Annotated in this window: 97 protein-coding genes, 1 other RNA gene and 5 pseudogenes; 42 read left to right on the plus strand and 61 right to left on the minus strand. The window is 72.0% G+C overall.

The window, feature by feature from the left end:
- The 6 genes from ACZ4VI_RS11345 to ACZ4VI_RS11370 all read left to right on the plus strand — a co-directional run.
- The coding region (locus ACZ4VI_RS11345) for a FecCD family ABC transporter permease (protein WP_467998857.1) at positions 1–1,106 on the plus strand (1,106 nt) is incomplete at its 5' end.
- The gene (locus ACZ4VI_RS11350) at positions 1,106–2,095 is read left to right on the plus strand and encodes a heme ABC transporter ATP-binding protein (protein ID WP_467999302.1); all 990 of its coding nucleotides are present in this window, start codon (positions 1,106–1,108) and stop codon (positions 2,093–2,095) included. The genes ACZ4VI_RS11345 and ACZ4VI_RS11350, both read left to right, overlap by 1 nt.
- Positions 2,096–2,250: 155 nt before the next feature.
- On the plus strand, positions 2,251–3,405 hold the full coding sequence (efeO, locus tag ACZ4VI_RS11355; protein WP_467998859.1) for an iron uptake system protein EfeO: 1,155 nt from the start codon (positions 2,251–2,253) through the stop codon (positions 3,403–3,405).
- Between the two features lie 11 nt (positions 3,406–3,416).
- Positions 3,417–4,715, plus strand: a complete 1,299-nt coding sequence (gene efeB / locus ACZ4VI_RS11360; RefSeq protein WP_467998861.1) for an iron uptake transporter deferrochelatase/peroxidase subunit — start codon at positions 3,417–3,419, stop codon at positions 4,713–4,715.
- A gap of 28 nt (positions 4,716–4,743) precedes the next feature.
- Positions 4,744–5,619 (plus strand): iron uptake transporter permease EfeU, encoded by an 876-nt coding sequence (gene efeU, locus ACZ4VI_RS11365; RefSeq protein ID WP_467998863.1) that lies wholly within the window; start codon positions 4,744–4,746, stop codon positions 5,617–5,619.
- Positions 5,582–6,649, plus strand: coding sequence for an SCO2278 family lipoprotein (locus tag ACZ4VI_RS11370; protein ID WP_467998865.1), 1,068 nt, complete (start codon positions 5,582–5,584; stop codon positions 6,647–6,649). Before efeU ends, ACZ4VI_RS11370 begins: the two co-directional genes overlap by 38 nt.
- Positions 6,650–6,785: 136 nt before the next feature.
- Here the strand turns inward: ACZ4VI_RS11370 and ACZ4VI_RS11375 are convergent, their stop codons facing one another.
- Complete coding sequence (locus ACZ4VI_RS11375) at positions 6,786–7,556, minus strand: bifunctional DNA primase/polymerase (RefSeq protein ID WP_467998867.1); 771 nt, start codon at positions 7,554–7,556, stop codon at positions 6,786–6,788.
- Positions 7,557–7,656: 100 nt separating this feature from the next.
- Positions 7,657–8,307, minus strand: coding sequence for a TetR/AcrR family transcriptional regulator (locus ACZ4VI_RS11380; RefSeq protein WP_467998869.1), 651 nt, complete (start codon positions 8,305–8,307; stop codon positions 7,657–7,659).
- Positions 8,308–8,465: 158 nt separating this feature from the next.
- Between ACZ4VI_RS11380 and ddaH the strand changes: the two genes are divergently transcribed.
- On the plus strand, positions 8,466–9,290 hold the full coding sequence (gene ddaH / locus ACZ4VI_RS11385; RefSeq protein ID WP_467998871.1) for a dimethylargininase: 825 nt from the start codon (positions 8,466–8,468) through the stop codon (positions 9,288–9,290).
- 132 nt (positions 9,291–9,422) lie between these two features.
- Here the strand turns inward: ddaH and ACZ4VI_RS11390 are convergent, their stop codons facing one another.
- Entirely contained in the window at positions 9,423–10,409 is a 987-nt protein-coding gene (locus tag ACZ4VI_RS11390) for a small ribosomal subunit Rsm22 family protein (protein WP_467998873.1), read from the minus strand.
- Positions 10,410–10,981: 572 nt separating this feature from the next.
- The gene (locus tag ACZ4VI_RS11395) at positions 10,982–12,265 is read right to left on the minus strand and encodes a Bcr/CflA family multidrug efflux MFS transporter (protein ID WP_467998875.1); all 1,284 of its coding nucleotides are present in this window, start codon (positions 12,263–12,265) and stop codon (positions 10,982–10,984) included.
- A 78-nt stretch (positions 12,266–12,343) separates the two neighbouring features.
- Between ACZ4VI_RS11395 and ACZ4VI_RS11400 the strand changes: the two genes are divergently transcribed.
- Both ACZ4VI_RS11400 and ACZ4VI_RS11405 read left to right on the plus strand, forming a co-directional pair.
- Positions 12,344–13,369 (plus strand): Gfo/Idh/MocA family protein, encoded by a 1,026-nt coding sequence (locus ACZ4VI_RS11400; protein ID WP_467998877.1) that lies wholly within the window; start codon positions 12,344–12,346, stop codon positions 13,367–13,369.
- A gap of 83 nt (positions 13,370–13,452) precedes the next feature.
- Positions 13,453–14,202, plus strand: a complete 750-nt coding sequence (locus tag ACZ4VI_RS11405) for an SDR family oxidoreductase (protein ID WP_467998878.1) — start codon at positions 13,453–13,455, stop codon at positions 14,200–14,202.
- Positions 14,203–14,245: 43 nt separating this feature from the next.
- Here ACZ4VI_RS11405 and ACZ4VI_RS11410 read toward each other — a convergent pair whose 3' ends face one another.
- Entirely contained in the window at positions 14,246–14,566 is a 321-nt protein-coding gene (locus tag ACZ4VI_RS11410; RefSeq protein WP_467998879.1) for a nuclear transport factor 2-like protein, read from the minus strand.
- 110 nt (positions 14,567–14,676) lie between these two features.
- Between ACZ4VI_RS11410 and ACZ4VI_RS11415 the strand changes: the two genes are divergently transcribed.
- The gene (locus ACZ4VI_RS11415) at positions 14,677–14,991 is read left to right on the plus strand and encodes a MazG-like family protein (RefSeq protein WP_467999303.1); all 315 of its coding nucleotides are present in this window, start codon (positions 14,677–14,679) and stop codon (positions 14,989–14,991) included.
- 43 nt (positions 14,992–15,034) lie between these two features.
- Here the strand turns inward: ACZ4VI_RS11415 and ACZ4VI_RS11420 are convergent, their stop codons facing one another.
- The 16 genes from ACZ4VI_RS11420 to ACZ4VI_RS11495 all read right to left on the minus strand — a co-directional run bounded on the left by ACZ4VI_RS11420 (position 15,035) and on the right by ACZ4VI_RS11495 (position 34,947).
- Complete coding sequence (locus ACZ4VI_RS11420; protein WP_467998881.1) at positions 15,035–16,459, minus strand: ABC1 kinase family protein; 1,425 nt, start codon at positions 16,457–16,459, stop codon at positions 15,035–15,037.
- Positions 16,456–18,765 carry an anthranilate synthase component I gene (locus ACZ4VI_RS11425; protein WP_467998882.1) on the minus strand — a complete coding sequence of 770 codons (2,310 nt, stop codon included), beginning with the start codon at positions 18,763–18,765 and terminating at the stop codon, positions 16,456–16,458. The genes ACZ4VI_RS11420 and ACZ4VI_RS11425 overlap by 4 nt, the downstream gene beginning before the upstream one ends.
- Before the next feature lie 16 nt (positions 18,766–18,781).
- Entirely contained in the window at positions 18,782–20,197 is a 1,416-nt protein-coding gene (locus ACZ4VI_RS11430; RefSeq protein WP_467998884.1) for a nitrosuccinate lyase, read from the minus strand.
- Entirely contained in the window at positions 20,194–22,155 is a 1,962-nt protein-coding gene (locus ACZ4VI_RS11435) for an FAD/NAD(P)-binding protein (RefSeq protein WP_467998886.1), read from the minus strand. Before ACZ4VI_RS11435 ends, ACZ4VI_RS11430 begins: the two co-directional genes overlap by 4 nt.
- A 106-nt stretch (positions 22,156–22,261) precedes the next feature.
- A complete protein-coding gene (locus ACZ4VI_RS11440; protein ID WP_467998887.1) occupies positions 22,262–23,404 on the minus strand; it encodes an acyl-CoA dehydrogenase family protein in 1,143 nt (380 codons plus the stop codon).
- Positions 23,405–23,409: 5 nt separating this feature from the next.
- Positions 23,410–23,901, minus strand: coding sequence for a PaaI family thioesterase (locus tag ACZ4VI_RS11445; protein WP_467998889.1), 492 nt, complete (start codon positions 23,899–23,901; stop codon positions 23,410–23,412).
- 184 nt (positions 23,902–24,085) lie between these two features.
- Positions 24,086–25,258 (minus strand): ferritin-like domain-containing protein, encoded by a 1,173-nt coding sequence (locus tag ACZ4VI_RS11450; protein ID WP_467998890.1) that lies wholly within the window; start codon positions 25,256–25,258, stop codon positions 24,086–24,088.
- Positions 25,255–26,772, minus strand: coding sequence for a class I adenylate-forming enzyme family protein (locus ACZ4VI_RS11455; protein ID WP_467998892.1), 1,518 nt, complete (start codon positions 26,770–26,772; stop codon positions 25,255–25,257). Before ACZ4VI_RS11455 ends, ACZ4VI_RS11450 begins: the two co-directional genes overlap by 4 nt.
- Position 26,773: 1 nt before the next feature.
- Positions 26,774–27,001 carry an acyl carrier protein gene (locus ACZ4VI_RS11460; RefSeq protein ID WP_467998894.1) on the minus strand — a complete coding sequence of 76 codons (228 nt, stop codon included), beginning with the start codon at positions 26,999–27,001 and terminating at the stop codon, positions 26,774–26,776.
- A complete protein-coding gene (locus ACZ4VI_RS11465; RefSeq protein ID WP_467998895.1) occupies positions 26,998–28,014 on the minus strand; it encodes a hypothetical protein in 1,017 nt (338 codons plus the stop codon). Before ACZ4VI_RS11465 ends, ACZ4VI_RS11460 begins: the two co-directional genes overlap by 4 nt.
- The gene (locus ACZ4VI_RS11470) at positions 28,011–28,268 is read right to left on the minus strand and encodes an acyl carrier protein (protein ID WP_467998897.1); all 258 of its coding nucleotides are present in this window, start codon (positions 28,266–28,268) and stop codon (positions 28,011–28,013) included. The genes ACZ4VI_RS11465 and ACZ4VI_RS11470 overlap by 4 nt, the downstream gene beginning before the upstream one ends.
- Positions 28,265–29,938 carry an AMP-binding protein gene (locus ACZ4VI_RS11475; protein ID WP_467998899.1) on the minus strand — a complete coding sequence of 558 codons (1,674 nt, stop codon included), beginning with the start codon at positions 29,936–29,938 and terminating at the stop codon, positions 28,265–28,267. Before ACZ4VI_RS11475 ends, ACZ4VI_RS11470 begins: the two co-directional genes overlap by 4 nt.
- Before the next feature lie 5 nt (positions 29,939–29,943).
- Positions 29,944–31,539: a class I adenylate-forming enzyme family protein gene (locus tag ACZ4VI_RS11480; RefSeq protein WP_467998900.1), complete on the minus strand. Its 1,596-nt coding sequence runs from the start codon at positions 31,537–31,539 to the stop codon at positions 29,944–29,946.
- Positions 31,540–31,811: 272 nt separating this feature from the next.
- A complete protein-coding gene (locus ACZ4VI_RS11485) occupies positions 31,812–32,711 on the minus strand; it encodes an alpha/beta fold hydrolase (protein WP_467998901.1) in 900 nt (299 codons plus the stop codon).
- A gap of 191 nt (positions 32,712–32,902) precedes the next feature.
- Positions 32,903–34,201, minus strand: a complete 1,299-nt coding sequence (locus tag ACZ4VI_RS11490) for a 3-deoxy-7-phosphoheptulonate synthase (RefSeq protein ID WP_467998902.1) — start codon at positions 34,199–34,201, stop codon at positions 32,903–32,905.
- Between the two features lie 101 nt (positions 34,202–34,302).
- A complete protein-coding gene (locus ACZ4VI_RS11495) occupies positions 34,303–34,947 on the minus strand; it encodes a 4'-phosphopantetheinyl transferase superfamily protein (RefSeq protein ID WP_467998903.1) in 645 nt (214 codons plus the stop codon).
- A gap of 306 nt (positions 34,948–35,253) precedes the next feature.
- On the opposite strand from ACZ4VI_RS11495, the gene ACZ4VI_RS11500 reads away from it, so the two are divergent.
- Complete coding sequence (locus ACZ4VI_RS11500; protein WP_467998905.1) at positions 35,254–35,760, plus strand: hypothetical protein; 507 nt, start codon at positions 35,254–35,256, stop codon at positions 35,758–35,760.
- On the opposite strand, the gene ACZ4VI_RS11505 is transcribed toward ACZ4VI_RS11500, so the two are convergent.
- Positions 35,737–36,273 (minus strand): RNA polymerase sigma factor, encoded by a 537-nt coding sequence (locus tag ACZ4VI_RS11505; RefSeq protein ID WP_467998907.1) that lies wholly within the window; start codon positions 36,271–36,273, stop codon positions 35,737–35,739. The genes ACZ4VI_RS11500 and ACZ4VI_RS11505 overlap by 24 nt on opposite strands.
- A 641-nt stretch (positions 36,274–36,914) precedes the next feature.
- Here ACZ4VI_RS11505 and ACZ4VI_RS11510 point away from each other — a divergent pair.
- Both ACZ4VI_RS11510 and ACZ4VI_RS11515 read left to right on the plus strand, forming a co-directional pair.
- The gene (locus ACZ4VI_RS11510; protein WP_467998909.1) at positions 36,915–37,490 is read left to right on the plus strand and encodes an RNA polymerase sigma factor; all 576 of its coding nucleotides are present in this window, start codon (positions 36,915–36,917) and stop codon (positions 37,488–37,490) included.
- The gene (locus tag ACZ4VI_RS11515) at positions 37,487–37,969 is read left to right on the plus strand and encodes a hypothetical protein (protein WP_467998911.1); all 483 of its coding nucleotides are present in this window, start codon (positions 37,487–37,489) and stop codon (positions 37,967–37,969) included. Before ACZ4VI_RS11510 ends, ACZ4VI_RS11515 begins: the two co-directional genes overlap by 4 nt.
- Positions 37,970–38,033: 64 nt before the next feature.
- Here the strand turns inward: ACZ4VI_RS11515 and ACZ4VI_RS11520 are convergent, their stop codons facing one another.
- The 10 genes and pseudogenes from ACZ4VI_RS11520 to ACZ4VI_RS11565 form a co-directional block, all read right to left on the minus strand.
- The gene (locus ACZ4VI_RS11520; RefSeq protein WP_467998913.1) at positions 38,034–39,665 is read right to left on the minus strand and encodes an AMP-binding protein; all 1,632 of its coding nucleotides are present in this window, start codon (positions 39,663–39,665) and stop codon (positions 38,034–38,036) included.
- Between the two features lie 34 nt (positions 39,666–39,699).
- Complete coding sequence (locus ACZ4VI_RS11525) at positions 39,700–40,707, minus strand: acyl-CoA desaturase (RefSeq protein WP_467998914.1); 1,008 nt, start codon at positions 40,705–40,707, stop codon at positions 39,700–39,702.
- Positions 40,704–41,549, minus strand: coding sequence for an SDR family NAD(P)-dependent oxidoreductase (locus ACZ4VI_RS11530; RefSeq protein WP_467998916.1), 846 nt, complete (start codon positions 41,547–41,549; stop codon positions 40,704–40,706). The genes ACZ4VI_RS11525 and ACZ4VI_RS11530 overlap by 4 nt, the downstream gene beginning before the upstream one ends.
- Positions 41,546–42,934, minus strand: a complete 1,389-nt coding sequence (locus ACZ4VI_RS11535) for a protoporphyrinogen/coproporphyrinogen oxidase (protein WP_467998918.1) — start codon at positions 42,932–42,934, stop codon at positions 41,546–41,548. Before ACZ4VI_RS11535 ends, ACZ4VI_RS11530 begins: the two co-directional genes overlap by 4 nt.
- Before the next feature lie 3 nt (positions 42,935–42,937).
- Positions 42,938–44,011, minus strand: coding sequence for an AfsA-related hotdog domain-containing protein (locus ACZ4VI_RS11540; RefSeq protein ID WP_467998920.1), 1,074 nt, complete (start codon positions 44,009–44,011; stop codon positions 42,938–42,940).
- On the minus strand, positions 44,008–45,408 hold the full coding sequence (locus ACZ4VI_RS11545; RefSeq protein WP_467998921.1) for an NAD(P)/FAD-dependent oxidoreductase: 1,401 nt from the start codon (positions 45,406–45,408) through the stop codon (positions 44,008–44,010). Before ACZ4VI_RS11545 ends, ACZ4VI_RS11540 begins: the two co-directional genes overlap by 4 nt.
- On the minus strand, positions 45,405–46,421 hold the full coding sequence (locus tag ACZ4VI_RS11550; protein WP_467998923.1) for a 3-oxoacyl-ACP synthase III family protein: 1,017 nt from the start codon (positions 46,419–46,421) through the stop codon (positions 45,405–45,407). The genes ACZ4VI_RS11545 and ACZ4VI_RS11550 overlap by 4 nt, the downstream gene beginning before the upstream one ends.
- Positions 46,403–50,299, minus strand: a complete 3,897-nt coding sequence (locus ACZ4VI_RS11555) for a type I polyketide synthase (RefSeq protein WP_467998925.1) — start codon at positions 50,297–50,299, stop codon at positions 46,403–46,405. The genes ACZ4VI_RS11550 and ACZ4VI_RS11555 overlap by 19 nt, the downstream gene beginning before the upstream one ends.
- Positions 50,300–50,301: 2 nt before the next feature.
- Positions 50,302–56,151: pseudogene (locus ACZ4VI_RS11560) on the minus strand (type I polyketide synthase); the annotation flags it as partial.
- Positions 56,152–56,326: 175 nt separating this feature from the next.
- Positions 56,327–57,178 (minus strand): alpha/beta fold hydrolase, encoded by an 852-nt coding sequence (locus tag ACZ4VI_RS11565; RefSeq protein ID WP_467998926.1) that lies wholly within the window; start codon positions 57,176–57,178, stop codon positions 56,327–56,329.
- 488 nt (positions 57,179–57,666) lie between these two features.
- Between ACZ4VI_RS11565 and ACZ4VI_RS11570 the strand changes: the two genes are divergently transcribed.
- From ACZ4VI_RS11570 to ACZ4VI_RS11590, 5 genes are read left to right on the plus strand one after another with little or no spacing between them, the layout of a single operon-like run.
- Positions 57,667–57,921, plus strand: a complete 255-nt coding sequence (locus ACZ4VI_RS11570; protein ID WP_467998928.1) for an acyl carrier protein — start codon at positions 57,667–57,669, stop codon at positions 57,919–57,921.
- On the plus strand, positions 57,918–58,784 hold the full coding sequence (locus ACZ4VI_RS11575; protein WP_467998930.1) for a class I SAM-dependent methyltransferase: 867 nt from the start codon (positions 57,918–57,920) through the stop codon (positions 58,782–58,784). Before ACZ4VI_RS11570 ends, ACZ4VI_RS11575 begins: the two co-directional genes overlap by 4 nt.
- A 60-nt stretch (positions 58,785–58,844) precedes the next feature.
- Positions 58,845–60,170 (plus strand): NAD(P)/FAD-dependent oxidoreductase, encoded by a 1,326-nt coding sequence (locus ACZ4VI_RS11580; protein WP_467998932.1) that lies wholly within the window; start codon positions 58,845–58,847, stop codon positions 60,168–60,170.
- On the plus strand, positions 60,167–61,183 hold the full coding sequence (locus ACZ4VI_RS11585) for an SDR family oxidoreductase (protein WP_467998933.1): 1,017 nt from the start codon (positions 60,167–60,169) through the stop codon (positions 61,181–61,183). The genes ACZ4VI_RS11580 and ACZ4VI_RS11585 overlap by 4 nt, the downstream gene beginning before the upstream one ends.
- A 27-nt stretch (positions 61,184–61,210) precedes the next feature.
- Positions 61,211–62,128: an SDR family NAD(P)-dependent oxidoreductase gene (locus ACZ4VI_RS11590; protein ID WP_467998935.1), complete on the plus strand. Its 918-nt coding sequence runs from the start codon at positions 61,211–61,213 to the stop codon at positions 62,126–62,128.
- 165 nt (positions 62,129–62,293) lie between these two features.
- Here ACZ4VI_RS11590 and ACZ4VI_RS11595 read toward each other — a convergent pair whose 3' ends face one another.
- Together ACZ4VI_RS11595 and ACZ4VI_RS11600 are read right to left on the minus strand one after the other, a co-directional pair.
- Entirely contained in the window at positions 62,294–63,088 is a 795-nt protein-coding gene (locus tag ACZ4VI_RS11595) for a 4'-phosphopantetheinyl transferase family protein (RefSeq protein WP_467998936.1), read from the minus strand.
- Positions 63,085–63,444, minus strand: coding sequence for a helix-turn-helix domain-containing protein (locus ACZ4VI_RS11600; RefSeq protein ID WP_467998938.1), 360 nt, complete (start codon positions 63,442–63,444; stop codon positions 63,085–63,087). Before ACZ4VI_RS11600 ends, ACZ4VI_RS11595 begins: the two co-directional genes overlap by 4 nt.
- A 302-nt stretch (positions 63,445–63,746) precedes the next feature.
- On the opposite strand from ACZ4VI_RS11600, the gene ACZ4VI_RS11605 reads away from it, so the two are divergent.
- The gene (locus ACZ4VI_RS11605; protein WP_467998939.1) at positions 63,747–64,721 is read left to right on the plus strand and encodes a beta-ketoacyl-ACP synthase 3; all 975 of its coding nucleotides are present in this window, start codon (positions 63,747–63,749) and stop codon (positions 64,719–64,721) included.
- Between the two features lie 167 nt (positions 64,722–64,888).
- Here the strand turns inward: ACZ4VI_RS11605 and ACZ4VI_RS11610 are convergent, their stop codons facing one another.
- Positions 64,889–65,032, minus strand: a complete 144-nt coding sequence (locus ACZ4VI_RS11610) for a hypothetical protein (protein ID WP_467998941.1) — start codon at positions 65,030–65,032, stop codon at positions 64,889–64,891.
- A 383-nt stretch (positions 65,033–65,415) separates the two neighbouring features.
- Here ACZ4VI_RS11610 and ACZ4VI_RS11615 point away from each other — a divergent pair, with 383 nt between their 5' ends.
- Together ACZ4VI_RS11615 and ACZ4VI_RS11620 are read left to right on the plus strand one after the other, a co-directional pair.
- Entirely contained in the window at positions 65,416–65,970 is a 555-nt protein-coding gene (locus tag ACZ4VI_RS11615) for a hypothetical protein (RefSeq protein ID WP_467998942.1), read from the plus strand.
- A gap of 438 nt (positions 65,971–66,408) precedes the next feature.
- On the plus strand, positions 66,409–66,861 hold the full coding sequence (locus tag ACZ4VI_RS11620; RefSeq protein WP_467998943.1) for a hypothetical protein: 453 nt from the start codon (positions 66,409–66,411) through the stop codon (positions 66,859–66,861).
- A gap of 61 nt (positions 66,862–66,922) precedes the next feature.
- Here ACZ4VI_RS11620 and ACZ4VI_RS11625 read toward each other — a convergent pair.
- The 4 genes and pseudogenes from ACZ4VI_RS11625 to ACZ4VI_RS11640 form a co-directional block, all read right to left on the minus strand.
- A pseudogene (locus tag ACZ4VI_RS11625) lies at positions 66,923–67,279 on the minus strand (hypothetical protein).
- 1,529 nt (positions 67,280–68,808) lie between these two features.
- Positions 68,809–69,546 (minus strand): dienelactone hydrolase family protein, encoded by a 738-nt coding sequence (locus ACZ4VI_RS11630; protein WP_467998944.1) that lies wholly within the window; start codon positions 69,544–69,546, stop codon positions 68,809–68,811.
- 441 nt (positions 69,547–69,987) lie between these two features.
- Positions 69,988–70,386: RNase P RNA component class A (gene rnpB, locus ACZ4VI_RS11635), an RNA gene on the minus strand.
- 30 nt (positions 70,387–70,416) lie between these two features.
- Positions 70,417–70,974: a Uma2 family endonuclease gene (locus tag ACZ4VI_RS11640; RefSeq protein WP_467998946.1), complete on the minus strand. Its 558-nt coding sequence runs from the start codon at positions 70,972–70,974 to the stop codon at positions 70,417–70,419.
- 114 nt (positions 70,975–71,088) lie between these two features.
- Between ACZ4VI_RS11640 and ACZ4VI_RS11645 the strand changes: the two genes are divergently transcribed.
- On the plus strand, positions 71,089–71,853 hold the full coding sequence (locus ACZ4VI_RS11645; protein ID WP_467998947.1) for a MerR family transcriptional regulator: 765 nt from the start codon (positions 71,089–71,091) through the stop codon (positions 71,851–71,853).
- Positions 71,854–71,857: 4 nt separating this feature from the next.
- Positions 71,858–72,679 (plus strand): hypothetical protein, encoded by an 822-nt coding sequence (locus tag ACZ4VI_RS11650; RefSeq protein ID WP_467998949.1) that lies wholly within the window; start codon positions 71,858–71,860, stop codon positions 72,677–72,679.
- Here the strand turns inward: ACZ4VI_RS11650 and ACZ4VI_RS11655 are convergent.
- Positions 72,630–74,072: an RNB domain-containing ribonuclease gene (locus tag ACZ4VI_RS11655; RefSeq protein WP_467998951.1), complete on the minus strand. Its 1,443-nt coding sequence runs from the start codon at positions 74,070–74,072 to the stop codon at positions 72,630–72,632. The genes ACZ4VI_RS11650 and ACZ4VI_RS11655 overlap by 50 nt on opposite strands.
- Positions 74,073–74,169: 97 nt before the next feature.
- Between ACZ4VI_RS11655 and yaaA the strand changes: the two genes are divergently transcribed.
- Entirely contained in the window at positions 74,170–74,937 is a 768-nt protein-coding gene (yaaA, locus tag ACZ4VI_RS11660) for a peroxide stress protein YaaA (RefSeq protein WP_467998953.1), read from the plus strand.
- 143 nt (positions 74,938–75,080) lie between these two features.
- A complete protein-coding gene (gene eda, locus ACZ4VI_RS11665) occupies positions 75,081–75,713 on the plus strand; it encodes a bifunctional 4-hydroxy-2-oxoglutarate aldolase/2-dehydro-3-deoxy-phosphogluconate aldolase (RefSeq protein WP_467998954.1) in 633 nt (210 codons plus the stop codon).
- Between the two features lie 7 nt (positions 75,714–75,720).
- Here eda and ACZ4VI_RS11670 read toward each other — a convergent pair whose 3' ends face one another.
- The 5 genes from ACZ4VI_RS11670 to ACZ4VI_RS11690 all read right to left on the minus strand — a co-directional run bounded on the left by ACZ4VI_RS11670 (position 75,721) and on the right by ACZ4VI_RS11690 (position 80,969).
- On the minus strand, positions 75,721–76,554 hold the full coding sequence (locus ACZ4VI_RS11670; protein ID WP_467998956.1) for a GNAT family N-acetyltransferase: 834 nt from the start codon (positions 76,552–76,554) through the stop codon (positions 75,721–75,723).
- 74 nt (positions 76,555–76,628) lie between these two features.
- A complete protein-coding gene (locus ACZ4VI_RS11675; protein ID WP_467998958.1) occupies positions 76,629–78,209 on the minus strand; it encodes a bifunctional RNase H/acid phosphatase in 1,581 nt (526 codons plus the stop codon).
- Positions 78,209–78,952 (minus strand): zinc ribbon domain-containing protein, encoded by a 744-nt coding sequence (locus ACZ4VI_RS11680; protein WP_467999304.1) that lies wholly within the window; start codon positions 78,950–78,952, stop codon positions 78,209–78,211. Before ACZ4VI_RS11680 ends, ACZ4VI_RS11675 begins: the two co-directional genes overlap by 1 nt.
- Positions 78,949–79,767, minus strand: a complete 819-nt coding sequence (locus tag ACZ4VI_RS11685; protein ID WP_467998959.1) for a Nif3-like dinuclear metal center hexameric protein — start codon at positions 79,765–79,767, stop codon at positions 78,949–78,951. Before ACZ4VI_RS11685 ends, ACZ4VI_RS11680 begins: the two co-directional genes overlap by 4 nt.
- Before the next feature lie 161 nt (positions 79,768–79,928).
- Positions 79,929–80,969, minus strand: a complete 1,041-nt coding sequence (locus tag ACZ4VI_RS11690) for an ABC transporter substrate-binding protein (protein ID WP_467998960.1) — start codon at positions 80,967–80,969, stop codon at positions 79,929–79,931.
- Positions 80,970–81,242: 273 nt separating this feature from the next.
- Here ACZ4VI_RS11690 and ACZ4VI_RS11695 point away from each other — a divergent pair, with 273 nt between their 5' ends.
- Both ACZ4VI_RS11695 and ACZ4VI_RS11700 read left to right on the plus strand, forming a co-directional pair.
- Positions 81,243–82,352, plus strand: a complete 1,110-nt coding sequence (locus ACZ4VI_RS11695; protein ID WP_467998962.1) for a hypothetical protein — start codon at positions 81,243–81,245, stop codon at positions 82,350–82,352.
- Between the two features lie 48 nt (positions 82,353–82,400).
- A complete protein-coding gene (locus ACZ4VI_RS11700; RefSeq protein WP_467998963.1) occupies positions 82,401–82,526 on the plus strand; it encodes a hypothetical protein in 126 nt (41 codons plus the stop codon).
- Between the two features lie 537 nt (positions 82,527–83,063).
- Here ACZ4VI_RS11700 and ACZ4VI_RS11705 read toward each other — a convergent pair.
- The 6 genes from ACZ4VI_RS11705 to ACZ4VI_RS11730 all read right to left on the minus strand — a co-directional run bounded on the left by ACZ4VI_RS11705 (position 83,064) and on the right by ACZ4VI_RS11730 (position 91,121).
- Positions 83,064–84,005 carry a 3-oxoacyl-ACP reductase gene (locus tag ACZ4VI_RS11705; protein WP_467998964.1) on the minus strand — a complete coding sequence of 314 codons (942 nt, stop codon included), beginning with the start codon at positions 84,003–84,005 and terminating at the stop codon, positions 83,064–83,066.
- A 14-nt stretch (positions 84,006–84,019) separates the two neighbouring features.
- Entirely contained in the window at positions 84,020–85,096 is a 1,077-nt protein-coding gene (locus tag ACZ4VI_RS11710) for a Zn-dependent alcohol dehydrogenase (RefSeq protein ID WP_467998966.1), read from the minus strand.
- 27 nt (positions 85,097–85,123) lie between these two features.
- Entirely contained in the window at positions 85,124–85,978 is an 855-nt protein-coding gene (locus tag ACZ4VI_RS11715; protein WP_467998967.1) for a MaoC/PaaZ C-terminal domain-containing protein, read from the minus strand.
- Between the two features lie 192 nt (positions 85,979–86,170).
- Entirely contained in the window at positions 86,171–87,616 is a 1,446-nt protein-coding gene (locus ACZ4VI_RS11720) for an MFS transporter (RefSeq protein ID WP_467998969.1), read from the minus strand.
- Between the two features lie 105 nt (positions 87,617–87,721).
- On the minus strand, positions 87,722–88,915 hold the full coding sequence (locus ACZ4VI_RS11725; protein ID WP_467998971.1) for a lipid-transfer protein: 1,194 nt from the start codon (positions 88,913–88,915) through the stop codon (positions 87,722–87,724).
- A gap of 13 nt (positions 88,916–88,928) precedes the next feature.
- On the minus strand, positions 88,929–91,121 hold the full coding sequence (locus ACZ4VI_RS11730; protein WP_467998972.1) for an acyl-CoA dehydrogenase: 2,193 nt from the start codon (positions 91,119–91,121) through the stop codon (positions 88,929–88,931).
- A gap of 229 nt (positions 91,122–91,350) precedes the next feature.
- On the opposite strand from ACZ4VI_RS11730, the pseudogene ACZ4VI_RS11735 reads away from it, so the two are divergent.
- Positions 91,351–91,494 (plus strand): annotated as a pseudogene (locus ACZ4VI_RS11735) (TnsA-like heteromeric transposase endonuclease subunit); the annotation flags it as partial.
- A gap of 111 nt (positions 91,495–91,605) precedes the next feature.
- Complete coding sequence (locus ACZ4VI_RS11740) at positions 91,606–92,319, plus strand: alpha/beta fold hydrolase (protein WP_467998974.1); 714 nt, start codon at positions 91,606–91,608, stop codon at positions 92,317–92,319.
- A 51-nt stretch (positions 92,320–92,370) separates the two neighbouring features.
- Here the strand turns inward: ACZ4VI_RS11740 and ACZ4VI_RS11745 are convergent.
- A pseudogene (locus tag ACZ4VI_RS11745) lies at positions 92,371–93,124 on the minus strand (IS5 family transposase).
- Between the two features lie 130 nt (positions 93,125–93,254).
- Between ACZ4VI_RS11745 and ACZ4VI_RS11750 the strand changes: the two are divergent.
- The 4 genes from ACZ4VI_RS11750 (at position 93,255) to ACZ4VI_RS11765 (ending at position 95,618) form a co-directional block, all read left to right on the plus strand.
- Positions 93,255–93,869, plus strand: a complete 615-nt coding sequence (locus ACZ4VI_RS11750) for a DinB family protein (protein WP_467998975.1) — start codon at positions 93,255–93,257, stop codon at positions 93,867–93,869.
- 172 nt (positions 93,870–94,041) lie between these two features.
- Positions 94,042–94,494: a DUF4259 domain-containing protein gene (locus ACZ4VI_RS11755; RefSeq protein ID WP_467998977.1), complete on the plus strand. Its 453-nt coding sequence runs from the start codon at positions 94,042–94,044 to the stop codon at positions 94,492–94,494.
- On the plus strand, positions 94,392–94,661 hold the full coding sequence (locus ACZ4VI_RS11760; RefSeq protein ID WP_467999305.1) for a DUF1877 family protein: 270 nt from the start codon (positions 94,392–94,394) through the stop codon (positions 94,659–94,661). Before ACZ4VI_RS11755 ends, ACZ4VI_RS11760 begins: the two co-directional genes overlap by 103 nt.
- A 273-nt stretch (positions 94,662–94,934) precedes the next feature.
- The gene (locus ACZ4VI_RS11765; protein WP_467998978.1) at positions 94,935–95,618 is read left to right on the plus strand and encodes a hypothetical protein; all 684 of its coding nucleotides are present in this window, start codon (positions 94,935–94,937) and stop codon (positions 95,616–95,618) included.
- 1 nt (position 95,619) lies between these two features.
- On the opposite strand, the gene ACZ4VI_RS11770 is transcribed toward ACZ4VI_RS11765, so the two are convergent.
- Complete coding sequence (locus tag ACZ4VI_RS11770) at positions 95,620–96,063, minus strand: hypothetical protein (protein WP_467998980.1); 444 nt, start codon at positions 96,061–96,063, stop codon at positions 95,620–95,622.
- 61 nt (positions 96,064–96,124) lie between these two features.
- On the opposite strand from ACZ4VI_RS11770, the pseudogene ACZ4VI_RS11775 reads away from it, so the two are divergent.
- Positions 96,125–96,469, plus strand: a pseudogene (locus tag ACZ4VI_RS11775) (MerR family transcriptional regulator); the annotation flags it as partial.
- Between the two features lie 17 nt (positions 96,470–96,486).
- Here ACZ4VI_RS11775 and ACZ4VI_RS11780 read toward each other — a convergent pair.
- Entirely contained in the window at positions 96,487–97,434 is a 948-nt protein-coding gene (locus ACZ4VI_RS11780) for a helix-turn-helix domain-containing protein (RefSeq protein ID WP_467998982.1), read from the minus strand.
- A 70-nt stretch (positions 97,435–97,504) separates the two neighbouring features.
- On the opposite strand from ACZ4VI_RS11780, the gene ACZ4VI_RS11785 reads away from it, so the two are divergent.
- Positions 97,505–98,995 (plus strand): alpha/beta hydrolase, encoded by a 1,491-nt coding sequence (locus ACZ4VI_RS11785; protein ID WP_467998984.1) that lies wholly within the window; start codon positions 97,505–97,507, stop codon positions 98,993–98,995.
- A 1-nt stretch (position 98,996) separates the two neighbouring features.
- Here the strand turns inward: ACZ4VI_RS11785 and ACZ4VI_RS11790 are convergent, their stop codons facing one another.
- On the minus strand, positions 98,997–99,275 hold the full coding sequence (locus ACZ4VI_RS11790; RefSeq protein WP_467998986.1) for a DUF397 domain-containing protein: 279 nt from the start codon (positions 99,273–99,275) through the stop codon (positions 98,997–98,999).
- Positions 99,235–100,083, minus strand: a complete 849-nt coding sequence (locus ACZ4VI_RS11795; protein WP_467998988.1) for a helix-turn-helix domain-containing protein — start codon at positions 100,081–100,083, stop codon at positions 99,235–99,237. The genes ACZ4VI_RS11790 and ACZ4VI_RS11795 overlap by 41 nt, the downstream gene beginning before the upstream one ends.
- A gap of 85 nt (positions 100,084–100,168) precedes the next feature.
- On the opposite strand from ACZ4VI_RS11795, the gene ACZ4VI_RS11800 reads away from it, so the two are divergent.
- Positions 100,169–100,576, plus strand: coding sequence for an ATP-binding protein (locus ACZ4VI_RS11800; RefSeq protein WP_467998990.1), 408 nt, complete (start codon positions 100,169–100,171; stop codon positions 100,574–100,576).
- Positions 100,577–100,622: 46 nt separating this feature from the next.
- Positions 100,623–101,258, plus strand: coding sequence for a class I SAM-dependent methyltransferase (locus ACZ4VI_RS11805; protein ID WP_467998992.1), 636 nt, complete (start codon positions 100,623–100,625; stop codon positions 101,256–101,258).
- 146 nt (positions 101,259–101,404) lie between these two features.
- Here ACZ4VI_RS11805 and ACZ4VI_RS11810 read toward each other — a convergent pair whose 3' ends face one another.
- Positions 101,405–103,237 (minus strand): vWA domain-containing protein, encoded by a 1,833-nt coding sequence (locus tag ACZ4VI_RS11810; protein ID WP_467998994.1) that lies wholly within the window; start codon positions 103,235–103,237, stop codon positions 101,405–101,407.
- A 412-nt stretch (positions 103,238–103,649) separates the two neighbouring features.
- Between ACZ4VI_RS11810 and ACZ4VI_RS11815 the strand changes: the two genes are divergently transcribed.
- On the plus strand, positions 103,650–104,471 hold the full coding sequence (locus ACZ4VI_RS11815; protein ID WP_467998996.1) for an MmyB family transcriptional regulator: 822 nt from the start codon (positions 103,650–103,652) through the stop codon (positions 104,469–104,471).
- A 108-nt stretch (positions 104,472–104,579) separates the two neighbouring features.
- Positions 104,580–104,981 carry a hypothetical protein gene (locus ACZ4VI_RS11820; RefSeq protein ID WP_467998997.1) on the plus strand — a complete coding sequence of 134 codons (402 nt, stop codon included), beginning with the start codon at positions 104,580–104,582 and terminating at the stop codon, positions 104,979–104,981.
- A 179-nt stretch (positions 104,982–105,160) separates the two neighbouring features.
- On the opposite strand, the gene ACZ4VI_RS11825 is transcribed toward ACZ4VI_RS11820, so the two are convergent.
- Positions 105,161–105,772: an RICIN domain-containing protein gene (locus ACZ4VI_RS11825; protein ID WP_467998999.1), complete on the minus strand. Its 612-nt coding sequence runs from the start codon at positions 105,770–105,772 to the stop codon at positions 105,161–105,163.
- Positions 105,773–106,262: 490 nt separating this feature from the next.
- Here ACZ4VI_RS11825 and ACZ4VI_RS11830 point away from each other — a divergent pair, with 490 nt between their 5' ends.
- From ACZ4VI_RS11830 to ACZ4VI_RS11840, 3 genes are all read left to right on the plus strand, one after another.
- Positions 106,263–107,102, plus strand: a complete 840-nt coding sequence (locus tag ACZ4VI_RS11830) for an N-acetylmuramoyl-L-alanine amidase (RefSeq protein ID WP_467999001.1) — start codon at positions 106,263–106,265, stop codon at positions 107,100–107,102.
- Between the two features lie 90 nt (positions 107,103–107,192).
- The gene (locus tag ACZ4VI_RS11835) at positions 107,193–108,029 is read left to right on the plus strand and encodes a DUF5336 domain-containing protein (protein WP_467999003.1); all 837 of its coding nucleotides are present in this window, start codon (positions 107,193–107,195) and stop codon (positions 108,027–108,029) included.
- A gap of 111 nt (positions 108,030–108,140) precedes the next feature.
- Positions 108,141–109,151 (plus strand): LLM class F420-dependent oxidoreductase, encoded by a 1,011-nt coding sequence (locus ACZ4VI_RS11840; protein ID WP_467999005.1) that lies wholly within the window; start codon positions 108,141–108,143, stop codon positions 109,149–109,151.
- Between the two features lie 27 nt (positions 109,152–109,178).
- Here the strand turns inward: ACZ4VI_RS11840 and ACZ4VI_RS11845 are convergent, their stop codons facing one another.
- The 3 genes from ACZ4VI_RS11845 to ACZ4VI_RS11855 all read right to left on the minus strand — a co-directional run bounded on the left by ACZ4VI_RS11845 (position 109,179) and on the right by ACZ4VI_RS11855 (position 112,421).
- Positions 109,179–110,258 carry a prenyltransferase/squalene oxidase repeat-containing protein gene (locus ACZ4VI_RS11845; RefSeq protein ID WP_467999007.1) on the minus strand — a complete coding sequence of 360 codons (1,080 nt, stop codon included), beginning with the start codon at positions 110,256–110,258 and terminating at the stop codon, positions 109,179–109,181.
- Positions 110,255–110,986 carry a class I SAM-dependent methyltransferase gene (locus ACZ4VI_RS11850; protein ID WP_467999009.1) on the minus strand — a complete coding sequence of 244 codons (732 nt, stop codon included), beginning with the start codon at positions 110,984–110,986 and terminating at the stop codon, positions 110,255–110,257. The genes ACZ4VI_RS11845 and ACZ4VI_RS11850 overlap by 4 nt, the downstream gene beginning before the upstream one ends.
- Positions 110,987–111,098: 112 nt before the next feature.
- Positions 111,099–112,421: a glycosyltransferase family 4 protein gene (locus ACZ4VI_RS11855; protein ID WP_467999011.1), complete on the minus strand. Its 1,323-nt coding sequence runs from the start codon at positions 112,419–112,421 to the stop codon at positions 111,099–111,101.
- Positions 112,422–112,635: the final 214 nt, after the last annotated feature.

The raw sequence follows: 112,635 nt of genomic DNA on the forward strand, positions 1-112,635 counted from the left end.
CCCCCCCCCCCCCCCCCCCCCCCCCCCCCCCCCCCCCCCCCCCCCCCCCCCCCCCCCCCCCCCCCCCCCCCCCCCCCCCCCCCCCCCCCCCCACCACCCTCACCCTCGCCCTCCCCGCCGCGCTGCTGGTCCTCGCTCTGCTCTCCGCCGGCGTCGGGGCGTACGAGATCCCGCTCGGGGACGTGTTCGCCTCGGTCCAGCACCGCCTCGACCTCGGCGGCCACGCCCTGGAGCGCTCGGCCGAGAGCGTCCTGTGGAACATCCGGCTGCCCCGGGTCGTCCTCGCGGTACTCGTCGGCGCCTCGCTCGGCTGCGCGGGCGCCCTGATGCAGGGCGTGTTCGGCAATCCGCTCGCCGAACCCGGGGTCATCGGCATCTCGGCCGGCGCGGCCGTGGGCGCGGTCGGGGCGATCGCGCTCGGCCTCAGCTTCTTCGGCACCTGGACGGTGACGGTCTGCGCCTTCGCCGCCGGGCTCGCGACCGTGTTCCTCGTGTACGCGATGTCCCGGGCGGGCGGCCGTACGGAGGTGGTGACGCTGATCCTGACCGGTATCGCGGTGAACGCCTTCGCAGGCGCCCTGATCGGCCTGTTCATCTTCTTCGCCGACAACGCGCAGATCACCCAGATCACCTTCTGGCAGCTCGGCTCGCTCGCTCAGGCCACCTGGCCCAAGGTGCTCGCCGTTCTGCCCTGCGCGCTGGCCGGGCTGGCCGTCGCCCCCTTCTACGCCCGCAAGCTGGACCTGCTCGCGCTCGGCGAGCGGCCCGCGCGGCACCTGGGCGTGGACGTCGAGCGGCTGCGGATCGTCCTGATCCTGGTCGTGGCGCTGCTGACGGCCGCGGCGGTCGCGGTGGCGGGGATCATCACGTTCGTGGGCCTGCTCGTCCCGCACCTGCTGCGGATGGCGAACGGTCCGGGCCACCGCTTCCTGGTCCCGGGCAGTGCGCTCGGCGGCGCGGTGGTCCTCGCGGCCGGCGACCTGGCGGCCCGTACGGTCGCGGCTCCGGCCGAACTCCCCCTGGGCGTCCTGACCGCCCTCTTCGGCAGCCCGTTCTTCTTCTGGCTGCTGCGCAGGACCCGTCGCAGGCAAGGTGGTTGGGCATGATGCCGGAGCTGTTCCGTGGCCGCGTCAGTGGTCTGCTCGGCCGTCGTACGCGTGAGCTTCCCGCTCCTCCCGCCCCGGGCGAGGCCGTCGCCGAGGCGCGGGGGCTTCGGGCCGGGCTCGGCGGGCGGGAGGTGCTCGGCGGGGTGGACGTCGCTGTACGGGCCGGTGAGGTGCTGGCGCTGGTCGGGCCCAACGGGACTGGGAAGTCGACCCTGTTGGCCGCGCTGGCCGCCGATCTCGCGCCCACCGCAGGCGAGGTACGGATCTGCGGCCGGCCCGCCGCCGGCTGGTCGGCGCCCGAACTGGCCCTGCGCCGGGCCGTGCTGCCGCAGGCGGCCGCGCTCGCCTTCCCGTTTCCGGTCGCCGAGGTCGTCCGGATGGGCCGGGCGCCCTGGGCGGGGACCGGGCGCGAGGAGGAGGACGAGGCCGCCGTCGCCGAGGCGATGGCCGCCACCGAGGTCGAGGCCTTCGCGGCCCGCCCGTTCTCCGCGCTCTCCGGCGGCGAGCGGGCCCGGGTCGCCCTGGCCCGCGTCCTCGCCCAGCGCACCCCGCTGCTGCTGCTCGACGAGCCGACGGCCGCGCTCGACCTGCGCCACCAGGAACTGGTGCTGCGCGTCTGCCGGGAGCGCGCCGCCGCCGGGGTCGCGGTCGTGGTCGTCCTGCACGACCTCGGGCTCGCGGCCGCGCACGCGGACCGGGTCGGGGTGCTGCACGACGGCCGGATCGCCGCCGGGGGGCCGCCGGCCGAGGTCTTCGACGAGGAGCTGCTGAGCCGGGTGTACCGGCAGCCGGTGGAGGTGCTCGCGCACCCGAGGACCGGTGTACCGCTCGTCGTCCCGCGCCGCACGGCCCGCGACGCCGAACCCGGCGACGCCCAGCCCGGCGACGCCCAGCCCCGCAACGAGCCTGACACCGAACCCGGCGCCGAGCCCGGCACCACCGAACCCGGCACCAAAACCGACAAAACCGGCGCCTTGACCCGCACTTGACCCTGCCATGGTGCGCCGATGAGCGCGCTGTGACCTTGCCGTGCCCGGGCCGGGAAACGTGAGATCCGCATCACTGGACGCCCCCCTTTGGGTGAGGTAAGCCTCGGTTAAGTTAGGTCCGCCTCACCCCGTCCCCATCCCTCTCTGGAGCCCTTATGCGAGCCGTCCGTCTCTCCGTCGTCACCGCCGCCGCCACCGCGGCGGCTCTGACCGCCGTCACGGGCTGCGCCGAGAAAAGCGACGCCAAGGGCGACGACGGCGCCGTCCAGGTCGTCGCCAAGGACGACTCCTGCGAGGTCTCGAAGAAGGAGTTCGCGGCCGGGCACGTGAAGCTCGCCGTCGAGAACCGGGGCACGAAGGTCACCGAGGTCTACGTCCTCTTCCCGGACGACCGGATCGTCACCGAGCGCGAGAACATCGGCCCCGGCACCAAGGCCACCATCACCGCCGAGATCAAGGCCGGTGACTACGTCATCGCCTGCAAGCCCGGCATGAAGGGCGACGGCATCCGCCAGAAGGTCACCGTCACCGGTGGCGCCGCGGCCGCCAAGCGCTCGCCCGAGATGGACGCCGCCGTCGCCGCCTACCGCCAGTACGTGCAGGCGCAGGCCGACGAGACCCTCCCGAAGGTGAAGGTCTTCACCGACGCCGTCCGCGCCGGGGACATCGAGGCCGCGAAGAAGGCGTACGCCGACTCCCGTATCGGCTGGGAGCGCACCGAGCCGGTCGCCGAGTCCTTCGGCGACATCGACCCGAAGGTCGACGTCCGCGAGGACGGCCTGGAGGCCGGCCAGGACCCGGCGAAGGACTGGACCGGCTGGCACCGCCTGGAGAAGGCGCTCTGGCAGGACAAGAAGATCGGCGACCGCGAGAAGCAGCTCGCCGACATCCTCGACAAGGACCTGGCGGACTGGGTGAAGCGGGTCGGCAAGGCCGACATCACCCCGACCTCGATGGCCAACGGCGCCAAGGAGCTCCTGGACGAGGTCGCCACCGGCAAGGTCACGGGCGAGGAGGAGCGTTACTCCCACACCGACCTCGTCGACTTCAAGGCGAACGTCGAGGGCGCGCAGAAGTCCTTCGAGCTGCTCAAGCCGGTCGCCTCGAAGAACGACGCCGCGCTCGTCGCCGAGCTCGACAAGCAGTTCGCAGCGCTGAACACGCTCCTCGACAAGTACCGCACGGACAAGAGCGGCTACGTCTTCACCTCGTACGAGAAGGTCGGCAAGGCCGAGCGCAAGGAGCTGTCGGACGGCGTCAACGCGCTGGCCGAGCCGCTCTCCAAGCTCGCCGCCGCGGTCGTGAAGTAGGAGATCCGGACATGTCCGACGCGAACGAGACGACCACGCCCGCGGAGAACAGCGCGACCGCCGCGACCGCCGCGGCCTCGCGGCGGAGGGTCCTCGGCTGGGGCGGCGCCGGGCTCGCGCTCGGCGCGGCCGCGGCCGGCGGCGCCGTCGCCATCGGCCGGGGCGGGGACACCCCCGTGCCCGCCGCCGACAGCGGCTCGGCCGTCTCCTTCCACGGCGCCCACCAGGCCGGTATCGCCACCGCCGTCCAGGACCGGCTGCACTTCGCCGCGTTCGACGTGAGGACGACGGACCGCGCCGAGCTGATCCAGCTCCTGAAGGACTGGACCCGCGCCGCCGAGCGGATGACGGCCGGTCACGAGGTCGGCGAGGGCGCCTACGGCGGTCTGCCGGAGGCCCCGCCGGACGACACCGGCGAGGCCCTCGGCCTCAAGCCGTCCCGGCTCACCCTCACCATCGGCTTCGGGCCCTCCCTCTTCGACGGACGGTTCGGGCTGAAGGACAGGCGGCCCGGGGCCCTGATCGACCTGCCCAGGTTCCCCGGCGACAACCTGGACCCGGCCCGCAGCGGCGGCGACCTGTGCGTCCAGGCCTGCGCGGACGACCCGCAGGTCGCGGTGCACGCGATCCGCAACCTGGCCAGGATCGGCTTCGGCAAGGTCGCGGTCCGCTGGTCGCAGCTCGGCTTCGGCAAGACGTCCTCCACCACCCCGGACGCGCAGACCCCGCGCAACCTGTTCGGCTTCAAGGACGGCACCCGCAACATCGCGGGCACCGACACCGAGCGCCTGGACAAGCACGTCTGGGTGTCCGGCAAGGCCGCGACCGGGCCGACGGCCTGGATGGACGGCGGCTCGTACCTGGTCGCCCGCCGGATCCGGATGAACGTCGAGACCTGGGACCGCACTCCGCTCCAGGAGCAGGAGGACATCTTCGGCCGCGACAAGAAGGAGGGCGCGCCCGTCGGCAAGGCCAAGGAACACGACGAGCCGTTCCTGAAGGCAATGAAGCCGGAGGCCCACGTGCGCCTGGCGCACCCGGACACCAACAACGGGGCGACGATCCTGCGCCGCGGCTACTCCTTCACGGACGGCACCGACGGCCTGGGCCGCCTGGAGGCGGGCCTGTTCTTCCTCGTGTACCAGCGGGACGTCCGTACCGGCTTCATCCCGGTGCAGACCTCGCTGGCCCGCGCGGACGTCCTCAACGAGTACATCCAGCACGTGGGTTCGGCGGTCTTCGCCGTCCCGCCGGGCGTCCGCGACACGGACGACTGGTGGGGCCGGGCGCTGTTCTCCCGGACGGCCTAGACGGGAACGGGAACGGGAAGGGACCGACGTGTTCGGCAACTATCTGATCGGGCTGCGCGAAGGCCTGGAGGCCAGTCTGGTCGTCTGCATCCTCATCGCGTACCTGGTGAAGACCGACCGCCGCGACGCCCTGAAGCCGATCTGGATCGGCATCGGGGTGGCGGTCGGGATCGCGCTCGCCTTCGGCGCCGCATTGGAATTCGGCTCGCAGGAGCTGACGTTCGAGGCGCAGGAGCTGCTCGGCGGCTCGCTCTCCATCCTCGCCGTCTGTCTGGTGACGTGGATGGTCTTCTGGATGCGGCGCACCGCCCGGCGTCTGAGGGCGGAACTGCACGGAAAGCTCGACGAGGCACTCCGGATGGGCACCGGCGCCCTGGTCGCCACCGCCTTCCTGGCGGTGGGCCGCGAGGGCCTGGAGACCGCGCTCTTCGTCTGGGCGTCGGTGCGGGCCTCCTCCGACGGCACGTCCGCGCCGCTGATCGGGGTGCTGCTCGGCATCGCGACGGCGGTGCTGCTCGGCTGGCTGTTCTACCGGGGCGCGCTGCAGATCAACCTGGCGAAGTTCTTCACCTGGACGGGCGGGATGCTGGTCGTGGTGGCGGCCGGCGTCCTCGCATACGGCGTGCACGACCTCCAGGAGGCCCGCTTCCTGGACGGTCTCGCGGATAAGGCCTTCGACGTCTCGGCGACGATCCCGCCGGACAGCTGGTACGGGACGCTCCTCAAGGGTGTCTTCAACTTCCAGCCGGACCCGACGGTCCTCCAGGTCACGGTGTGGGCGCTCTATCTGATCCCGACGCTCGCGCTGTTCCTGGCCCCGGTAGGGTCAGGTCCGTCCGTGCCGGTGAAGGAGCAGAAGGCGACCGATGAGAAGGCTGAGGCGACCGTCGAGGGCACTCCCTGAGCTGGGGCGACCGCTGGGGCGACCGCTGAGGGGTTCCGCCGGGCCGGTACGACCGTCGAGGGCGTTCGTCGCGGCGACGGCGGCGACGGTCCTCGCGCTGACGGCGAGCGGCTGCGTGACGGTGCACGGCGAGCGGGAGTTGGTACCGGCGGCGACGAAGGCCGAGGCCGCGCAGGCCCTCAAGGACTTCACCGACGCCTACAACAAGGCCGACAAGGCGCACGATCCGACACTCGTCGCGGCGCGGGTCACCGGGCCGCTCGGGGCGATCAACCAGGCCGGTCTGAAGTCCCGTTCGATCACCGAACCCGGGGGCAACCCGAAGCACCAGCCCCTGCAACTCGACGACACGACGTTCGTCCTGCCCAAGAAGGCGGGCTGGCCGCGCTGGTTCGTCGCAGACACGGACTCCAACCGGGACGACGACCAGGGCCGCGGCGACAACCGCTGGCTCCTGGTCTTCGTGCGCAACGGCGCCGACCAGCTGTGGGAGGTCGCCTATCTGGCGATCCTGACCCCGGACGAGATCCCCGCGTTCAGGACGGACGGCGGGTTCGCGGTCCCGGTCACGGCGGACTCCACGCAGCTCGCGGTCGCGCCCAAGGACCTGGGCCGGAGTTACGTCTCGTTCCTCGGCGGCGGGGAGCGGGGCCAGTTCGCCGCGGGCCCGCACACGACCCTGTGGCGGGAGGAGCGGGAAAAGGGCGCGAAGCGGGCGGGCATGGCGACGCAGTACGTCGACCAGCCCACGGACACCGGTGACTTCGCGCCGCTGGCCCTCGCGACCGAGGACGGCGGGGCGCTGGTCTTCTTCGCGACGCGGTACTTCGAGCAGCAGACGGCGGCGAAGGGCTACCGGCCGAAGGTCAGTGCCGATGTGAAGGCGCTGATGACGGGTGAGGTGCAGAACACCGTCACCAAGGAGTGGGTGTCGAGCCAGACGGTCCTGGTGAAGCCGGCGGGCACGGCACAGGACGGGGTCACGGTCACGGGCCGGCTCCAGGGCGTGACGGGCGCGAAGGGGTCGTAGCCCGCGCGTTTCCGTCCACTTGGCGGCTCGCCCGCGAAGGGTTCGTAACCCCCGCGTTTCCGTCCGCGCGGCGGGCTGCTTCGGGTCACGGACAGGCGCCCGCGGCTCGGCGGGCTTCCGTCGCTCAGCGGCTCGCTCAGCGGCGGCCGAGGGGCCAGGCGGGCTCGTGGCCGGCGTGGTCCTCGCCCCGCTCGGCCGCGTGACGGGCGCAGGCGTCCGTGAGGGTCTCCAGCAGGTTCAGCGGGTCGGGCAGGGCGTGTTCGGGACCGCGGACCCAGGTGACGGCCGGCTGCTCGTCCTCGTCACCGATGAGCCGCGCCGGCGGTACGAGGACGTAGCTGCCGCGGCAGTGCCAGCGCAGCCCCGGGTGCTCGTCCATCGTCTCCGGATGGCAGTCCAGCTCGCAGGGCCACCACTCGTCCTCGTCCTCGGGAGTGCCGCGGGTGGCCGTAAAAAAGAGCATCCGGCCGCCGTCGCCCGCGCTCTCCGCGGACTCGGCGACCGGTCCGACCTCCACGCCCTGGTCGAGGAGCCGCTCCAGGGCGGCCCGGCCGGCGTCCAGCGGGACGTCGAGGACGTCGTGGACCATGCCGGTGGCCGTGACGAAGTTCGCCTCGGGCTCGTTGCGGGCCCAGCGCTCGATCTGGGCGCGGTCGGTGGTCGACTGGGTCTGCCAGGCGAAGGAGACGGGGTGCCGGGCGGGGGTGGGACAGCCGATGCGCTCGCAGGAACAGCGGAACCCGACGGGGTACGCGGCGGGGGCGAGGGGCAGTCCGGCGGCGGCGACGTCCAGGAGCAGCTTCTCGCGGCGGTTCTCGTCGTCGGCCGCGGTGCGTTTGGGGCGCCTGCGCAGCCACTGCGCGAGTCTGCTCTCCGTGCCGCGGTAGCGGCCGATACCGTCGCCCATCTATCCCCTCACACCTGTCCTCGCCCGTTCGGCTCTGCCCATCGTCCCATCTTCCGGTGGCCCAGGTGACCGGAGTCCCCAACCGGGGTACGTAACGGGGTCACGCCCTGGGCGCGAGCCCGCGCAGCGCGTAGTCGACGAGGGTGTCGGCGTAGGCGTGGGTGAGCGGCAGGGTGCGGTGGAGCCAGCGGTGGTTCAAGGGGCCGACGAGGAGTTCGAGGGCGATGCGGGGGTCGACGTCGGGGTCGATATCGCCGGTGGCCTGAGCGGCCTCGATGCGGCGTACGTAGTACTGGAGCTGGGGTTCCAGGAGCTTCTCGACGAACTGGGCGCCGAGCTCGGGGTTGACGATGCCCTCGGCGGCGAGGGCGCGGGAGGGGGCGTCGTAGGTGGGGTTGTTCAGCTCGTCGACGGTGGCGCGGAGGACGTACTTGAGGTCGGCGGCGAGGTCGCCGGTGTCGGGGATCTCACTGCTGGCGTCCCCGCCGAGGGCCTCGTTGGCCTGGGCGGCGAGGTCGAGGAAGGCTTCGAGGAGGACGGCAGCCTTGGAGGGCCACCAGCGGTAGATGGTCTGCTTGCCGACGCCGGCGCGGGCGGCGATGCCCTCGATGGTCGTCCTGGCGTAGCCGGTCTCGGAGACGAGGGCGAGGGCGGCGTCGTAGATGGCGCGGCGGGAGCGCTCGCTGCGGCGGGTGGCGTCGGGGGCCTTGGGGTCGGGGGCCTTGGGGTCGGGGGCCTTGGGGTCGGGCATGGCTCCCAATCTAGCAGCGAGCGAGACGGCGCGTCTCGCCACTCGTTCCCCTTCTGATGGTCGGTGGAACCACCCGAACGGTTCACTGCGCGGAGCCGTCGGAGGGCGGACCATGGGCTCCGTCCGACGACTGTTCTTCCGTCCGTGAGGAGCCCTCATTGCGCCAGACTCCGCGCGAAGCCTCGCCCCGCCGTTATCTGATGTGCCCACCCACGCACTTCGAGGTGACGTACTCCATCAACCCCTGGATGGACCCCACGAAACCGGTCGACCTGCCGCTCGCCCTCGCCCAGTGGGAGGACCTGACGGCGCGCTACCGCGCACTCGGCCACACCGTCGAGCTTCTCGAACCGCACCCGGGCCTGCCCGACATGGTCTTCACCGCCAACGGCGCGACCGTGGTCGACGGCCGGGTGCTGGGTGCGCGGTTCGCCTATCCGGAGCGTACGGAGGAGGCGGCGGCGCACCTGGACTGGTTCCGCGGAAACGGTTACGCGGAGGTGCGCGTGCCGGAGCACGTGAACGAGGGCGAGGGCGACTTCGCGGTGACCTCGTCGTGGATCCTGGCCGGCCGGGGCTTCCGCTCGAGCCCGCTCTCGCATCTGGAGGCGCAGGAGTTCTTCGGGCGTCCGGTGATCGGCCTGGACCTGGTGGACCCGCGCTACTACCACCTGGACACGGCGCTGTGCGTGCTGGACGCGGCGGGCGACGAGATCATGTACTACCCCGGCGCCTTCTCCCCCGGCAGCCGCGAGGTCCTGTCCCGGCTCTACCCCGACGCCCTGCTCGCGACGGAGCGGGACGCGGCGACGCTGGGCATGAACGCGGTGAGCGACGGCCGCCACGTGCTGCTGCCGCAGGCCGCGGTGGGCCTCTTCGAACCGCTCCGTGAGCGTGGCTTCGAGCCGCTGGGCATGGACCTGTCGGAGCTCCTCAAGGGCGGCGGCAGCGTGAAGTGCTGCACGCAGGAGCTCCGCTCCTGACACCTCGTGGGGCCTGGGGGTACGGCGTACCCCCAGCCCCCTGCGGGGCGCGGCAGCTTCGCGACGGGGCGCTCCGGGGCCGGGTTGGATCCCCAGCCCCTGCGGACCCGCGGCAGCTGCGCGCCGGGAGGGCTATGCCTCTGGGGGCCAGGCGTCGCCCCACTCTGCGTCGCGCGCAGCCTTGTACAGGGGCCCGTGGCGCTTCGTGATCGTTTCGCGGGTCAGGCCGGTCTCCTCCGGGCCGCAGAGCTCCAGCAGGACCTGGCCCTTGCGGATCTGGGGCTTCCGGGTCACCCGGGCGGCCGCCGGCACGACGGGGAACCGGGTCGCCGCCACGTAGCTGAACTTCTCGTCCTCGTACGGCAGCGAACCGCCCTTTACCTGCCGGTGCAGCGAGGACCTGCTGACCCGGGCCGCGAAGTGGCACCAGTCCCTGCCGGGCTCTATCGGGCACGTGCCGCTGTGCGGGCACGGCGCGGCCACGGTGAAGCCCGCCTCGACGAGGAGGGAGCGCGCCGCGATGATCCGCTCGTAGCCGTCGGGCGTGCCCGGCTCGACGATCACGACCGCCTGCGCCACCCGCGCCGCCTCGCTCACGAGCGCCGTCCGGTCGGCCTCGGTCAGCTCGTTCAGTACGTACGAGACGGTCACGAGGTCCGTCGCGTCGAGCCGTAGCGCCCCGCTGATCCGGGCCCGCCGCCACTCCGCGTCGAAGACGCCGGCCGCCAGCTCCTTCCCGAGGGCGAGCGCGGGCTCCGCCCAGTCGAGCACGGTCGTGTGCGCGGCGGCGTCCCACGCCTCCGCGACCGCCCAGCTGGCCGCGCCGGTGCCGCCGCCGATGTCGGTGTGCGTGGCCGGCTCCCACGCGGGGGCCGCGTCCCGCAGGGCGTCGAGTGCCGCCCGTACCGCCTCGAACGTCGCCGGCATCCGGTACGCGGCGTACGCGGCGACGTCGGAACGGTCGCGCAGCACCGGGGCGTGGGTCGGGGTGGTCCCCCGGTAGTTGGCGATCAGCCGGTCGACGGCCTGGGTCGCCTGGCGCGGCGGCAGCCCGGCGAGGAGCCCGGCGAGCGCGGCACGCAGCGCGTCACCGGAGGGGAGGTAGGGGGAGGCGTTCACCTCCACATTTTAGGCGCTCGCCGGGGCCCGTCGGCCGGTCGCCCGGGAGCGCAAGGGGGGCGCCCCGGAACGTCAGGCGAACGCCCAAGAACGACGGCCGATCGCCAAGGGCGTCGGCCGGTCGCCCGAGAGCGTAAGGCGGACGCCCCCGAGCGCCAGGCGGGCGCCCAAGAACATCGGCCCGGGCGCCGAGGAGCGTCAATGGGGCGCCCAAGAAACGACGGCCGGTCGCCCGGGTGCGTCAGGCGGACGCCCAAGAACGACGGCCGGTCACTAAAGGCGTCGGCCGGTCGCCCGGGGGCGTCAGGCGCGCGCCCCTGAACGTCAGGCGGACGCCCAAGAACGACGGCCGATCGCCAAGGGCGTCGGCCGGTCGCCCGAGAGCGTAAGGCGGGCGCCCCGGAGCGTAAGGCCGGCGCTCCGTAGCGCCAGGCGTTCGCCCGGAAGCGTCAGGCGGCGCCCCGGAACGTCAGGCGGGCGCCCTAGAACTTGGCCGATCGCCAAGGAGCATCAGGCGGCAGCCCGGGACCGTCAGGCGGCGCCCTGGACCGTCAAGCCTGCGCCCCCGAGCGTCAGGCCGTCGCCCGGGCGTGCCAGGGGCGGCACAGGGTCAGGAAGCAGGTGAGTGAGGCGGTTGCGCAGGTCAGTTGGACCACGGACATCGGGACGGCAGTGGTCTCGCCGGCGATGCCTACCAGCGGCGAGGCGATCGCTCCGATCAGGAAGGACGACGTGCCGAGCAGCGCGGACGCGGAGCCCGCCGCGTGCGGGGTGCGCATGAGGGCCTGCGCGTTGGTGTTGGGGAGCGCCAGACCCATCGCCGACATCAGGACGAACAGACCGGCGGCGACGGGCGCGAGACCCACCCTCCCGAACAGCCCGCTCGTCATGAGCAGCAGCGCCACCGAAGCGAGCAGGATCACGCCGAGACCCCAGCCCAGCGCCTTGTCCAGGCTGACCCGCCCGACGAGCAGCTTGCCGTTGATCTGGCCGACGGCGACGAGGCCGACGGAGTTGAGGCCGAAGAGGAGGCTGAAGGTCTGCGGCGAGGCGCCGTAGATCTCCTGCACGACGAACGGGGAGGCCGAGATGTACGCGAAGAGCGCGGCGAACGCGAGCCCGCCGGCGAGCACGTAGCCGGTGAAGACCCGGTCCGCGAGCAGTCCGCGCATCGTGCGCAGCGCCTCGCCGACCCCGCCCTCGTGGCGCCGCTCGGGCGGCAGCGTCTCGCCCAGCCACTTCCAGACCACCAGGGTCAGGAGCACGCCGATCACGGCGAGGACGTGGAAGACGCCCCGCCAGTCGGTGATCCGCAGGATCTGCCCGCCGATGAGCGGGGCGATGATCGGGGCGACGCCGGAGATCAGCATCAGGGTGGAGAAGAACCGGGCCATCGCGACGCCGTCGTACAGGTCGCGGACGACGGCCCGGGCGATCACGATGCCCGCCGCGCCCGCCAGGCCCTGGAGCAGCCGGAACGCGATGAGCAGGTCGATCGTGGGCGCGAACGCGCAGACCGCGGTGGCGGCGACGTAGACGAGCATGCCGATGAGCAGCGGGCGGCGGCGTCCCCACCTGTCGCTCATGGGGCCGACGACGAGCTGGCCGAGCGCCATGCCGGCGAGGCAGGCGGTCAGCGTCAGCTGGACGGTCGCGGCGGGCGAGAGGAACGCCTCGGTGACCTCCGGCAGCGCGGGCAGGTACATGTCCATGGACAGCGGCGGGAGCGCGGTGAGACCGCCGAGGACGAGCGTGACGAGCAGGCTCGCGCGCCGTGCGGAGGCGGCGGGGCCGACGGCCCCGCCGGGTATGTGTCCTTGTGATTCCTGCTTCGTGGGCTGGCCGCTCTCCGGCATCGACTGCTCCATTTCGTTGAAACTTTCCCTATGCTCTCAGCTCGACGCGACAGGTCGAGACCTTTCTTGGGGTGGGGCATGGAGAAGACCGTGCGGTGGGGCGTGCTGGCCACGGGCGGCATCGCGGCGAGGTTCGCCGGCGAGCTGCGCGCGATGGACGGCGCCGAGGTGGTGGCCGTGGCCTCCCGTACGGAGGCGTCGGCGCGGGCCTTCGCCGACCGGTTCGGGATACCGAAGGCGTACGGGGAGTGGGCCGCGCTCGCCGCCGACCCGGACGTCGACGTGGTGTACGTGGCGACCCCGCACCACGCGCACCGGGCGGCCGCCGGGCTCGCCCTGGAGGCGGGAAAGGCCGTCCTGTGCGAGAAGGCTCTCACCCTGAACGCGCGCGAGGCGGAGGAGTTGGTCGCCCTCGCCCGGGACCGGGGCCTCTTCCTGATGGAGGCCATGTGGATGTACTGCAACCCGCTCGTCCGGCGGCTGGCGGAGCTGGTCGGGGACGGGGCGATCGGCGAGGTCAGGACCGTACAGGCGGACTTCGGGCTCGCGGGTCCGTTCGCGGCCGAACACCGGCTGCGCGACCCGGCGGTCGGCGGCGGGGCGCTCCTGGACCTCGGGGTGTACCCGGTCTCCTTCGCGCAGCTGCTGCTCGGCGAGCCCGACTCGGTCCAGGCGCACGCGCTCCTCTCGCCCGAGGGCGTCGACCTGAACACGGGGATGCTCCTCGGCTGGGCCTCCGGCGCCTCGGCGCTGCTGTCCTGCTCGGTCGTCGCGGACACCCCGATGACCGCCTCCGTGACGGGATCGGCGGGCCGGATCGACCTCCCGCACGGCTTCTTCTTCCCGGACCGCTTCACGCTGCGGCGGCACGGCCGGGAGCCGGAGGAGTTCGTCCTCGACGGCGACCGGCAGTCCCTGCGGCCGGAGGCGGACGAGGTGATGCGGTGTCTCCGGGCGGGCCTGACCGAGTCCCCGCTCGTGCCGCTGGAGGGTTCGCTGGCGGTGATGCGGACGCTCGACGCGGTACGGGACCGCATCGGCGTCCGCTATCCGTCCGAAGATCCGTCCGAAGATCCGTCCGAACTGGCGGTCACGCCGGCCTGAGACCGGGGCGCCCGGGGTGCAGAACATCCGCGTGTCGGACAGATGAGTTCCCTGTGCACGGATCTCACGTACGCTGCGCGCCCATGAGCACTGAGTCGCGCATCGCAGTGGTGACGGGAGCGGGTTCGGGGATCGGCCGGAGTGTGGCCCTGGCCCTGGCCGACGCGGGCTGGTCGGTGGCGCTGGCAGGCCGCAGGCGCGAGCCCCTGGAGGAGACGGCCGCGTCGCGGGACGGCCTCCTCGTCGTCCCGACGGACGTGACGTCACCGGAGGCGGTGGCGTCCCTCTTCGAGGCCGTACGGGACCGGTGGGGCCGGGTCGACCTGCTCTTCAACAACGCGGGCACGTTCGCGGGCGGCGGGACCCCGGTCGAGGAGCTGTCCTACGAGACCTGGCGCTCGGTCGTCGACGTGAACCTGACGGGCGCGTTCCTGTGCGCCCAGGCGGCCTTCCGGGCGATGAAGGAGCAGTCCCCGCAGGGCGGCCGGATCATCAACAACGGCTCGATCTCGGCCCACGTGCCGCGCCCGCACTCGATCGCGTACACGGCGACGAAGCACGCGATGACGGGGATGACGAAGTCGCTGTCGCTGGACGGGCGCCCGTACCGGATCGCCTGCGGTCAGATCGACATCGGGAACGCGGCGACGGAGATGACGGCGCGGATGCAGACCGGGATCCTGCAGGCCAACGGGGAGCTGGCGGTGGAGCCGGTGATGGACGCGGCGGACGTGGCGGCGACGGTGGTGCACATGGCGGGGCTGCCGCTGGAGGCGAACGTGCAGTTCGCGACGGTGATGGCGACGGCGATGCCGTACATCGGGCGGGGGTAGGGGCGCGCCCTCTGCCAGCACACACCCCCTACCCCCTGAGGAGCTACGCCTGGCCCGTCTCGAAGCGGGCGATCTTCCCGTCCCGCACGTCGAACCGCCAGGCGGTCCGCATCTCGCCCCAGGTGTCGTTGCGGTAGCGGGCGACGAGGGCGCGGCCGCCGTCCTTCTCGGACTCGATCTCCATGTGGCCGCGCGAGGAGAAGATCTCCTTGTCGGTCCACTCGGCGATGTTCCGGTCGGTGCCGTCGTCGGACATGGTGGCGTCGGGGGTGAGGGCCGCGAAGAAGGCGTCGCGGTCATTGGCGTTGAGGGCCGTGACGAAGGCGCGCACGGCCGGGTCGCTGAGTCTGTCCACGGGGATCATGGCCTACCCGTACACCGCCCCGCCCCGATCCCCGCGGACCCGGGCCGGGCGTATGCCGCGCGCCGGTGTCCGTACTCGGCCACCTGGACGAACTGGCACGCTTCTGCCCCATGACCGACTCGTGGAACACCGTCGACCGCCTCGCCTCCTGGATCTCCGCCCACCACACGCTCCCGCCGCAGCAGGACGTCCTGCTGCGCGTCCTGAAGCTCTCGGAGGAGGTCGGCGAGGTGGCGGAGGCCGTCATCGGCGCGACCGGCCAGAACCCGCGCAAGGGCGTCTCGCACACCTGGCAGGACGTCGAGTCCGAGCTGTGCGACGTGATCATCACGGCGATGGTGGCGCTGCGGACGCTGAACCCGGACGCGGCAGAGGTTTTCACCGGCCACCTGCGCCGGGTGGCGGAACGGTCGTTGGGCGCATGACCGTCCAGGGCGCCCCGACCTGTTCGTCGGGGCGCCCCGGACTCTAGACCTCCTCGCCCGCCTCGATCGCGGCGCCCGTGAACCCCGGGAGCCACCGGGCCGCCTCCGCGCGGAACGGGACCTCGCACTCGAGCTGGCACAGGACGGCCGTGGCGGCGCCGACCACGCGGTTGACCAGGACGTACGAGGGCGGCAGGTTGACCCGGCGCATCAGGCTGTTCTCGCGTGGGTCGACGGCCCGGACGACCTCCTCGCGGAGCCATTCACGGGTGAACCGGTACGTGTCGACCGCCGAGGGCGCGGCGAGGGGGAGCAGGAAGGACTCGAGCGCGACGGGATCGAGCGGGGCGCCCCGGGTGAGGAAGCCCTCCGACACGAGGACTTCCTGCGCGGCCCTCCAGTCGCCCTGCTGGGCCAGCCGGATCAGGGTGCCGAGCGCCGCCGGGAAGCCGTCCGGCAGCTCCTTGACGGCGCCGAAGTCGATGACGCCGAGCCGTCCGTCGTCGAGGCACCGGAAGTTGCCGGGGTGTGGATCGGCGTGCAGGCGTCCGGCGCGCTCCGGTCCTGAGAGGAGGAAGCGGGCGTAGCGGAATCCGGCCTCGTCCCGTTCTTCCTGCGAGCCTTCGCGGATCACGGTGGCGAGCGGGGTGCCGTCCAGCCACTCCGTGATGAGCACCCGCTCGGTGAACTCCACCACGTCGGGGACGTGGATCAGCTTGTCGCCGCGGTACGCGTCGGCGAACGCCCGCTGGGCCGCGGCCTCCAGGCGGTAGTCGAGTTCGTCGGCGACCCTCTCGCGCAGCTCGACGAGCATGGGCTCCACGTCGAGGGCCGGTGCGATCACGGAGAACAGCCGTATCATCCGGCCGAGTTGGGCGTAGTCGCCGAGCAGCGCCTCGCCCGCGCCGGGGTACTGGATCTTCACGGCGACCGTACGGCCGTCCTCCCACACGGCCCGGTGCACCTGGCCGATGGACGCGGCGGCGGTCGGTGTGGAGTCGAAAGACGAGAAGCGCTCCCGCCACGCGGGGCCGAGCTCCCGCGCGAGCACCGCGTGCACGCGCTCGGCCGGCAGTGCGGGCGCGGACTCCTGGAGGAGGGTCAGCGCGGCCCGGTAGGGGCCGATGACCTCGGGGGGCAGTGCCGCCTCGAAGACGGACAGCATCTGCCCGAACTTCATGGCCCCGCCCTTGAGTTCGCCCAGAACCCTGAAGAGGTGCAGGCTCGTACGGCGCTGCAGTTCGCTGGTCAGCAGGTCGCCGGGCTGCCCGAGCAGCCGCCGCCCGAACCGGGCCGCCGAACGGCCCGCGAACCCCAGCGGCAGGGAGGCGAGGCGCGCGCCGCGCGTGAACGGGGAGCGCGGGATGTCCCGGGCGGCTCGCCTGCCCCGCCACCCCCCGTACCCGGACCCGGACCCGTACTCGTCCTCGTACTCGTACTCCTCGGGCGTCCGCCCGGCCCCCGTCATCGGGTTCCGCCCACGGTGACGGCGGCCGGTGCCGCGGAGGTGAGTCCGGCGACGGCGTTGGCGATCAGGGTGTGGCCCGCGCCATGGTCAAGGGTCATGATCGACTCCGGGTGGAACTGGACGGCGGCGACGGGCAGGCTGCGGTGCTCGACGCCCATCACCGTGCCGTCGGCGGTACGGGCTGTCACCCGGAGCTCCTCGGGAAGCGTCTCGGGGTCGGCGTACAGGGAGTGGTAGCGCCCGGCGCGGAAGCGGGCGGGCAGGTCGCGGAAGAGCGTGCCGCCCCCGTCGACCACCTCGATGGGCGAGGGTTTGCCGTGCACAGGTCTCGGCAGCGTGGCGAGGCTCCCGGCGAAGTACTCCACGATGCCCTGCAGCCCCAGGCAGACGCCGAACACCGGAAGTTCGCGCTCCAGTGCCGCGTCCAGGAGGGCGGACATCCCGAAGTCCGCCGGGCGGCCGGGCCCGGGCGAGAGCAGCAGCAGGTCGGGCGCCACGGTGTCGAGCAGGTCCGGGGAGAAGCCGGCGCGGTAGGTGACGACTTCGGCACCCGTCTGGCGGACGTAGTCGGCGAGCGTGTGCACGAACGAGTCCTGGTGGTCGACGAGCAGCACGCGGCGGCGACGGCCGGCGGAGGTGGCCCCGGCGAGGGGCGCGCGGGCCCGTACGGGAGCGTCCTTGCGCCCGGCCGGACCGGGGACGTCGGGGCGCCCGGCCGACGCGGGGACGTCGGCGTTCTCCACCGCGTCGAGCAGCGCGAGCGCCTTCAGCAGGGTCTCGTTCTCCTCCGCCTGCGGGTCGGAGTCGTAGAGCAGCGTCGCGCCGGCCCGTACGGTGGCGATGCCGTGGCGCATCTGGATGGTGCGCAGGGTGAGCGCGGTCTCCATGCCCCCGTCGAAGCCGATGCGGCCGACCGCCCCGCCGTACCAGCGGCGCGGGCTGCGCTCGTGCTCCTCGACGAAGGCGATGGCGGCGCGCTTGGGCGCCCCGGTGACGGTGACCGCCCACATGTGGGTCAGGAAGGCGTCGAGCGCGTCCCGGTCGGGGCGCAGCCGGCCGCGGACGTGGTCGACGGTGTGGATCAGCCGGGAGTACAGCTCGATCTGGCGGCGGGCCAGCACCTCGACGCTGCCGGGCAGGCAGACCCGGGCCTTGTCGTTGCGGTCCACGTCCGTGCACATCGTCAGTTCCGACTCCTCCTTGGCGGAGCCGAGCAGGGCGCGGATCTGCTCGGCGTCCTCCAGGGGGCCGCGGCCGCGGCCGATGGTGCCGCTGATCGGGCAGGACTCGACGGTGCGGCCGGCCGGGTCGACGCGTACGAACATCTCGGGCGAGGCCCCGACGAGGTGCTCGCCGCCGGCGAGGTTCATGAGCAGCCCGTACGGGGCGGGGTTGCGGTCGCGCAGTCTGCGGAAGACCTCCGACGGCGGGGCGTCGGCGGGGCGGTGGAAGCTCTGGCCCGGCACGACCTCGAAGAGGTCCCCGGCGCGGAACCGCTCCTTGGCGCGGCGGACCAGGTCCGCGTACTCGCCGGGCCCGTGGTCGCGGTAGGCGGGCGGCGCGGCAGCGGGCGCGAAGGGCGCGGCGGGCGTGGCACGGTCGAGGCCCGCCGTGCCGGCTCCGGCGTAGGAGAACTCGTAGCTGTGGAGGACGGCGGTGCCGCGCCGCCGGTCGATGCGCAGGATCCGGTCGGGCAGGTGCAGCGCCAGGGTCCGGTCGCGCGGGTCGCGGTCCTGGTGCAGCGGGACCGGGTCGAAGCCGAGGACGAGGTCGTAGCCGAACGCCCCGTAAAGGCCCCACAGTTCGTCGTCCGGGGAGGCGAGCGCGGCGATCAGCGCGCGCAGCGGGGTGAACGCCGAGGGCAGGCGGGTGCGGTCCTCCTCGGCGACCGGGCCGGGGCCGAAGGCGTGGGCGTGGTCCGCGCCGCCGGCGCAGGTGCGGATGTCGGTGCGGGTGCGGGTGTCGGCGATGACCGCACCCTCGGCCTCGTCCCAGCGCGCGCCGTGCGGTGCCAGGGCCGCGGCGAGCGCCGGCAGCAGCACCCGGCCGCGCTCGTTCAGCGCGCGCAGCCGTACGCCTCCGGTGTCGGCGGTCACCTCGACGGGCGGGTCGGTGTGGCCCAGGTCGTAGGGCTGGTAGCGGCCGGGCTGTTCGCAACGGCCCGACAGCAGCATCCCCCGCCTGGTGTCCAGAGCGGTTTCCAGGGCGGCCAGTTCGGCCTCGGCCCGTACGGGGTCCAGGGGTTCGGACCGGCGGGTCACGTCCACCCCGATCGGGGTCGTCCACCGGTGGGTCGTTGCCGTCATCGTGAGGTCCTTGCCGTCATCGTGAAGTCCTTCCGCGGTGCCGCGTGAGAACCCGGTCCACGAGCACGCCCGCGGCGCCGGTGTAGTGCTCGGGGGCGCACAGGGCGTGCAGGGAACGGGAGTCGTGCCGGCCGGTGAGCTCGGGGGCCTCGGCCAGGACGTCCGCGAGGTGGCGTCCGCTGCCCGCCGCGCGTGCGGAGGCCGCGGAGACCAGGGCCTTGGCGGGGGCCCTGCCGAGGTCCGGCGAGAGCGCGGCGGCCAGCCGCTCGGAGACCACCAGGCCGGCGGTCAGGTCGAGGTTGGCGCGCATCCGGTCGGGGTGGACGATCAGCCCCTCGGCCAGTTCGGCGGCGGTGTGGGCGGCGCCCCCGGTGAGCCGCAGGGCGGAGCGCAGCGGCTCCCACTCGGCGTGCCAGGCGCCCGCGGGCCGCTCGTCCTCGCTGACCGCCGCGTGGGCGAGGGTGGCCGCGAGACCGGGCAACTGGTAGGCGGCGGACCGGATCAGGGCCGCCAGGGCCGGGTTGCGCTTGTGCGGCATCGCGGACGACGCGCCCCGGCCCTCGGCGCCCGGCTCGGAGACCTCCGCGGTCTCGGTGCGCGACAGGAGCTGGACGTCCGCGGCGAGGGTGCCGAGGGCGCAGGTGGTCAGGGTGAGCGCCGCCGCCAGGTCGGCGAGGGGCGTGCGTACGGTGTGCCAGGGGGCGACGGGGTCGGCGAGCCGCAGTTCGGCGGCGAGGGCGGCCGGAAGCGTACGGGCGTACTCCGCCACGGCCTCCGGTCCGAGCCCGGCCTGCACCCGCGCGTACTCGAGATAGCCCGCCAACGTGCCTGCGGCCCCGCCGAGTTGGGCCGGGAGCGCGTGCTCGCGGACGCGGCGCAGCCGTTCGCCCGCGTCCAGGACGCCCTGCAGCCAGCCGGCCGCCTTCAGACCGAAGGTCGTCGGTACGGCGTGCTGGCCGAGTGTGCGGGCGGCCATGGGGGTGTCGCGGTGCCGCTCGGCGAGCGCGGCGAGCGCGGCGGCGACGCGGTCCAGGTCGGCCAGGATCAGGTCCGTGGTGCGCGCGGCGACGAGCATGAGCCCGGTGTCCAGGACGTCCTGGCTGGTGGAGCCCTGGTGCACGTAGTGGGCGGCGTCGGGGTCCTCGCGGGCCACGGCCGCGCCGAGCGCCCGGACAAGGGCGACGACCGGGTTCGCCGCGGCCCGCCCCGCCACCGCGAGCTCGCGCACGTCGAAGTGCCCCGCGCGCGCGACGGAGGTGATGACCCGGGCCGCCGACTCGGGCACGGTCCCGAGCCGCGCCTGCACCCGGGCGAGCGCCGCCTCCGCGTCCAGCATGGCCTGAAGACAGGCCACGTCGCTGGTGGCCGCCTCGGCCGGACTGCCGGCCCGCACCGGCGAGAGCAGCCCGGTGTCGGCGAGGTCCGGGGTCATGTCGTCTCCTGGAGGGCGGGGGTTTCGGGGGCGGCGGTGGTCGGCAGGGTGAGTACGGCGAGGGCGATCGCGTCAGAGTCGCCGAGCGTCACGGAGTTGACGCCGGGCCGGATGCCGGCGGCGGTGACCCAGTGGACGGACTCCGTCGGCACTCCGTACGCGAAGCGGCGCGGCTCGACCCGGCCGTCCGCCGTGACGAGGCGGTAGGGGCGCTCGGTGACGGACAGGCCGCCGGTCTCGTACTCCGCCACGACGTGCGTACGGCAGGCCCCGGCGGCGACGAGGCCGCGCAACAGGGGGTCGGTGGTGCGGCGCAGGTCCGGCGTGGGCAGCCGGGCCTCGATGAGGCAGGTCGTCTCGACGCGCGAGCCGGGCACCTCGGCCGCGTCGACGACGAACCGGCCGGCCCGCTCGTCGGTGGCGATCCGCATGCCCGGGCCGACGACGTGCAGGACGCCCGCCTCCATCAGCGCGATCATCTCCTCGATGCGGCTCGGAGGCGGCCCGATGGACAGGAACGCGTTGAGCGGGGTGTACCAGCGGTCAAGGTCGTCGCGGTGCGAGCGGCCGGTGAGCCCGCCGTGGTCGACGAGCAGCCTGATCTCGTTGCGCAGGTCCCGCAGGACGTCCAGGGCCGCCTTGAGCGGGCCGTCCACGTTGCCGAGCGCCGACTCCTCCACGTCCTCGCGGAGGTTGGCGAGCAGCCAGGACCGCCATGCGTCCGGGCCGGAGAACCGCCGGTCGTGGTAGGGGCGGGCGATCCGCCCCCAGTCCCAGCGCTCGGCGGGCCCGATCCCGAACTCCTGGAGCACACGCGCCTCTTCGGGGCCGCCCCAGTCGGTCGCGAGGGTGAGCTTCGTCAGCCGACGCCCCTGGCGGGCGCCGGAGCGCCGGGCGACCAGGGCCGCGTAGTAGACGGTCTCGACCTCCTTGGCGATCAGCGGCCACAGATCGCGGGTGAAGTCGAGACCCTCCCGGTCCGCGGTGCGCCGCAGCTCGGCGACCTTGTCGGGGGTGAGCAGGAAGGGGTGGTGGCGGCCGTGCGCGCCCTTCTGGTTGCGGCCGCGGGAGTGGTACGGAACCCCGCGGCGCGAGCCCGCGTACAGCACCGGTTCACGGCCCGAGGGCTGGTAGACGAGCCGGCCGTCCCCGGCGCGCTCGAAGGTGCCGCCGCGGCCGAGCGTGAACAGCGCCATGTGGTCGAAGAAGTTGAGGCCGAGCCCGCGCAGCGCGACGGGTTCGCCGGGCGCCACGTGGGACAGGTCGGCGTCCGCCGGGTTCATCGGGCGCAGATACGTCAGGGAGTGCGTCCGGGCGAACGTGGCGAGGCGCTCCTCCGCCGCGTCCGCGCGTTCCGGCAGGTGGCCCTGCGCCAGGACGACGGCGTCCAGATCGTCGATGCGGGTGCCGTTGGCCAGCGTGACGCACTGGCGCCCGTCCGGCCGCTCCTGGAGCCGTACGGCGCGCAGCGGGTGGAAGACGACGGTGACGTGCGCGGGGGCGGTGCGGACCACCCGGGCGAAGACCCAGCGCAGGTAGTGACCGTAGAAGGCGCGCGTCGGGTACGAGTCGGGGGTCAGGTCGCGGGCCTCGGCGAGCACCTGGTCGCTCAGGGCGCCGTCCGTCGGCGCGAGTTCGCCGGGTGCCGTGGGGTCGTCCTTGAGCGCGATGTTCCGGGCCCACTCGTAGAGGCTGGGGCCGGGGGCGAGTGCGCCGGCCATCTCGACGCTGGGGTCGGTGAACAGGGTCACCTGGGAGGCGACGGTGTTCATCAGCAGGTGGCGCGACTGGTCGGTGCGCCAGACCTGGCCGGCGCCGGGACGGCAGGGGTCCACCACGTGCACCACGACGTCGGTGTCCAGGGCGCGTTCGCGGGCGTTGGCGCACAGCCGCTCCAGGACCGAGAGGCCGCGGGGGCCGGCGCCGATGACGCAGACTTCGAGCTGTCTGTCGTTCACGTGACGTATCCGTTTCGCAGAGGTGGGAGCGCGCGAAGGCGCGTGGAGATGGCCGAGGACGGCGAGAAGGCCGAGGACCGGCAGGAAGGGGGGCGGCGGGAGGGGGCTAGACGCCCAGGTCGCGGCCGACGATCTCCTTCATGATCTCGTTGGTGCCGCCGTAGATGGGGTGCACCCGGTTGTCGACGAACGCCTTGGCGACCGGGGTCTCCCGCATGAAGCCGTAGCCGCCGTGCAGTTGGACGCAGCGGTCGAGCACCCGGCGCTGGACGTCGGTGGCCCACCACTTGGCCTTGGCCGCGGCCACGGCGTCGAGCCTGCCCGCGTTGTGCTCGGCGACCGCCCGGTCGACATAGGTGCGGGCCACGTCCAACTCGGTGGCCATCTCGGCCAGTTCGAAGCGCACATGCTGGAACGCGCCGATGTGCTGCCCGAAGGCCGTGCGGCTCTTGCAGTACGCCAGGGTCTGGGCGAAGGCGGTCTCGGCGGCGGCGACGGCGTACGCGGCGATGCTGAGCCGCTCCTGCGGCAGGTTGGCCGCCAGGTGGAGGAAGGCGAGACCGGGACGGCCGAGCAGGTTGGCGGCCGGTATCCGGACGTCGTCGAAGAACAGCTCGGCGGTGTCCTGGGCGGCCATGCCGATCTTCTCCAGCTTGCGGCCGCGGGTGAAGCCGGGCATGCCGCGCTCGACGACGAGCAGGCTCAGGCCGCGCGAGCCCTGACCGGGCTGGGTGCGGGCGACCACGACGACCAGGTCGGCGTGGATGCCGTTGGTGATGAAGGTCTTGGCGCCGTTGAGGACGTAGGAGTCGCCGTCGCGGACCGCGGTGGTGCGGATCGCCTTCAGGTCGCTGCCGGCCTCCGGCTCGGTCATCGCGATGGCCGTGATCAGCTCGCCCGAGCAGAAGCCCGGCAGCCAGCGCCGCTTCTGCTCCTCGGTGGCGAGTTCGAGGAGGTAGGGCGCGACGACGTCGTTGTGGAGCGCGAAGCCGATGCCGGTCGCGCCGACCCGCATGATCTCCTCGCTGACGATGACCTGGTAGCGGAAGTCGCGTACGCCACCGCCGCCGTACTCCTCGGGTACGTCGGTGCCGAGCAGGCCGAGCTTGCCGGCGCGGCTCCACACGTCGCGGTCGACGAGCCCGGCGCGCTCCCACTCGTCGTGGTGCGGCACGATCTCCCGCTCGACGAATTCGCGCACCATGGCCTGGAAGTCCCGGTGTTCCTGGGTGAGTTCACTGTCCCGCACGGTAGTCACCCCGCCTTCCGGTGGATGATCTGCTCCACGGTGGCGGTGCAGGCGCGTACGCCGTCCTGCACGAAGCGGACCTCGGCGATGGCCCGCCGGGTGGAGCAACTGGTCAGCTCCGTCTCGATGTCGACCGGTCCCGGTACGAGCGGGGCGTGGTACTCGACCGAGAGTCCGGCGGTGAGGAAGCCTGATCCGTCCGGCAGGGCCGACAGCATCACCAGTCCCGCGAAGTGGTCCACCAGACAGGCGATCCAGCCGCCGAAGACGACACCGGGGGTGAGCGTCAGCTCCTCCTCGAACACCGTCTCGCAGCGGACGAGCCCCGGCAGCCAGGAGGTGGCGGGCGGCAGCGCGAGCGTACGGGCCGCCGGCGGAGGGGTCCGCGACCCGTCGGCGAGACCGGTCAGCACAGTGCGGCCGGTGGTCTCCACGCCGTCCGGCGTCACACCGCGCAGCCGGGTGGGGCGGGCGGGTGGGGAGGTGGTTTCGAGCATGGTGGCAACTCCGCGATTCCGGTGGGTGGTTCGGGTCGGGTCTCCGGGAGGGGAGGGATCTCCGAGGGGAGGGTCTCCGAGGGGGAGGAGGGGCGGGGGCGCGTTCCCTGCCGGAAGCCCCCGCCCCCGTAGGGCCGCCGCCGCCCGGAGCCGGGGGAGGTACTCCGGGTGGCGGCGGCCCGGTTCAGGAGGCGGCGGCGCTGCCGAGGTCGGCGACCTGGTGGATGTCCCGGCGGCGGAGTTCCATCTCGCGCTGGGTGAGGGCGTCGACGGCCGCCTGGTCGTCGAGGGCGCGCAGGGCCTCCTCGTCCACCTCCTGGAAGCCGAGGACGCCCATCTTGGCCAGCGCCTCCTGGACGCGCGGGCCGAACATCCCGATCTCCTTCAGACCCGGCACGATCCGCATGAACACCAGGCGGCGGAACTCGCGTTTGGCGGGCGAGCGGCGGGATGCCTCGATGGCCTCGTCGCCGTAGCCGAGGGTGTTCCAGATGTCGTCGTCGACGTACCGGTCGCGCAGCGCCCAGCAGCCCTCGACGACGAAGTCCTCGCGCTCCTTGAGCTCCGCGGCGGACAGCTGCGGGTAGTAGCCGCGCAGCAGCAGCCGTCCGAAGGCGACGTGCCGGGCCTCGTCCCGGGCGACGTAGGCGCTGAACGCGCGCGCCAGCGGGTCGCGCAGCCGCTCGCGGTGCACGCCGAAGGTGGCGAGCCCCATGTTCTCGACCAGGATGTGCGCGGCCAGGACCCCGAAGTCCCAGCGCGGTTCGCGCATCGCCTGCTCGAACATGGCGGCGATGGACGGCGAGAGCCCGTACCGCATCCCGATCTTGGTGTGCAGGAAGCGGTGGAAGCCCTCGACGTGCCGGGCCTCGTCCACGATCTGCGAGGCCGCGTACATCTTGGAGTCCAGGTCCTCCACGGTGAGCAGGATCTTCCCGACCGCGATCAGGGCGGCCTGCTCGGAGTGCAGGAACTGCGAGTACAGCCAGCCGCTGCTGTGCCGGCGCACGATGCGCCGCTCGCTCTCGGGCAGGCGGTCCCACAGCTTTGACCCGGCGATGGAGATGAAGTCGTCGGGCAGGCCCAGCGGGTCGTCCGGGTCCACCTGGTGGTCCCAGTCGAGCCGCTCGTCCATGTCCCACTGGCGCTGCTTGCCCTGCTGGTAGAGCCGGATGAGCTTGTCGTTGCGCTGGTCGTAGTCCCAGCTGATGACGGCCTTGCCGTGGATGGGGACGGCCCACTCGCCTGCGAGGTCCGTCAGTACCTCGGGACGGGTGTAGTCGGTGGTGCCCCCCTTGCTCGTGCCGGTGCCTCCCTCGCTCGTGCCGGTGGCGCTGTCGGTGGTGTCGGTGCTCATGCGGTGTGCTCCCTGTCGGCGATGAGCGTGTCGTGGGCGATCTCCCGCAGCCGGGTGCGCAGGGCCTTGCCGGCGGGGTTGCGCGGGATGCGCTCCACGGGCAGGAAGTGGGTGGGCCGCTTGTACGGGGCGAGTCCGTCGACGCACAGGCCGAGCAGCTCCGCCTCGTCGAACCGGTCGTCGGACACGGGCTGTACGAACGCCACGGGCGTCTGGCCCCAGTCGTCCGACGGCAGGGGTACGACGACCACGTCGGCGACGTTCGGGGACTGCCGCAGCACGTGCTCGATCTCGGCCGGGTACACGTTCTGGCCGCCGCGCAGGATGAGGTCGTTGCGCCGGTCCACGACCCAGACCCGGCCGTCCGTGTCGACGCAGCCGAGGTCGTGGGTGTTGAGCCAGCCGTCGCGCAGGACGTCGGCGGTGGCCTCGGCGTTCTTCCAGTACGCCTGCATCAGGCCGTCGCCGGTCACCTGGATCTCGCCGACGACGCCGGCGGGCACCTCGCGTCCCTCGTCGTCGGTGATCCGCATCCCGGCGCCGAGCATGGGCGTGCCCACGCAGACGGCTCCGGGGACGGGCGGCTCGCCGACCGGGATCTCCGGGCGGAGGGTGAGGACCGGGCCGCCGCCCTCGGTGATGCCGAAGATGGTCTGGAGTTCGACGCCGAGCCTGTCCTGGGCCTCGCGCGCCAGTTCGGCGGGCATGGGTGCGGCGCCGTGCAGCAGCAGCCGCAGCCGGGACAGGTCGGTGCCGGGCAGGCTCTTGGTCCGCAGCAGCAGCCGGACCATGGACGGGACGAGGAAGGCGTGCTCGACCTGCCAGCGCTCCAGGGCGGCCAGGCAGCCCTGGGGGGTGAAGCGGTCCAGGACGCAGACGGTGCCGCCCGCGGCCAGGTGGTCCAGGGCGATCACGACGCTGCCGTGGAAGAGCGGACCGGCGTTGAGGAACACGGTGCCGGGCCGCGGGCCGACGTCGGCGAGCCAGGACAGGGCGTTGATCTGGAGCGAGCGCTGGTCGACCACGACGCCCTTGGCCCGTCCGGTGGTCGCCGAGGTGTGCAGGATCAGCACCGGGTCGGCCATACCGCTGCCCGGCTCGTCCGCCGACTCGGCGCCGGGGTCCGGCAGTTCGCCGACCGTCGCGATGTCGGTGACGGGCAGTCCGGGGTACAGGTGGGCGAGGCGGGCCGCGTAGCCCTCCTCGGCGACCGCGGCGGACGGCTCGACCGACTCCATGATCGCGCCGATCTCCGGGTCGGTCAGCGCCGGGTTGACCGGTACGGCGACGAGTCCCGCGGCCGCACAGGCGAGGTAGGTCTCCAGGACCTCGACGCGGTTTCCGCTGAGGACCAGGACGCGGCTGCCGGGCAGCGTGTCGTGGCGCAGCCGGGCGGCCAGGGCCCGTACGTCGCGGTGCAGGGTCCGCCAGGTGATGTCACGCCGGTGGTCCCGCAGCGCGAGGGCGTCGGGGTTCCGGTCGAGTCCGCGGCGCACCAGGTGGTTGAGCCACATGTCAGGCCGCCTCTCCGCCGATGAGCTCATCCACGGCGCGGACCGAGGTGAGGCCGAGCAGCTCCTCGTCCTCGAGCGGCCTGCCGAGCTCCTCCTCCAGGCTCAGCGCGAGCCTGATGAGCTCGCCCGAGCCGATGCCGGCCTGGGCGAAGTCGTCCTCGTCGCCGAGGCGCTCCAGCAGGGCCGGGTGGTCCAGGCTGCCCCTTATGAGGGTGCGTGCGGCGGTCATGCGGTCCTCCTCGGACGGGCGCCGACGCCGACCATGGCCCAGTACGGGGCCGGTTCGCCGTCGAAGTACACGAGAGGTTCGGCGCTCTCCGTGCGGCAGGGCAGCAGCCGGTTGAACCGGCCGCCGAAGCAGGCGGCGGCGAACTCGGGCGACTCGGCGACGCCGCGCTCGTCGCCGACGGTGGCGACGAAGGCGAACACCGGGTCGAGCGCCTTGGGCACGCCGTCCTCGACGACCTCGCACCAGGCGTGGTCGCTGCCGAAGAGGCCGAGCAGATAGCCGCGCCGTGCGGTGGCCTCCAGGCCGGCCGCGCGCAGCCGGTCGGCGAGGAGCCGCGAGGCGACCACGCAGTCGGCGATGCCGAGCTCCCAGGCCCGGTGGTGGTCGTGGCGCAGCGGCTCGGGGACCGTCTGGTAGACGACGCGGCGGGCGGCCAGGGCGTCGACGACCTCGGCCCAGGCCTCCTTGACGCGCGGGTCGCGTACGGTCTGCTCGGCGCCGGTGAGGCGGATGACCGCCTCGTAACCGGACACCCGCAGCGGGTCGTCGAAGGGCCCGCCGGAGAGCAGTTCCACGCCGGGCGCGGACAGGTCGGGGACGCGGACGGTCACCTCGCGCCGGTCGTCTCCGGCCCCCGCCGCGGCGTCCTCTCCCCCGGCCGAACGGGACGGGTGGACGCCGATCTCCCAGTCGCGGGGCTCGTACCAGGCGGCCCGCGGCGAGGCGGCGAACCGCATCAGGAAGCGCAGGCCGAGTTCGGGCACCGTCTGTCCGGTGCCGCAGAACATGCCGACGTTCATCACGTCGTCGTAGTCGAACAGCGGGCCGCGCTCGGGGTCGGCGACGTGCGGCAGGCCCTCGTCGGCGAGCCGGGCCACCTGCTCGGGGGTCGCGCGCAGGGCCCGTGCGGCGGTGACGGCGTCGGTGTCGTAGCGTGCGACGTCCGCCGGCGCGACCGTGAACCGGTCGAGCGCGCCCAGGAGGGCGTGTGAGTCGGCGGTCTCCACCGTCATATGGAGCTGCCCTCCCGGACCAGCTTGGCGACGAAGTCGCCGAGTTCACGGACGGTGGCGGTCTCGAAGAGGAAGTCGTCCGGGATGACGACCCGGCACTCGTCCTCGATCGCGGTGATGGCGCGCAGCGCCTTGACGGACTCGATGCCGGGCACGGCGGCCAGCGACTTGTCGGGGTCGATGGAGGACGCGGCCACGCCGGCCTGCGCGGCCAGGGCCCGTACGACGATGTCCAGGGTCGCGGTGTCGCTCACGAGTGCTGTCCTTCCGGTGCGGTGGAGAGTGCCGAGGTGTGCTCGCGGTAGAGGTCGGCCGCGCCGGAGCGCTTGACCTTGCCGGAGCTGGTGAAGGGGAGGGTCTGCGGGGAGACCGCGACGGTCTCCACGGCGCTGAGGCCGAGGTGTTCGGCGAGCCTGGTGCGGATGGCCTCGCCGACGGCGACGGCCGCGGCGGCGTCGAGCTTCGTCTCCCAGATCACGACCATGCGCTCCTCTCCGTCGCCGTCCCAGGCGAAGGCGGCGCAGTGCCGGCGATCGACTCCGGGCGTGGCCTTGACGATCTCCTCGACGTCCTCGGCGTAGTAGTTCTGGCCGCGGACCACGGCCATGGCCTTGAGGCGGCCCATGACGTACAGCTCGCCGTCGTGCAGGAAGCCGATGTCGCCGGTGCGCAGCATGCCGTCCGGGGTGAACGGCTGCTGCTCGGCTGGCAGTCCGAGGTAGCCCTCGGTGATGGGCGCCCCGCCGATCTGCACCTCGCCGACCATGTCCTCCTCGTACGGGCGGCCCTGGTCGTCGCCGATGCGGACGGTGACGCCGTCGACGGGCGGTCCGCAGGAGACGACCGTGCGGACGGTGGGGCCGCGCTCGGCGGCCTCCGTGACCCGTTCGCCGACAGAGAGGCTGGAGCGGTCCACGAGGAGGCTGCGGTACGCCGAGCCCGGGACGCCGGTGCTGACGATGAGGGTGGCCTCGGCGAGCCCGTAGTTGGGCTGGACCGTCCCCGGGTTCAGACCGTACGGGCCGAACGTCCGCTGGAACGCCTCCAGGCTGCTGCGCCGCACCGGTTCGGAGCCGTTGCCGCCGTAGCGCCAGGCGGACAGGTCGAGACCGTCGGGGATGCCCTTGGCGGCGGCCGCGACCAGGTAGTCGTAGAAGAAGTTCGGCGCCGGCAGGATCGAGGCGCGGGCGGCGGCGAACTCGCTCAGCCACTGCAGCGGGCGGCGCACGAAGTCGCCTGGCTGCCACAGCCAGATGGAGGAGCCCATGCGCAGGGCGGCGAGCAGCGTGAACAGGCCCATGTCGTGGAAGAGCGGCAGCCACTCGCCGAGCTGGTCCTCGGGGGTCCAGCGGGTGCCGGCGTCGATCGCGTCGAGTCCGGCGGAGACGTTGGTGTGGGTGACCACGACGCCCTTGGGCGCGGAGGTGCTGCCGGAGGTGTACTGGATGATGGCGGGGGCGCTGTCGCCGCCGCTGGTGTCCGGCAGGAAGGCTCGGGCGGCGGGCGGTTCGGCGATGTCGACGAACGGGATGTGCGGGACGGCCTCGGCGACGCGCGAGACGATCCGGCCGCCGAGGCTGCCGTCGACGAGCATGACGTCGAGCGAGGCGTCGTCCGCGATCCGCTTGACGTGCGCGGCGTAGGCGTCGGCGCCGCCGAAGGCCACCGGCAGGGCCAGGGGCACCGCCGCGGCGTCGAGGCGGAGCGCGGCGAGCAGCCCGCGTACCCACGGTTCGCCGTTGGCCATCAGCAGGCCCACGCGGCGCGGTGCGCGTCCTTCGCAGGCGGCGAGGACGGCTCCGGCGGTGCGCTCGGCGCGATCGAAGAGGGCGGTTCCCGAGACGGGTTCCTCGGAGCGTGAGGGGGTGTGCAGCAGGGTGTTCTCGCGCAGGCCGCGGGAGAGTTCGTGCCAGAGGTGCACCATGGGGATCAGGCCTCCTTCCGTGCGGTGGAGCGCTGGATCCGTCCCGCGAGCTTGCGGCGCAGCACGGACCTGCGGACCTTGTAGGAACCGGTGACGGGCATCGCCTCCCACTCCCAGAAGCGGACCTCCAGGTCGGGCAGGCCGAGCTCGGCGGCCACGGCGCGGAACCGGTCCAGGTCGGGTGTGGTGCCCGGGCGGGGGCAGGCGACGGCGAACACGGAGCTGTCGTCCTCGTCCTTGACCAGGACCAGTTCGACGAGCTCGGGCAGGGACTCCAGGAGGTGGTCCTCCTTCTCCAGGAGGCTGTCGACACCGTCGACGTGTTCGACGATGCGGTCGAGGAGTTCCAGCGAGCCGTCGTCGAGGATCCGGCCGATGTCGCCCATGGGCCACCAGGAGTCCTGGGGCGGCATGGGGCCGCCGCCGACGTAGCCGCGCATACGGCCCGGGGAGCGGGTCTCGATGTGTCCGGGGGTGTTGGGCGGCTGCGGTACGCCGTTGTCGTCGACGATCCGGATCTCCATCCCGCCGCCGGCGTAGCCGACGTTGCGGGGCGAGTAGTCGGCGGACTCCTCGCGGGTCACGATGCGCAGGCAGATGGGGCCGGACTCCGTCTGCCCGTACGCCTGGAAGTAGTGGGCGCCCGGGTGCTCCGAGGCGTTCAGCAGGGTGCGTACGGTACGCGGGTGCATCGCGTCGAAGGTGCTGATGAACCGCTCGACGTGCTGGAAGGGGCGGTCCGGGTCGTCCGCGAGGGACTCCCACTGGATGTAGACGTTGGGGTGGGTCTCGATCGACGTCGGCCGGTACTCGAGCATGAGGCGCTTGACGTTCGCCGGGTCCGGGTCGGCGATGGCCAGCGCGGGCATCGCCGTCTCCAGGGAGGCGAGGGTGCCGGCGCAGGTGCGGGCGTGCACGAACGACAGGTGCTTGGCGTTGAGGTCGTCGCCCGAGTACTGGTCCCGGAAGATCATGATCATCGGGGCGACCATGCCGAACAGCGAACGGGTCGAGTGCGCGGCCATCTTGGGGGCGCCGGTCGTGCCCGAGGAGTGGGTGATGACGAACCACTCGTCCTCGTCGCGCGGGTCGGTCTTGTGCGAGAGACGCTCTTGCAGCGGCACCACCCAGGACTCCTCCGTCTCCTCGAGACAGAGCACGTCACGGGTGAGGAGCCGCACCGCGTTGCGGTGCTCGGTCAGCCGCGACAGGCCGAGGGAGTCGACCAGGACGTACGGGTTCTCCAACCGGGCGAAGCATTCGAGCAGTTCGCCGGTCTCCATGGCGGAGGACAGCAGCGCGGGCAGCGCACCGATCTTCCCGAGGGCGCACATCACGGCCTCGACCTCGATGTGGTTGCGCTGGACGACGGCGACGACATCCCCGCGGCGGATCCCGCCGGCCCAGAACCGGTCGGCGTAGTCGTCGATGGCCAGGGCGAACTCGGCGAAGGAACGGACCGGCCGGTCGTAGGTGCGCCACGGCGTGTCGGAGAGAAAAGGAGTGTCGGGGTGCTTGTCGGCCGCGACGGTCGGGAGGATCCCGAGTGGTGCGGTCGGCTGGGGTATCACATCGAGCTTGAGTGCGGATATGTCGGGCATGACGGTTCCCTCTGGCTCGGCCTGGCGTTTTGACATGCGGGCAGCCCGGACGCGCTTGCGCCTGCGTGGGCTGTCCTTCGCGTGGGGGATACGCCGGGGTCGCTCGCGGTGTGCTCGCGGAGCGTCCGACATGACAGAAGAGGCGGGATCCGGCCCGTGCACTCCACGGGATTCCAAGAACCTTTCCGGATCCCGCCGTTCCGAGGGGCGGGCGCGCCGTCAGCGGCCGGCTTGCCTGTGTCAGCGGGCGGTTCGCCGGGGCTCTACAGCGGTCAGCGGCTGACGGAGAAGAGCGCGTGGGCCGTCGAGGCGACCAGGTCGGGGCGCTCCTCGTGCAGGTAGTGGCCGCAGCCCGGCACCACCTCGACGCGCAGGTCGCTCGCGTGCCGTCGGTCTTCGGTGAGCACGCTCGGGGGCAGCATGAAGTCCCGCTCGCCGCCGAGGATCACGGTCGGCGTGGTGAGCCGCAGCTTCTTGTACCGGCCGAGCATCAGCTTGGCGATGTCCCGCAGCGCGAAGGCGCGGTGCAGTGCCTCTCCGGCCCGCGCGCGCTCGGGCTCCTGGCTGGAGCGGACGAACTCGTTCATCGCGGCATGGGTCCACACCGCCTTCTCGACGACCCCCTTGTGCATCAGGTAGCGGGTGAACCCGGGCCGGTTGCGCAGCAGCCAGCGGCCCAGGAGCGGCTGTTCGAGCAGGGCGGTGTACCAGAACCGCCAGGACTGCGGCATGAGCCGACGGTGCAGCGGCCAGGGGTGCATCATGTTCAGCGCCAGGTAGTGCGTGACGCGCTCCGGTGCGCGCAGGCACAGGTGGAAGCCGGTCCACGCCCCCCAGTCGTGCCCGATGAGCCGGACCCGGTCCAGGCCGAGCGCGTCCAGGAGGCCGAGCACGTCGGCCACCCGGCTGTCGGTGTCGTAGCCGCCGCGCGGCGCCTCGGACAAGCCGAAGCCGCGCTGGTCCACGCAGATCAGCCGGTAGCGGCCCGACAGCAGCGGGATCACCCGCCGCCAGGCGTACCAGTGCTGGGGGAAGCCGTGCAGCAGCACGACCGGCTCCCCCTCCCCGACCTCGGCGACGTGCAGGCGTACTCCGCGTACGTTCAGATAGCGGTGCCGGACGCCCGCCGGTTCGTCGGGCAGGGGCGGTTGACGGTTCTCGACGGTCTCCACGAGGGCTCCTGGGGTGCTCGGTGTGCGGGGTGCTGTTGGGTGGCCGGGTTGTCGGCCGGTGTGTCAGGAGTCGGCGGGTCCGCCAAAGGTTCCGTCCGTATGTGCCGAAATTTCCGCGGCCGGTCGAACGAGCGGCCCCGCGGGACATTCCCACGGGGCCGCTCGGGTGCTGGACGAGTGCGTGCGGTGCGTCAGGAGCCGGTGGCCGGCGCGGCCGATGGCTCGGCTGCCGACCAGTCCGGCGACTCGGCGGCCAACTCGGCCGCGAGCGCGACGATCTCCGCCGTCTGGGATCCGTTCAGGCGCGGGTCGCAGGCGGTCTCGTAGCGCAGCGGCAGGTCCTCCTCGGCGACGCCCGCGCGGCCGCCCACGCACTCGGTGACCTCGGCCGGGGTCGACTCCAGGTGCAGTCCGCCGGGCCGGGCGCCCGCCGCGCGCACGGCCGCGAAGAAGCCGCTGATCTCGGCGGACACCACCGCCACGTCCCGGGTCTTGAGTCCCCCGGCGCCGACGCGGGTGTTGCCGTGCACCGGGTCGCACATCCACACCACCGGGTGGCCGAGCCGCGCCACCTCCGCCACCAGGGGCGGCAGCGCGTCCCGCACCCTGTCAGCGCCCATGCGGGAGATCAGGACGAGGCGCCCCGGTTCACGGTCCGGGTCGAGCCGGGCGCAGAGCTCGGCGAGCCGGGCGCGGTCGACGGAGGGGCCGATCTTCACACCGACCGGGTTGGCGATCCCGGACAGGAACCGCACGTGCGCCCCGTCCGGTTCGCAGGTGCGCGCGCCGATCCAGGGGAGGTGTGTGGACGTGAGGGCGAGCAGCCCGGTCACGGGGTCGCGCCGTACCTGGGGCTCCTCGTAGTCGAGCACGAGCGCCTCGTGACTCGTCCACACGGCGGGCGCTCCGCCCGCGGGCGCGCCGGGCATGGCCATGCCCGACTCGGCGAGTTCGCGCAGCAGGGCGAGGACGTCGCGGGCGTGCGCGTGCCCGCGCAGCAGCCGCATCGCGTCGGGTACGCGGGCGGCGGGGTCGGGCGCCGGATCGTTGACGAGGTGCCCGCGGAAGGAGGGCAGGACCAGGTCGCCCACCCGCTCGGTGGGCGAGGAGCGCGGCTTGGCGTACTGGCCGGCGAGTCGGCCGACCGGTATCACGGGCCGCCCCAGAGCGGCGCCGATGGTCCGGGCGGCGCCGTGCAGTTGACCGACGCGCGCGGCGATCCCCGCGAAGGTCGGCTCGTCGAACGTCTCGGCGCAGTCGCCGAGTTGGACCACGAAGGCCTCACCGGCCGCGGCCGTGGCGAGCGCCCGGCGCAGGTCGAGGATCTCGTGGGGCCGTACGAGGGGAGCGGCTCCGGCCAGTCGGGCGCGGATCCGGTGCAGCAGTGCCGCATCGGGCCAGTCCGGCTGCTGGGCGGCCGGCCGGCGCCGCCAGTCGGACGGCGTCCATTCCGGCGACCGGGGAGGGGCGAGCAGGGCGGGCGAGTACATGACGAAGGGCCTTTCGTCCTCGGGTGAGTGGGGGGCATGGGTGGGCTTGAGTGGGGGGTGGGCATGTGTGGGGCGGGGCCGCGGCTTCGCGCCCGGGGTGGCTACGGGCCGTCGTACCGGCTGTCGCGCAGGTCGTCGTCCTCGGGACGTGCCTCGTACGGCAGTGCCCAGCAGAGCACCCCCTCCCCCGGCAGCCGCCGCACGCTCACCCGTACGCGGGGTTCCGGCAGCCCGGCGGCGCGTGCCAGGAATCCGGCGCCGTCCGGGGTGAGCTGGATGTCGCGCAGTCCGCGCAGGGCGGGGCCGAGGACGGGGCTGAGGGCCTTGAACGCGGCTTCCTTGGCGGAGTACAGGCTGAGCAGGCGCCGGGGCGCAGTGGCGGTCGGCCCGAGCAGCTCCCGTTCGGATTCCCGTAGCACCAAGTGGGCTGCCTCGACGGGAAGGTGGCCCAGTTCGAGGTCCACCCCGAGGGTCCGGAAGCGGTGGGTGGGGCCGGCCAGGGCCACGGCCACGCCACGCGAGTGGCTGATCGATGCCGCGATCCCCTCGGGCAGCCTCGGCCGGGGGCCGTCGCACAGCACCGCTCCGGCGGCCATACCGGCCGCGCGGACGGCCCGGTGCAGGGCGCTGCGGCCGATGAGGAAGTCGCTCCGGCGCGGCTGTGGCATGGCGCGCGCCAGACGGCGCTCGTCCTCGGCGACGGCGACCGGTGGCCCTTCATGGACGGAGGCGACGGCGAAGCCCACCCCCGGAATACGCGGCCCGCTGATGGAAAAGACACGGGGCAGAATGTGGAGCGTCCCACTGAAATGCACGATGCGGTTTCCCTGTCCGTGGCATCCGGGTTCCTCGGCCGTTTCCCCCGGAGCAGTCGGTATCCTGGCTTCTCAGGGGGAAGAGGCGGCCCGGCATCCACGTACTCCCCCGCTGCGGGAATCTCCCCGGCGGGAGTCGAGTCCGATATCTTCGAACCAGCCCCTTTTGCTGGGCCTTGACCAGGTGGGGAGAGAGTGCGACCCTCCCTCGCATACGACACACGAGGGAGCACAGCGATGACCGGTTCGGTGAAGCGCGGATGGCCGACTGCCGAACTGGACCCCGTGCGCCGGCTGAAGGTCATCGCGTCCGCCACGAAGCATCCGGTCTACGCGGAGCGGCGTTTCGACCTCCCGCTCGACCGGGTGTGGTCCGTGGCGTCCGACCTGGAGCACGAACTGCCACTCCTCGTCCCCGGGTTGCGCTCCTTCGACGTCACCCGCCCCGCCGAGGGGGACAGGCTGTCGGGCCAGGCGGTCAGCGCCCTCGGACACCGGGAGCACTTCGACATCGTGCTGCGCCCCGGCTGGTGCCTGATGCAGAGCAAGGTGCTCAGCAGCGGCATGGCAGCCGCGGCGGACGGCGACGGCTGCCGGTTCGCCTTCTACAGCAGCCTGCGCCTCCCCGGCGGCCAGGTCCTCGACCTGCTGCGGGCCCCGTGGTCCACGCGGCGGGCCGAGGTGATGCTGGACCGCCTGGGCGAGCGGGTGGCCGCCCGGTCAGCCCCAGGCCGCGCGGAATGACCGCCGGGCCCTGAACAGCCGGGACCTGACCGTCCCCACGGGGATGTCGAGGAGGACCGAGACCTCCTGCTCACTGAGCCCCTCCACATGACGCAGCATCAGCACGGCCCGGTGTTCGGGCCCGAGCCGGTACAGCGCGTCGGCGATGTCGGAGGCCAGCTGGAGGTCGCCCGGGACCGTCGGCTCCTCCCACTCCATGGGTACGGTCTGCTGCCGGTGGCGCTGGTTGGCCCACCGCAGGGCCTCGCGCACCGCGATCGACCGCACCCACCCGAACAGGGCGGCGGGCTCCTTGAGTTGCCGGATCCTCCGGAAGACCGCGATCAGCGCCTCCTGGGCCGCGTCCGGCGCGTCCTGCAGCGCCACAGGCCCGCAGATCCGTCCGACGAACGGGGCGAGGACACCGAGCAGTTCGTCCATGGCCAGGGCGTCGCCGCGCTGCGCGCCCTCGACCATCGCCGCCAGCAGCTCCAGGTCGTGCTCACCTCGGGAGGTCCTGCTGTCGCCGGTCACCGGGCCGCCGCCTTCTGCGTCGCCGCGTGCCCACCCCGCAGGGAAATCGCATCGTCGACCGTTGAACCGCCCGGCAATCGAAACTCGCGAGTAACCGCTCTGCAAGGAATGCGCAGAAGCACGATCATCCGACCCCCGTCGATGGTGAATTCGCAACACAGCGCCCGCGCCACACTAGCACCGGCCACGGAAAAGCGGGAGAAGAATCTTCCGCTCCCCGGCGTCGACCAGGGGCGATACCCATCAGCTGCGGCGCCACCGATACCCGGGGAAGCATTTCCTCCGGTAAACCGGCTATTTCCTTGTGCCATACAGAAGATTCATCGACCACGGGTCGCCGGATTCCACTCCGAGAACCCCGAATCCCACCTTTCTCCAGAACGCGCGCGGGATGCACGGGTGGCCGCGGCGCCCGGAACCGGACCGGGCCGCCGCGGCCTGCATCGCCGACACCCGTAGAGAGGGCCGGGGCGGGCCGAGTACTCCCCCGGCTACGAGATACCACGGACGTCGGTTCTGGCCGGTTCACGACGGCGGGGAGTACCTGAGCGCCGCAGCGCCTCCTCACCAGCGAAGCTCCCACACCGACGTCGCTTTGTCGTGCGGCTGGAGCGTCGACGACAAAGGGAGGAGCGCAGTAGATGAAAACGGCCCGAGCAGACACCCTGCGACAGGCTCCGCCCCCGGGGCAGGCCGCCCGTGACGACCCCTGGGCCGAGGCGGCCGCCCTCGTACGGGCCGCCCAGTCCGGTGACGTGATGGCCCTGAACGACCTCCTCGGCCTGCTCACCCCGTACGTCAGCCGGCTGTGCCGGCCGATCGCCCTGTCGCACAGTTCCGACGCCGTGCAGGAGGCGCTGATCGCGGTCTTCCAGGGCCTGCCCCGGCTGAAGGATCCCCGCGCCGTCTACGCCTGGGTGCGCACCGTCACCGTACGCGAGGCGGTGCGGGTCGCCCGGCGGGCGGAACGGGAGACCCCGGTATGCGAGTTCGACGCCTTCGAGGACCTGGCCCGGTCGTGCAGCCCCGAACTGGCGGTGGACGTCCGGGACGCGCTGCGGCGCATGTCGACCGAGCACCGCGCGGTCCTGGTCCTGCGCGAACTCGAGGGCCTGGACGAGCGGTCGGCGAGCGACATCCTCAACATCTCCCACGGCACGGTGAAGTCCCGTCTCCACCGTGCCCGTCACAGCTTCCGAAAGGCGTGGCCGCGATGAACCCCACCTGGCCGACGGCCGAACTCGATCCGGTACGGCGTCTGCGCGTCATGGCCGGCGGACTCCATGCCGTCATGTACGCGGACGCGTACCTCGACCTGCCGCCCGACGAGGTGTGGGCGGTGGCGAGCGACCTGGAGCACGAACTGCCGAACCTGCTGCCGACCGTGCGCGCCTTCCGCTGCCGGCCGGCGGGACCGGACCGCATGAAGGCCTGGGCGTACGGGCCGTTCGCTCACAGCGCCTCCTTCGATGTCCTGCTGCAGCCTGGTTGGTGCCTCATGCAGAGCCGTTACGTCGTCGGCGGCATGGCCGCGACCCCGGAGGGCTCCGGTACCCGGTTCGCGGTCCTCGGCGGCCTCCGCCAGCCCTGGTCCGCCCGGGTCCAGCGGGCCCTGCGCACGGTCGGCCAGGCCCGCGGCCGGCTGATGATCGAACGCGCCGCCGCCCGAACCCGCGCCCGCACCGCCGGCACCTGACTCGTGTGCGCGCGAGCGGTACGGGTCCGGCCCGGTTCGGGCGGCCGGACCCGTTCGAGGCTGCTCAGCCGAGCGTCACCCGCGCCACGGCGGCGAGCCGCTCCTCGTCGAGGTCGAGCAGCGCACGGCAGCGGAAGCGCTGGATCTTTCCGCTCGGGGTCTTCGGCAGCGCCCCGCGCGGCAGGAACAGGTACTCCGTGAGCGCGACCCCGGCCTTCTCCATGGCCAGCGAGGCCGCCTCCTCGGCGATGGGACGGTAGTCCCGGGGGTTGCCCTGGGACTCCAGCATCAGCACCAGCCGGGGCGTGCCGGAGCCGCCCACGTCGACCAGGGCCGCGCATCCCTTGCGTATGTTCTTGAGGGAGTCGACCGCCGCCTCGATCTCCGAGGCGTAGACCTTCCGCCCGCCCACGGACAGCATGTCGTCGGCCCGGCCGAGCACGTACAGCTCGTCGTCCAGTGTGAAGCCCAGGTCTCCGGTGCGCAGCCAGCCGTCCTGGAATCGCGCGGCGGTACGTTCCGGGTCGGCGTGGTAGCCGCTCGCGAGGCTCGGCGAGGAGACCTGGATCTCCGCGACCCCGCCCAGGCCGCCGGCCCGCACCGAGACCCCGGGCAGCGTCACGCCGTTGGAGACGAGCCGGGTGGCCTTCGGGTGGTCGGGCGCCACCTCGACCACCTGACCGGCGACGAGTGCGGGCCCGTCGAAGGCGAGCGCCTTCGGTGCCCGCGCCCACGGCTTGCCGGTCACGGCGAGGGTCGCCTCCGCCATGCCGTACGCGGGCTGGAACGCGGTGTCGGACAGGCCGAAGGGTCGGAACTTCTCCGTCGCGGCGGTCAGCGTGTCCCAGTCGACGCGCTCGGCGCCGATCACCGCGGCGCGGATCCTCAGCTCCTTGGGGAGTGTTCCGCTCCCCTGGGCGCGCGCGGCGAGGTACACCGCCGTGCTCGTGCCGGCCGTCATCGTCGCCTGGTACTCGGACATGTCACGGAACCACGTACGCGGCGCCATCCCGAACCGCTCCGGGGAGGAGAGTACGAAGTCGAAGTCGTACGCCCACGAGTACAGCAGGCAGCCGAACATCCCCATGTCGTGCGAGAGCGGGAGCCAGGAGGCGACCGTGTCGGCTCCCGGCCGGCCGCCCGTCAGATGGAGGATGATCCGCAGCTGCTCCTCGATGGCGCGGGTCGTGAGCGCGCACCCCTTGGGGGTGCTGGTGCTGCCCGAGGAGTACTGGATGAACGCCACGTCGTCCCGGCCCGGGGGGCTCGGGTCGATGCGCCGGGTGCCGCGCAGCGAAGCCCAGCCGTGGAGGGGCAGTTCCTTGCTCAGTTCCTCCGGGACCATGGGGACGAGCCAGTCGTCCACGAGGAGGACGGTCGGGTCGAGCCGGGCCGAGAGCGCCACCAGCTGCTCGCCGTACGCCTCCTGGCTCTGGCCCCGGGTGGGCAGCGGCAGCGAGGCCACCGCGCCGCCGGCCAGCCAGACGGCCAGCAGGCCGCGCACCGTGTCGGGTGTGTTGGTGAGGATGGCGGCGACCCGGGTGCCGGGCCGTACGCCGAGGGTGCGGAGCTCGGCGGCCATCCCGTGCGCGTCCCGGACGACGTCACGCCAGGGTGTGTGCTCGAACTCGTCGCCGGACCACACGTGCAGCACGCCGTGCGAGGCATCGTGCGTCAGGGCGTTGAAGAACTCCATGTGCTTGTCCCCGTCTTGTGTTGTCTCGTCGCCGCTATTCGACGTCCACGAGGGAGGCGTCGGACGCCCGGGACCGGTCGGCCATGGGGGCGATCTTCTGCTGGCTCTCCAGGAGTTCCTCCCTGGAGAGGGAACTCCCGCTGACCCGGCTGATGTTGGCCTCGCGCATGGTCATCCGCTCGGGGTCGATCCGGACGACCTTCCAGGCCAGCCCGGTCTTCTCCAGACCCCAGATGAGGATGGCGCTCAGGTCGATCTCGTACCACTTCATGCCGTGGCGGGCGGAGCGGGGGAAGGCGTGGTGGTTGTTGTGCCAGGCCTCGCCGAAGGAGGGGATGGAGAGCCAGGCCACGTTGCGCGACTCGTCGGTGGTCTCGAAGCGGCGGCGGCCGAAGTAGTGGCCGACGGAGTTGACCGCGTAGGTCATGTGGTTGATGAGGAAGATGCGGACAAGGCCGCCCCACAGCATGCCGGTCAGTCCCGCCTGGAGGGAGCCGCCGGTGATGCCGTACGCGATGAGGCCCGGCAGGACGACGCTTGCCGTGACGACGAGCACGATGTGCTGGCTGAGCCAGCGCAGCGACTTCTCGCGGACCAGGTCGGGGCAGTAGCGCATGGGGTCGGACGTCAGGCCGACGTCGAAGAGCCAGCCCAGGTGCGCGTGCCACAGTCCGGCCATGGTGCCCTTGAAGCCGGGTTCGAAGTCGAGGTGGGGGCTGTGCGGGTCGCCTTCCTTGTCGGCGACGCGGTGGTGCTTGCGGTGATGGGCCGCCCAGATCAGCGGCGGGCCCTGGCCCGCCATGACGCCGGCCGTGGCCAGGGCGACGCGGATGGGCTTGTAGGTCTCGAAGGAGCGGTGGGTGAGCATGCGGTGGTATCCGGTGGAGATCCCGAAGCCGGATATCGCGTACATGATGACGAGGACGACGACGTCCGACCAGCCGAAGATCTCGTTCCAGAGCAGGACCATGGCGCCGAAGACCGCGACCAGCGGGATGAGTGACGCTCCGAGTATGAACCAGCGGTGTTCTCTGCCGTTCATCTGCCTCTCACTTCTGTGCGTTGACTGTCCGTCGGATGGAGGGGGTTGCCCCGGGCGTTGCGGATCAGGGGCAGGATCACCGCGCGTAGCACGGGAAAGAGCAGCGCGCGCGGGGTGTGGCGGCCGGCGAGGTACTGCGCCTTGGCGACCGGTCCCGGGACGACGGTGCGGCGCCCCTGTTCCAGGGCGCGCAGTGCCGCCTCGGCGACGCGCTGCGGCGGCAGCCAGGCCAGGAACCGGTGCCTCTGCAGGCCCGTGATGCCGCCCGCGGCGTAGAAGTTGGTGCGCACGGGGCCCGGGGCGAGCAGCGTGCAGCTCACTCCCGTGCCGCGCAGTTCGACATGGAGGGATTCGGCGAAGGTGTTCGCGAACGCCTTGGTGGCCGAGTAGGTCGCCGCGGTCGGCACCGGCTGGTAGCCGGCGGTCGATCCGGTGACCAGGATCCTGCCGTGCCGGCGGGCGAGCATGCCGGGCAGCACGGCCCGGGTCAGCTCGTGCAGGGAGACGACGTTGACCTGGATCTCCGCGGCCTCCCGTGCCGGGTCGTTCTCGCTGAACGGCCCGCAGGTGGGGAAGCCCGCGTTGGCGCAGAGCACGGAGACCGGCTGCGCCGCGAGCTCCTCGCCGAGCTCCCGGCGCGCGGCGGGATCGGCGAGGTCGCAGGTCCTGACGTGCACCGCCACCCCGTGCGTCGCGCGCAGTTCCGCGGCGAGGCGTTCCAGGGCCTCGGTGCCGCGGGCGACGAGCCACAGACCGTACCCGCGCGCGGCGAGGCCCCGGGCGAGGTGCTCGCCGATACCGGAGGAGGCGCCGGTGACAACCGCCCAGCGGGGGCCCGTCATGCCCCGCTCCCGCCCGTGAGGTGGGTGGCGAGCCGCCCGGCCGCCGCCCGGCCCGTCCTGGCGCACGCCTCGATGGACACGCCCTGGATGTAGTCGCCGGCGAGCTCGAGGCCCGCCACGTCCGTGACGGATCCGCGAACGTCCGCCAGGAACTCGGCGTGGTACGGAAGGTAGCCGCTGTAGGCGGCCTTCCAGTGCTTGACGACGGTGTGGACGCGCTCGGCGCGCGGCGCTCCCAGGTACTTCACCAGCCGCTCTTCGGTGTCGCTCGTCAGCCGGGCGATGTTCTCGGGGCTGAAGTCGGTGAGCCGGCCTTCACGGCCGCTGTAGGTGTAGCGGACGATGTGCCGCTCCTCCATGCCGTACGAGCCGGCGTTGGTGCAGGGCCCGTCGTCCAGGGCGAGCGCGCGCACGTCGTGGCCGAACATGGGCCGGTCGTACTCGACGAGCACCACGGTGGACGGGAAGTAGTTCACGTCCGACAGGCGTCGGGCGAGTTCGGGCAGCGCAGAGCGCACGATGTCGGCCGTGGCGTACGCGGGGGTGGCGAGGACCACCCCGTCGTAGTCGCTGGTCCGCGCGTCCGCGCCGCTCTCGGCGACGCGCAGGCCGGTGATCTTGCCGCCCTGGGTCACCAGGCCCTCGACCCGGGCATCGAGCCGCACCGGGACCCGCTTGGCGAAGGCTTCGAGGACCGGCTGGATGCCGCCCGCGAGCTGGTCGTAGTGGTCCATCAGCATGGCGATGTTCGTACCGAAGGTGCCCGGGTACATCTCGTCCGGCTCGGCTCCGTTGTTGCGGATCACCATGGGCCGGACCAGCATGTCCGTCATCTCGGGCCCGAAGAACGAGCTGAGCGGGGCGTGGTCGTGGCGGTGTGAGACGCCGCTGAAGTAGCGCGAGCCGAGGAAGCGGTTGCGGTCGTCGGCCCGGATGCGCGCCGCCATGGCCGCCATCCGCAGGAAGTCCCGCGTGGAGCCCATGCGCCGGATGTTCTGCAGGGTCTGGCCACGGCGCTCGCTGTCGAGGGTGAGCACCTGGCCGTTCTTGATGCGCGAGGCGTTGTAGCCGAACGACTCGTACGTGTCCCGGCCGAGCTCCGAGGTGAACCAGCGGAACGTGTGGTACCGGCGGCCGATGTTCTTTCCGCCGGTCATCACCGGCCGGTCGCCGAGCTTGTCGAGTCCGAAGCGGCCGCCGAGTGTCCCGGCCGCCTCGATGACCTCGACGTCGTAGCCGAGGAGGTCGAGGCGGAGCGCCGCGGTGAGGCCGGAGATGCCCCCGCCGACGACGGCCACGCGCCGCCGGTTCCGGCCGCGTTCGGCGGATGCTGTGCGTGCGGAGGGTGTGGTGCGGTCGAAGGGTGTGGTGCGGTCAAGAGACATGGATCAGACTCCGTGCGCTCGTACGGTCGAATGGGGGCCCGGGGCCGCGTCTGTGTCTGCGTCTGCGTCTGCGTCGGGAAGCAGCTCGATACGGCCCTCGACGACCTTGTGTCCGAACTGCCGCAGGGCCACGGCCACCGGAAGGCGGCCGTCCGCGGCGGGGGTGCCGACCTCCGCCTCGTAGACGAGGTCCGCCTCGAACTCGGCGAAGTCGAGGAACGCCGCCTCGCAGCCGACGACGAGGGCGTGCGGCGTGCGCATCGCCCCGGCCCGGCAGGCCGCGGCCACGGCCGTCTGCCGCAGTCCCTCGACCATGAGCGGGCCCGGCACATGGTCGTACTCGTGGTCGAAGAACGCGGGGTGCCGGGGGTCGGCGGCCAGCAGATAGCCCGTGCCGCCGCCCGCCGACTCTGGCGTGCCGATCACGACGTTCCGCGGGTTCTCACGGCCCACCAGGGCGGGTTCGAGGCGCCGCGCCGGGGTCGGCCGGGCGGTGTCCACGGGCTTCCGCCCCCGCTGGAAGGCCCGGAAGACGTCATAGTCCTCCTGCGACATGAAGGCGAGGACCGCGCGCAGGGTCATCGCCCGCCGGCCGCCGATCTCCATGACCCCTTCGAGGACCATGCTCACCACGTCGGATCCCCTGCCCACGCGGTCGGCCACCCGGTAGTGCACAAAGCCCTCCAGGGCGGAGACCCCGTCGTGGACGTACGCCTCAGGGTCCTCGACCCGCAGGGTGATCCGCTGGAGGCTGAAGGGGAGCCCGACCGGGACCCCGACATGGCGGTGCAGGAGCACGAAGATGGACTGCCGGGCGGCCTCGGCCGAGGCGAACGGGTCGTGAAATCCCGGCCGTTGGTCGGACCAGAGGCTGTGCGCGCGAGGGATCTGGAAGGACAGATGGAAGTCGTCCTCGGACGTCTGCGCGGAGTCGGCGACGAAGACCTCGCCGATCTGCCTGCGGTGCGCCAGGGCGCGCGGCACCGTCCGCTCGAAGGCCAGCTCGATGCCGGGGGGCGGCAGCTGACCGCGTACGGCCGCGTGCGGGACTGTGCCGTGCGGGACTGTGCTGGTCATCGGCTCAGCTCCGGTTCAGAGGTGTCCTGCTGTACGGGGCGGGGCTCCGGGCCCCGGTGGTGGACGGGCTTGCGCATCGCGTTCCTGCGCCGGATCTCCGTGCCGGCCAGCCTCCGCAGCTCGGTCAGGGCGGCACGCCGTCGGGCGGGCCCGCGCAGCAGGCTCCCGCCGGTGGCGCGGAGCACCCGCGCGGGGGTGAGCACGTCGAGGACGGAGGCCCGGTGGCTCAGCAGGTTCAGTACCCCGTCCATCTCGCCCCGGGCGTGCAGCCTGCGCACGACCTGGGGGACGACGCCCGCGATGGGACCGGCCACGCCGAGGTCCGCGGCCAGGCCGTAGTACTCGGCGTAGGTACGGTCCCGCCACCGGCCGAACTTGGCGGTGGCGTCGTCCATCGGCTCCGCCGACCCGAGCGCCGCCGCGACGGCGGGCGCGAGCCGCTCCGCCTGGTGGAACGCGTCGCCGATGCCGCGCCCGCCCGCCGGGTCCTTGAAGTGCCCGGCGTCACCGAGCAGGACCCAGCCGGGGCCCGCGGCCTCGCGGAAGTATCCGACGAAGCGGCGGATGCCGTAGATCCTGCTCGCCCGGGTGGCGCCGCTCGCGAGCGCCTCGGCGATCGGCGCGCAGCGCGTCGTGTGGGCGCGCAGGGAGCCTTCGAGGTCGGCGCGGAAGCTCTCCCGCTCGTGCTGCTGGGGCGAGACGCCCACGATGTACAGGCCGTTGTCGGCGGGGCCGCCGAGCATGTGCCGGTCGCCCCAGCGGTGGAAGACGAAGGTCGGCCGCGGACCGAGGTCCGCGCCTTCGAAGTACGTCCAGTAGTAGCTGCGTTCACCGGGCGTGACGTGGTACATGCGCGCCCCGCACGCCTCGGCGACCGTGGAGTTCCGGCCGTCCGCGCCGACCACCAGGCGAGCCCGCAGCTCGCTCTCGGCCCCGCCGCGCACCGCGCGGACGCCCGCCACCCGGCCGCCGTCGTCGCGCACCACGCCGACGACGCGGGTGCCGAGCCGCACCTCGGCGCCGGACTCGCGGGCCGCGTCCACCAGTACGGGATCGAGGACCTCCCTGCGGATGCACGCCGCGCCGCCCACGTCGCCGGGCGCCTGCGGGAACGCGGCCACGCAGCGGAACTCCTCCAGGCGCATGTCGACATGGCTCATGGTGGTGACTCCGGCGTCCCGCAGCCGCTCCATCACCCCGAGCCGGCTCAGGAACGCGAGGGAATCCGCCTGGAGGATGTTGGAGGAGAGGGTCGAGCGGATCTCCGCGGCCTGGTCGAGCACGACGACGCGCAGCCCGCGGCGCGCCAGGAGCGCGCCGACCGACGCCCCCGCGCAGCGCGCGCCGACCACGATCACGTCGAACTCCTCCGCACCGGCCCCCCTGCCACCGCTCACGACGCGCTCTTCCAGCGCATGGCCGCGGCGGCGGCGAAGTCTCCGGCATGTGCGAAGCCGGACATCACGACGAGGTCGCCGTCGTGCAGGTCACCGTTGCGCGCCGCCTGGTCGAGGGTGATGGGCACGGCGGCGCCGTACAGGTTCCCGAAGCGGTCGAAGGTGTCCAGGTGGCGCTCGGGGTCGAGCTTCAGCGCCTCCCGCCAGTTCTTCAGGAAGATCCGGTTCGGCTGGTTGGTGACCAGCACGTCGATGTCGGAGGGCGGTACGCCGAGGTCCGCGCAGAGCTTCCCGACGATCTCGGGGACGAGCCGGTTGCCGCGCTCCAGGATCTCGGCCGTCTTGTCGGCGTCGAACCAGATGTCCATCTGGCCGTTCCCGGGCTCCCAGTACTTGCGCCGGTCCGGGGTCCGTACGCCGAGGTCGACGGAGTGTTCGGGGACGCTGTGGGTACGGACGCCGAGGACGGGCGAGCCGCCGCCTGCCTCCAGGTAGGCCACCCCGCAGCCGTCGCCGGGGACCGCCGCGTGCGACAGCCTGCGCACCTCGGACTGGGCGAACATCTGGCCTGCGGTGTTCTGCACGTTGGCGATCAGTGCCGTACGTGCCGAACCGTCGGCCATGATCTTCTGGGCGAGGCGCACCATGTACATGAACGAGCCGCAGCCGCCGTTGTGCAGGTCCACGATCCACTCGGGATCGATGCCGAGCCGGTGTGCCGCCTGGGCGCCGACGCCCATGAACGGTTCGTCGGGGAGCAGGACGTTCGTCAGGAGCACGTCGACCTGGCCCGCCGGCTCCTTGCCGAGCCGTTCGAAGACCGGCCGGGCCGCCTTGGCGATCATGTCGGCCGCGCGCTCGCCGGGAGCGACGTGGTGGCGCGTCGGCGGCACGCGGAACAGGGGCGTGTTGGCGAGCGGGTCCACCGGGGCGTTCTCGTCCCGGAAGAACTCGGGCCCCACGACGGTCTCGGGCAGATAGCTCCCGAAGTCGACTATGCCGACGGGCTGCATGACAGTTCCTTTCGAAGCCAGTCCTCGACGATCCGCGCCGTCTGCGCAGCGTGTTCTTCGAGGAGCGAGAAGTGGTCGCCGGGGGCCGGGGCGACGGTGTCGGAGGCGTTCCAGAGCCGCCAGGCTCCGCTGCCCGCCGCGTCCGGGCCCCGCTCGGCGGTGAGCAGCAGCGCCGGCGCGGTCAGCGGGTCGGCCGTCCAGCCGTCGAAGAGCCGCAGATAGCCGCCCATGGCCAGGACGTTGTCGTCGTTGATGTCGACGAGCGCCTCGTCCCTGGCGAGGATCCGCCCCATGGCCCAGCTGAACACCTCGCCCTGCTGGGCGGGTTCGGGCTCGTACGTGTCGATGAGCACGACCCCCTCGACCCGGTGCCCGGCACGCTCCAGGGCCGCGGCGACGGCATGCGCGAGCACCCCGCCGATCGAGTGCCCGACAAGGAGCACCGGGGCGTCGCCCGCGAACGCCAGGGCGGCGGCGGCCAGCCTGTCGACCGCCGCGCGCCACGATCCCGGCAGGTCCGGCGAGGCCCCGAGGCCCGGCAGGGTGAGCGCGGCCATCCGCGGCCGGTGCGTGAAACCCGCGGCGAACCGGGCGAACTGGTGCGGCCCGGACCCCGCGAGGAACGACGGCACGCAGACGACGGCGGGCGCGGCGGGCCCGTCGGAGAGCAGGACGTGCTCCGGCCGCGCGTCGGACCGGTCGGAGGTGGTGAAGCCGGGGCGTTCCGCGGCGGCTTTACGCAACAGGGCGACGACGTCCGGAAGTTCGCCCTTGCCGTGTGCGGCCCTGAGCAGCTCGGCGTAGCCGGGCTCGGCGGGCGCGATCATGGGCCTCAGGTACTCCGCGATTGCGGCTGGGGTGGGGTGGTCGACCAGGAGGGTGGCGGGCAGGTCGAGGCCGGTGACGGCCGAAAGGCGGCGCTGGAGCCTGACGGCCCCGAGCGAGTCGATGCCGAGCTCCAGGAGCGTGCGGCCGGCGTCGACGGCCGCGCCGTCCTCGTAGCCGAGGACGAGGGCCGCCTGGGTGCGGACCAGGGCGAGTACGTCCTGATCCTGCCGCGACTCCGACCGCGAAGGCTCCGGTTCCGGGGGCGGGACGGCCGTCCCGGGCGCCGGGTTCCGTACCGCCTGCGCCCCGTCGATCCAGTGCCGGCGCCGCTGGAAGGCGTACGTGGGAAGCGACACTCGGCGGGCCGCGGCCGGGACGAAGAGGGCCGCCAGATCGCCGCTCGCTCCGTTTGTGTGCAGCTCGGCGAGGGCGGTGAGCAGTGCGGCGGGCTCGGGTGCGCGCCCGTCGAGGGCGGGCGTGAGCACCGCGGACGACGGGGCGTCGAGGCAGTCCCTGGCCATGCCGGTGAGCACCCCGGCGGGGCCGAGCTCCAGGAAGGCCGTCACTCCCGCCCGCTCCAGGTGGCGCATTCCGTCGTGGAAGCGGACGGGCCGTTCGGCGTGCCGCACCCAGTACGCGGGACTCGTCAGGTCGGCCGGGTCCGCGAGGTTCCCGGTCACGTTCGAGACGATGGGCACGGAGGGCGCGTGGTAGCGCAGGCCGCCGGCCACGAGGGCGAGGCGGTCGAGCATGGGACGCATCAGAGGCGAGTGGAAGGCATGGCTCACCCGCAACCGCCGGACCCGGCGCCCCTGGTCCTGCCACTGCCGCTGCCACGCGGTGAGCGCGTCGACGTCGCCGGACACGACCACCGAGCGGGGACCGTTCACCGCGGCCAGGGCCAACTGCCCGTGATCCCGCAGGCTTTCCCTGGTCTCGTCCTCCGACGCCTCCAGGGCGAGCATCGCGCCGCCGTCCGGGAGCGCCTGCATGAGGGCGCCGCGGGCGGCGACCAGGGCGCTCGCGTCCGCCAGGGACAGCACCCCGGCGACATGCGCGGCGGCCAGTTCGCCGACCGAGTGGCCCATCAGGAAGTCGGGCGTGAAGCCCCAGGCCTCGACGAGCCGGTACAGCGCCACTTCCAGGGCGAACAGGGCGGGCTGGGCGTAGCCCGTACGATGCAGCAGCTCGGCTTCCGGGGTGCCCTCGTCGGCGAACATCACCTGCCGCAGCGGGCGGTCGAGATGCCGGTCGAGTTCGGCGCACACGGAGTCGAGGGCCTGCGCGAACAGGGGGTGAGCGGCGGCAAGTTCACGGCCCATGCCGGCCCGCTGCGAGCCCTGCCCCGAGAGGAGGAACGCGGTCTTCGCGGCCCGTACGGCCAGCCCCTGGACGGCGTTGTCCGGCAGCTCACCGGACCCGAACGACCTTAGAGCGGCGAGGAGTTCGTCGCGCGTGGCGCCGGTGACGGCCGCCCGGTGGGGGAAGCGCGCGCGGGTGAGCGCGAGCGCGGCGCCGACCTGGACGGGGGTGGCGTCGGGGGCGGTACCGGTGAGGTGGGTGTGGAGACGGCGGGCCTGCTCGCGCAGAGCGGCGGGGGTCTTCGCGGACAGCACCAAGGGGACCAGCGGGACGCTCTCGCTGTGGGCTTCGGCTTCTGCTTCGGCCAGCGGCGCTTCCTCGATGACGACATGGGCGTTGCTGCCACTGATCCCGAAGGCCGAGACTCCGGCGCGGCGGACCCGCTCACCGCGCGGCCAGGGCATGGCCTCGGTCAGCAGCGAGATCACCCCGCCGGACCAGTCCGCCTTCGTCGTGGGCCGGTCCACATGCAACGTCCGCGGCAGGACCTCATGTCGCAGCGCCTGAACCATCTTGATCAGACCACCCACACCCGCCGCAGCCTGACTGTGCCCGATGTTCGACTTCAACGAACCCAGCCACAAAGGCCGCCCCGCCGCACGCTCCCGCCCGAACACAGCCTGGAGCGCATCGATCTCGATCGGATCACCCAGCGTCGTCCCCGTACCGTGGCCCTCGACCACGTCCACATCCCCAGGACCAAGACCGGCAGCAGCCAACGCCTCACCCACCACACGCTGTTGGGATGAGCCGTTGGGAGCCGTCAGACCATTGCTCGCACCGTCCTGGTTAACCGCCGAACCCCGGATCACCGCAAGCACCTGATGGTTGTGGCGGCGGGCGTCGCTCAGCCGCTCCAGCAGAACGACCCCGACACCCTCCCCCCAGCCGGTCCCGTTCGCCCCCTCCGCGTACGAACGGCACCGGCCGTCCGGCGACAGAGCGCGCTGCCTGCTGAACTCCGTGAAGACACCCGGGGTGGACATCACCGTCACGCCGCCCGCCACCGCGAGCCCGCACTCACCGCGCCGTAACGCCTGCACGGCCAGATGGACACCCACCAAGGACGACGAACACGCCGTGTCCACCGTCAGGGCCGGACCCTCGAACCCGAACACGTACGAGATCCGCCCCGACAGCACACTGCCCGCCGAACCGATCCCCCAGTACCCCTCGAGATCACCCGGACCCGAACGCGCCAGCTGTACGTAGTCCTGACCGGTCGTCCCCACGAACACACCGGTCCGTGAGCCGCGCAGCTCGCCCGGGTCGATGCCCGCGTCCTCCAGGGACTCCCAGACGGTCTCCAGGAGCAGCCGCTGCTGCGGGTCCATCGCCCGGGCCTCCGTACGGCCGATGCCGAAGAACTCCTCGTCGAACTCCGTGGCGCCCTCCAGGAACGCACCACCTCTGGCATACGTCGTCCCAAGGTGATCCGGGTCGTCGTCGAAGAGGTGGTCCAGGTCCCAGCCCCGGTCCTGCGGGAAGTCCCCGACCACGTCCCGCCCCGCGGCCACCACGTCCCACAGGTCGGCCGGCGAAGCCACCCCGCCCGGATAGCGGCACGCCATGCCCACGACCGCGATCGGCTCGTGAGCGCGCTGCTCGGCCTGGCGCAGCTTCTCGCGGGTGCTCTGCAGTTCCGCGGTCACCCGCTTGAGGTACCGCAGTGTCTTGTCGTCGGACATGTTCAGCGCACCCCCAGGTCGTTGTCGATCAAGTCGAAGATCTCGTCCGCGGTCGCCTCGTCGATCCGCTCCCCGAGCTCTCCCGCGTCGCCGCCGTTCTCCCCCTCGCCGCCCTCCAGCGCGGCGAGCAGGGAGCGCAGCCGCGCGCCGACGGCGGCGGCGTCGGACTCGGCGACCGACGGCAGCACCTCGGCCAGGCGGTCCAGGGACGCGTACACGGCGGGAGCCGTCGGCGGTTCCTGGTCCTGGCCGGCGTGCTCTTCGAGCAGCGTCCGCAGATGAGCGGCGAGAGCGGTCACCGTGGGGTGACCGAAGACCAGCGTGGACGGCAGGGTGAGACCGGTCAGCCGGCTCAGCCGGTTGCGCAGCCGTACCGCGCCCAGAGAGTCGAGACCCAGCTCCCTGAAGGGAAGTCCCGGGTCGACCGCGCCCTCGTCCTCGGATCCGAGAACGGCGGCGAGCTCGGCCGTGACCGCGCCCGTCACCAGCGCGTCCCACTCCTCCGGCGCCGTGGCCGCGAGGCGTTCCCGCAGCGCGCCGCCCGTCGTCTCCGCCTCGCGGGGCGAGGCGGGCACCAGGGACCGCAGCACCGGCGGGAGCGTGCCCTCGCGCGCCTGGGCGCGCAGCGCGCCCAGGTCCAGCGAGACGGGGAGCAGCAGCGCCTCGTCGGTGCCGTGCACCGCGTCGAAGAGACGCAGACCCGCGTCGGTGGTGAGCGGCGCGAGACCCGACCTCCCCAGCTGGGCGACGCCCGTGTCCCCGAGGTGCCGGGTCATGTCGCTCGCCTCCTCCCACAGGCCCCAGGCGAGCGAGAGGGCGGGCAGGCCCTGGGCGCGCCGCCACCGCGCGAAGGTGTCGAGGAACGCGTTGGCGGCCGAGTAGTTGCCCTGCCCGGGGCCGCCGACAGTGCCGGCCACGGAGGAGAACAGGACGAAGGCGGAGAGCGGCGCACCGGAGGTCAGCTCGTGCAGATGGAGGGCGGCATCGATCTTGGGCCGCAGCACACGGTCGAGCCGCTCGGGCGTGAGCGTCTCCACGAGGCCGTCGTCGAGCACTCCCGCGGAGTGGACGACAGCGGTCAGCGGATGCTCCGGGGGTACGGATGCCAGGAGCGCCGCCGTCGCCGCGCGGTCCGTGAGGTCGCAGGCGGTGACGGTCACCTCGGCGCCGAGCGCGGCCAGTTCGGCCTCCAGCTGCGCGACACCGTCGACCGCCCGGCCGCGTCGGCTCACCAACAGCAGGTGCTGCGCACCGTGTTGGACCACAAGGTGCCGGGCCAGGTGGGCGCCGAGGCCGCTGGTGCCTCCGGCGATCAGGACCGTGCCGTCCGGGTCGAAGCGCAACGGCTCGCCCTCGGTGCCCCGGGCCCGGACGACGCGGGGAACGTACGCCACCCCGTCGCGCACGGCGAGTTGGGGTTCCTGGGTGGCGAGGAGCGCGGCCAGGACGGGTGCGGGGGCGTCCGCGCCGTCCAGGTCGATGAGCGTGAACCGGCCCGGGTGCTCGGACTGTGCCGTACGCACCAGGCCCCACAGCGGGGCGAGGTCCGGGGTGGCATCCACGGCGTTACGGGTGAGGAACACCAGCTGTGCGGCGCCGTACCGCTCGTCGGCGAGCCACTCGCGCAGCAGGGCGAGGGTCCGGTGGGCGCAGTTTCGGGCCGCCTCCGCGCTGGGCGCTTCGTGCGCGGCCGTCCCGGGCGCGATCACGTCCTGCGGCACGATCACGGTCTCCGGGACGGGCTCGCCCGCGTCGATCGCCTCGCCGAGCGCGGACAGGATGGCGTACGAGGCGACGTCGGCGCCGAAGCCGTAGCCGTTTCCGCTCTCGCCCAGCACCGCCCAGCGTCCCGGCGCGGCGGCCGTCGGAGTCGGAACGGCCTGCCAGTCCAGCCGGAACAGCGAGTCGTCGGCCGTACGGAGGGACGCCAGCCTGGCCGGCGACACCGGACGGGCCACGACCGAGTCGACGGAGACCACCGGAGCGCCGTTCGCGTCGACGGCGACCATCCGCACGGTGCCCTCGCCGAGCGGTGTGAGGGAGACGCGAAGGCGGGTGGCGCCCGGCTGGTGGATCCGTACGCCGGACCAGGTGAACGGCAGCCAAGCCTGGGCCGATGTGTCGTCGGCACCGGCCAGCTCGGTGAGCTGGGCGTGGAACGCCGCGTCCAGCAGCGCGGGGTGCACGCTGAAGCCCTCCGCGGCGCCGGGTCCCGCACCACCCGTCTCGGCGTCCACCTCGGCGAGGATCACCCCGTCGCGCCGCCAGGCGGCGCGCAGTCCGCGGAAGACGGGGCCGTATCCGAAACCGCGTTCGGCGAGACGGTCGTACAGCTCGCCGATGTCGAGGGCGGTGGCGCCGGCGGGCGGCCAGAAGGACAGGCCGGGCGGGGCCGCGTCGGCGGACCCCTCGGGCGCCGCTGAGAGGAACCCGGTGGCGTGCCGCCGCCAGGTGCCGCCGTCCGTCGTACCGCCGTCCGTCGTACCGCCGTCCGTCGGACTGCCGTCCCTCGGGTCGCCCGAGGCGGTCACCGGGCGGGAGTGGATGGCGATCGGCCGCCGTCCCTGGGGGTCCCACTCCCCCACCGACGCCTGCAGATCGACCGCGCCCTCGTCCGGGACGGCCAGCGGCTCCTCCAGCGTCAGCTCGTCGACCGTCTGGCACCCGGTGTACGCGGCGGCCCACGCGGCGAGGTCGACGAAGGCGGTACCCGGCATCAGCACCGTGTCGTACACCGCGTGGTCGTCCAGCCAGCCCTGCGTGTGCCGCGAGACGCGGCCGGTGAACAGCCAGCCCGTACCGTCGGCCTGCTCGGCGACGACGGGCAGGAGCCGGTGTCCGGTGGTACGCAGTCCCGCCCCGGAGACATCCCCGGCGGTGGCGCGGGACGCGGCCCAGAGGTGCTGCGGGCGGAACGCGTAGGTGGGGAGCGGGACATGGCGTGCGTGACGCGCGTCGAACACCGCGTCCCAGGTCACGGGAGCCCCGTGTGCGTACGCCTCGGCCAGGGCGGCGGTGAAGCGGCCCCGTTCGTCTTCGCGTCGCGCCGAGCCGAGGACGGTGGCGGAGGCGCCGGTGGTGGTGTCCGGCCCGGCGGTCTTCGTCCACTCCTCCACCGTCTGCTCCACCGCGAAGGTGAGGATCGGATGGGGGCTGACCTCGATGAACGTCGTGTGGCCGCGGTCGAGCAGGTCCCGTACGACCTCCTCGAAGCGGACGGTCCGGCGCAGATTGCGGTACCAGTAGCCGGCGTCGAGGCCCGAGGTGTCGAACTCGGCGGCGGTGACGGTGGAGTGGAAGCTCACCTCGCCGGCGCGCGGGGCGACCGGCGCGAGGACGGCGGCGAGGCGCTCCTCGAGGGGTTCGACCTGCGGGGAGTGGGACGCGTAGTCGACAGGGATCAGCCGTGCCCAGATGTCCTCGGCGGCGCAGACGGCGAGCAGTTCCTCCAAGGCGTCCGGATCCCCCGACACGGTCATCGAGGACGGCCCGTTGACCGCGGCCACGGATATCAGCCCGTCCCAGCGTTCGAGCAGCGGGAGCAGCCGCTCGGGCGACGCCGTCACCGATGCCATGCCGCCCCGCCCTTCCATGGCCGCGATGGCCCGGCTGCGCAGGGCCACGACCCGGGCCGCGTCCTCCAGCGACAGGCCACCGGCGACGTAGGCGGCCGCTATCTCCCCCTGCGAGTGCCCGACCACGGCGTCCGGGTGCACCCCGTGGTGGCGCCAGAGCGCGGCCAGCGCCACCATGACGGCGAAGAGTGCGGGCTGCACGACGTCCACGCGGTCCAGCGAGGGAGCGCCGGGCGCGCCGGCGAGCACCTCGTCGAGCGACCAGTCGACGTGCGGTGCGAGCGCGTCCGCGCAGGCCTTCAGTTCCTCGGCGAACACGGGGTGGACGGCGGCGAGTTCACGGCCCATGCCGAGCCACTGGGAGCCCTGCCCGGGAAAGACGAAGGCGATCTTTCCCGTACCGGCCCGGCCTCGGGTGACCTGCTCGGCGTCCTCTCCCCGGGCGATCGCGGCCACCCCGGCGAGGAGTTCGTCGCGGGTGGTGCCGGTGACGGCCGCCCGGTGGGGGAAGTGCGCGCGGGTGAGCGCGAGTGCGGCGCCGACCTGGACGGGGGTGGCGTCGGGGGCTTCGGTGAGGTGGGAGTGCAGGCGGCGGGCCTGCTCGCGCAGGGCCGCGGGGGTCTTCGCGGAGAGCACCCAGGGCACCACCTGCGGGGCTGCCTGGTGATCCACGCCGGGATCCTCGTCCTCGGGTGCCTCCTCCACCAGGACGTGCGCGTTGGTCCCGCCGACGCCGAAGGCCGAAATGCCGGCGCGGCGGACCCGTTCACCGCGCGGCCAGGGCGTGGCCTCGGTGAGCAGGGAGATCACGCCATCGGACCAGTCGGCCTTCGTCGTGGGCCGGTCCACATGCAACGTCCGCGGCAGGACCTCATGACGCAGCGCCTGAACCATCTTGATCAGACCGCCCACACCCGCCGCGGCCTGACTGTGCCCGATGTTCGACTTCAACGAACCCAGCCACAGCGGCCCCCGACCCGCCGCCGCACGATCCCGCCCGAACACAGCCCTGAGCGCATCGATCTCGATCGGATCACCCAGCGTCGTCCCCGTACCGTGGCCCTCGACCACATCGACATCCCCAGGACCAAGCCCGGCAGCAGCCAACGCCTCACCCACCACACGCTGTTGGGACGGACCGTTCGGAGCCGTCAGGCCATTGCTGGCGCCATCCTGATTGACCGCCGAACCCCGGATCACAGCAAGCACCCGATGCCCAAGCCGGCGGGCATCGCTCAGCCGCTCCAGCAGAACGACCCCGACACCCTCGCCCCAGCCCGTCCCGTTCGCGCCCTCCGCATACGAACGACACCGGCCGTCCGGCGACAGCGCACGCTGCCTGCTGAACTCCGTGAAGACCTTCGGCGTCGACATCACCGTCACGCCACCCGCCACCGCGAGCCCGCACTCACCCCGCCGTAGCGCCTGCACGGCCAGATGCACACCCACCAACGACGACGAACACGCCGTGTCCACCGTCAGAGCAGGACCCTCGAACCCGAACACGTACGAGACGCGACCCGAGAGCACGCTGCCCGCCGAACCGATCCCCCAGTACCCCTCGAGATCACCCGGACCCGAACGCGCCACCTGCTCGTAGTCCTGACCGCTGCTGCCGATGTAGACGCCGGTCCGGGACTTCCTGAGCCGGGCGGGGTCGATGCCCGCGTCCTCCAGGGACTCCCAGACGGTCTCCAGGAGCAGCCGCTGCTGCGGGTCCATCGCCAGGGCCTCGCGACGCGCGATGCCGAAGAAGTCCGCGTCGAAGTCGGCGGCCGATGCGAGGAAGCCGCCGGTGCGCGCGTAGCTCGTGCCCGGCTGATCGGGGTCGTCGGCGAAGAGGCGGTCCAGGTCCCAGCCCCGGTCCTGCGGGAAGTCCCCGACCACGTCCCGCCCCGCGGCCACCACATCCCACAGGTCCGCCGGCGAGGCCACCCCACCGGGATAGCGGCACGCCATGCCCACGATCGCGATCGGCTCGTCGTCCAGGGCGGCCGGCTCGACCTGCTCAGCATCGGCGTCGGCGACGGCGGCGGCGGCGACAGGACGGGCGAACCCGAACCGCGAGAGAAGGTGTTCCGCCACGGCGGCCGGCGTCGGGTGGTCGAACAGCAGCGTGAGCGGGAGTTCGAGGCCGGTGGCCTTGCTGAGGCGGCCGGTCAGCTCCACGGCGGCCAGGGAGTTGTAGCCGTAGTCGCGATAGGCGAGGTCCGGATCGATGTCCTGCGGGTCCGTGCCCGTCAGGCTCGCGGTCTGCTCGCGGACCAGATCGAGCAGGGCCGGGTACCGGCCGGTGTCGGGCAGACCGGTCAAGCGCAGCGCCAAGGCGTTGGTCTGCGCGTCCATCGCGTCACTCATGTCTTCTCCACGTCATCGCCTCTGCGCCCCCGCGCCGTGCTGCCGCGCCGCTCCCGCGTACCCGGGAGCGGCCACAGAGTCCGCCCTTCGCCCCTTACGGGGCTGCGGGCTTACCGGTGAGCAGGAACGACCTGATGTGTGCGCTGAGTTGTTCGGGCTGGTCCTCGGGGATGAGGGTGTAGCTGTCGGCGATCTCCACGAGCTCGCCCTGGGGCAGCAGGTCGGCGAGCCTCCGCCCGTGCTCGGGCGGCATGACCTTGTCCTCGGCGGCCCACACCACGAGGGCGGGCCGGTCGAAGTCGCGCAACTTCTCGGCCCAGGCGATTAGTTCGCTCTTGGGAGGGACGCCGAGGACGTACTTCCGAAGGTCCCGGCGGATCTCCTTGGAGGTCCACAGCGGTTCGAACCAGGTGTTCATCACGTCGTGCGGGACCGGCCGCTTGCTCATCCAGCCCCAGGTCATGGGCAGTCGCCGCATCGGCTTCAGCTTCAGCAGCGTGAAGGCGAAGTTCAGGCCGCCGGGCATCTTGGCCGAGGTGTACAGATTGCTCCCGGGCACGCCCGGCGGGAAGTTGTCGAAGGCCTCGCAGGAGGTGATGACGAGGCGTCCGATGCGGTCGTCCCGGCCCTCGGCGACCAGCGCCTGGGGGCCGCCCCAGTCGTTCATCACCAGGGTGACGTCCCGCAGGTCGAGCCGCTCCAGGAACTCGGCCACGAGCCGGGCCACGCCCGGGATCGAGAGGTCGGCGTCGGGTTTCATCGGCCGGCGGTGCCCGCCCAGGGGCAACGTCGGTACCACGCAACGGAATTCCGAGCGCAGGGATGCCACCACGTTACGCCACAACGAGCCGTCCATCGCGACACCGTGGAGCAGGACCACGACGGGTCCGTCGCCACCGGTGTCCTGGTACTCCACCGTGCCCGCCGAGAGGTGTACTTCAGGCATGTCGAATCTCCCTGGTACCGAACGAATGTGAGGGACCGTCAGACCGCCGCCGTAACCGGTGCGATGCGCAGGGCCACGTTGGGGGCGTGACCGCCCGATCGACTGAATCGGACCCAAGCAAAACACCTCGGTCCCTTTTTCGCCAGCAAGAACTCGCAGAAGATGATCATTGCCCCAAAGGGCAATAGCGGACGATCGATCGCCTGGGTAGCGTGTGCTCCCCGTGCCGGGTCGGGTTTCGGCCAAGGTCAAGGACGGGTTTGCCGGACATGGGCGCCGCACGGCTTCGGCCCGCACTGACATCAACCTCACGATCGGGCCCGTATTCCGCCACGGAGTCCGTCCCAGAATCCACCCCAGAATCCACCTCGGAATCCACCTCGTAATCCGCCTCGGACTCCTCATCGGAATCCGCCCGGGAATCGCGCCGTCGACCGAGGCGGGGCGAGCCCCGACATACCAACACTCCGCATTCGAAAGGCTGTCCCGTGATCACTGCTGAAGAGGTATGTGCCCGCATTGCCAAGAAGCTCGGAAGCAAGGCGGATTCCTTCACGCTGAACGCCGACACCGCCTTCGACTCGGTGGGCCTGTCGAGCCTCCAGATAGCCGACATCGTCTACGGCATCGAGGACGACCTCGACATCGAGTTCGACGAGAGCAGGGCCGCGAGCGTGAAGACCGTGGCCGACCTGGTGAAGCTCGCCGAGGAGACCAAGCAGGGAAGCGACGTCGAAGCGTGACCGCCATCGACTACCAGGGCGCCACGGCGGAATCCATCCGACATCACTACGACGTCTCCAACGACTTCTTCGCTCTCTGGCTGGACCGGGATCTCACCTACACCTGCGCTCTGTGGGGCGAGGGCGACACCCTGGAGACGGCGCAGCAGCGCAAGCTCGACCATCTGATCGAGGGTGCGCGGGCGGCCGGCGCCCGCCGGGTGCTCGACGTCGGCTGTGGCTGGGGGAGCCTGCTCGAACGCCTGGTCAGGACGCATCACGTGGAGCGGGCCGTGGGTCTCACGCTCAGTGACAGCCAGGCGGAGCGGGCGCGTGAACTCGCCCTGCCGAACACCGAGATACGGGTGGAGAACTGGCTCGACCACGAGCCGGACGAGCCCTACGACGCCATCATCTCCATCGGCGCCTTTGAGCACTTCGCCCGCACGGGTCTGTCCCGGGACGAGCGCGTGGCGGCCTACCGCACGTTCTTCGAGCGCTGCCGCGACTGGCTTCCCGAGGGCGGCAGAATCGCGCTGCAGACGAACATCAAGGGCAACAACGTCCGCATGAACAAGCAGACCGTGCGCGACCTGATGTTCATCATCGACACGATCTTCCCGGAATCCGAGATTCCAGCGCTGTCGGAGGTCCTGGAGTCCAGCGAGAAGCGCTTCGACGTCGTCACCCTCCGCAATGACCCGGACCACTACAGCAGGACCTGCCAGGAATGGCTGCGCCGCCTGCGCGCCAACCGCGCACAGGCCGTGGAGTGCGCCGGCGAAGTGAACGTCGCCCATTACGAGCGGTATCTGGCCGCGACGGTCGACCATTTCAGGAACCGCCATCTGGGCCTGTCGAGAATCATCCTCGAAGCCGTGTGACCAGAGGCCGTGGCCGTGCGGGATCCACAGCACAACCGGTGGCCCGTTGAGGAGCACTCATTGAACGCGTACAAACACGTAGTCTATTGGCACGACACCGAGCCGGTCACCGTCGAAGCCCCTCTGCGGGAGAACGTCGACTGCGATGTCTGCATTGTCGGCGGAGGATTCACCGGACTGTGGACCGCCTATTTCCTCAAGGAGGCGGAACCCGCGCTCGACATCCGTATCGTCGAGGCGAACCACTCCGGCTACGGGAATTCGGGCCGCGCCGACGGATTCGTCACCCCGACCATCGGCAAGGACATCCAGGCGCTGGTCAAGGAATTCGGGCTGCAGCGCGCGCTGGAGGCGTCACAGGCGGTCGGACGGTCGATTCTGGAGATCGGCAGATTCACCCGCAGGAACCGCGTCGACGCACAGTACGAAGCCAACGACTATCTGATGGTCGCGACCGACGCCGGACAGCTCAGGCGCCTTGAGCACGACCGTGACCTCGCCGAGCGGATGGGCGCGTCACAGGCCGAGATCCTGCCCCGGGCGGAGTCGATGGCGGTCATCGGTTCTCCCGCGGTCCTTGCCAGCATGCGCACCGGCGGCGCGCTCGTGAATCCCTTCAGGCTCGCCCGCGGCATCGCCCGGGTGGTGCGGGAGAAGGGCGTGACGATCTACGACAACTCCCCCTGCCTGCGCGTGGAGCCGGGCGTCCGTCCCACCGTCGTCACCACCGGCGGCCGCGTGAAGGCGGACAAGGTGGTCCTCGCCACCAACGTCCACATGGACGCCTTCCCGCCGTTCCGCAACAAGGTCGTGCCGATCTGGACGTACGCGATGGTCAGCGAGCCGCTCACCGACGAGCAGCTGGGCCGCGTCGAGTGGGCCGGGCGCGAGGGCCTGGTCGAGGCCAAGGCGCTGCTGACCTGTGCCCGGTTCACCGGCGACAACCGCATCATGTTCGCCGGCGGCCCCGCCCCGTACTACTGGGGCCGGGACAAGCGGCAGCGGAACATGAACCGCCCCGAGGTCTACCGCGAGATCCACAAGGAGTTCCTGCGGTTCTTCCCCATGTGGGGGGATGTCGAGTTCCGCTACGCGTACGGCGGAACCGCCGACGTCGTCCGTGACTACGCACCGCACTTCGGCACCCTCAACGGCGGCAACATCCTCTACGGCTACGGATTCTGCGGCAACGGCATCGCCGCCACCCATACCGGCGGCAAGGTGCTGCGCGACCTCGCTCTCGGCAAGGACACCCTCTACTCCCAGCTGCTCTTCGTGGACGACGAGCGGCGCAAGCAGCCGGCCGCGTTCCCGCCCGAACCGGCTCTGTACGTCGGCGCCCGCGCGATGACGCGGCTGATGAACTGGCAGGACTCCCGCGCATGAACAGTCGGCGTACGGTACTGCTCACCGGGGCGTCCGGCGTCGTCGGCCGCTCCATCCTCCGCGAGATCCTCCGCGAGCCCGAAGGGCCGCGCATCCTCGTCGCCACCCACAGCGCACCGGTGCCGGAGGCGGACGGCCCGGCGGTGCGCTGCGATCTGACGCGGGAACGGTTCGGGCTCGACGAGGACAGTTACGCCTCGCTCGCCGCCGAGGTCGACGTCGTCATCCACTCGGCGGGCCTGACCGAGTGGGGCCTGCCCGCCGACCGCTACCGCCCGATCAACGTCGAGGGCACGCGCCGGGTCATCGAGTTCGCCGAACGGTCGGGCGCGACAGTCCACTTCATGAGTACGGCCTTCGTCGCCGCCCTCGCGGAGACCTCGCCCGTCCCGCTGCGCGAGGACAACGTCTGCCGGAACTACATCCGCTCCAAGCACGAGGCGGAACAGCTCCTGCGCGACAGCGGCCTGCCCCACACCGTCTTCCGGCCGACCAACCTCATCGGGGACTCCACGACGGGCTGGACCTCGCAGGGCCAGATCGTCCAGCTGATGTCCGACTGGCTCGGCCGCGGCAGGGCTCCGTTCCTCCCCGCGCACCCGGGCATCCGCATGGACTTCGTCCCGCAGGACCTGCTGTCGAAGGCGGTGCTGCGCGCCATCGAACTCGGCGACGACGAGGGCGAGTTCTGGGTGACGTACGGGCCGGAGGCGATGGACATCGAGGCCTGTCTCCAGGTGCTCGTCAAGCACGCGGCCGGGCAGGGGCGCACGCTGTCCCTCCCGCCGCTGGTGAACCCCGACGAGCTCGACCCCGACGCCATCGCGCGCACCGCGCCGATGACCCGCTCGTACCTCTCCGTACTGCGGGACGTCAGCGAGGTCACCCGCTGCAGCGGTGGCGTACTGCCCACCTCCATGCCCGAGTTGCGCGAGCGCTACGGCATCCCGCACGTCGACGATCAGGCGGCCTACGCGACGAGCCTGGAGTACGCCGCGGCTCACCTCGGCTAGAGCCGGACAGAACGGAAGGACACTGGCGTGAACGATGGCTGGAACCCCCCTGACCTGGGGGAGAAGGTGGCCGTGGTCACCGGGGCGAGCCGGGGGGTGGGCCGTGGCATCGCGCTCGCCCTCGGCGCCGCGGGGGCGACCGTGTACGTCACGGGCCGCAGCACACGCGGCGGTGACCGCACCGAGGGCCTGCCCGGCACGGTGGACGACACCGCCGACGAGGTCACCCGCCGCGGCGGCAAGGGCATCGCCGTGCGCTGCGACCACGGCGTACCGGCGGACAATGAGGCGCTCGTCGAGCGGGTACGGGCCGACCACGGCCGGCTCGACCTGCTGGTCAACAACGCCTGGGGAGGGTACGAGCGCTCCCACGAGGTCCGCTTCGACGCGGCCTTCTGGGACCAGCCGATGTGGCGGTACGACCTGTTCGAGACCTCGCTGCGCGCACAGTACGACATCACGCGCCGACTGGTCCCGCTGATGCTGCCGCAGGGCAGTGGCCTCGTCGTGGGCATCAGCTTCTCCGACGGGGACATCTACCTCGGACAGGTCGCCTACGACGTGTTCAAGTCGGCCTCCGACCGCATGTGCCGGGGCTTCGCCGCCGACCTGCGCAAGCGCGGCATCGCGGTGACCTCCCTGCACCCCGGCTTCGTCCGTACGGAGCGGGTGGAGGCGGCCTGGGAGGCGATGGGCGACGGGCCCGCGTCGGTGGTGCACTCCCCGGAGTACGTGGGCCGGGCGGTCGCGGCGCTGCTCGCCGACCCCGAGGTCATGGAACGGTCGGGGCAGGTGCTCAGCACCGGCGATCTGGCGGTCGAGTACGGCTTCGACGACGTGGACGGCCGACGCCCGCCGGCGTTCCGTCTGGAGGGCCGGATGAGCCTGGCGACACGGATGCACCGCCTCAACAAGGTGGTCGGCGCCGCCGGGCAGGAGGGCTAGCCGGCATGCGCGTCGTCCCGCCGGGCGGGGGACCGGGCGGGACGGGGCGCGTGCGGTCGGGCACGTACGGCCGGGCGCGTACGACCGGGCACGTACGGCCGGGCACGTACGGCCGGACACGTACGGCCGGACACGTACGGCCGGACACGTACGGCCGGACACGCCTCAGCGCAGCCGCAGTTCGGCCACCCGTACCGACGGGGACGGTCCACCCGCCCCGATGTCCGGCATAGCGTCCGGTACGCGGAGGGCGACGGCGGCCCGGTACCCGTCGGGCGCCGGCACGTCCACGACGGACCAGCCGGCGGGCCCGGCCGGCGCCCAGGCCGGGGCGAACTCCGCGGCGAGGCCGACGTGATGGGTGCCGAGCCCCCCGGGCAGCCCGGTTCCGATGCCCTTGAGATACGCCTCCTTCCGTACCCAACAACCCAGGAGTGCCTCGTGACGCGACTCGGCGGGCAGGGCGGCGAGCGCACGCCGCTCGTCCGGGTGCAGCCGTCCTCCGCTCCGTTCCAGGCTGTCCCGCGCCACCTCCTTCGCCTCGACGTCGGCGCCGACCGGCGAGCCGGACAGCGCGTACAGCACGACGTCCCCGGCGTGCGAGAGCGAGAACTGCGCCTCCGGATGGCCGGTGACCGCCGGACGTCCATGGGGCGCGCCGCAGCCGGGCATGCCGCACGGCTCACGGAAGAACGCGATGTCCTGCGGGGCCAGCCCCAGGTGCGCGCCGAGCAGCACCCGGAGCCCGACATGGGAGGTGACATAGCGCTCGCGGGCCGCCGGATCCTGGAACCGCGCGGCGCGCCGCCTCTCATCGGCATCCAGGACCCAGGCGCCCGACGCGGCGGCCGCGGCGTGATCGGGAATCCAGAGCGTCCGTACGGTCGTCTCGCCGGGCCCTGGCACCCCCTTCGGCACGTCCACCGCGAGGGGCAGGCTCACGCCGAGGGGCACGCTCACGGCGAGGGGTACGCCGGGGTGGAGTGCCCGGCCAGGTCCGGTGCGTCGGGGCGGAGCTCCTGCGCCCACCGCACCGACAGGAGCACGGCCTCCACCCTGTTCCGTAGCCCGAGCTTCCTGGTGATGCTGGTCAGGTGGGCTTTCACGGTCCGCTCCGCTATGCCGAGGTGGCGGGCGAGCTCTCGGTTCCCCCCGCAGTCCGGCAGCAGGCTGAGCACTTCCCGCTCCCGTGGGGTCAGTTCCTGTAAGGCCGACGGCTCGACGGAGGCCGCACGGCCGCCCGCCACGATCGTTCTCGTCTCCGCGGGTTCGGCGGATTCGGCGGATTCGCCGATCGGAAGGTGGTCCCCGTTCATGTGCTCTCCAGCTCGTTGTGGAAATCATCGCCACAGGGGGAGCGGATGGATTCCATGGCTGGAATGCCCCACCGGCACACAGGCGGGCCGCCGCCTCCCCCAAGGGCGTCGAACGCGCCGATAACCAACCAATCCCCCGTCGGCTCGACACTAAGGAAGATCGTGGCCTGACACCCCGACACTCCCTGTGAGTTACGTCACAAAGAGCACGCACGGAAGCTCAACTACTGGTCTAGACAGGCAAGTTGTCCCACTCCGGATCGCCGAGCAGTGGCGTACGGAGATCACCGGAGGGTCTTACGTTGTTCTCTTCGTCTCCCCTGACCGCCCTCGACGCCGCACCCGGATCCCGCATTGCGGCCGTCGCCGGCACCCGCCCGGAAAGAGTCGTCGGCAACCACGAGCTGGCTGAATCTCTCGGTGTCTCGGCGGAGTGGATCGAACGGCGCGTGGGCATACGCGAGCGGCGCTACGCCGGTACGGACGATTCCGTCGCCGGGATGGCCGCGACCGCGGGCGCCAAAGCCCTCTCGGCGGCCGGTCTCACCCCGGCGGATGTCGACCTGCTTGTGCTGGCCACCTGTTCCATGCCCTCGCCCATGCCGAACGGCGCGGGGTCCGTGGCCGCGCTGCTCGGCATCCCGCACGTGGCGGCCTTCGACGTCAACGCCGCCTGCGCAGGCTTCTGTTACGGCCTCGGCATCGCCGACGGCCTGATCCGCTCCCATACGAGTCGCTGCGCGCTGGTCATCGGCGCGGAGCGGATGACCGACTGGGTGGACCCCGAGGACGTGGACACGGCGACGGTCTTCGCCGACGGAGCCGGCGCCGCGGTCGTCGTCGCGGCCGAGCACGCGGGGATCCATCCCACGGTGTGGGGCGGGGACGGTGACAAGGCCGGGCTGATCGCCATCCCCGACCGGCGCGGCAGCGTGACGATGCAGGGCCAGGCCGTCTACCGCTGGGTGACGACGGAGCTGGTCGCGGTCGCCGAGGCGGCCTGTGCGCGGGCCGGGCTCTCCCCCGCGGACCTCAAGGGCTTCGTCGCCCACCAGGCGAACCTGCGGATGATCGAACGCCTCGCGGCAAGCCTCGGCGCCACCGACGCCGCCATCGCCCGCGACATCGTGGAGACGGGCAACACCTCGGCGGCGTCCGTCCCCCTGGCCCTGTCCCGCCTCATCGACCTCGGCCACGTCCGACCGGGGGACCCCATCCTGCTGATGGGCTTCGGCGCGGGCCTCAGCTACGCGGCGCAGGTAGTGATCTGCCCCTGATCGGGGGAGCAGGGGCAGACGAGTCGGGCTGTACGCCGGGGCATAGCCGCCATCGTGTACGGGCCCACCCCGCGCTCGTCGGCGAGACCGGCCGGGAGGTCATCATCCCCCTCACCCGCCCCCCACCGCGCCCGGCAGCTTGGCCCGCGCCTGGTCTGCGGTCTCGGTCACTGCCAGAACACCTCCTCGGCGAGGATCTGAGGGTCCTCGGTCCGCCGCACGAACGTGTACCGGAGCCAGCCGTGTCCGTTGTCGAAGTACAGGATCGGAGGGCCTTTCGGGGTGCTCGACCTGGCGGGCTCGACGCTCATCGATTCGGGCAGGCAGGAGTCAGCTTCGATCCGCGAGAGTACGGGTCGGCCGCCGTGACGAGCTCCCTCGACGACCCCGCGAACTCGCAGTTGCTCGTGTCGCTCTTCGACGAGGAGGGCCATGAGCAGGCCGAGGGCTGCTCGGGCGGCACGTCGGGGATGTTCGCGCCGGAGATCACAGCCGCCTTGACACGAACACGTGTTGCAACGACCGCTGGAATCCGCCGATCTTCTCGCCGCGTACCGTCGCGTCGCCGCCGTGTGGCGCTGGCACACGGCAACGCACTGACCCGCCCATCTCGAAGGCCCCCACCTCCAGGAGGAGGACGGGGGCCGATCATTTTCAGTGGCAGCCTGATGCCCAACCAAGAAGGAGAACTGACATGGCCCCTTGGGGCGTATTGATACCCACTGCCGTCGGCGCCGCCGCCACTGTCCTCGGCGTGTACCTGGGTGCCGCCTTCGGGCGACGCACCCAGGACCGGCAATGGATACGAGACAAGAAAATGGCCGCGTATGAAGACTTCTTGACGCGGTTCTCCAGCATCGAAATCGAACTCCGGGATGCGTACACGAACAACCGCATGCCCGATGATGGCGCCCTTGCCTGGCCTGACTTTCATGCCGCCCTGGCCGCCATGAGCCTGGTCGCAGACCGCAGTGTCGTCCCGGACGCTGTGCGCATCTGCGAGCAGATCGAACAACTTACGTTGCTCTTCGACGGACGCCCCAGGAACTACGAAGACCTTCGCCCCATCCACACGGCGATGATCGAAGCACAGAAGGACTTCGTGAACGCCGCTCGGCGCTCGTTGGACCCCGAGCAAGACCCCCTTGACTGGCAACTCGGCGGCCCTTCCCCATGGGAGGGAATCGAGCACTTCCACGGCCCTGCTCACCCGGCCGCAGCCGCCCAGGCGGGAACCGGCGACAGCTGACGCCGCCCGCGCATACCTCAAAGGCCCCCGCCTCCATAACCACCAGGAGGACGGGGGCGACCTGATGCTGGGCCGTCCCGCCGTAGCCGGAAATCGGGGTCGTCTCGTTTCAGGCACGGAGCGTACGGAGCGTGAACCTCCTGTGTATGTTGAGCGCCGCTCAACTTCACGTCCCCCAGGAGTTCATGATGTCGACGCCGCCGCCCGGCTACGGCTACCCCCAGCAGCCCCCGCCGTACGGCCAGCCGCCGTACCCGTACCCGTATCCGTATCCCCCGGCCCCGGCCCGGCGCTGGTGGCACGCCGTTCCTCGGCGACTCGCCGAAGGACCCGAAGGACGACGCCAAGGCACAGCCCGCCGTCACGCGGAGCGCCACCACCTCCCCGACAGCGTCCCCGAGCCCGACGCCGTCGCCTACTCCCACGCCGAAGCCCACAATGCCCGCGGTCGTCGGCAAGCCGTTCGCCGCCGCTGAGAAGGCGATCGAGGATCTCGTCGTCCGCGAGCTGGCGGCGGGCAGCGCCTACGACGACGTGGACCTCCCCAAGAACTACGCGAACTGGATCGTGTGCTTCCAAGGTCCGAAGGCTGGCGCAGCACTCATCCCCGAGTACGCCAACCCGAACGTGCACCTGGTCGCACCCGGCACGAAGTGCCCCGCCGAGCTCTACACCGACCTGCACCCGAAGCCCACGCCCACGTACGACGACCCGGATTCGGACGACTCAAGTACCTCGTCCTCGGGCGACTCCTCCGGCTCCGGCGGAAGCGGCAGCGTCGGCACCGTCACCCCCGGGGCCTACTGCTCCACCCCCGGATCGACAGGAGTCAGTAAGAAGGGGGTCGTCTACACCTGCAAGGGCCCCGACCCGGAACGCTGGCGCCGCTGACCCAACACGAAGCCCCCGCCACGGAGAAGTCCGGACGAGCGGGGCTTCGTCGGTTACGTAGTCAGATGGTCTGCTCGATGTGCTCGAAGATGTCGGCATCGGTCTGCTGCTGCCATTCGGGGAGCGCGTCCCAGTCGGCGACGTAGCCCAGCTTCGGGTTGTCGACGTGCTTGTGGATCTGCGCGATCCAGCACAGCGCGACGAACCGGCCCTTCTGCTCGCGGCTGAGCTTGGCCGTCTGTCCGCCGCTTACCTGGACGAAGTCGCGCACCTGCCCGTAGACCGCGGCGGCGGACTGCCTCTCCCACTCCGGGGTGTCGTCCCAGGGCGCGATGTAGCCCGGCTTCGGCTCGCCGGGAAAGTGCTACTTCACGCCGGCGATCCACGCCTCACGGAAGATCCGGCCGTCCTCGCTCATGCTGCCGTCCTTCGTCATCAGACAGTCCCGGGCCGCTTCCTCCGGCGCATACGACGCCAGGGCACGGAGCGCGTGGAAAGTCTTCTCGGGCTCATCCAGTGCCTGCCAGACCCGCGCGACGTCCATACACATCCGCCCCCGCCGCTCGGCCGTCGGCAGCCGTCGCGGGCCGAGCTTCTCCGCGTACGTCAGCGCGCGATCGTCCTCGCCGAGCGCGTGGTGGACGCTGATCCGGAACCCCCGCGTCTGAGCCTCTCCGAACTCGCCCGGGATATAGAGCCGCTGCGCGGCCGTCTCCCGGCGCTTCGCCGTCTCCTCGGCCTCTCCGATCAGATCCATGGCCTGCGACCGCCATCCGGCCTGCGCGGCACTGTACGAAGCCGTCAGCATCAGCGTGCCCCGCATCGCAAGTTCATCCGGATGCTGCCCCAACCGTGCTGCCGCTTCTTGGAGATGGTCGATGGCGGCCTGATAGTCACCGCTCCGGCGCAAGGAGACGCCCATGGAGTGCGCGGCCTCGCCCATCACCACCGGGTTCCCCGTCAGCTCCGCCTGCGCCTCGCGCCCGCTCGGCCGCCACCCACGCCATGCCCTGGTAGTTCTTGATCGCGAGCTGCGCGAGCAGGACGTACGCGCGGGCCGCGATGTCGTGAGCCTGCTAGGCCAGGGAGCTGGAGACAGGTAGCCGCGCCGTGCTGGGCTACGTGGGGACCTGCCACCACCGGTCTGCCTCAGCGCGAGCCACTTCGGTGTCGTACTGGCTCGCGGCAAAGTGAAATTCGGGCGGTGGGGCTGCCGGGGCGTACGGAACCTGCCAGTCCGACCACTGCACAATGTCCCCGCACCGCTGCACGACCACGGACAGGAAACCGCAGCAACCGCCAGAGCACTCGGGTTCTCCCAGCTCCACGCGCCGCGCTTCGCTGGTCGCCTGCAGGGGACTGGGGCGGCCGGCGGGCAGCGCATCAGCTGCGAACGGCCCGCGGCCCCCCTCTTCGACTGCGCCTTCGACCACGTCCTCGCCGTTGACCCAGAACCGCAGCTGAGCAGCGAACCGGGGCCCCGGCGGCAGCACTCTGATCTCAAACCGATCGAACATCAGGCCACCCTACGGGGCCTGCCGACGTCGGCACGCGTCCCAACCGACGCCGCTGAGCCGAGCACGTTCAGGTGTATCCGGGTGAGCGCTTCGCCGAGTACGCGGACAGCACCCCGCTACGAGGGGTCCAGCCGAGATACGTGCCAAAGGGGCAATGAGTTGATCTTGATACGAGTTCGCACGTGGTCAGTACGGTGAAGCCGCAGTAAATGCGTACACCTCGCCCTGGCGACCGGAACGGACCGCCGCAGGTCGCGACGATCACGGCAGGGGCTCCGTCGCAGTAAACCCGTTATTTGCTGCGGCAGTTGCGAACGCGACTCCGCGATCGAATACACCGCCCGAATGTGGTTCTGCTGTGCGGACCTGAGGAGAGGGGACTGTCAGTGCCCGACGCGGGCCAGGCCTGGCGCCAGGCTGTTTGCCGGGGTCATGCCCCCAGATCCTCCGTCACGGGCAGGCACTCGGCGAGCAGGTCGACGACGTCGCGCCAGGCTCGCTGCGCGTGCTGTGGGTGGTAGCCGACGCCGGGGACCGTGGGGTGGTCGACCGGCGGGTGGTGGAAGGCGTGCAAGGCGCCGCCGTAGACCGTGAGGCGCCAGTCGACGCCTGCGGCCTGCATCTCGGCGGTGAACGCGTTCCGTTGCGCGGGCGGCATGATCGGGTCTTCCGACCCGACCCCGGCCCACACTGGGCAGCGGATGCGCGCTGCCTCGCCCGGTCGGCCCGTGGTCGGTGCGTTGACTGTCCCGATCGCGCGCAGGTTGACGCCGCTGCGCCCGAGTTCCAGCCCGATGGCGCCCCCGGTGCCGTAGCCGACGGCGGCGATCCGGTCGGGGTCGGTCCGCGGTTCGGTGCGCAACACGTCGAGCGCCGCATGGCCGATGCCCCGCATTCGGTCGGGATCAGAGAGCAGTGGTATGCAACGGGCCAGCATCTCCTCGGGGTCGCCCAAATAGCGTCCGCCGTGAAGGTCGAAGGCCAGCGCTACGTATCCCAGCTCGGCGAGGGCATCGGCCCGGCGGTGCTCGACGTCGCTGGGCCCCATGCCCTCTGGTCCGAGCAGCACCGCGGGCCGGCGGTCGATGCCGGTCGGGAGCGCGAGGTGCCCGATCATCGTCAAACCGTCCGCCGGGTACTCGACCGTGCGCGTCGTAATCGCCGTCATGAGACTGGACTGTAGTGATCTTCGAGCCCGGTCCGGCCGGTGTTCTGCCGCTGGCAGAACAGCGCGCGTGTCCCTCTGAAATGCGAGGGCCGAGCGCGCTCTCTGTGTGTGAGCAGAAGCGGCCTTCGCCGCTCTGCTCGCTCTCAGCGGTCCTCGTCCCGAAGAGTTTGGCGACACTGGGGGACGTGAACCGCGAAAACGCGGAGTGGCGGGTATCGGAGCCCTCAGGCGTGCCAAGGAGCGCGCACCTGGGGGCTCCGCTGCGTTTCGGACATGCCGGAACGCCCCCGCCTGGTGCATCACGGCGGGGGACGACATAGAGGGAAACCCCGGTAGAGCGCGGGCACATCGAAGGCACACGCGCGAAAAAGACTGCGGTAGGTGCGAGGGCACAAGACGGGGCCCGGCCCCGGAGAAAACCCCAGGTCCGAGCCCCAACGACAGACGAGTCGGGCTGTACGCCGGGTTCTGTACCCCGGGACCTCGCGGTCGTCGGGGTGACGGCCATCCATCTAGGGCCGGCGTTGCCGCCGGCCTCGTGCGGTCTACCCGCGAACTCGGGCGGGCAGCCCTCAAGCGTTCGCGCAGGGACACCGAGGTGTCCCTTCTTGACCTTGCTCCAGGTGGGGTTTACCTAGCCGCCTGAGTCACCTCAGGCGCTGGTGGTCTCTTACACCACCGTTTCACCCTTACCGAGGACCGAAGTCCCCGGCGGTCTGTTTTCTGTGGCACTGTCCCGCGGGTCACCCCGGGTGGCCGTTAGCCACCACCCTGCCCTGTGGAGCCCGGACGTTCCTCGGGAGGACCCGAAAATCCCCACGCGGCCGCCCGCCCGGCTCGTCTGCCGTACCCGTCATGCTACCTGGCGTTTCAGACGAAGTCGGCCGTCTCCAGGTCGAAGCCGAAGGGGTCGGGGAGGGGGAGGGACTTCCCGAACGACACCATGTGCGCCTCCCTGTAGTCGCCGCCCTCCGGGTCGCCGAAGAGCGTCACCCTGGAGGTGCCCCGGTCCACGAGGAGGTAGAGCGGGATACGTCCGCGCGCGTAACAGCGACGCTTGGTCTCGCGGTCAAGGTTCGGGCGGCCACCGGTGACCTCCATCGCCATCGCCACCCCTTCGCACGGCATCCATGGCTCGGCGCCGTGGAACAGGCGATCCGCCTCCGGCGCGAAAGTGCCGTCCGGGATGACATGGTCCCTCGGCCGACCAGGAGCTGCCTTCAGCGTGAGGCCCTTGTTCCCGGACCACGTCATGCCGGTCCGGGAACGCCTGTACATCTGGCGGACGATCCTGCTGATGCAGCGCTCGTGATCCCCCTCCGGCGGCGGTGTCACGACGATCTCCCCCTCGACCAGCTCCGCCCGGAAGCCCTCGGGCGTGCCCAGTGAGAGGAACCCCTCCAGCAGGAATGCGGCGTCATCACTCATGTGGTCAGTGTCGGACTCAGAGGTAGGCGCCTCCTGCGGGATCAACGTCGTTCCCTCGATCGTGAAATCGGCGCCGCTTGACCTTGTCGCAGCGTCAGGGTTTGTACTGGGGTCATGCGAATCGGCGAGATCGCCGCGCTCGTCGGGGTCACCCCGCGGGCCGTGCGGCACTACCACCATCTCGGGCTGCTGCCCGAGCCCGTGCGGCGGGCCAACGGTTACCGCGAGTACGGGATCCGGGACGCCGTGCTGCTCGCGCGGATCCGGCGGCTCGCGGAGCTCGGGCTCGGGCTCGACGAGGTGCGGGACGTGGTTGCCGACGACGAGGGGCGGGAGCTGGTGGAGGTGCTTGAGGAGCTGGACGCGGACCTCGGGCGGCAGGAGGCCGTGATCCGGGAGCGGCGGGCGCGGCTCGCCGAGCTGCTCGGGGAGGCGCGGGCCGGGCGGCTGACCGCCGAGGGGCCAGTGTCGGCGGAGCTGGCCGAGCTGTTCGCGGGTCTGGGTGAGGTCCCGGAGTCCCCCATGGCCGCCAAGGACCGGGAGCTGCTCGCCCTCCTCGACACCGTGGCGCCCGACGAGGAGCGCTCCCAGCTCATCGGCGCGATGCACACCATGACCGAGGACCCGCAGGTCGTCGCCCGTGCCCATGACGTGTACGCCCGGCTCGACGCCCTCGCCGACGCCGACGTGGACGACCCGCGCGTGGCGGAGGCGGGGCGGGCGCTGGCCGGGCTGCTGCCGGACTCGCTGGCCGCGCAGCTCGGAGAGCGGGGCATGCCGGACGGGCGGCTCGCCGAGGCCTTCTTCGGCGACTTCTCCCCCGCCCAGACCGCCGCCGTCCACCTCGCGCTCCGCCTGGTCCAGGAGCGGGCCCGGTGACGCCGTGATCCGGCTCCTGCGCGGAGTCGCCTACGCCGCCCTGCCCGCCGAGGTCGCCCTCGTCGTCTGTCTCGTCGCCGGCGTACGGATACCCGCGCCCGTCCTCACCGCCGCCGAGGCCGCGAGCCTCCTGCTCCTCGCCGCCGGCCTCGTGGCGTACGTACGCCTCCGGCGGCGCGGCCTCTCCGCCCGCAAGGCCCTCGGGGAACTGGTCCCCGAGCCCGTGCTGCGGCTCGTCGGGCACGAGCTGCGGCTCCTTGCGAGCCTCGCCCTGTGGGTGGCCCGGCACCGCACCGGCGTACGCCCCGGCGACCAGGCGTTCCCGCACGCCCGCGATCAGGCCGCCCTGATGTACGGCTTCGCGTTCGTCTGCCTAGTGGAGACCGTCGGCATGTCGTACATGCTCGCCGACTGGCCCGTCGTCCACGCGATCGTGCTGGTCGTGGACGTGTACTCGGGGGTGCTGTTCGTCCTCGGGGTGCACGCCGCCTCCGTGACCCGGCCCCATGTCCTCACCCCCGACACGCTCCGCCTGCGCAAGGCACTCGACCTCCGTATCCCGCTCGACCGGATCGCGGCCGTCCGGAACGAACTGGTCTTCACCCACGAGAAGAAGGAGGGCGAGCTGAATCTGGCCGTCGGCGCGCAGACCTCCCTCACCATCGAGCTGACCGAGCCGGTCGACGCACCCCGGTTCCTCGGCGCGCCCCGCCCCGTGCGGCTCGTGCGCTGCCACGCCGACGACGCCCGCGCGCTGTACCGGGCCCTGACGGCCCTCATGCGGGAGCGAAACGAACCTTCGCCGACCCCGGTTCCGCCTGCGTGAGCCGGACCCGCAGCCACTCCCCGAGCGGCAGCGGATCCGTACCGCCCTCGATCCGGGCGACGACCGCGGGGTCCTCCAGGTGGACGGTCCCGACGGCCGGTTCGCGTTCCTTCACATCGATCACGTACGCGTCGAAGACCTCACCGATACGGTCCGCGAGCAGCGCCGCCTCGACGATGTCGACGGTCTCGCGCTCGAGGGTGTTCGCGCGCCGCGAGCCGCTCGCCATCGCGTCGGGGAGTGCGGGGAGCGCCGCCCGTACCCACTCCGGCGGCTCATCGCCCGCCACGGCGGCGACGCACAGCTCGCCCGCGTACCGGTCGACGAGGCGGCGCAGCGGCGCGGTGCAGTGCGTGTACTCGTCGGCGACGGCGGCGTGGACGGCGGGGCTCGGGACTCTGCCGTCGGTGAAGACGGTGTAGCCGGCGCCGCGCAGCAGGGTGGTGCACTCCTGCAGGAAGGCGGCGTGGCGCGGGTCGGTGGGGTCGGTGGAGCGGACGACGTCGGCGTACGAGACGTGGTGCGGCCAATCGACCCCGAGGGCGTGCGCGGAGCGGCGCAGCCGGGCGACCTCGCCGACGGGCGCGGTGGGGAGCGTCCGCAGGATGCCGGTGCCGGCGGCGGTCATGAGGTCGGCGGCGGCCATGCCGGTCAGGAGGGAGATCTGGGCGTTCCAGCCGTCGGCGGGCAGCGGGGCACGGTAGTCGAGGGCGTACGAGTGGTTCTGCTGCACGACCTCCTGCTCCGGCACGTTCAGGGAGATCCCGCCGCGTTCCGCTTCGAGGGCCTCCCGGAGCAGTCCGATGTCCTTGAGCAGGGCGATCGGTTCCTCGGCCGTACCGGAGTCGATCTGCCGCTGCACGCCCGCGTAGTCGAGCCTGGCGTGGCTGCGGACGAGGGCGCGGCGTACGTCGGTGGCGACGCGGCGGCCCTCGGCGTCGAGGTCGATCCGCCACAGCAGGGCGGGGCGGGGCTCGCCGGGCAGGAGGCTCGCGGCGCCCTCGGAAAGGACGGCGGGGTGGAGGGGCACCTTGCCGTCGGGGAAGTAGAGGGTGAGGACCCGGCGGTGGGCCTCGGCGTCGAGCGCGGAGCCGGGCGCGACGAACGCGGCGACGTCGGCGATGGCGTAGTGCACGCGGTAGCCGCCGTCGGCGCGGCGGGTCAGGTGCATCGCCTGGTCGAGGTCGGTGGCGTTCGGCGGGTCGATCGTGCAGAACGGGATGTCGGTGGCGTCGTGGCCAGGGAGGCGCGGCGCCTTGGCCGCCGCCTCCGCCTCGGCGAGGACGGCCGGCGGGAACGCGTCGGGGATCGCGAGCTCGGTACGGAGTGCGCGCAGAGCGGCCCGCAGCGGAGCCTCGGCTGCGCCGGTCACGTGGATGTGGCGGCGGGGCATGGACCGAGCGTATGGCGGGGGGCGGTGCCCGGCACTTTGTAGGCTGAACGCTCTGGGGCCGCACCCCCAGCCCCTGGACGTACGAAGGAGAACCACCGTGCTCGTGCTGTTGCCGCCGTCGGAGGGTAAGGCCGCATCGGGACGCGGGACGCCGCTCAAGCCGGAGTCCCTGTCCCTGCCGGGCCTGGCCGAGGCGCGGGCGGCGGTTCTGGACGAGCTGGTCGAGCTGTGCGCCGCCGACGAGGAGAAGGCCCGCGAGGTGCTCGGGCTGAGTGAGGGTCTGCGTGGCGAGGTCGCCAAGAACACGGAGCTGCGGACGGCGGGGGCCCGGCCGGCCGGCGAGATCTACACGGGCGTGCTGTACGACGCACTGGGCCTGGCCACGCTGGACGCGGCGGCCCGGAAGCGGGCGCGGGCGTCGCTGCTGGTCTTCTCGGGGCTGTGGGGCGCGGTCCGGGTGGACGACCGGATCCCGTCGTACCGCTGCTCGATGGGCGTGAAGCTCCCGGGGCTCGGCGCCCTTGGCGCGCACTGGCGGGCCGCGATGACGACGGTCCTGCCGGAGGCGGCCGGGGACGGTCTCGTCCTGGACCTGCGCTCCTCGGCGTACGCGTCGGCCTGGAAGCCGAAGGGCGAGACGGCGGCCCGAACGGCGACGGTACGGGTCCTGCACGCGCCGACCCGGAAGGTGGTCAGCCACTTCAACAAGGCGACGAAGGGGCGGATCGTCCGCAGCCTGCTGGAGTCGGGGACGTCCCCGAAGGACCCGGCGGAACTGGTGGAGGCGCTGCGGGATCTGGGCTACGTGGTGGAGGAGGGCGGAAAGGCGGGGGCGCTGGACGTACTGGTGGAGGAGATCCACTAGGGCAGGCACAGGGGGGCGGAGGCTGCCCGTGCCGGGCGGGCGAGGGCATCCGCCCCTGGCGGCACCCGGCGAGCCGATCCCACTCGTTGCACAGCGCGCAACGCTCGTTGCGCACACTGTTACGTACCGGCAGGATGCGGCTCATGACCTCCGCGCCGCCCTCCGTGCTCGACCTGGCACCCGTCGTCCCGGTCGTCGTGATCGAGGACGCCGCCGATGCCGTGCCGCTGGCCCGGGCGCTGGTCGCGGGCGGGCTGCACGCGATCGAGGTGACGCTGCGGACCCCGGCCTCGCTCGACGCGATCCGGGCGATCGCCACCGAGGTCCCGGACGCGGTCGTCGGCGCCGGCACCGTCGTCTCGCCGGCCTGCGTCGCGGACGCGGTCGCGGCGGGGGCCCGCTTCCTCGTGAGCCCCGGCTGGACCGAGCGCCTGCTGGACGCCATGAAGGCCTCCGGCGTGCCGTTCCTGCCGGGCGTCTCGACCACCTCTGAGGTCGTCGCGCTGCTCGAACTCGGGGTGAGCGAGATGAAGTTCTTCCCGGCGGAGGCCGCGGGCGGCGTCCCGTACCTCACGTCGCTCGCCGGCCCGCTCCCCCGGGCCCGCTTCTGCCCGACCGGCGGCGTCTCCCTGAACTCGGCCCCCTCGTACCTGTCGCTGCCCAACGTGGGCTGCGTCGGCGGTACGTGGATGCTGCCCCCCGAGGCCCTCGCGGCCCGCGACTGGGCCCGGGTGGAGTCGCTGGCGCGCGAGGCGGCGGGGCTGCGAGCCGACTGACCGGTCGTCAGGAGAGAGTCAGGCCCACGTGGTCGATCACCGGGCGGTACCCGAGCCGACGGTACAGCGCGTTGCTCGTCGGGTTGGCCACGTCCGTGAAGAGCAGGACCTGCTCCGCCCCGGCGTCCAGCGCGGCGCGGCTGACCGCGGTGGTGACGGCGGCCGCGTAACCGCGGCCGCGCTGCCCGGCGGGCGTGAACACCGGTGACACCCGGGCCTGGCCCGCGACGACCTGCGAGACGCTCGCCATGGACACCGGCCCGGAGTCGTCGTTCTCCCAGAGGTGGAGACGGCCTTCGGCGACGCGCGGCTCGATGTTCGGGGTGAAGTCGACGTCGTCGTCCTCCCCGATGTCACGGGCGAAGTGCCGCATCCACTCCACGGCCAGCGGAATGTCCGCGGCGCCCGCCACCCGCGCCCGGCCCGGCGGCGCGGGGTGCGGCGGGGTGAGGTCGCCGAGCCGGTGGAGCCGCATCCGGCGCGTGGTCGTCCAGGACCGGCCGGACGTCCGGCACAGTTCCCGCGCGAACGCCTCGGCCGGCGCCTCCTCGCCCCGTACGGTCGTCACCTCCGCCGCGTCCGGCAGGGCATGTGCGAGGGCACGGGCGGCCACGACGGGCATCGGTCCGAGCGCCGGCTCGTGGGGCAGCGTGAGCAGGAAGGCTCCGGTGACCCGGCCGTCCGGCTCGGCCCACCAGCCGTACCGGGCGGACGCGATGGGCCGTCTCCGGGCGCCCTCGCTGAGGGTGAGCAGCACGGTGTTGCGCGCGGGGTCGGCGGCGAAGTGGTCATGGGCGGCAGCGCGGAAGGCGGCGGCGTTCTCGGTGATGTGCCAGGTCATGGCGATGATGGTGCTACGGGAACGGGGGCGGGGCCACGGCTTTGCGTGGCCCCGCCCTCCCGTGCCGCATCAGGTCACCTCAGGTGCGAGGTGTCGTTCAGGAGGCGTACGGAGGCGTTGCCGTCCGCGTAGTACGCCACAGCCGACAGCGAGGCCGCCGACAGCTCCATCCGGAACAGCGACTCCGGCGGCGCGCCGAGGGCCAGCCGCACCAGGGTCTTGATGGGCGTGACGTGGGTGACGAGGAGGACGGTACGGCCGGGGTACGCGGCGGTCAGCCGGTCCCGGGTCGCCGAGACGCGGCGGGCGACGGTCGCGAAGCTCTCGCCGCCGCCGGTCGGGGCGGCCTTGGGCGAGGCGAGCCAGGCGTCGAGGTCCTCGGCGTACCGCTCGCGTACCTCGGCGAAGGTCAGCCCTTCCCAGGCCCCGAAGTCGGTCTCGCGGAGGCCGTCCTCGATCCGTACGTCGAGCCCGAGACGGACGGCGACGGCCTCGGCGGTCTGCACGCACCGCTTCAGCGGCGAGCTGACGATGTCCTGGATCGTGCCGCGTGCGGCGAGCGCCGCGGCGACGGCGTCGGCCTGCCGCAGCCCGGCGGCCGACAGCACGGGGTCGGCACCCCCGCTCCCGGAGAACCGCTTCTCGGGCGTGAGCGCGGTCTCCCCGTGCCGCAACAGCACGAACGTGGCAGGGGCTCCCATGTCGGGCGCCCCCCAACCGGGCGCGGCGGCCCCGCTGGTGCGGGCGGCACCTTCGCCGCCGGGCGCGGCGGACACCGGCTCCTGTGCACCGGGCTGTCCACTCACCGCCGTCCGGCCGGGCGCGGCAGCGGCCGCGGCCTGCTCCGGCCCTGCGGCCGGTCCGCCGGCCGACGGGACCTGCGCACGGGCGCGGCCGTGGGCGGCACGGCCGGCCTCGGCCTCGAAGTCGCCGCTCGCCGCGGACTCGCGCTCGGCCGTGGCGGCCGTGGCCACCAAGGCGCGGGCCTGGGCCGCGATGGTCGCATCGGCGGCGAAGAGGCCCTCGTCGGGGAGGGCAGCCCCACCGGACGGGCGGGCCGCACCGGCGCCCGCACCGGCACGCGCGCCCGTACCGGCACCCGTACCCGCACCCGCCAGCGCCGCCCTCGCGCGGGCCGCGCCCGCCGTCGCGTCGCCGGGCGGACCCGAGGGGGCGGCGGCCGCGGCGCGGGCCGCCGACGTGTCCAGGGCCGCCGTGGACACCGACGGCTCCCACTGCCTGCCCCGCTTGCCCGCGTCCATCGCCTCGTTCGCGAGGCGGTCCGCGTGCTTGTTCTGCTCGCGCGGGATCCACTCGTAGCGGACCTGGCCCGGCGGGAAGACCCGGGCCGCCTCCGCCGCCAGCGGCTTCATGTCCGGGTGCTTGATCTTCCAGCGGCCGGACATCTGCTCCACGACCAGCTTGGAGTCCATCCGGACGTGGACCGAGGCGTCGGGGAACAGCTCGCGCGCGGCCTTCAGCCCGGCCACCAGGCCCTTGTACTCCGCGACATTGTTCGTCGCGACGCCGAGGTACTCGGCCCGCTCCGCCAGCGTCTCGCCGGTCGTCGCGTCCAGGACCACCGCGCCGTACCCGGCGGGTCCCGGGTTGCCCCGCGAGCCGCCGTCCGCCTCGACGATCAGCCGCACGGTCATCAGAGGCCGGACTCCGACGTACGGACCAGGATCCGGCGGCAGTTCTCGCACCGCACGACCGCGTCCGGGGCGGCCGCCCGGACCTCGTTCAGCTCGGTGATGTTCAGCTCGATGTGGCAGCCCTCGCACTTGCGCTGGTACAGCCGCGCCGCGCCGACCCCGCCCTGCTGCTCGCGCAGCTTCTCGTAGAGCTTCAGCAGGTCGGCCGGGACGGAACCGGCCACCAGCTCGCGCTCCTTGCCGACCGACGCCGCCTCGGCGTCCAGCTCGGCCTGCGCCGCGTCGCGACGGGCGGTCGCGTCGTCGGCCTTGGCCTGGACGGCGGCGGCGCGCTCGGTCAGCTCGGTGACCCGCTCCGCCGCGGACTCACGGCGCTCCATGATCTCGAGGACGATGTCCTCCAGGTCGCCCTGGCGCTTGGCGAGCGAGGTGATCTCGTGCTGGAGGCTCTCCAGGTCCTTCGGGGAGGAGACGTGGCCGGAGTCCAGCCGCTGCTGGTCCCGTGCGGCGCGCTGGCGCACCTGGTCGACGTCCTGCTCGGCCTTGGTCTGCTCGCGGGCGCAGTCGCTCTCCTCGGTCTGCGCGGCGACGAGCAGGTCGCGCAGCTGCGTGAGGTCCTTGTTCAGCGACTCGATCTCGGCGTGCTCGGGCAGGGACTTGCGCTTGTGGGCGAGCTGCTGGAGACGGACGTCCAGGGCCTGGACGTCGAGGAGTCGGATCTGGTCGGCGGGCGCGGCGTTCAGTTGGGGGCTCCAGGGGAGGTGTGGTGGGAGGACCAGGGGTCGGTGACCGTCTTCGAGACGTGGACGCGCAGGTCCCAGCCATGGCGGTCGGAAATGCTGTCGAGCTGGGCGGCGGCCTGCTCGCACCAGGGCCACTCGGTGGCCCAGTGGGCGGCGTCGACGAGGCCCAGCGGAGAGTGCTGCGTCGCCTCTGAGACGGGGTGGTGGCGAAGGTCCGCGGTGAGGAAGGCGTCCACGCCCGCGGCCCGTACGGCGTCGAAGAGGCTGTCGCCGGAGCCGCCGCTGACCGCGACCCGGCGGACGGTCATCCCAGGGTCTCCGGCGACCCGGATCCCCTGCGCGGTGGCGGGCAGCCGCTTCGCGGCGCGGGCCGCGAACTCGGCCAGCGTCTCGGGGTGGTCCAGCTCGCAGATCCGGCCGAGGTTGTTCTCGGGGACCAGGGGGCCGGTGACGCGCAGGTCGAGGGCGCCGGCGAGGGCGTCGGAGACCCCGGGGTCGGCGGTGTCGGCGTTGGTGTGCGCGACGTGCAGGGCGATGTCGTGCTTGATCAGGGTGTGCACGACGCGGCCCTTGAAGTGGGAGGCCGCGACCGTCGTCGTACCGCGCAGATAGAGCGGGTGGTGGGCGACGATCAGGTCGGCGCCGAGCGCGATCGCCTCGTCGGCGATCTCCTGGACGGGGTCGACCGCGAACAGGACACGGGTGACCTCGGCGTCGGGGTCGCCGCAGACCGTGCCGACGGCGTCCCACGCCTCGGCCTGCTCGGGGGGCCAGAGAGCGTCGAGCGCGGCGATGACTTCAGACAGACGGGGCACGAGGCAAAGGCTACCTGGCCCCTCTTTGCGCCTAAACCGGCGCCGCTCTCGCGGAGGTGGCTGGGCGCCGTCGGGGTTGCTCAATTGATGGTTGCGGTGGTCTCGGCCGAGAGGGGCCCTGGCGCCGCCGATAGGCGCCAGGGGCTCCGCCGCTGCGACCGCTACTTCTTGACGAGGTCGGCGCGCAGGTCGTCGAGGACGCTGTTCGCCGCCGTCACCCCGAGGCCCAGGTACCAGGTCTCGTCCGGGACGTCCTTGGCCTGGCCGGCCTTGACCGCCTTGAGGTTCTTCCACAGCGGGTTGGCCTGGGCGGTGTCGCGCTTGGTGGCCTTCGGGTCGCCGTAGACGCCGGTGAAGATCCAGTCGGCGTCGGCCTGGTCGATCTTCTCCGGGCTGATCTCGGCGGCGAGGTCGTTGACCTGCTGGTTCGTGGGCCGGGGCAGGCCCGCGTCCTCCAGGATCGTGCCGATGAAGGACGCCTTCGCGTAGAGCCGGATCTTGCCCGGCAGGTAACGGACCATCGAGATGGTCGGCTTGTTCGGGCCGATGTCCGTGCCCAGCTGCTGCGCCTTCGTCTCGTACGCGGCGAGCTTCGACTTCGCGTCGGCGGTCTTGTCCAGGGCCGCGGCGTTGAGGAGGTAGTTCTCCTTCCAGGTGAAGCCGGGGCGGATGGAGAACACGGTGGGGGCGATCTTCGAGAGCTCGTCGTACTTGTCCGCGGCGCGCAGCTGGCTGCCGAGGATCAGGTCGGGCTCCAGGTTGGCGATCGCCTCGAGGTTGAGGTTGTTGATCGTGCCGACGGACTTGGGGTCGCCCGCGTCCTTCTTCAGGTACGTGGGGATGCCATCGTCCCCCTCGGAGGGGGCGTAGCCGACGGGCTTGATGCCGAGCGAGACGACGTTGTCGAGCTCGCCGACATCGAGGACGACGACGCGCTTCGGGGCGGCGGTGATCTCCGTCGTACCGAGCGCGTGGGTGAGGGTGCGGGGGAACTGGCCGGGCTTGGCGTCCGTCCCCATCGCCGCGGTCTTGACGGCCGCGTCGCCGAAGTCCTTGCCGCCCTTGGCGACGTCCTTCTTGGCGGCGCCCTCCTTCTTCTCCGGGGCGGCGCCCGGGGCGTCGTCGCCGCCTCCGCAGGCCGCGAGGGAGAGCGCGGCGGCGAGGGCGACGGCGGCGACGGTGCCGCGGCGGCGGAGGGACATAGGGCTACTCCTGTACGGGTACGGGGCGGGGACGGCGACTCGGAACCGCAGCGGAAACCGGGCGAAAACCGGCGGGGAGGACACCCCACACCCGGAGTCACAGGCTCCACTTAGGATCGCCTTACCTTACGCACCACTCATCTCACCAGCACAACCGGCCCCCTCCCCTCAGCAGAATCGATTCACGGCCACCCTTATGTGTGAAGTGACCGGGCTCGTGTTGTTCGGCAGGAAGTGCGAAAACTAGCTTCGGTGGCCGGAGGTGACGAGTCGATGACAGCCTGTGCCATCGAGACAACGACGGACGACGGCGGCGCGGTGCGGCCGGCGCGGTTCACGATCACGGCGAACGGGGCGTACGCGGCGCGGCTCGCCGGCACGGGGGACGCCCTCTACGCGGAGCGGTGGACGCTGGACGGGCCGGAGCCGTACGCCGTACCGCTGCCGCTCGACCAGCCCGAGGAGCCCCACACCCAGCTGCTTCCGCTCGCCGACGGGCGGGTGTTGATCGGCCGCCGGGTGGACGGACGCCGGCACACGTTCTCCCTGCTGTACCCGACGGGCCCGAGGACGGGTCAACTACCTCTGGGCGCCGTGGAGTCCGAGGCGCTCACCCTCCTCCCGCCCTCCCCGGACGGCATCTGCGCGTACGCGATGTGCGTCGGGGCGGATGCGACGACGATCTGGCTGGTGGCGGGCGGGGCGTTCGGCCCCGAGCAGGTCGCGGAGGTCAAGGGCCGCTGCACGGGGGGCGTTTGGCTGGACCGTACGGGGCGAATGCTCGCCCTCGACCGCTGCGTGGACGGCGGCCCGGTGAAGGCGGTGGCGGTCGACCTGGAGCGCGGTGGCGAGGTGACGCCGCTGCTCCAGATCACCGAAGGGAGCGACGACCGGCTGCTGTTGGCGGACCCGGACAGCGGGCTGCTCCTGATCCGCTCCGACGCACCGTCGCCGGGGCACGAGCGGCTCGGCTGGGGCGTGCTCGGCAGTCTGCTGCCGATCCGGTTCCCCGAGTGCCTGCGGCTCGACGACGCGGCGGTGACGCCGTTCGCCGTACAGCCGGGGCAGGTGCTGCTGCCGGAGAGCTGCGGGGTCGCGCTGCGGATCGACGGGGCGGGCGGGAGCTGGGTCGGGATGTGGCAGCCGGCGGGCCGCCGGATGCACCAACTGGCGGCGCCGGGTGGGTGGCTGGCGGGGGCGGGCGTCTGGACGACGGGGGGCGAGCTGCGGCTCCCGTACGCGACGGAGGAGGCGCCGTGCGGCCTCGCCGCCCTGGAGGTCCCACCGGATCCGGAGCCGGTCACGGTCACGGTGGAGCCGCGGGTGTGCCGCCCGGTGCCGCTGCAGCAGGCACCTCTCACCGACCGTAAGGCCGCTGGCTAAACTCGCTGATCGCACAGCAACAGCGATCATTACGGGGAGAGTTCCACCATGTCGGAAGCGCGTACGGACGGCACGGAGCCGCAGGCCTCCGGAAAGCACCGCGGCGAGGCGGCGCCGTCGGAGGACTCCACGTCCTCCCCTCATGGCCGCCACCGCCGCGACGCGGACCGGTAGCCACGCCGACACCGAACGGCCCCGGGGAACCCCGGGGCCGTTCGCCGTTCCCGCCCCCGGACCAGCGCGGGCCCCTGCGGCGCGAAGCTGCCGCACCTCGGGCACGACCATGGGCACCGCCCCTGGGATTCCCGGGCCCGTTCGCCCGTCTCCGCCCCCGGGCCGGCACGGGCCCCTGCGGCGCGAAGCTGCCGCACCTCGGGCACGACCATGGGCACCGCCCCTGGGATTCCCGGGCCCGTTCGCCCGTCTCCGCCCCCGGGCCGGCACGGGCCCCTGCGGCGCGAAGCTGCCGCACCTCGGGCCCGACCATGGGCACCGGCCCTGGGGTGCGGGGGCTCAAGGGGCGGACGCGCCCGCAAGGGCGCCGTCCGTTGTGCCCACCCGTTCCGCCCCAGCGGAACGAATGCCCACAACGGGGGGGCGCGGCGCGAAGCTGCCGCGGGGCGGGGGGCGGGGGCAGCGCCCCCGGTCTCGTCAGAGTTTCGGGGAGGGGTGGGGTGGGGTGGGGGAAAATCCCTCACCCCACCCCCGGCCTCAGGCCCGCTTCAGGCCCAGGACCTCCGCCGCCGCGAACGTCTCACCCGGCGGGCGTGTCGCGTAGTGCGGGGACAGCAGGCCGTCCAGCTCCTCGTACGTGAACGTGTCCTTCGACGTGTCGAACTTCGCCGCGACCCGGGGGCGTTCCACGATCGCGACCATCCCCCCGTGCACCACCAGCAGTTGGCCGTTGACGGCCGCCGCCGCCGGGGACGACAGGTAGCCTACGACCGGTGCCACGTGCTCCGGGGCCAGCGCGTCCAGCTCCCCCTCCCCCGGCTCCGCGAAGCCCGCGAAGACGTCCTCCGTCATCCGGGTCCGCGCCCGCGGGCAGATCGCGTTCGCCGTCACGCCGTACTTCGCCAGCGCCAGCGCCGTCGACGTCGTCAGCCCCACGATCCCGCCCTTGGCCGCCGCGTAGTTCGGCTGGCTCGCCGAGCCCGCCAGGAACGCCTCGGACGAGGTGTTGACGATCCGGCCGTACACCGACGACTCCCCCGCCTTCGCCCGCCCCCGCCAGTGCACCGCCGCGAAGTGCGTCGTGTTGAAGTGGCCCTTCAGATGGACCCGGATCACCGCGTCCCACTCGTCCTCGCTCATCGAGAAGACCATCCGGTCCCGCAGGATCCCCGCGTTGTTCACCAGGATGTCCAGCTTCCCGAACTCGCCCACCGCCAGGTCCACCAGGCCCCGCGCGGTCTCGAAGTCGGCGACGTCGCCCAGGTGCGCGACCGCCCGGCCGCCCGCCGCACGGATCTCCGCGGCGACCTCCTCGGCCGGCGCGGCCGACGCCTCGCCGGAGCCGTCGCGCCCCGGCTGCCCGTAGTCGTTGACGACGACGGCCGCGCCCAGCCGGGCCAGTTCCAGCGCCTCGGCGCGCCCCAGGCCCCGGCCCGCGCCGGTGACGATCGCGCTCAGCCCCTCAAGAGGGAGTGACATCGATTCACGTCCTCTCAGATCTCGATGCACGTACGCAGCGCCACACCCGTACGCATCTGCTCGATCGCCTCGTTGATCCCGGCCAGCGGGACCCGGTGGGTGATCAGCGACTCCAGGTCGATCCGCCCCGCCCGCCAGAGCGCGATCGCCCGCTCGTACGAGCGCAGCACGTCACCGCCCCCGTACATCGACGGCAGGATCTTCTTCTCGTCGAAGAACAGCTCGAACATGTTGAGCTGCAGAAAGTCGTCCAGCGCGCCCGCGCCGACCACGCAGAGCGTGCCGCCGCGCCGGGTCGTCTCGTACGCCACGCGCGCGGTGGCGGACTTGCCGACGACCTCGAAGACGTAGTCGAAGCCCTCGCCCGCCGTGACCCGCTGCTTGGCGTCGGCGAGCGCGTCCGGGGCGACGGCCTCCGTCGCACCGAAGCGCAGGGCCGCCTCGCGCCGGGACTCGACCGGGTCGACGGCGACGATCTGGGCGGCTCCCTGGAGCTTGGCGCCCTGGATCGCGGAGATGCCGACGCCGCCGCACCCGATGACGGCGACCGACGAACCGGCCTCCACCTTCGCCGTGTTGATGGCCGCGCCGAGCCCCGTGGTCACGCCGCAGCCGATGAGCGCGGCGATGTCGAAGGGCACGTCGTCGGGGATCGGGACGGCGCAGCCGGCGTCGACCACGACCTCCTCCGCGAACGTACCCGTCCCCGCGAATCCGAAGACCTCCCCTCCGGGCCTACGGAAGTTGGGGGTGCCGGCGTTCATGAAACCGGCCAGGCAGAGCTGGGTCTGGCCGCGCTTGCAGGCCTGGCAGACACCGCACGCGGGCAGCCAGGACAGCAGCACCCGCTGGCCCTCGCTCAGCCCGGTGACGCCGTCGCCGACGTCCACGATCTCGCCCGCGCCCTCGTGGCCGGGGACGAACGGCGCGGGCTGCGGGAGCACACCGCTCATGGCGGAGACGTCGGAGTGGCACAGTCCGGTCGCCCTGACCCGGATCCTCACCTTGCCGGGGCCGAAGCCCACCGCCTCGACGTCGTCGAGGACCTCGAGCTTCTCCTGGCCGATCTCGTGCAGTACGGCTGCGCGCATGGTGCGGCTCCCTCCGGGAGATCAGAGTCACGAATGTTCGACGAGGGTGTCGGCGAGTACGGGAGCGTCCTCGCGCTCCACGGCCGTGACCGACACCTGGACGCGGCCGTCACCGGTCCACATCCGGATACGCAGGGTCTCGCCGGGGAAGACGATCCCGGCGAATCGCGTGCGGTACGAGCGGACACGGGCGACGTCGCCGCCGAGCACCGTGTCCACCACCGCCTTGAGGGTCATGCCGTACGTGCAGAGTCCGTGCAGGATCGGCCGCTCGAACCCGGCGAGCTTGGCGAACTCGGGGTCGGCGTGGAGGGGATTCCAGTCGCCGGAGAGCCGGTAGAGCAGCGCCTGGTCCTCGCGTACGGGCCGCTCGACGGTCTTGTCGGGCTCGCGGTCCGGGAGTTCGAGGCGCTCGGAGGGTCCGCGGTCGCCGCCCCAGCCGCCCTCTCCCCGTACGAAGATCTGCGCGTCGCTGGTCCACAGCGGGCCGTCGTCGTCCGCGACCTCGGAGCGCAGCACGAGGACGGCCGCCTTGCCCTTGTCGTGGACGGCGGCGACGCGGGAGGTGGTGACGGCCCTGCCCTTGACGGGGAGGGGCCGGTGGAGGGTGATCGCCTGGCCGCCGTGCAGGACGGCGGCCAGGTCGACGTCGATGCCGGGCGCGGAGAGCCCGCCGACGACGCCCATGCCGGCACCGGCGACGGTGGCGAAGCTGGGCAGGACGTGGAGCCGGGATTCGAGGGTGTAGCGGAGCTCGTCGGGGTCGGTCGCCGGGGTGCCGGCGCCCAGTCCCAGGTGGTAGAGCTGGACGTCTTTGTGGTCCCAGCTGATCTCGGCGCTGCGGGGCTCGGCGGCGACGGCCTTGGCGGCATCAATGGGCATGGGGATGCTGCTCCTTGGAGATCCGTGAGGATCCTCGACGAGTGGAAGACCTCGGTGCGACCGTCCGCACCGTCGGCCGCACCGAGGCCGTGCGGGGACCGCCCCGTACGCGCCGTTCTAGAACGCGTTCTAGGTCGGTGATCCCCATGTATAGCCGAGCGGGAATGAGTTGAGAACCCCCCTGACGGTACGTCAGTTCACGTCCGGCCCACGTCCGGCGGCCCTCGGCAGCCACAGCAGCATCAGTACCGCCGCCAGCACCAGCACCCCCGTCGACGTACGGAAGGCCAGCGCGTAGCCCTCCGTCAGGGCCTCCGGGCTGGTCGCGCCGGCCGTGCGGGTGGCGGCCACGGTGGAGAGGGCGGCCAGACCCACCGCTCCGCCCATCGTGCGGGAGGTGTTGACGAGGCCGGAAACGAGGCCGGCGTCGGCGGGCGCGGCGCTCGACGTGGCGAGGGTGGCGAGCGGGGTCGTGAGCAGGCCGAGGCCGGCCATCATCAGGATGCCGGGGCCCAGGATGACGGTCCAGAACGTGCCGTCGGTGGTCAGCGTCGACTGCCAGCCGAACCCGGCCGCGGCGACGAGGGCCCCGATGACGGCGAGGTTGCGGGCGCCGGTCGTCGGCATCAGACGGGGCGCCAGCTTGGACCCCACGATGACGCTGACCGAGCTGGGGACCAGGGCCAGGCCCGCCTGGAGCGCGGTGTAGCCGAGGACGTTCTGGGCGTACACGGTCATGAAGAACCACATGCCGAACGAGGCCGAACCGGCCAGCATGATCGACACGTTGGCGGCCGAGACCGCCCGCGAGCGGAACAGCTTCAGCGGCATCAGCGGGGCCGCCGTCCGCGCCTCGACGGCGATGAAGACCGCGAGCAGCGCCAGGCCGCCGAGCAGCGGGACCAGGGTGGCCGGGGCGCCCCAGCCGGCCTGCTCCGTCTGCACGATGCCGTACGCGACGGAGGCGAGGCCGCCCGTGACGAGGACGGCGCCCGGCAGGTCGAGGCGGCGGCCGGCGCCGGTGCGGCTCTCGCTCAGCCACAGCGCGGCGCCGGCCAGGACCAGGACGCCGACGGGGACGTTGATCAGGAGCACCCAGCGCCAGGAGAGGAGGTCCACCAGCGCACCGCCGACGAAGCCGCCCGCCGCGCCACCGGCCGCCCCGACGGCCGTCCAGGTGCCGATCGCCCGGGACCGCGCGGGCCCGGCGGGCACGGCGGCGGTCACGATGGTGAGCGTCGCGGGGGCGAGCATCGCCGCCCCGAGCCCCTGCACGGCCCGGCCGGCGACCAGCTGCCAGCCCTCCTGCGCGAGCCCGCCCGCGACGGAGGCCGCGGTGAAGAGCCCGAGCCCGAGCAGGAACATCCGCTTCCGCCCGAAGAGATCGGCCGCCCGCCCGCCGAGCAGCATGAACCCGGCGAACGCGATCGAGTACGCGCTGAGAACCCACTGCAGCCCGGTCGCCGAGAGCCCGAGGTCCGCCCGCATCGACGGCAGCGCGACGTTCACGACGGAGACGTCGAGGACCACGAGGAACTGCCCCGCGCACGCGGCGAGGATGACGAGCCACGTGCGCGGGGCGGAGCGTATGGAGGTGGACTGTGCGGCGGCGGAGTGGGACGGCTCGGCGTGGACCATGCGTGTGATGGTCGCAGACGGCCCGTGCCCCGTACATGGGGATTCGGTCCTACGACGGTCCTACGACGCTCCTACGACGGTCCTACAGCCCTCCCCCGAAGCGCCCTACGACCTCCGCAGCATCGTCACGACCGCCGCCCCGCCAAGACCGATGTTGTGTGCGAGCCCGACGCGCGCCCCCGCGACCTGGCGCGGCCCCGCCTCCCCCCGCAGCTGCCAGACCAGTTCGGCGGCCTGGGCGAGCCCGGTCGCGCCGAGCGGATGGCCCTTGGAGATCAGCCCGCCGGACGGGTTCACGACCCACCGCCCGCCGTACGTCGTCGCGCCCGACTCGACGAGCTTCCCGGACGCGCCGTCCTCGCACATGCCGAGCGCCTCGTAGGTCAGCAGCTCGTTGATGGAGAAGCAGTCGTGGAGTTCCACCACGTCGACGTCCTCGATGCCGAGGCCCGACCTCTCGTACACCTGCCGGGCCGCGGCGCGCGACATCGGCCGGCCCACCGCGTCGATGCACGACCCCGACGCGAACGACTCCTCCGTGTCCGTGGTCATCGCCTGCGCGACGATCTCGACGGCCTTCCCGTGCAGCCCGTGCTCGACCACGAACCGCTCCGACACGACGACCGCCGCCGCCGCTCCGTCGGAGGTCGGCGAGCACTGGAGCTTGGTCAGCGGCCGGTGGATGGTCTTGGCGGCGAGGATCTCGTCGACCGAGTACACGTCCTGGAACTGGGCGTTGGGGTTGTTCGCCGAGTGCTGGTGGTTCTTGGCGCCGACGGCGGCGAGCTGCACCTCCGTCGTCCCGTACCGCTCCATGTGCTCGCGGGCCGCGTTGCCGAAGATCTGCGCGGTGGGAGGGGACATCTCGAAACCGTGCGCGGCGGCCATGATCCCGTAATGACGGGCGACCGGCGACGTCTTGAAGTCTCCTCCATCCGATCCACCCCCCAACGCCCCCCGAGCCATCTTCTCGAAGCCCAGCGCGAGCACACAGTCACTCACCCCGCCCTCCACGAACTGCCGCGCCATCATCAGCGCCGTCGACGCCGTCGCGCAGTTGTTGTTGACGTTGTAGACGGGCACGCCGCTCAGACCGAGCTCGTAGGCGGCGCGCTGCCCGGCCGTGGAGGCCTGGAAGCAGTAGCCGACGGGGACCTGCTCGACCTGGTCGTACGAGATCCCGGCGTCGGCGAGCGCCGCCGTTCCCGCTTCCTTCGCCATGTCCCAGTACTGCCAGTCGCGCGTCGCGGGCTTCTCGAACCTCGTCATCCCGACGCCGACGATGTACGCCTTCCCCATCTCCGCTTCCCCCTCAGTCTCTCGGCAGGCCGAGCAGGCGCTCGGCGACGACATTGAGCTGGACCTGCGTGGTGCCGCCCGCGATGGTGAGGCAGCGGGACATCAGCAGTCCGTGGACGGCCCGCTCCCCCGCCCCCTCCCGCACGGCGCCCTCGGGGCCGAGCAGTTCGAGCGTGAGCTCGGCGAGTTTCTGCTGGTGGACGGTCTGGACGAGCTTGCGGAGTGAGGCACCGGCGCCCGGTTCCAGGCCCGAGACCTGGAGCATCGTGGTCCGCAGCCCGATGCAGGCGAGCGCGTGCGCCTCGGCGGCCAGGGCCCCGATCCGTACGCGTACGGAGCTGTCGGACCCTCCGGTTGCACCGGCGGCCCGCTCGATCAGCGCTTCGAGACCGGAGTCGAAGGCGACCTGGTCGGCCATGTGGACGCGTTCGTTGCCGAGGGTGTTGCGGGCGACGCGCCAGCCGTCGTTCACCTCGCCGACGACGGCGTCGGCCGGCAGCAGCGCTCCGTCGAAGAACACCTCGTTGAAGAGCGAGTCGCCGGTGATCTCCTTCAGCGGCCGGATGTCGATCCCGGGCGTGTTCTTCATGTCGACGAGGAAGTACGTGAGTCCCCGGTGCTTGGGCGCGTCGGGGTCGGTGCGGGCGAGCAGGATGCCGTGGTCGGCCCATTGGGCGGCGCTCGTCCACACCTTCTGTCCGGTGATCCGCCAGCCGCCGTCCTCGGTGCGTTCCGCCTTCGTACGGAGGGAGGCGAGGTCGGACCCGGCGCCGGGTTCGGAGAAGAGCTGGCACCAGAGCAGGTCGCCCCGGAGGGTGGGGCCGAGGTAGCGCGCCCTCTGGTCGTCCGTCCCGTACGCGAGGAGGGAGGGGACGACCCAGGTGGCGATCCCGAGACCGGCGACCGTGACCCCGGCCGCGTCCAACTCCCGCTGGATGGCGAGCTGTTGCAGCGGCCCGGCGCCGAGACCGTACGGGGCCGGGAGGTGCGGGGCGGCGTGGCCGGTGGCGGCGAGGGCGCGGCGGGCGGCGCCCGGGTCGAGCCCGACGGCGGGCGCGATCGCCTCGCGCGCGGCGGTACGGAACGCGTCGGCCTCGGGCGGCAGTTCGAGCCGCAGCTCGCGCCGGGCGCCGTCGGCGGCGAGCCGTACGGCGCGCGCTCGATGCGTGTCCCCGGCGCCGAGGAGCTGGCGGGCGACGAGGGCGCGGCGGAGGGCGAGATGGGCGTCGTGCTCCCAGGTGAAGCCGATGCCGCCGAGGATCTGGATGCAGTCCTTGGCGCAGGTGTAGGCGGCGTCGAGGGCGGTGGCGGCGGCGAGCGCGGCGGTCAGGGAGCGCGCGGCGTCCTCGGTGGACCGGGCCGCGTCCCAGGTGAGGGCGCGGGCCTGCTCGACCCGCACGAGCATGTCGGCGCAGAGGTGCTTGATCCCCTGGAACTGCCCGATGGGCCGCCCGAACTGCTCGCGCGTCTTCGCGTGCTCGACGGCCGTCTCCAGGGCCCGGGCGGCCGTCCCGCAGGCGTCGGCGGCGTACAGCACGGCGGCGAGATCGGTTACGAGGGTGGGGTCGACGGCCAGAATCCGCTCGGCGGGCACGTGGACGCCGTCGGCGGTGACCTCGGCGGTCGGCCGGGTCGGGTCGGCGCTCTCGTGCGGCCGCACGGCGAGGGTACCGGCGTCCACGGCGGCCCAGACGACACCCCGGGCGGTGCTCGCGGCCAGGATCAGCAGGTCGGCCTGGGCGCCACCGAGGACGGGCGGCGCAGTGCCGTCGAGCACGAGGCCCTCCTCGGTCTCGACCCCGCCCTCGGTCTCGACCCCGGCCATCCCCCCGGCCCCGAGCGCGACGGCCCCGACCCGGGCCCCGCTCGCGAGCTCCGCGACGAGCCCGGCGGCACCGGCGCGCCGCAGGACCTCGGAGGCGATCACGGAGGGCAGATACGGCCCCGGCACCAGCGCCCGCGCGGCCTCCTCGAGGACGACGGCCAGATCGACGAGATCGCCGCCCCCGCCCCCGTACTCCTCACCCAGATGAACCCCGAGGAGCCCCTGCCCGGCGAGCCCGTCCCAGTGGGCGGGCCGCCCGGCGACGCTCTCGGCGGGCGCGTCGAGAAGCTTCCGCACGTCCTCGGACGGCACGGCCCGAGCGAACCACCCGCGCACGGACCGGGCCAACTCCCGCTGCTCTTGCGTGATTCCGATGCCCATGAGGCCGAAGACTAGAACACGTTTCAATCTGACGGAAGGTCAGACAGTCTTTGTTCGTCCGACGCCGGCATCCCGAATCCGTTGTCCCGTCTCACTCAACCGAGTCGCTTTCCCAACGAACCGAGTCGTTCGGGCCTCTGTCTCAGCGAACCTAGTCGCGCCGCTGACTACGCTGGGGGTGATGGGTGGCTGTACCGGTTGAGGTGGACCAGGCGGGGCCGTGCTTTGTGAGCGTCACTTCCCGGGCTGGTACTGGGCCGCGACGACCGAGCAGCAGGTCGGCTTCGAGTCGTGGCTGGAGCGGGACCGGCTGCTGCTGGCGGACTTCGATCCGAACGTGGTGGGGATCAGCTCGCAGCCGTTCTGGCTGCACTTGCGCTACTACTGAGGTTGAGATGGTGCCGTCCGGAGGGCTGCCGTTCCTAGGGCGTGTATCGAAAGTATTTTCTAGGAGATCGTCAGGCTGCCCGGCTACGGTGCGGGCATGGTGAATTTCGTGCTGGTTGCAGGTGCACGGCTCGGGGCGTGGGCGTGGGGCGAGGTGGTGCCGTATCTGCGTGCGGCTGGCCACGGCGTCTATCCGTTGACGCTGTCCGGTCTTGCTGACAAGCGGGGTGTACCGGCGGGGCAAGCGACTCACGTCCAGGACATCGTTGCCGAGGTAGAACGCCAGGGTCTGCGTGACGTAGTCCTGGTGGGTCACAGCTACTCGGGCATCCCGGTCGGTCAGGCCGCGGAGCGGATCGGTGACCGACTGGCCCGCGTGGTATTCGTCGACTCAAGTGTTCCAACTGACGGCGAGTCGTTTGTCTCCGCCTGGCCGGACCGCGGGGCGGCAGTGGAGGCATCGATCGCCGAGAACGGAGGGTTTTGGCCGCTCGCGCCAGCTGCTCATTACGACGGCGAAGGTCTCACCGATGAGCAGATCGCACGCCTCGTGCGTGGCTCGACGCCTCACCCAGGTGCCACGCTGACCGAGCCCGCTGTGCTGGCGGGGCCGCTCGGTGAACTTCCGGCGACATACATCCTGTGCGTGATGCCGGGGGCCGAGCCAGACGACGCCGAGCCCGACGAAGATGTGGCCGAGCTGTTGAACAGCAAGCGCTGGCGGCTGGTCAAGATGGACACCGGCCATTGGCCGATGTTCTCCCAGCCGCGCGAGCTGGCGCAGATTCTCCTCAATGCTGCCGTGGAGTGAGAGCACATCCATGCCTGCGGGCTTGTTTTGGACGCGCTTGATGTCTGCTGGTCACAGCCATTCGCCGATGGCCGCTATGAGGACGGTCGCCTCGTAGCGGACCGCTAGCTTGTCGTATCGAGTGGCGACGGCGCGGTACCTCTTGAGGCGGTTGATCCCACACTCGACCGCGTGGCGCTCACGGTAGTCGACTGGGTCGAACTTCGGCGGCCGGCCACCGCGAGAGCCGCGCTGTTTGCGGTGACGCGCCTGGTCGACCTTGTCCGGGATGGTGCAGCGGATCCCTCGGCGACGCAGGTAAGCGCGGTTCTTGCGGGAGGCGTACGCCTTATCAGCACGCACCCGATCAGGACGGACGCGCGGCCGGCCCGGCCCGATGCGGGGCACGCGGACCTTCCTCAGCACGGGTTCGAACTGCGGCGAGTCGCCGCGCTGCCCGGCCGTTACCACGATCGACATGGGCTTCTGGCCCTGCTCGACGGCCAGGTGCACCTTGGTGGTGAACCCGCCGCGCGAGCGTCCCAGTCCATGATCTCGGGGCTCGGTGAAGACACCACCCGGCGGTTCCTTCTTCCCGGTGCCAGGTGCCGTTTCGCTGCCATCGGCCGAACAAGTCGTAGATCCGGCCCCACTGGCCGTACTCGACGGGCACGTCCCGCCACGGAACGCCCGTTCGGACCCGGAACCGTATGCCGTCGATCAACTGCCGCCGGGGCCAGACAGGCGGCCGCCCCGCCTTCGTCCCTGTCGGCAACAACGGCTCCAACACCGCCCACTGTTCATCAGTGAGATCACCCCGCCCCATGAACGAAGATCATTCATGGAGAAAGATCCACTTTCGATACAGGCCCTAGCGCTCCGCGGTATGCCTCGGGCAGGCAGCAGTGGTGGCCGCAGGTTGAGCCCGCCGACGGTGCATGACAGGCTCATGCCCCGTGATCGATGATTTCGCGAAAGAGTACCTGCACAGCGATCTCCGAGAGATACGCGAGGCGATGCTCTGGAAGCTCGACGGGCTCGGCGAGTACGACATCCGCCGCCCCCTGACCTCGACGGGCACCAACCTTCTCGGTCTGGTCAAGCACCTGTCGATTTTGGAGTCCAGATACTTCGGTGAGGTGTTCGACCGGCCGTTCCCTGAGCCTCTGCCCCGGTGGGACGATGCCGGGGAACACGGTGCCGACATGTGGGCGACCGAGCACGAGACGCGCGGCGAGGTCGTCGACCGTTACCGTCACGCCTGGGAGCACTCAGACGCGACGATCACCGCCCTCGCCATCGACTCTCCCGGCCACGTGCCCTGGTGGCCGCGACCCAACGTGAAGCTGTTCAACATCCTGGTCCACATGCTCACCGAGACAAGCCGGCACGCTGGACACGCTGACATCCTGCGCGAACAACTCGACGAGTCGACAGGCACAACAGCCCAGTACGCGACTCCACAGCGCGACGCGACCTTCTGGGAAGCCCAGTGCGCGAGGATCGAGCGAGCCGCCAAAGCAGCCGTCACCAAGCCCGATCACGCTGGTTCCTACGACTCCACGCTTTGAAGGTCAGTAAATCCCCATCGGTCCAGGCGCCGACCTTTCGTCTCAGCGAGGCCAGTTGAGACAGGACATCCGTTGTCTTGTATCAGTGGCACGGGACCTTGCACAGGTCAGCGCGGGCAGCGTCAGCCCCTCGTGATTCGGTCGTCGGGCGTGGTGATTGGTGGAGCGACACATGGGAACCTGGGACGTCGGGCCCTTCGATAACGACACCGCGGGGGATTGGTGCGACGCCCTCGACGCGGCGACCATGGACAGACGCGAGGGCGTCATCCGCGACACGCTCGCCCGCGTGATCGACACCACCGGTTACCTCGACGCGAGCGTCTCTGAAGAAGCCGTTGCCGCAGCCGCCTTGGTCGCCGCACAATGCCCGGGCGGCGAACCGGCCGACCCCGACTACGGGCCGGAGCAGCCCCTGCCCGACCTCACAGGTCTGCGCGCGCTCGCCCTCCAGGCCCTCGACCGAGTCATGGCCGAGCCGTCCGAACTGTTGGAGCTATGGGCCGAATCGGACGGCGGCCCCTGGGAGGCAACCAATGGGGCTACGGACCGCCCCGCTACCTCACCCCCGAACGCGTCCGTGTCGCCGCTGAGGCACTCGTCATCACGCCGGACCATGCTCTGACCGAGGGCGTGAGTCCGGCAGACCTGGCCGAGGCTGACATCTATCCCAACGTCATCTGGGAACGCGGCGAATCGCTGGACTACGTGACCAGCCACTACCAGGAACTGGTTCCGTTCTTCCAAGCGGCAGCACGCGCCGGAGACGCCATGTTCATCTGGCTCGACTAGACACGGTTATCGCCGCGCGCCGCCGCCGAAAGTGCAAAGTCGACCTGCACAGATCTGAGCCGATCAGCCCCACACGTTCCTTCATTCCACAGCTCAACGCCCGGTCGCGATGCAACAACTAACCTGAGCGGACACGTAAGGTGGGGATCTTCGGCCGGCGGGAGCCGCCCGGAGTCCCTGAAGGCCGTGCCCACGATGACGAACCTCGACGTCCCTCCCCCACGACTCCGGCTCGACCGCGCTCTTGACGGCCTGACCGTCACCTTTCGCGGCATGACCGCCCGCAGTGACGAGAACCAGTGCGAGTGTCACTGGGGTGGCGAGGAAGAGCTCGCGCTGCTGAAGGTCCCGGACGTGGAGCTTGATCCGGACCTTCTGTGTCGTACGTGGGACGCGCCCGACTGGGGTGACCACGGAGCGGTGCTGCGCCGGATCCTGCCTCAGTTCGCCAGGGCGCTGGTGAACGGCCTTGTCGAGTCGCTGCGCGGCATGGAGAGGGTGGGACGATCGTTCGCTCGCGGTCACTGGCAGGAGTGGCCCACCCGCCAGAGCGCGGCAGTGTGGGAGTTCCTGCACGCCTGGTGGGCTCACAGCCTCGTCGATCCGGATCCAGCGGTCCCCGTCCATGAGGTCCTCGTCGTGTGCGCCGAGGCTTCCGCCACGCTCAGCCCGTGGCTCCCGGTCTGGGATGCGCTCGATGACCGTGTTGCCGACCGGCACCTGGCCGAAGCCGCCGCCCACTGGGAGTACGACCTGCTGGGCGACCAACTCCCCTGGGACGCGTGGGACAACGAGGATGCCCTGCGCTCCGAGCTTGCCGCCTGGCTGGTCCGGTCCGTCCCCGCACGGCTTCGGACTCCGGATGTTTCCGAGGAACTGCTGCACCGGATACGGCTCATAGGCCTGACCGGTCCCGCCCGCTGGGAGGACCCGCATTGGCCCAACCACCGCTACTGAGTCAGGGGCCGGTTCGGCCCAGTGCGGCGGTCCGGCTCCCCGGCTGAGCGTGGTGCCGGTTCCGCACCCACGGCGCGAGCTGGACGACACCGAACGCCACCTCGACGGCGAGGAACAGCCACAGCACGCGCGTGGCGCCGTGGGCCAGCGCGTACGCCTGCCAGGCCGCGAACAGGGTGCGGGCGACGCCGTCGAACAGTCCGTGCACCGCGAGCGGGCGGACGAGGCGCAGGAGGGCCCAGACGACCACGACCGAGCCCATCAGGTTCGCGTACAGGATCTGCATCGGTTCGAGTGCGGGCATGCCGCCGAGCCCGAGCGCCCGGCCGGCCGACGACAGCGCGTCGTGCACGAGTACGTACGTCCACGGCGTCGCGAATCCGGCGGTGACGACGAGGTCGTACCAGGCACTCGCACGGACGACGCGCAGGTAGGAAGAGTTCATGGGCTGACGCTAAACAGTGGAGTACGGTCCAAGGTCAAGCCCACGACCCGAAGGAGGAGCGATGCGCATCGGAGAGCTCGCCGCGCAGGCGGGCACGTCGAAGGACACCATCCGCTTCTACGAGAAGGTCGGCCTCATCGAGGGCCGGCGGCTGCCCAACGGCTATCGCGACTTCCCGCCCGAGGCGGTTGCCTGGCTGCACTACGTCCGTACCGCGCAGACCCTCGGCTTCTCGCTCTCGGAGATCTCACGGACCGGCGAGGAGCTGCGGAAGGCGCCGGACGCCGCCGAGGCGCTGTCCGCGCTGCTCAGGGAGAAGATCGAGCTCATCGACGCCCGCATGGCCGAACTCGCCTCCCTGCGGGCCGACCTCGCCACCCGCGTCGACACGAGCTGTCCTCTGCGGCCGGTCCAGCGCGATGCTCACACCGTGGCGTCGGCCAGGTCGGCGACCAACGCCGTGAACAGCCAGTCGTGGGCGGATCCAGGGGTGGGTTCCGGCCGTTCGCCCGTTGGGGTGATCACCTCGGCGACCAGCTCCCAGTAGCGGTCGATCCGCGGGTCGGCGGCGAGCTGGCGGGCCAGCCGGCGCCGGAAGTCCGGGGTGTCCCGGGTGCCGTACGTCGTCGCGTACGCGCTCACGAAGCAGTCGAGGGCCTCCCCCGGGCACGGCCGCCGGTCCCGGCGCAGCTCCGTGCCCGCCAGGTCGTACGCCTCGACCAGGCCCGCGTACAGGACGGCCGCCCCACGGGCGCCCGCGGCCCGGTGCACCTCGGGCTGCGGCTGCTCGGCGCCGTGGCACGGGCCGGTGGTGAGGGCGGACAGGCGGGCGAAGGCGAGTACCTGGGCCGGGTCCGGGTCGTCGGGCGGGGCCGGCACGGCCGCGTCCAGGAACGCGGCGGTCGCCCGGGCCGGCATGCGGGCCGGCAGCCAGCCGCGCCAGAACCGGGCCAGCGGGGCGGTGCTGGGCGGGGCGGTCACGGCGCCGACGAGGCGCAGCCGGCCGGCCCGTTCGTCGGGCCGGGACTCGTGCACCAGCCTCAGCGCCGCCTCCCGCCAGCGAAGCGCCCTGAGCTGCGTGCCGAGTTCGTCCAACTGCCCGGCGACGGCGGCCTCCAGCGCGCTGCTCGGCTCGTGCTCCTCGTCGAGGACGCGGCGGATCTCGGGGACCGGCAGACCGAGATTGCGCAGGGAGCGGATCGTGCGCAGCCGGTCGAGCGCGTCGGGGCCGTACCGACGGTGCCCGCCGGCGCTGCGGGAGGCCTCCGGCAGCAGGCCCCGGTCGGAGTAGAAGCGGACGGTCTTGACGGTGACGCCCGCGTGCTCGGCGAGGTCGCCGATGCTGCACAGACCGTCGTGCGACGAGAACACTTGAACCTCCCTCAGGGGGAGTTCCTACCGTACCGGCGAGCCCTGACGACGTACGTACGGAGGAGAAGTCATGACCGCATTCATCCTGGTGCCGGGGATGTTCACCGGCGCACACGTGTGGGAGGCCACGGCCGCGCGACTGGCCGCGACGGGCGCCGAGGTGCACGCCGTGGACCTCCGTATCGACAGGGATGCCGATCTGGAGACGCACATCGCGGACGTGGTCGCGGCGATCGACCGGGTCGGCGCGGAGGCGCCCGGCGAGGACATCGTGCTGGTGGGGCACGACTACGGCATCCACCCGGCGGTCGGCGCCGCGGACCGGCGAGCGGAGCGCATCGCCCGGATCGTGTACCTGGACTCGGGGATGCCGCAGCACGGCGTCCCGGCTCTGGCGGCGGTGCCGGACCTGTCCGTACGCGAGGCGCTGGCCGCAGGGGGCGACGGTGAACTCCCCCCTCCGGCCGCCAGTGACGAGTGGCTGCTCTGGGGCAGTACCGCAGGCCTCTCCGACGCCGCCCTGGACCGGCTCACCGCGCTGGCCGCGCGGCAGCCGATCGGTACGCTGCTCCAGCCGCTGACGCTGACCGGCGCCGTGGCCTCCCTCCCCATCACCGGGGTGCTGTGCACCGGCAACGGCATGAGCATCGAGCTGCTCCAGATGCGCGTGGGCCTCGGCGACCCGGCCCTGCAGGCCCTCACCGAGCCCGGCGTGACGTTCTTCGAACTCCCCACCGGACACTGGCCGATGCTGTCCCGCCCGGCCGAGCTCGCGGAGGTCCTGCTGCGGGCGGCGGCCGGCGAGGGGCACCGCCTGACCCCGGCGAGCGCCGAACTCCCCCCGCACCTGCGGCCGTTCGTACTCGACGTGCCGGAACGGCCGCGCGAGCGGACGGGGAACGTCGACCTGTACCTGCCGGACGCCGAAGGGCCGCGGCCCGCCGTGGTGTTCGTACATGGCGGGCCGGTGCCCGCCGGGGCCCGCCCCACGCCGCGGGACTGGCCGGCCCTGATGGGGTACGCCCGGTACGCGGCCGGCCACGGGGTGGTGGCGGCGACCCTCGACCACCGGCTGCACGACCTGGCCGACTACGACCGCGCCGCCGCGGACGTGGCCGCCGCCGTGGAGCGGATCCGGGCCGACCCGCGCGTGGACGGCAGCCGGGTCGCGCTGTGGTTCCTCTCGGGCGGCGGACTCCTTACGACGGACTGGCTGTCCGCGCCCCCGGCGTGGCTGCGCTGCCTGGCGGCCAGCTACCCGATCCTGGCGCCGCTCCCGAACTGGGGCCTGACCGGCACCCGCTTCCACCCGGCGGAGGCGGTGGCGAAGGCGGGCGCCCTGCCGGTCGTCCTCACCCGGGTGGGCCGCGAGCTGCCGGAGATCGCCACGACGGTGGCGGAGTTCCTCGCCGCGGCGGACACGTCCGGCGCGAACGTCGAGGTGGTCGACGTACCCCACGGCCACCACGGCTTCGACACCGTCGACCCTACGGACGAGTCACGCGAGGCCGTCCACCGGGCGATGCGGCTGGTGCTGTGGCACATCCGCTCAACGGTGTGACTCAGCCGACGCGCCCCTCGGCGGCGGCCACCACAAACGCGGTGAACGCCGCCGGGCTCGCCAGGAAGGCGGGCCCCTCGGGGTTCTTGGAGTCCCGGACGGCGACGTGGGCGGTGAGGTCGGCGACCTCGACGCAGTCGCCGCCGGTGTCGCCACTGTAGGAGGACTTGCGCCAGGCGGCGGTGCCGAGCGGGGCGCACTCGATGCACTGACCGCCGGTGTCGCCGCTGTACGAGGACTTACGCCAGCGCGCGCTCGTCAGGTTCTGGTTGGTCCCCATAGCGTTCCTCCATTACGCGGGCGATCAGTGCGGCCGAATCCTCCACGGAGAGCGCGGCAGCCTGCAGGTGATCGTAACGGAGTGAACCTTCCCTGATGGCTGCCGGATTGGCGGTCATGTGCCCTTGAACAAAGTCCTCCGTGTAGACGATGTCGGGGTCGTCCTCGAAGCGCAGCAGGTTGAACGATCCCATCAGCCCAGCATGCGCCCCAGCCTCGAACGGCAGGATCTGGATCTTCACCCACTCCCGCTGCTGCATGGCCAACAAGTGGGCGAGTTGGTTCCGCATGACCGTACGCCCGCCGATCTCCTGGCTCAGCACCGCTTCGCTCATCACCACCCAGACCAACGGCGGAGTATCCCGGTCCAGGATGCGCTGGCGCTCCATGCGGGCGGCGACCTTGGCATCGAGATCGTCCTCGGTCCGAGCACCGAGGACCGCCCGCGCGTACTCGGGTGTCTGGAGCAGGCCGTCTACCAGCTGCGCCTGGAAGGAGTAGATGCAGGTCGCCTTCGCCTCAAGCTCCGCGTACGGCTGAAACCATGTCGGCAGCTGGCTCCTCAGAACCAACCCCACCAGCCGTGTGAACACCCCACCCGTCATCAACGCCGCGTCCAGCTGCTCCGAGAAGCGGCGCGTGGGGACCTTCCTCGCCGTCTCGATCTGGCCGATGAGCGACCCCGTGCAGTAGAGGATGTCGCCCAACTGCTGCTGATTGAGCCCCGCTTCCTCTCTCAGGCGGCGGAGTTCGGAGCCGTAGTAGTCCAGCGGGGAGGCGCTGGGATCGAGGCTGCGGATGTTGACCATGACGTGGTCACCCCCATGCTGAACGCGGTGAAGCGTTGTGTTCGGTCCGTAGCCGAGCGTAACGACACCGCTCCACCCTGGTGGCATGAATCACGCAACTGACTTCTATCCGGCGGAACTTCAGGCCAGCTACCGCATGGGCTTCACTGTCGGTGAGCACTCCGCCGGTCACATGCGCCGCATCCTGCGCATGTTCCTCAGCCGTTGGGGGCTCGACCACCTCGCCGACGACGCCGGGCTCGCGCTCACCGAGCTCGTCGCCAATGTCGTACGGCACGTCCCGGGGCGGCGCTGCACGGTACTGATCCTGTGCGAGCCGTACGGGCTCCGCGTCGAGGTGGCGGACGGGGTGCCGGGGGCGCTGTACGCCAAGGCGGCCGAGCCGCTGGCGGAGGGTGGGCGGGGGCTGGCGCTCGTGGAGGCCGTGACGGACCGGTGGGGGGTGGCGGAGGCGGTCGGGGGCAAGACGGTGTGGTTCGAGTGCGACGCGTAGGGCACGATGGGCGCTCGCACCTGCGTACCCGCCAGTAGGAGGACCCATGCCCGCCCCCGAGACCGTCGCCGCCTTCGAGGCCGCCAAGGGCTTCATGCCGCTCGACGAGGGGCTCGCGCTGTACGCCGCCGCCACGGAGGCCGCGAAGCTCGGGCTGCCGCTGCTTGAGGTCGGGACGTACTGCGGGCGCTCCACGATCCTGCTGGCGGACGTGGCCCGGGAGGCCGGGACGGTCGCGGTGACCGTGGACCACCACCGGGGCAGCGAGGAGCAGCAGCCGGGGTGGGAGTACCACGACCCGACCGTGGTGGACCCGGAGGTCGGCGTCATGGACACGCTGCCGACCTTCCGCAGGACGCTGCGCAAGGCGGGCCTGGAGGAGCACGTGATCGCGGTCGTCGGGCGCTCCCCGCAGGTCGCCAAGGTCTGGGCGGGCGAGCTGGGCCTCGTCTTCATCGACGGCGGCCACACCGACGAGCACGCGACGGCGGACTACGAGGGGTGGGCGCCGAAGGTCGCCGCCGGCGGCCTCCTCGTCATCCACGACGTCTTCCCGAACCCGGAGGACGGCGGCCAGGCCCCGTACCGCATCTACCTCCGGGCCCTGAAGTCCGGCGACTTCGAGGAGGCCTCGGTCACGGACTCCCTCCGCGTCCTGAGGCGCACGGGGCGGACCGCCTGAGGCCCACGGGCTGAGCGCCCCCGTCGGCTTCTGGTGGTGGCCGCCCTCGCTCCGAGTACAGCCAGACACGCCGAGGGGGTGCCCGGAAGCTCCGGGCGCCCCCTCGGACGGACCGTGGGGCCTCTTCACCTACCCGAGCGCCGTTGTCAGGCGGTCCTGCGTCGCCTTAGGGCGTAGAAGGTGATGCCGCCGAGTAGGAGGACCCCGGCGCCGACAGCGGCCGCCGGCGCGAGCTTGCCCGCAGGCGAGTCGTCGTCCTTCGCAGCAGCCGTTGTGCTGCCGGTCCCGCTCTGTTCGCGGTTCTCGTTCGCACCGGGCTGCGCGGGGCCCTGGGCGGCGTCGTCGCCGAAGAAGAACACCGGGCTGTCCCCGGAGCCGGAGCGCGGTGTGCCGGAGACGTCCACGGTCAGCGAGATCGGTACGACGATGCCCTTCGCCTCGTCGTGCGGCTCGGCGACCTGCGCCTGGATGTAGTACGTGCCGGGCACGTCGTACCCCTTGGGGGCGGAGCTGCTCGCGCCGTCCTCCTCGGTGATCTCCCAGGGCCCGCAGACCCGCTCGATGTGCCCGGTCCGGCCCGCGAAGAGCTCGGTCAGGCGGTGGTCCTCGTTGCACTGCGTCGACTCACGCTGGGCGTTGTAGACGGTGACGCCCCACCCGGTGACGGCGGAGTTGGGGAAGTCCTCCGGGATGTCCACGCCGGCCTTGACCGTCAGTTTCTGGCCCGCCTGCAGCTCCACCCGCCAGAAGGGGGCCTCACCGACGGCGATGGACTGCCGGTGGGTGCCCGGTCCGATCGGGGTGGCGCTGTTGAAGGAGAAGCCTCCCTCGGCGTCGGGCCCGGTGCGGGGCTGCGGAGTCCGCGCGCCCGCCTGCTGCGTCGACTTGTCGGCGATGCCGACGAGAAGCTCGACGGGCATCGGCTTGTCGCCGGACTGCGTGATGTCGTTCTCGATCCTGATGCAGCCGGTGTCGTCCGGGGCAGGCTTCTCGTTGCCCGAGCCGGGCTTGCTGCGGCCCCCGGTGGAGATGATGTTCGCCCACCCCATCGACTGATCGAACTCCCGCAGCCAGTCGCGGGGTTCGCCGTTGCCCGCCGGGCCGGCCGAGACGGTGATGATGGAGCCGCGCGAGTACCCCTCCTCGGCGACGGCGGTGGCGCTCACCTGGAGCCGCTGGTCCGGCCGCTTCTTGACCTTGTAGTAGAGGTCGCGCCCCCCGGTGAACTTGTCCAGGTACTGGCCGGGCGTGACAAGCGGAGCGTCATGGCAGCCGTTGAGGGAGCCCTCGATCGGCTTTCCGGTGGCGTGGTAGGTCCGCCAGGCCTTGCGGAACAGGGTGCTCAGATTGTCGGTCAGTGAGTCGGCGTCGTCGGCATCCGCGTACGACCCATCGGTCACGTCGGCGATGCACTTCAGCTGCGCACGCGCCCTGGAGGGTGTCCGGAACCCGACCACGTCCACGGCGAGGTCGATGCCCTGCGCCTTGAGCTCGCGGGCCACCTCGCACGGCGGCGGCGGCGCACAGGTGTCGTCACCGTCCGAGACCAGGACGATGCGGCGCTTGCCGCTCGTGCCGAGGTCCTTGGCGGCTTCGCGGAGTGAGACGCCGATCGGTGTGAACCCGACCGCCTTGAAGCCCGCGACCTGCTTCTTGGCGTCGGCACGCGCCGCCCGGTCCATCGGCGTGACCGGCAGGACCCGCTGCGTGTCGGCGCAGCCTTGTTTCTTGTCCTGTCCGGGATACGTGGCGCCGTACACGCGCAGTCCCAGCGGGGCCTGTTCGGGGGCGGTGTCGATGATCCGGGTGACCGCCTGCTTGGCGGCGGCGAGGCGGGTCTGGCCGCCGGCGTCGTTCTCGTTCATCGACCCGGACAGGTCGAGAACCAGATTGATCCGGGGAGGCTCCGGAGCCTCGGGTGCTGCGGGGGAGGCGCTCGCGGTCGCAGCCGGCGACAGGAGCGCGCTGAGCAACAGCACGGAAACAGCAGCGAGCACGCGTCGGCGGCGTGGCCTCGGATACATGAAGGTGATCTCCAGGAGGTTTGTCTGTCGGCCCCTTGGCACGTGCTGGTCAGGGAACGGGCGCTCGGGGACGGGGAGACGTGTTCTTGGACCGGGCACCAGCGGAGCGGATGTCGCGCCGGCCGGACCTTCGGGCCTGCGGGGTCCAGGCGGTCCGAACCGCTGCGCTGGGCAATGCTTTTGTGCGCGGTGCCGAACTCATTCATTCGACTATGAGCACGGCACCCCACGCACCCCACGGCGCGGGCAGCGGGTGGCTCCGGAAGTGAGTCTGGCGCTGTGTGATCACCCTTTCCAGGGTCTGTGAGTGCAGATAATTGGGCCGCCCTGGCTGCTGCCCGGGCGTAGCCCGACTGGAAGGTGCCCAATGAAGCTGTCGGCCAGTGACCGAGGCCGCCTCAAGGAGATCCTTCAGGCGCGCCGCGCCGCGATCGATCCGGTGACCATGGGGTTCCCCCAGCGCATGCCCGGTCCGGGCCGGCGGGCCGCTGGTCTGAGTCAGGAGCAGATGGACATGCTGCTCACGCGCACCCGGGGCACGTACAACCGGTTCGAGAACGGTCAGCTCGCCAACCCCGGTGCTGATCTCCTCACCGCAGTCGCGAGGACGCTGCGGCTGGACGAGCAGGAGTGGGCGTTCCTGTGGCTGATCACCCGCAAGGAAATCCCGCCTCATGCCCTGCACGGCAGCTCGGGGACGTCCATAGCCGGAGCGTGGCAGCGGGTCACCAACCACATTCACGGCGCGTTGGCGTACATCAACGACGCAGAATGGAACGTTATCGTCCACAACGAGGACTTCCGACGCCTCTTCCCTCGCGGGCAAGCCCCCGCCAACGTCATGCGCTGGATGCTCCTGGACCCCGAGGCCCGCACAGACGTCCTGATGCACTGGGAGACCCACTGGATGCCGGCAATGATGCCCCACCTGAAACACAGCGTGGAGCTACGCCCGGAGAATCCGGCGCTCGGTCGTCTCGCGTACGACGTCCTCAACGACCCCGTGGCGGGCCCCCTCTACCGAGAGCATGCTGTGGCCCCCATCCCCTATTTCGACGGCTCGGAACTCCCCATCCGACACGCCGTTCACGGACCCGGCCGGCTCACGACCTGCCTCGCCGAACCCGTCACAGCCCCCGGAGCCCGCATCAACCTCAGCTTCTACACACCCCTAGCCCCCCGTGCCTGATCATTCGTCACCCCAGCCACAGCTCTTCACAATTGCTCCGGATCACGCCTGGGGGAACTCTTGTACGATCCGGCCTGGCGCGGCTCGACTCACACAAGGAAGGGAACCATGCTCGACATAGCCAGGAGGACCGCAGGATTTGGCGCGACAGCAGTCGCTGTCACCGCGGCCGCGGTGTGGGCTGCCGCGCCGGCGTATGCGGCTGGCGCGGACTCGTTCGCGTACACCGACCCGAGCAAGTACGGGTACGCGCTGTACTTCTCGGGACCAGAGCGCATGGACGTGTGCGACACCGACACTGACGGCTACTCGGTCCAGGGCCGGATCTGGTCCAAGAGCGACAAGAGCGACATGGTGAGGGAGCTCGACGGCGGAGACTCCGGATGCGACTCGGTGAACTTCGACCGCGCTGCCGGAACCGTCATCTACCTCCAGGCTTGCCGGTACAACAGCTCGACCGGAGCGGTATGGGACTGCGGAACCATCTCCAGCAAGGGCCGCGCCTCATAAGCGACCAGCGCAGCTAGCTCAACAGCCCCGCACCTCGAAGTCGAGGTGCGGGGCTTCACGCGTGCCCCTGGGGGCACGCGTGAACGGCACCCATGGGGCGGTGGAAGGCGAACGGCTGGCGGCTGACGGCCGGGGCCGAGGGCCGAGGGCCCAGGGCCCAGGGAGGGCCGAGGGCTTCGTTATCCGGCCGGACGCACGAAACGCCACTGCTGGTTGGTTCCGGGTAGACCGTCACTGCCCAGATCCGCCTGGACCACCGGAGCGGCATGAGCCTGGCTGGCGTGCGCGACATCCAGCACCATCGAGGTGTGGTCCACGACGATCGCGGCACTGTGGTTGATGTGGGGCACAAGGCCGATGGAGCCGTTCACCAGCGGCGCCTTCCCCGGTGCGCGTGCGAACGACCACACCTGGTTACTGCCGCCCGAGCAATGGGCCTGCACCACCGGGGCGGCGTGCTGTCGGCTGGCGTGCGCGACGTCCAGGCACATGTTGGAGTGCCTGGCCTGGATCTTGAACGACACACCGTCGCCTTGCGGCACGAGGCGCCACTGCTGGTTGTGGCCCGACCAACATCGGGCCTGCACCACCGGGGCGGCGTGCTGCTGGCTGGCGTGGGCGACGTCCAGGCACATGCTGGAGTGCCTGGCCTTGATGAGGAAGAACCCCCGGTCGACCGGCACCGCCGGCGTCGCTGCCGCAGCTGTGCCCCCCAGGCTGGACATGGCGCAGGCGGCCGCGAAACCGAAGCAGGCAGCGGCCCGCGACATCCTTCGCATGGTGTGAGACATGGCGCTTCACCTTCAGGCGGTTGGCGCCCGCCGCACCCGCCCGCCGTACGAGGACGAGGCCGACGAGCACTCGAACGTGAACGGTTGAACGGAATACGGCCTGCCCGCGGAGCCCTGACCGGGCTCGGGTACGGCCGCCCGAACGAACCAGGTGCGGCCCCGTGGCCACCGAGGCCATGACGGCATGCACTCTTCAGGCTAGGCCGGGCCCCGATCCACCGCGACCGGACAGAGGTGGCGTCGCTCGGCTTCCAGGCCGCCGGGGCCGTGTTCGTAACTCCCCCTTTACCGGCGGTAATTCCTCCCGACAGGGGTCTCGATGGCCCATGTGAGGACCAGCGGAGGGAATTGCGGCGGACTTACTGTCGCTCCACCCGGGGTTGCCCCACCCCACCGACAGTGACCAGCCGGGCATGAAGCCCGGCCCGCCGACGGCCGTCACCTCGCGTCGGCGGACCGTTCCCCCGTCACCTCCCACTAGAGTCGCCGCGTGCCGTACGACCACCGGAAGACCCTCGCCCTCGTGAGCTCGCTCACCGCCTGCGCCGCCCTCGCCGGCTGCGGCGGCGGGTCGCAGGCCGCCGCCCCGAAGGCCCCCGACGCCAAGGCGAGCAAGTCCTCGACCCCCACCCCCACCCCCGCCCCCACCAAGGCCCTCCCGCTCGCCGGTCGTACGGTCGTCGTCGACCCCGGTCACAATCCCGGCAACTTCCGCCACTCACGCGATATCAACCAAAAGGTTGATATCGGCACGGGGCGGAAGGAATGCGACACCACCGGCACCTCCACCGACGCCGGCTACACCGAAGCCGCATTCACCCTCGATGTTTCACACCGTCTGCGCGATCTCCTCAAGGCCCAGGGCGCCGAGGTCGTCCTCACCCACGACGCCGACCGCCCCTTCGGCCCCTGCATCGACGAGCGCGCCCGGACCGGCAACACCGCGCGCGCCGACGCCGTCGTCTCCGTACACGCGGACGGGTCCGCCACCGGAAACCGCGGGTTCCATGTGATCGTGCCCGCGCTGGTCACGTCCGGCGCCGCCGACACCACGGAGATCGTCGGGCCCTCCCGTGACCTCGGCGAGGAGGTCGCACGGCAGTTCGCCCGCGCGACCGGAACCGCACCCGCCAACTACATCGGTTCGGGTACGGGGTTGGACGTACGCAAGGATCTCGGTGGACTGAATCTCTCGACCGTCCCCAAGGTCTTCGTCGAATGCGGCAATATGCGTGATCCGAAGGACGCCGCACTCCTCTCGAATGCGGCATGGCGCCAGAAAGCGGCGCAGGGGATCGCGGACGGCATCGGGACCTACCTCAAGGGGTAGTACCGACGGACGATAGATTCGCTCCGTACGATGGGGCCGCCCCCGTGCTTCGCGCCACCCCGACGAGACGACCCGACGAAGGACTCTTACGTGAATATCCGCTCCCTCACCCGAGGCGATGGCGTTCTGATCGGTGCAGCGGTGGTGCTGTTCATCGCCTCGTTCCTCGGCATCAGCGGCTGTGACGCCAGCGACGCCATCTGCGACTCGATCGACACCCCGAACTCCTGGGAGATCTCGCCCCTCGGCTGGGGCGCCTTCCTCCTCGGCATCGCGGCTGCCGCGCTCGTCGTCCTCTCCCGCGCGCTGCCGCAGCCGCGCAAGGTCGCGGGTCTGGAACTGGGCCAGGTCGGCGCCGCGTTCGCCGTGGCCGCGGCCTGGAACCTGCTGATGTGGATGTTCGAGTCCAACAACGCCGGTGCGGGCCTCATCCTCGGCCTGATCGCCTCCCTGATCCTGGCCGGCGCCGCCATCGCCGCCCCGCTGGTCCCCGCCCTCAAGGGCCCGCTCATGCCCGCCCCGAAGCCGCAGGCGCCGCAGCCGTACGGCATGCAGCCGGGCCAGCCCGGTCAGCCGGGCGTTCCCGGCGGGTACGGCTACCCGGGCGCCCAGCAGCAGCCCTACGGCGCTCAGCCCCAGCCGTACGGAGCCCAGCCGCAGCCCGACCCGCAGGCCCAGGCCGCTCAGGCTCCGCAGCCGACCCAGGCCCAGGCCCAGCAGCCCGCCGCCGACTTCGCCCCGTTCTGGTTCGCGGTCCCGGTCGCCCGTCCGCTCTACGCGGAGGACGGCTCGCCGACCCCGATCGCCGAACTGGCCCCCGGTACCTGGTACCTGGCGGTCGAGCAGCGCGGCCCGGGTCTGATCGCCCAGACCCAGGACGGCCGCCGCGGTGTCCTCCAGGACACCACCGGCATCCAGCGCGGCTGAGCCTTCGGATCGACCTCAGCGGCCCCTCGCCCGGAATCCCTTCCGGGCGAGGGGCCGTTGTCGTACAGTCGCGAGCATCATATCTGACTGTCCGTCAGAAAGGTTGCCCGCATGCGCCTCGGACTCGCCCTCGGCTACTGGGGGCGCGGCCCCTCCCCCGCCCACCTCGAACTCGCCCTCGAAGCCGAGCGACTCGGATACGACTCCGTGTGGACCGCCGAGGCCTGGGGATCCGACGCCTTCACCACCCTGACTTGGATCGCCGCGCGCACCTCCCGTATCGGTCTCGGGACCGCCGTCGCGCAGATGGCCGCGCGGACGCCCACCGCCACCGCCATGCACGCGCTCACGCTCGACCATCTCTCCGGCGGGCGGATGACGCTCGGCCTCGGGCTCTCCGGGCCGCAGGTCGTCGAGGGCTGGTACGGCCGCCCCTTCCCCCGCTCCCCGCTGACGTCGACCCGGGAGTACGTGGACGTGATCCGCCAGGTCCTGCGGCGCGAGGCGCCCGTCCGGCTCGACGGACGGTTCCACTCCCACCCGTACGCGGGTGAGGACGGCACGGGGCTCGGCAAGGCGCTCAAGCCGATCACGCACCCCCTGCGGGCGGACCTGCCCGTGCTGCTCGGGGCGGAGGGCCCCAAGAACATCGCCCAGACTCTGCGGATCGCCGACGGCTGGCTGCCGCTCTACTGGTCGCCCACGCGGTACGCCGAGGTCTACGCCCTCCCGGACCGGCTGCCCGATGGCTTCCGGGTCGCCCCGATGGTCCGGGCGCAGCTCTGCGACGACCCCGCCGAGGGCCTGCTGCCGGTCAAGGCGATGCTCGGCTTCTACATCGGCGGCATGGGGCACGCCGCCCGCAACTTCCACGCCGACCTGATGGCGCGCATGGGGTACGAGTCCGAGGCCCGGCACATCCAGGAGCTGTTCGCCGCCGGCCGCCGCGAGGAGGCCCTGCTCGCCGTGCCCGACGCCTTCGCGGACGAGATCTCGCTCGTCGGGCCGAAGGAACGGATCGCCGAGCGACTCGAAGCGTGGCGCAAGGGCCCGGTCACTGACCTCCTGGTCACGGCACCGGACCCGGCCACGCTCCGCCTGATGGCGGAGCTGAATGCCTGACCTCGGCAGGAGCGGGGCGCCCCCAGGTCAGGACCCGCAGCAGTCCGGTTCCAGGCCCCTCGGGAGCCGCTCCCCGCCGAAGACCGCCACCGTCGCCTCGTCGCCGCCGAGTGCCGCCACGGCGAGCAGCAGTGAGCCGGCCGTCCAGGTCGTGAGCTCCTCGGGCCACACGGCCTTGTCGCCCTCGAAGACGTACCCCGTCCAGTACATGCCGCCCTCGGCGCGCAGGTGCTGGATGGACTGGAGGACCTCCAGGGCCCGGTCGGACTCCCCCATCGCCCACAGGGCGAGGGCGAGTTCGCAGCTCTCGCCGCCGGTCACCCACGGGTTGGGCAGCACGCACCGCACACCGAGCCCGGGGACCACGAAGTCGTCCCAGTGCGCGGCGATACGGGCCGTGGCCTCGGGGCCCGTCACGGCGCCGCCGAGGACCGGGTAGTACCAGTCCATCGAGTAGCGGGACTTGTCGAGGAAGCGCTCGGGGTGGCTGCGGATCGCGTGGCCGAGCGCGCCCGCCGCCAGTTCCCAGTCGGGCTGGGGCTCTTCGCGCGCCTCGGCGATGGCGAGCGCGCAGCGCAGTGCCTGGTGGATCGAGGAGCTCCCGGTGAGGAGCGCGTCCTCGACCGGCGTGCCGTCCGCCTCCCGCTTCCAGCCGATCTGCCCGCCGGGCCGCTGGAGCGCGAGGACGAACTCGACGGCGGCGTAGACGACCGGCCACATCCGGTCGAGGAAGGCGTCGTCGCCGGTCGCGAGGTAGTGGTGCCAGACGCCGACGGCGACGTACGCGACGAAGTTGGTCTCCCGGCCCCGGTCGGTGACGTCGACCGCGTCGCCGTCCTGGTAGGCCGCGTACCAGGAGCCGTCGGCGTTCTGGTGCCGGGCCAGCCACTCGTACGCCCGCGCCGCCGCCGCGTGCTCGCCGGCCGCGTCCAGGGCCATGGCGGCCTCGGTGTGGTCCCAGGGGTCGAGGTGATGGCCCCGGAACCACGGGATCGCGCCGTCCTCGCGCTGGGCGGCGAGCACTCCGGCGACGGTCTCGGCAGCCTGCTCGGCGGTGAGGACGCCGGGCAGGAGCAGGTGCTCGGCAATCTGCTCGGGACTCGTCACGCCTCGGCCTTCGGCAGGTGGGGCTTGGTCGCGTACGCCACGAAGCTCTTGCCGACCACGGGGTTGAGCAACTGCTCGGCGACCCGGGTCAGGGCGGGCTTCTTCATGATGTCCCAGACCAGGAGCTTGTGGTACGCCCGCACCGGCAGCGCCTTGTCGTTGTCCACGCCGAACGCGCACTTCAGCCACCAGTACGGCGAGTGCAGCGCGTGCGCGTGGTGGGTGCCGTACGGCTTGAGGCCCGCCTGGCGGATCTTGGCGAGCAGCTCGTCCGCCTTGTAGATGCGGATGTGACCGCCCTCGACCTCGTGGTACGCGTCGGAGAGCGCCCAGCAGACCTTCTCGGGGCCGTAGCGCGGGACGGTGATGGCGATCCGGCCGCCGGGCTTCAACACCCGTACCATTTCGGCCAGTACGCCCTTGTCATCCGGGATGTGCTCCATGACCTCGGAGATGATCACGACGTCGAAGGACTCGTCGGGGAAGGGCAGGTTGAGCGCGTCGCCCTCCATCGCGGTGGCGGTCGCGCCGGCCGGGGCCTCGCCGGCCTCCTTCATCGCCGCGAACCACTTGGCGACCTCGCGGATCTCCTCGCCGTTCTGGTCGAGAGCCACGACCTGGGCGCCGCGCCGGTAACACTCGAAGGCATGCCGCCCCGCCCCGCAGCCCAGATCGAGCACACGGTCGCCAGGGGCGAGCGGGAAGCGGGTGAAGTCGACGGTCAGCACGGGGAGGTCCTGCTTTCGGTGTTGACGGATGGTTGTGGGCAATCGTTCCGCAGGGCGGAACGGGTGGGCACAACCCACCCACCGGGCGGCACCCGGCGAACAGGGCGAGGCGTCACCGGCGGACTCCGGCGCCTTGGCGGGCGATCGCCTCGCGGTACAGTTCGGCCGTGCCCTGGGCGGCCTTCGCCCAGGTGAACCTGGACAGCACCCGCTCGCGGCCGGCCGCGCCGAGCCGGGCGCGCAGCACGGGGTCGCCCAGGACCCGCCCGAGCGCCGCGGCCAGCGCCCCCGCATCCCCCGGCGGCACAGCCAGACACGTCTCCCCGTCGGGCCCCGCGACCTCCGGAATCGCCCCACCGGTCGTCGCGACGAGCGCCGTCCCCGTGGCCATCGCCTCCGCGGCCGGCAGCGAGAACCCCTCGTACAGCGACGGCACGCAGGAGACCTGCGCCGAGCGCACGAGGTCCACCAGCTCGGCGTCGGAGATCCCCTTGACGAACTCGACGGCGCCCTCGAGCCCGTACCGCTCGATGGCCTGCGCGACCGGCCCGTCCTCGGCGCGCCTGCCGACGACGACGAGGTGCGCGGCCGGGTTCTCGGTACGGAGCTTGGCGAGCGCCTCGACCAGGTGGATCAGGCCCTTGAGCGGGACGTCGGCGCTGGAGGTGGTGACGATCCGGCCGGGGACCTCGGCGACGGACGGGTCCGGGGACCAGAGGTCGGTGTCGGCGCCGATGTGGACGACCCGGACGCGGTCGTCGCGTACGCCGAGGTGGTCGACGATCTCCTGCCGGGAGGAGCCGGACACGGTCAGGACGGACGGCAGGCGGCGGGCGACCCGCTTCTGCATCCGGGTGAAGGCGTACCAGCGGCGGACGGAGGCCCGGCGCTTCCAGTCGGCGGCGGCGTCGAGCTCCAGCTGCCGGTCGACGGTGATGGGGTGGTGGATCGTGGTGACGAGGGGCGCGCCGATCGCGCGGGGGCCGCCGAGCAGTCCGTACCCCAGCGTCTGGTTGTCGTGGACGACGTCGAAGTCGCCGCGGCGGGCGGCGAGCATGCGCCGGGCCCGCAGGGAGAAGGTGAGGGGCTCGGGGAAGCCGCCGGTCCACATGGTGGCGACCTCGAGTGCGTCGATCCAGTCGCGGTACTCGTCCCGCTTCGGCGTACGGAACGGGTCCGGCGAGCGGTAAAGGTCGAGGCTGGCGATCTCGGTGAGCGGGACGCCCTCGTCGAGGGTGGGGTACGGCTGCGAGCCGATGACCTCGACGTGGTGGCCGAGGCGGGCGAGCTCGCGGGAGAGGTGGCGGACATAGACGCCCTGACCACCGCAGAAGGGATTCCCCTTGTACGTGAGGAGAGCGATCCGCAACGGACTGTCACCGTGGTCAGGGACGACGCCCTGGCGGGGGCCTGCCTCTATGGCCTCAGCGGTCACTCGCGGCCCCCTTCGAGCATGCGTTTCGCGCGAGCGTAACTGCTCGCGCTAATCTAGAACAAGTTTCAGACTTGATCGTTCTTGATCGTTCAAGGAGCACAGAATCTACCGGCAGGTAGCCCCGTCGTAAGAGCCGGATCAGGTGATTCGCGCCACGGCGGAAGCCCCGCCATACTCCCGCCATACTGTCGCTCCCCCATCGCACGGAACGGGA

The sequence above is a fragment of the Streptomyces sp. NPDC029169 genome (genome assembly GCF_055563935.1).

Bases quoted from the DNA above. Each gene is read 5' to 3' on its own strand.
- ACZ4VI_RS11515 (WP_467998911.1), top strand. From the start codon at position 37,487: ATGAACCCCACCTGGCCGACGGCCGAACTCGATCCGGTACGGCGTCTG.
- ACZ4VI_RS11630 (WP_467998944.1), bottom strand. From the start codon at position 69,546: ATGACGGCGATTACGACGCGCACGGTCGAGTACCCGGCGGACGGTTTG.
- ACZ4VI_RS11460 (WP_467998894.1), bottom strand. From the start codon at position 27,001: ATGACCGCCGCACGCACCCTCATAAGGGGCAGCCTGGACCACCCGGCC.
- ACZ4VI_RS11800 (WP_467998990.1), top strand. From the start codon at position 100,169: ATGAATCACGCAACTGACTTCTATCCGGCGGAACTTCAGGCCAGCTAC.
- ACZ4VI_RS11670 (WP_467998956.1), bottom strand. From the start codon at position 76,554: ATGACCTGGCACATCACCGAGAACGCCGCCGCCTTCCGCGCTGCCGCC.
- ACZ4VI_RS11610 (WP_467998941.1), bottom strand. From the start codon at position 65,032: ATGAGCGTCGAGCCCGCCAGGTCGAGCACCCCGAAAGGCCCTCCGATC.
- eda (WP_467998954.1), top strand. From the start codon at position 75,081: ATGACCTCCGCGCCGCCCTCCGTGCTCGACCTGGCACCCGTCGTCCCG.
- ACZ4VI_RS11825 (WP_467998999.1), bottom strand. From the start codon at position 105,772: ATGTCTCACACCATGCGAAGGATGTCGCGGGCCGCTGCCTGCTTCGGT.
- ACZ4VI_RS11380 (WP_467998869.1), bottom strand. From the start codon at position 8,307: ATGCCCGACCCCAAGGCCCCCGACCCCAAGGCCCCCGACCCCAAGGCC.
- ACZ4VI_RS11725 (WP_467998971.1), bottom strand. From the start codon at position 88,915: ATGGGGAAGGCGTACATCGTCGGCGTCGGGATGACGAGGTTCGAGAAG.
- ACZ4VI_RS11555 (WP_467998925.1), bottom strand. From the start codon at position 50,299: ATGTCCGACGACAAGACACTGCGGTACCTCAAGCGGGTGACCGCGGAA.
- ACZ4VI_RS11415 (WP_467999303.1), top strand. From the start codon at position 14,677: ATGACCGACTCGTGGAACACCGTCGACCGCCTCGCCTCCTGGATCTCC.
- ACZ4VI_RS11655 (WP_467998951.1), bottom strand. From the start codon at position 74,072: ATGCCCCGCCGCCACATCCACGTGACCGGCGCAGCCGAGGCTCCGCTG.
- ACZ4VI_RS11520 (WP_467998913.1), bottom strand. From the start codon at position 39,665: ATGGAGTTCTTCAACGCCCTGACGCACGATGCCTCGCACGGCGTGCTG.
- ACZ4VI_RS11695 (WP_467998962.1), top strand. From the start codon at position 81,243: ATGACAGCCTGTGCCATCGAGACAACGACGGACGACGGCGGCGCGGTG.
- ACZ4VI_RS11675 (WP_467998958.1), bottom strand. From the start codon at position 78,209: ATGACCGTGCGGCTGATCGTCGAGGCGGACGGCGGCTCGCGGGGCAAC.
- efeO (WP_467998859.1), top strand. From the start codon at position 2,251: ATGCGAGCCGTCCGTCTCTCCGTCGTCACCGCCGCCGCCACCGCGGCG.
- ACZ4VI_RS11820 (WP_467998997.1), top strand. From the start codon at position 104,580: ATGCTCGACATAGCCAGGAGGACCGCAGGATTTGGCGCGACAGCAGTC.
- ACZ4VI_RS11705 (WP_467998964.1), bottom strand. From the start codon at position 84,005: ATGTCACTCCCTCTTGAGGGGCTGAGCGCGATCGTCACCGGCGCGGGC.
- ACZ4VI_RS11350 (WP_467999302.1), top strand. From the start codon at position 1,106: ATGCCGGAGCTGTTCCGTGGCCGCGTCAGTGGTCTGCTCGGCCGTCGT.
- ACZ4VI_RS11690 (WP_467998960.1), bottom strand. From the start codon at position 80,969: ATGTCCCTCCGCCGCCGCGGCACCGTCGCCGCCGTCGCCCTCGCCGCC.
- ACZ4VI_RS11525 (WP_467998914.1), bottom strand. From the start codon at position 40,707: ATGAACGGCAGAGAACACCGCTGGTTCATACTCGGAGCGTCACTCATC.
- ACZ4VI_RS11450 (WP_467998890.1), bottom strand. From the start codon at position 25,258: ATGAGCACCGACACCACCGACAGCGCCACCGGCACGAGCGAGGGAGGC.
- ACZ4VI_RS11445 (WP_467998889.1), bottom strand. From the start codon at position 23,901: ATGCTCGAAACCACCTCCCCACCCGCCCGCCCCACCCGGCTGCGCGGT.
- ACZ4VI_RS11530 (WP_467998916.1), bottom strand. From the start codon at position 41,549: ATGACGGGCCCCCGCTGGGCGGTTGTCACCGGCGCCTCCTCCGGTATC.
- ACZ4VI_RS11400 (WP_467998877.1), top strand. From the start codon at position 12,344: ATGGAGAAGACCGTGCGGTGGGGCGTGCTGGCCACGGGCGGCATCGCG.
- ACZ4VI_RS11500 (WP_467998905.1), top strand. From the start codon at position 35,254: ATGACCGGTTCGGTGAAGCGCGGATGGCCGACTGCCGAACTGGACCCC.
- ACZ4VI_RS11410 (WP_467998879.1), bottom strand. From the start codon at position 14,566: ATGATCCCCGTGGACAGACTCAGCGACCCGGCCGTGCGCGCCTTCGTC.
- ACZ4VI_RS11700 (WP_467998963.1), top strand. From the start codon at position 82,401: ATGTCGGAAGCGCGTACGGACGGCACGGAGCCGCAGGCCTCCGGAAAG.
- ACZ4VI_RS11405 (WP_467998878.1), top strand. From the start codon at position 13,453: ATGAGCACTGAGTCGCGCATCGCAGTGGTGACGGGAGCGGGTTCGGGG.
- ACZ4VI_RS11510 (WP_467998909.1), top strand. From the start codon at position 36,915: ATGAAAACGGCCCGAGCAGACACCCTGCGACAGGCTCCGCCCCCGGGG.
- ACZ4VI_RS11370 (WP_467998865.1), top strand. From the start codon at position 5,582: ATGAGAAGGCTGAGGCGACCGTCGAGGGCACTCCCTGAGCTGGGGCGA.
- ACZ4VI_RS11730 (WP_467998972.1), bottom strand. From the start codon at position 91,121: ATGGGCATCGGAATCACGCAAGAGCAGCGGGAGTTGGCCCGGTCCGTG.
- ACZ4VI_RS11840 (WP_467999005.1), top strand. From the start codon at position 108,141: ATGCGCCTCGGACTCGCCCTCGGCTACTGGGGGCGCGGCCCCTCCCCC.
- ACZ4VI_RS11600 (WP_467998938.1), bottom strand. From the start codon at position 63,444: ATGAACGGGGACCACCTTCCGATCGGCGAATCCGCCGAATCCGCCGAA.
- ACZ4VI_RS11480 (WP_467998900.1), bottom strand. From the start codon at position 31,539: ATGCCCGACATATCCGCACTCAAGCTCGATGTGATACCCCAGCCGACC.
- efeB (WP_467998861.1), top strand. From the start codon at position 3,417: ATGTCCGACGCGAACGAGACGACCACGCCCGCGGAGAACAGCGCGACC.
- ACZ4VI_RS11420 (WP_467998881.1), bottom strand. From the start codon at position 16,459: ATGACGGGGGCCGGGCGGACGCCCGAGGAGTACGAGTACGAGGACGAG.
- ACZ4VI_RS11455 (WP_467998892.1), bottom strand. From the start codon at position 26,772: ATGTGGCTCAACCACCTGGTGCGCCGCGGACTCGACCGGAACCCCGAC.
- ACZ4VI_RS11490 (WP_467998902.1), bottom strand. From the start codon at position 34,201: ATGTACTCGCCCGCCCTGCTCGCCCCTCCCCGGTCGCCGGAATGGACG.
- ACZ4VI_RS11425 (WP_467998882.1), bottom strand. From the start codon at position 18,765: ATGACGGCAACGACCCACCGGTGGACGACCCCGATCGGGGTGGACGTG.
- ACZ4VI_RS11475 (WP_467998899.1), bottom strand. From the start codon at position 29,938: ATGGTGCACCTCTGGCACGAACTCTCCCGCGGCCTGCGCGAGAACACC.
- ACZ4VI_RS11740 (WP_467998974.1), top strand. From the start codon at position 91,606: ATGGTGAATTTCGTGCTGGTTGCAGGTGCACGGCTCGGGGCGTGGGCG.
- ACZ4VI_RS11720 (WP_467998969.1), bottom strand. From the start codon at position 87,616: ATGGTCCACGCCGAGCCGTCCCACTCCGCCGCCGCACAGTCCACCTCC.
- ACZ4VI_RS11375 (WP_467998867.1), bottom strand. From the start codon at position 7,556: ATGGGCGACGGTATCGGCCGCTACCGCGGCACGGAGAGCAGACTCGCG.
- ACZ4VI_RS11795 (WP_467998988.1), bottom strand. From the start codon at position 100,083: ATGGTCAACATCCGCAGCCTCGATCCCAGCGCCTCCCCGCTGGACTAC.
- ACZ4VI_RS11585 (WP_467998933.1), top strand. From the start codon at position 60,167: ATGAACAGTCGGCGTACGGTACTGCTCACCGGGGCGTCCGGCGTCGTC.
- ACZ4VI_RS11765 (WP_467998978.1), top strand. From the start codon at position 94,935: ATGACCGCCCGCAGTGACGAGAACCAGTGCGAGTGTCACTGGGGTGGC.
- ACZ4VI_RS11710 (WP_467998966.1), bottom strand. From the start codon at position 85,096: ATGCGCGCAGCCGTACTGCACGAGATCGGCCAGGAGAAGCTCGAGGTC.
- ACZ4VI_RS11815 (WP_467998996.1), top strand. From the start codon at position 103,650: ATGAAGCTGTCGGCCAGTGACCGAGGCCGCCTCAAGGAGATCCTTCAG.
- ACZ4VI_RS11565 (WP_467998926.1), bottom strand. From the start codon at position 57,178: ATGCCTGAAGTACACCTCTCGGCGGGCACGGTGGAGTACCAGGACACC.
- ACZ4VI_RS11540 (WP_467998920.1), bottom strand. From the start codon at position 44,011: ATGACCAGCACAGTCCCGCACGGCACAGTCCCGCACGCGGCCGTACGC.
- ACZ4VI_RS11620 (WP_467998943.1), top strand. From the start codon at position 66,409: ATGCCCGCGGTCGTCGGCAAGCCGTTCGCCGCCGCTGAGAAGGCGATC.
- ACZ4VI_RS11785 (WP_467998984.1), top strand. From the start codon at position 97,505: ATGACCGCATTCATCCTGGTGCCGGGGATGTTCACCGGCGCACACGTG.
- ACZ4VI_RS11645 (WP_467998947.1), top strand. From the start codon at position 71,089: ATGCGAATCGGCGAGATCGCCGCGCTCGTCGGGGTCACCCCGCGGGCC.
- ACZ4VI_RS11430 (WP_467998884.1), bottom strand. From the start codon at position 20,197: ATGACCCCGGACCTCGCCGACACCGGGCTGCTCTCGCCGGTGCGGGCC.
- ACZ4VI_RS11770 (WP_467998980.1), bottom strand. From the start codon at position 96,063: ATGAACTCTTCCTACCTGCGCGTCGTCCGTGCGAGTGCCTGGTACGAC.
- ACZ4VI_RS11755 (WP_467998977.1), top strand. From the start codon at position 94,042: ATGGGAACCTGGGACGTCGGGCCCTTCGATAACGACACCGCGGGGGAT.
- ACZ4VI_RS11615 (WP_467998942.1), top strand. From the start codon at position 65,416: ATGGCCCCTTGGGGCGTATTGATACCCACTGCCGTCGGCGCCGCCGCC.
- ACZ4VI_RS11395 (WP_467998875.1), bottom strand. From the start codon at position 12,265: ATGCCGGAGAGCGGCCAGCCCACGAAGCAGGAATCACAAGGACACATA.
- ACZ4VI_RS11805 (WP_467998992.1), top strand. From the start codon at position 100,623: ATGCCCGCCCCCGAGACCGTCGCCGCCTTCGAGGCCGCCAAGGGCTTC.
- ACZ4VI_RS11465 (WP_467998895.1), bottom strand. From the start codon at position 28,014: ATGACGGTGGAGACCGCCGACTCACACGCCCTCCTGGGCGCGCTCGAC.
- ACZ4VI_RS11790 (WP_467998986.1), bottom strand. From the start codon at position 99,275: ATGGGGACCAACCAGAACCTGACGAGCGCGCGCTGGCGTAAGTCCTCG.
- ACZ4VI_RS11715 (WP_467998967.1), bottom strand. From the start codon at position 85,978: ATGCCCATTGATGCCGCCAAGGCCGTCGCCGCCGAGCCCCGCAGCGCC.
- ACZ4VI_RS11535 (WP_467998918.1), bottom strand. From the start codon at position 42,934: ATGTCTCTTGACCGCACCACACCCTTCGACCGCACCACACCCTCCGCA.
- ACZ4VI_RS11550 (WP_467998923.1), bottom strand. From the start codon at position 46,421: ATGCAGCCCGTCGGCATAGTCGACTTCGGGAGCTATCTGCCCGAGACC.
- ACZ4VI_RS11640 (WP_467998946.1), bottom strand. From the start codon at position 70,974: ATGAGTGATGACGCCGCATTCCTGCTGGAGGGGTTCCTCTCACTGGGC.